This is a genomic window from Mycoplana dimorpha, from assembly GCF_003046475.1.
In the GTDB taxonomy this organism is placed as follows: domain Bacteria; phylum Pseudomonadota; class Alphaproteobacteria; order Rhizobiales; family Rhizobiaceae; genus Mycoplana; species Mycoplana dimorpha.
In genome coordinates, this window is the sequence record NZ_PZZZ01000002.1 from 226,913 (window position 1) to 338,922 (window position 112,010).

The 112,010-nt window shown below is 64.8% G+C and carries 105 protein-coding genes, 3 tRNA genes, 1 other RNA gene and 1 pseudogene (2 of these 110 running past the window's edge); 60 read left to right on the plus strand and 50 right to left on the minus strand.

Annotated features, from left to right (window positions below):
• The 5 genes from arcD to C7449_RS04675 form a co-directional block, all read left to right on the plus strand.
• Window positions 1-979: the 3' portion of an arginine-ornithine antiporter gene (gene arcD, locus C7449_RS04655; protein WP_108001629.1), read on the plus strand. 497 nt of this gene lie to the left of the window's left edge; 979 of the gene's 1,476 nt are visible here — the last part of the coding sequence; the start codon falls outside the window, past its left edge; it ends in the stop codon at window positions 977-979.
• A 45-nt stretch (window positions 980-1,024) separates the two neighbouring features.
• Window positions 1,025-2,251 carry an arginine deiminase gene (gene arcA, locus C7449_RS04660; protein WP_108001630.1) on the plus strand — a complete coding sequence of 409 codons (1,227 nt, stop codon included), beginning with the start codon at window positions 1,025-1,027 and terminating at the stop codon, window positions 2,249-2,251.
• A 39-nt stretch (window positions 2,252-2,290) separates the two neighbouring features.
• Window positions 2,291-3,295 carry an ornithine carbamoyltransferase gene (locus tag C7449_RS04665; protein ID WP_108001631.1) on the plus strand — a complete coding sequence of 335 codons (1,005 nt, stop codon included), beginning with the start codon at window positions 2,291-2,293 and terminating at the stop codon, window positions 3,293-3,295.
• A 2-nt stretch (window positions 3,296-3,297) separates the two neighbouring features.
• Entirely contained in the window at window positions 3,298-4,233 is a 936-nt protein-coding gene (arcC, locus tag C7449_RS04670; RefSeq protein ID WP_108001632.1) for a carbamate kinase, read from the plus strand.
• 143 nt (window positions 4,234-4,376) lie between these two features.
• On the plus strand, window positions 4,377-5,882 hold the full coding sequence (locus C7449_RS04675; protein ID WP_108001633.1) for a Na+/H+ antiporter NhaC family protein: 1,506 nt from the start codon (window positions 4,377-4,379) through the stop codon (window positions 5,880-5,882).
• Between the two features lie 121 nt (window positions 5,883-6,003).
• Here C7449_RS04675 and C7449_RS04680 read toward each other — a convergent pair whose 3' ends face one another.
• Window positions 6,004-6,348, minus strand: coding sequence for a hypothetical protein (locus tag C7449_RS04680; protein ID WP_108001634.1), 345 nt, complete (start codon window positions 6,346-6,348; stop codon window positions 6,004-6,006).
• A 34-nt stretch (window positions 6,349-6,382) separates the two neighbouring features.
• On the minus strand, window positions 6,383-6,679 hold the full coding sequence (locus C7449_RS04685; protein WP_108001635.1) for a hypothetical protein: 297 nt from the start codon (window positions 6,677-6,679) through the stop codon (window positions 6,383-6,385).
• Between the two features lie 129 nt (window positions 6,680-6,808).
• On the opposite strand from C7449_RS04685, the gene C7449_RS04690 reads away from it, so the two are divergent.
• From C7449_RS04690 to ppk2, 5 genes are all read left to right on the plus strand, one after another.
• Complete coding sequence (locus C7449_RS04690) at window positions 6,809-8,557, plus strand: hypothetical protein (protein ID WP_108001636.1); 1,749 nt, start codon at window positions 6,809-6,811, stop codon at window positions 8,555-8,557.
• Between the two features lie 147 nt (window positions 8,558-8,704).
• A complete protein-coding gene (locus tag C7449_RS04695) occupies window positions 8,705-9,052 on the plus strand; it encodes a DUF3302 domain-containing protein (protein WP_108001637.1) in 348 nt (115 codons plus the stop codon).
• Window positions 9,052-10,209 (plus strand): HlyD family secretion protein, encoded by a 1,158-nt coding sequence (locus C7449_RS04700; protein WP_108001638.1) that lies wholly within the window; start codon window positions 9,052-9,054, stop codon window positions 10,207-10,209. Before C7449_RS04695 ends, C7449_RS04700 begins: the two co-directional genes overlap by 1 nt.
• A gap of 117 nt (window positions 10,210-10,326) precedes the next feature.
• Window positions 10,327-12,039, plus strand: coding sequence for a SulP family inorganic anion transporter (locus C7449_RS04705; protein ID WP_108001639.1), 1,713 nt, complete (start codon window positions 10,327-10,329; stop codon window positions 12,037-12,039).
• A 31-nt stretch (window positions 12,040-12,070) separates the two neighbouring features.
• Window positions 12,071-12,901 carry a polyphosphate kinase 2 gene (gene ppk2 / locus C7449_RS04710; protein ID WP_108001640.1) on the plus strand — a complete coding sequence of 277 codons (831 nt, stop codon included), beginning with the start codon at window positions 12,071-12,073 and terminating at the stop codon, window positions 12,899-12,901.
• Window positions 12,902-12,931: 30 nt separating this feature from the next.
• Here the strand turns inward: ppk2 and C7449_RS04715 are convergent, their stop codons facing one another.
• The 3 genes from C7449_RS04715 to C7449_RS04725 all read right to left on the minus strand — a co-directional run bounded on the left by C7449_RS04715 (window position 12,932) and on the right by C7449_RS04725 (window position 15,470).
• The gene (locus tag C7449_RS04715) at window positions 12,932-14,044 is read right to left on the minus strand and encodes an AI-2E family transporter (RefSeq protein ID WP_108001641.1); all 1,113 of its coding nucleotides are present in this window, start codon (window positions 14,042-14,044) and stop codon (window positions 12,932-12,934) included.
• Window positions 14,045-14,210: 166 nt separating this feature from the next.
• Window positions 14,211-14,681 carry a hypothetical protein gene (locus tag C7449_RS04720; RefSeq protein ID WP_108001642.1) on the minus strand — a complete coding sequence of 157 codons (471 nt, stop codon included), beginning with the start codon at window positions 14,679-14,681 and terminating at the stop codon, window positions 14,211-14,213.
• A 135-nt stretch (window positions 14,682-14,816) separates the two neighbouring features.
• Window positions 14,817-15,470, minus strand: coding sequence for a thermonuclease family protein (locus C7449_RS04725; RefSeq protein ID WP_146165045.1), 654 nt, complete (start codon window positions 15,468-15,470; stop codon window positions 14,817-14,819).
• Between the two features lie 216 nt (window positions 15,471-15,686).
• Here C7449_RS04725 and C7449_RS22330 point away from each other — a divergent pair, with 216 nt between their 5' ends.
• Window positions 15,687-15,812: a hypothetical protein gene (locus C7449_RS22330; RefSeq protein WP_280952456.1), complete on the plus strand. Its 126-nt coding sequence runs from the start codon at window positions 15,687-15,689 to the stop codon at window positions 15,810-15,812.
• Between the two features lie 238 nt (window positions 15,813-16,050).
• Window positions 16,051-16,371 carry a hypothetical protein gene (locus C7449_RS04730; RefSeq protein WP_108001644.1) on the plus strand — a complete coding sequence of 107 codons (321 nt, stop codon included), beginning with the start codon at window positions 16,051-16,053 and terminating at the stop codon, window positions 16,369-16,371.
• Between the two features lie 39 nt (window positions 16,372-16,410).
• On the opposite strand, the gene C7449_RS04735 is transcribed toward C7449_RS04730, so the two are convergent.
• Both C7449_RS04735 and C7449_RS04740 read right to left on the minus strand, forming a co-directional pair.
• Window positions 16,411-16,767 carry a hypothetical protein gene (locus C7449_RS04735; RefSeq protein WP_108001645.1) on the minus strand — a complete coding sequence of 119 codons (357 nt, stop codon included), beginning with the start codon at window positions 16,765-16,767 and terminating at the stop codon, window positions 16,411-16,413.
• A gap of 465 nt (window positions 16,768-17,232) precedes the next feature.
• Complete coding sequence (locus tag C7449_RS04740) at window positions 17,233-18,003, minus strand: c-type cytochrome (protein WP_108001646.1); 771 nt, start codon at window positions 18,001-18,003, stop codon at window positions 17,233-17,235.
• Between the two features lie 148 nt (window positions 18,004-18,151).
• Here C7449_RS04740 and C7449_RS04745 point away from each other — a divergent pair, with 148 nt between their 5' ends.
• Together C7449_RS04745 and C7449_RS04750 are read left to right on the plus strand one after the other, a co-directional pair.
• A complete protein-coding gene (locus C7449_RS04745) occupies window positions 18,152-18,907 on the plus strand; it encodes a 3-deoxy-manno-octulosonate cytidylyltransferase (RefSeq protein ID WP_108001647.1) in 756 nt (251 codons plus the stop codon).
• Window positions 18,908-18,918: 11 nt separating this feature from the next.
• The gene (locus C7449_RS04750; protein WP_108002052.1) at window positions 18,919-19,773 is read left to right on the plus strand and encodes a prephenate dehydratase; all 855 of its coding nucleotides are present in this window, start codon (window positions 18,919-18,921) and stop codon (window positions 19,771-19,773) included.
• Window positions 19,774-19,824: 51 nt separating this feature from the next.
• On the opposite strand, the gene nudC is transcribed toward C7449_RS04750, so the two are convergent.
• Both nudC and C7449_RS04760 read right to left on the minus strand, forming a co-directional pair.
• Window positions 19,825-20,799: an NAD(+) diphosphatase gene (nudC, locus tag C7449_RS04755; protein WP_108001648.1), complete on the minus strand. Its 975-nt coding sequence runs from the start codon at window positions 20,797-20,799 to the stop codon at window positions 19,825-19,827.
• A complete protein-coding gene (locus C7449_RS04760; protein ID WP_108001649.1) occupies window positions 20,796-21,206 on the minus strand; it encodes an HIT domain-containing protein in 411 nt (136 codons plus the stop codon). The genes nudC and C7449_RS04760 overlap by 4 nt, the downstream gene beginning before the upstream one ends.
• Before the next feature lie 122 nt (window positions 21,207-21,328).
• On the opposite strand from C7449_RS04760, the gene ffs reads away from it, so the two are divergent.
• From ffs to C7449_RS04775, 3 genes are all read left to right on the plus strand, one after another.
• Window positions 21,329-21,425, plus strand: an RNA gene (gene ffs / locus C7449_RS04765) — signal recognition particle sRNA small type.
• Between the two features lie 46 nt (window positions 21,426-21,471).
• A complete protein-coding gene (locus C7449_RS04770) occupies window positions 21,472-23,355 on the plus strand; it encodes a DNA polymerase III subunit gamma/tau (protein ID WP_108001650.1) in 1,884 nt (627 codons plus the stop codon).
• Between the two features lie 33 nt (window positions 23,356-23,388).
• Window positions 23,389-23,712: a YbaB/EbfC family nucleoid-associated protein gene (locus tag C7449_RS04775; RefSeq protein WP_108001651.1), complete on the plus strand. Its 324-nt coding sequence runs from the start codon at window positions 23,389-23,391 to the stop codon at window positions 23,710-23,712.
• 79 nt (window positions 23,713-23,791) lie between these two features.
• Here the strand turns inward: C7449_RS04775 and C7449_RS04780 are convergent, their stop codons facing one another.
• A complete protein-coding gene (locus C7449_RS04780) occupies window positions 23,792-25,519 on the minus strand; it encodes a patatin-like phospholipase domain-containing protein (RefSeq protein ID WP_170115797.1) in 1,728 nt (575 codons plus the stop codon).
• A 209-nt stretch (window positions 25,520-25,728) separates the two neighbouring features.
• Here C7449_RS04780 and recR point away from each other — a divergent pair, with 209 nt between their 5' ends.
• A complete protein-coding gene (gene recR, locus C7449_RS04785; RefSeq protein WP_108002053.1) occupies window positions 25,729-26,334 on the plus strand; it encodes a recombination mediator RecR in 606 nt (201 codons plus the stop codon).
• A gap of 10 nt (window positions 26,335-26,344) precedes the next feature.
• Window positions 26,345-27,646, plus strand: a complete 1,302-nt coding sequence (locus tag C7449_RS04790) for a lytic murein transglycosylase (RefSeq protein WP_108001653.1) — start codon at window positions 26,345-26,347, stop codon at window positions 27,644-27,646.
• 60 nt (window positions 27,647-27,706) lie between these two features.
• Here the strand turns inward: C7449_RS04790 and C7449_RS04795 are convergent, their stop codons facing one another.
• The 3 genes from C7449_RS04795 to C7449_RS04805 all read right to left on the minus strand — a co-directional run bounded on the left by C7449_RS04795 (window position 27,707) and on the right by C7449_RS04805 (window position 30,393).
• Window positions 27,707-29,335 carry an MFS transporter gene (locus tag C7449_RS04795; RefSeq protein WP_108001654.1) on the minus strand — a complete coding sequence of 543 codons (1,629 nt, stop codon included), beginning with the start codon at window positions 29,333-29,335 and terminating at the stop codon, window positions 27,707-27,709.
• Window positions 29,336-29,615: 280 nt separating this feature from the next.
• On the minus strand, window positions 29,616-30,065 hold the full coding sequence (locus C7449_RS04800) for an SRPBCC family protein (RefSeq protein WP_108001655.1): 450 nt from the start codon (window positions 30,063-30,065) through the stop codon (window positions 29,616-29,618).
• Window positions 30,040-30,393 carry an ArsR/SmtB family transcription factor gene (locus tag C7449_RS04805; protein ID WP_108001656.1) on the minus strand — a complete coding sequence of 118 codons (354 nt, stop codon included), beginning with the start codon at window positions 30,391-30,393 and terminating at the stop codon, window positions 30,040-30,042. The genes C7449_RS04800 and C7449_RS04805 overlap by 26 nt, the downstream gene beginning before the upstream one ends.
• 231 nt (window positions 30,394-30,624) lie before the next feature.
• Here C7449_RS04805 and rimP point away from each other — a divergent pair, with 231 nt between their 5' ends.
• The 6 genes from rimP to truB all read left to right on the plus strand — a co-directional run bounded on the left by rimP (window position 30,625) and on the right by truB (window position 37,805).
• On the plus strand, window positions 30,625-31,212 hold the full coding sequence (gene rimP / locus C7449_RS04810) for a ribosome maturation factor RimP (protein ID WP_108001657.1): 588 nt from the start codon (window positions 30,625-30,627) through the stop codon (window positions 31,210-31,212).
• A gap of 126 nt (window positions 31,213-31,338) precedes the next feature.
• Window positions 31,339-32,946 carry a transcription termination factor NusA gene (gene nusA / locus C7449_RS04815; protein ID WP_108001658.1) on the plus strand — a complete coding sequence of 536 codons (1,608 nt, stop codon included), beginning with the start codon at window positions 31,339-31,341 and terminating at the stop codon, window positions 32,944-32,946.
• 35 nt (window positions 32,947-32,981) lie between these two features.
• Window positions 32,982-33,650: an RNA-binding protein gene (locus C7449_RS04820; RefSeq protein ID WP_108001659.1), complete on the plus strand. Its 669-nt coding sequence runs from the start codon at window positions 32,982-32,984 to the stop codon at window positions 33,648-33,650.
• Between the two features lie 103 nt (window positions 33,651-33,753).
• A complete protein-coding gene (gene infB / locus C7449_RS04825; RefSeq protein ID WP_108001660.1) occupies window positions 33,754-36,387 on the plus strand; it encodes a translation initiation factor IF-2 in 2,634 nt (877 codons plus the stop codon).
• Window positions 36,388-36,459: 72 nt separating this feature from the next.
• Window positions 36,460-36,861, plus strand: a complete 402-nt coding sequence (gene rbfA, locus C7449_RS04830; protein ID WP_108001661.1) for a 30S ribosome-binding factor RbfA — start codon at window positions 36,460-36,462, stop codon at window positions 36,859-36,861.
• 11 nt (window positions 36,862-36,872) lie between these two features.
• Entirely contained in the window at window positions 36,873-37,805 is a 933-nt protein-coding gene (truB, locus tag C7449_RS04835) for a tRNA pseudouridine(55) synthase TruB (protein WP_108001662.1), read from the plus strand.
• A 41-nt stretch (window positions 37,806-37,846) separates the two neighbouring features.
• Here truB and gstA read toward each other — a convergent pair whose 3' ends face one another.
• Window positions 37,847-38,680, minus strand: coding sequence for a glutathione transferase GstA (gene gstA / locus C7449_RS04840; protein ID WP_342588235.1), 834 nt, complete (start codon window positions 38,678-38,680; stop codon window positions 37,847-37,849).
• Between the two features lie 66 nt (window positions 38,681-38,746).
• Between gstA and C7449_RS04845 the strand changes: the two genes are divergently transcribed.
• The 5 genes from C7449_RS04845 to C7449_RS04865 all read left to right on the plus strand — a co-directional run bounded on the left by C7449_RS04845 (window position 38,747) and on the right by C7449_RS04865 (window position 45,385).
• A complete protein-coding gene (locus C7449_RS04845) occupies window positions 38,747-40,393 on the plus strand; it encodes a sensor histidine kinase (protein ID WP_245414288.1) in 1,647 nt (548 codons plus the stop codon).
• Between the two features lie 201 nt (window positions 40,394-40,594).
• The gene (gene rpsO / locus C7449_RS04850; RefSeq protein ID WP_108002054.1) at window positions 40,595-40,864 is read left to right on the plus strand and encodes a 30S ribosomal protein S15; all 270 of its coding nucleotides are present in this window, start codon (window positions 40,595-40,597) and stop codon (window positions 40,862-40,864) included.
• Between the two features lie 332 nt (window positions 40,865-41,196).
• Window positions 41,197-43,344, plus strand: a complete 2,148-nt coding sequence (pnp, locus tag C7449_RS04855; protein WP_108001665.1) for a polyribonucleotide nucleotidyltransferase — start codon at window positions 41,197-41,199, stop codon at window positions 43,342-43,344.
• A gap of 98 nt (window positions 43,345-43,442) precedes the next feature.
• Complete coding sequence (locus C7449_RS04860) at window positions 43,443-44,459, plus strand: class I SAM-dependent methyltransferase (RefSeq protein ID WP_108001666.1); 1,017 nt, start codon at window positions 43,443-43,445, stop codon at window positions 44,457-44,459.
• A 128-nt stretch (window positions 44,460-44,587) separates the two neighbouring features.
• Entirely contained in the window at window positions 44,588-45,385 is a 798-nt protein-coding gene (locus C7449_RS04865; protein WP_108001667.1) for a YdcF family protein, read from the plus strand.
• Here C7449_RS04865 and C7449_RS04870 read toward each other — a convergent pair whose 3' ends face one another.
• Complete coding sequence (locus C7449_RS04870; RefSeq protein ID WP_108001668.1) at window positions 45,386-45,862, minus strand: hypothetical protein; 477 nt, start codon at window positions 45,860-45,862, stop codon at window positions 45,386-45,388. It lies immediately after the preceding gene.
• Between the two features lie 123 nt (window positions 45,863-45,985).
• On the opposite strand from C7449_RS04870, the gene C7449_RS04875 reads away from it, so the two are divergent.
• A complete protein-coding gene (locus tag C7449_RS04875) occupies window positions 45,986-46,621 on the plus strand; it encodes a trimeric intracellular cation channel family protein (RefSeq protein WP_108001669.1) in 636 nt (211 codons plus the stop codon).
• Between the two features lie 59 nt (window positions 46,622-46,680).
• Here C7449_RS04875 and irrA read toward each other — a convergent pair whose 3' ends face one another.
• Window positions 46,681-47,100, minus strand: a complete 420-nt coding sequence (irrA, locus tag C7449_RS04880) for an iron response transcriptional regulator IrrA (protein WP_108001670.1) — start codon at window positions 47,098-47,100, stop codon at window positions 46,681-46,683.
• Window positions 47,101-47,412: 312 nt separating this feature from the next.
• Here irrA and fabA point away from each other — a divergent pair, with 312 nt between their 5' ends.
• From fabA to fabI, 3 genes are read left to right on the plus strand one after another with little or no spacing between them, the layout of a single operon-like run.
• Window positions 47,413-47,925, plus strand: a complete 513-nt coding sequence (gene fabA, locus C7449_RS04885; protein ID WP_108001671.1) for a 3-hydroxyacyl-[acyl-carrier-protein] dehydratase FabA — start codon at window positions 47,413-47,415, stop codon at window positions 47,923-47,925.
• 44 nt (window positions 47,926-47,969) lie between these two features.
• On the plus strand, window positions 47,970-49,193 hold the full coding sequence (gene fabB, locus C7449_RS04890) for a beta-ketoacyl-ACP synthase I (protein WP_108001672.1): 1,224 nt from the start codon (window positions 47,970-47,972) through the stop codon (window positions 49,191-49,193).
• A gap of 5 nt (window positions 49,194-49,198) precedes the next feature.
• Window positions 49,199-50,005, plus strand: a complete 807-nt coding sequence (gene fabI, locus C7449_RS04895) for an enoyl-ACP reductase FabI (RefSeq protein ID WP_108001673.1) — start codon at window positions 49,199-49,201, stop codon at window positions 50,003-50,005.
• A gap of 112 nt (window positions 50,006-50,117) precedes the next feature.
• Here the strand turns inward: fabI and C7449_RS04900 are convergent, their stop codons facing one another.
• Window positions 50,118-50,345 carry a hypothetical protein gene (locus C7449_RS04900; protein WP_108001674.1) on the minus strand — a complete coding sequence of 76 codons (228 nt, stop codon included), beginning with the start codon at window positions 50,343-50,345 and terminating at the stop codon, window positions 50,118-50,120.
• Window positions 50,346-50,602: 257 nt separating this feature from the next.
• On the opposite strand from C7449_RS04900, the gene lepA reads away from it, so the two are divergent.
• Window positions 50,603-52,435: a translation elongation factor 4 gene (gene lepA, locus C7449_RS04905; RefSeq protein ID WP_108001675.1), complete on the plus strand. Its 1,833-nt coding sequence runs from the start codon at window positions 50,603-50,605 to the stop codon at window positions 52,433-52,435.
• A 67-nt stretch (window positions 52,436-52,502) separates the two neighbouring features.
• On the opposite strand, the gene C7449_RS04910 is transcribed toward lepA, so the two are convergent.
• Entirely contained in the window at window positions 52,503-53,150 is a 648-nt protein-coding gene (locus tag C7449_RS04910; protein ID WP_108001676.1) for a glutathione S-transferase family protein, read from the minus strand.
• 194 nt (window positions 53,151-53,344) lie between these two features.
• On the opposite strand from C7449_RS04910, the gene C7449_RS04915 reads away from it, so the two are divergent.
• Window positions 53,345-54,910: a D-aminopeptidase gene (locus tag C7449_RS04915; RefSeq protein ID WP_108001677.1), complete on the plus strand. Its 1,566-nt coding sequence runs from the start codon at window positions 53,345-53,347 to the stop codon at window positions 54,908-54,910.
• Window positions 54,911-55,184: 274 nt separating this feature from the next.
• On the opposite strand, the gene scpA is transcribed toward C7449_RS04915, so the two are convergent.
• The 5 genes and pseudogenes from scpA to C7449_RS04935 form a co-directional block, all read right to left on the minus strand.
• Complete coding sequence (scpA, locus tag C7449_RS04920; protein ID WP_108001678.1) at window positions 55,185-57,323, minus strand: methylmalonyl-CoA mutase; 2,139 nt, start codon at window positions 57,321-57,323, stop codon at window positions 55,185-55,187.
• A gap of 139 nt (window positions 57,324-57,462) precedes the next feature.
• Entirely contained in the window at window positions 57,463-57,702 is a 240-nt protein-coding gene (locus tag C7449_RS22445; RefSeq protein WP_374828166.1) for a biotin/lipoyl-containing protein, read from the minus strand.
• A gap of 48 nt (window positions 57,703-57,750) precedes the next feature.
• A pseudogene (locus C7449_RS04925) lies at window positions 57,751-59,468 on the minus strand (acetyl-CoA carboxylase biotin carboxylase subunit); the annotation flags it as partial.
• A 2-nt stretch (window positions 59,469-59,470) separates the two neighbouring features.
• Entirely contained in the window at window positions 59,471-59,848 is a 378-nt protein-coding gene (locus tag C7449_RS04930; protein ID WP_108001679.1) for a hypothetical protein, read from the minus strand.
• A gap of 16 nt (window positions 59,849-59,864) precedes the next feature.
• Window positions 59,865-61,397 carry an acyl-CoA carboxylase subunit beta gene (locus tag C7449_RS04935; protein WP_108001680.1) on the minus strand — a complete coding sequence of 511 codons (1,533 nt, stop codon included), beginning with the start codon at window positions 61,395-61,397 and terminating at the stop codon, window positions 59,865-59,867.
• Between the two features lie 129 nt (window positions 61,398-61,526).
• Between C7449_RS04935 and C7449_RS04940 the strand changes: the two genes are divergently transcribed.
• On the plus strand, window positions 61,527-62,942 hold the full coding sequence (locus C7449_RS04940) for a helix-turn-helix domain-containing protein (RefSeq protein ID WP_108001681.1): 1,416 nt from the start codon (window positions 61,527-61,529) through the stop codon (window positions 62,940-62,942).
• A gap of 127 nt (window positions 62,943-63,069) precedes the next feature.
• On the opposite strand, the gene C7449_RS04945 is transcribed toward C7449_RS04940, so the two are convergent.
• Window positions 63,070-63,156 (minus strand) — tRNA-Leu (locus tag C7449_RS04945).
• A 79-nt stretch (window positions 63,157-63,235) separates the two neighbouring features.
• Window positions 63,236-64,663, minus strand: a complete 1,428-nt coding sequence (locus C7449_RS04950) for a phosphomannomutase (RefSeq protein WP_108002055.1) — start codon at window positions 64,661-64,663, stop codon at window positions 63,236-63,238.
• A gap of 163 nt (window positions 64,664-64,826) precedes the next feature.
• On the opposite strand from C7449_RS04950, the gene C7449_RS04955 reads away from it, so the two are divergent.
• Window positions 64,827-65,240, plus strand: coding sequence for a hypothetical protein (locus tag C7449_RS04955; protein ID WP_108001682.1), 414 nt, complete (start codon window positions 64,827-64,829; stop codon window positions 65,238-65,240).
• Window positions 65,241-65,316: 76 nt separating this feature from the next.
• Here C7449_RS04955 and C7449_RS04960 read toward each other — a convergent pair whose 3' ends face one another.
• The gene (locus tag C7449_RS04960; protein ID WP_108001683.1) at window positions 65,317-65,601 is read right to left on the minus strand and encodes a SelT/SelW/SelH family protein; all 285 of its coding nucleotides are present in this window, start codon (window positions 65,599-65,601) and stop codon (window positions 65,317-65,319) included.
• 146 nt (window positions 65,602-65,747) lie between these two features.
• Between C7449_RS04960 and C7449_RS04965 the strand changes: the two genes are divergently transcribed.
• Entirely contained in the window at window positions 65,748-66,197 is a 450-nt protein-coding gene (locus C7449_RS04965; protein WP_108002056.1) for a DoxX family protein, read from the plus strand.
• Here the strand turns inward: C7449_RS04965 and C7449_RS04970 are convergent.
• The gene (locus C7449_RS04970) at window positions 66,188-66,649 is read right to left on the minus strand and encodes a response regulator (RefSeq protein ID WP_146165046.1); all 462 of its coding nucleotides are present in this window, start codon (window positions 66,647-66,649) and stop codon (window positions 66,188-66,190) included. The genes C7449_RS04965 and C7449_RS04970 overlap by 10 nt on opposite strands.
• A gap of 119 nt (window positions 66,650-66,768) precedes the next feature.
• Here C7449_RS04970 and C7449_RS04975 point away from each other — a divergent pair, with 119 nt between their 5' ends.
• The gene (locus C7449_RS04975) at window positions 66,769-67,530 is read left to right on the plus strand and encodes a Crp/Fnr family transcriptional regulator (RefSeq protein WP_108001685.1); all 762 of its coding nucleotides are present in this window, start codon (window positions 66,769-66,771) and stop codon (window positions 67,528-67,530) included.
• Between the two features lie 6 nt (window positions 67,531-67,536).
• Here the strand turns inward: C7449_RS04975 and pyrC are convergent, their stop codons facing one another.
• From pyrC to C7449_RS05005, 6 genes are all read right to left on the minus strand, one after another.
• Window positions 67,537-68,577 carry a dihydroorotase gene (gene pyrC / locus C7449_RS04980; protein ID WP_108001686.1) on the minus strand — a complete coding sequence of 347 codons (1,041 nt, stop codon included), beginning with the start codon at window positions 68,575-68,577 and terminating at the stop codon, window positions 67,537-67,539.
• A gap of 89 nt (window positions 68,578-68,666) precedes the next feature.
• The gene (locus C7449_RS04985) at window positions 68,667-69,017 is read right to left on the minus strand and encodes a DUF805 domain-containing protein (RefSeq protein ID WP_108001687.1); all 351 of its coding nucleotides are present in this window, start codon (window positions 69,015-69,017) and stop codon (window positions 68,667-68,669) included.
• 112 nt (window positions 69,018-69,129) lie between these two features.
• Window positions 69,130-69,756 (minus strand): nucleoside triphosphate hydrolase, encoded by a 627-nt coding sequence (locus C7449_RS04990; protein ID WP_108001688.1) that lies wholly within the window; start codon window positions 69,754-69,756, stop codon window positions 69,130-69,132.
• Window positions 69,753-70,553, minus strand: a complete 801-nt coding sequence (locus C7449_RS04995; RefSeq protein ID WP_210204698.1) for an ATP-binding cassette domain-containing protein — start codon at window positions 70,551-70,553, stop codon at window positions 69,753-69,755. Before C7449_RS04995 ends, C7449_RS04990 begins: the two co-directional genes overlap by 4 nt.
• Window positions 70,529-71,614, minus strand: a complete 1,086-nt coding sequence (locus C7449_RS05000; RefSeq protein ID WP_108001690.1) for an ABC transporter permease — start codon at window positions 71,612-71,614, stop codon at window positions 70,529-70,531. Before C7449_RS05000 ends, C7449_RS04995 begins: the two co-directional genes overlap by 25 nt.
• A 190-nt stretch (window positions 71,615-71,804) precedes the next feature.
• A complete protein-coding gene (locus C7449_RS05005; protein ID WP_108001691.1) occupies window positions 71,805-72,830 on the minus strand; it encodes a sugar ABC transporter substrate-binding protein in 1,026 nt (341 codons plus the stop codon).
• A 269-nt stretch (window positions 72,831-73,099) separates the two neighbouring features.
• Here C7449_RS05005 and C7449_RS05010 point away from each other — a divergent pair, with 269 nt between their 5' ends.
• Window positions 73,100-74,326, plus strand: coding sequence for an ROK family transcriptional regulator (locus C7449_RS05010; RefSeq protein WP_108001692.1), 1,227 nt, complete (start codon window positions 73,100-73,102; stop codon window positions 74,324-74,326).
• 185 nt (window positions 74,327-74,511) lie between these two features.
• A complete protein-coding gene (locus C7449_RS05015) occupies window positions 74,512-75,261 on the plus strand; it encodes a F0F1 ATP synthase subunit A (RefSeq protein ID WP_108002057.1) in 750 nt (249 codons plus the stop codon).
• 38 nt (window positions 75,262-75,299) lie between these two features.
• Here the strand turns inward: C7449_RS05015 and C7449_RS05020 are convergent, their stop codons facing one another.
• Together C7449_RS05020 and C7449_RS05025 are read right to left on the minus strand one after the other, a co-directional pair.
• On the minus strand, window positions 75,300-76,331 hold the full coding sequence (locus C7449_RS05020; RefSeq protein ID WP_108001693.1) for a hydroxyacid dehydrogenase: 1,032 nt from the start codon (window positions 76,329-76,331) through the stop codon (window positions 75,300-75,302).
• A gap of 80 nt (window positions 76,332-76,411) precedes the next feature.
• Entirely contained in the window at window positions 76,412-76,738 is a 327-nt protein-coding gene (locus C7449_RS05025; RefSeq protein WP_108001694.1) for a hypothetical protein, read from the minus strand.
• Between the two features lie 109 nt (window positions 76,739-76,847).
• Here C7449_RS05025 and C7449_RS05030 point away from each other — a divergent pair, with 109 nt between their 5' ends.
• A complete protein-coding gene (locus C7449_RS05030) occupies window positions 76,848-77,474 on the plus strand; it encodes a ribonuclease D (RefSeq protein WP_108002058.1) in 627 nt (208 codons plus the stop codon).
• Window positions 77,475-77,502: 28 nt separating this feature from the next.
• On the opposite strand, the gene C7449_RS05035 is transcribed toward C7449_RS05030, so the two are convergent.
• Window positions 77,503-77,829 carry a DUF6665 family protein gene (locus C7449_RS05035; protein WP_108001695.1) on the minus strand — a complete coding sequence of 109 codons (327 nt, stop codon included), beginning with the start codon at window positions 77,827-77,829 and terminating at the stop codon, window positions 77,503-77,505.
• Window positions 77,830-78,205: 376 nt separating this feature from the next.
• Here C7449_RS05035 and C7449_RS05040 point away from each other — a divergent pair, with 376 nt between their 5' ends.
• A complete protein-coding gene (locus C7449_RS05040; RefSeq protein ID WP_108001696.1) occupies window positions 78,206-79,750 on the plus strand; it encodes a hypothetical protein in 1,545 nt (514 codons plus the stop codon).
• 95 nt (window positions 79,751-79,845) lie between these two features.
• On the opposite strand, the gene rpsA is transcribed toward C7449_RS05040, so the two are convergent.
• The 3 genes from rpsA to aroA form a co-directional block, all read right to left on the minus strand.
• On the minus strand, window positions 79,846-81,552 hold the full coding sequence (gene rpsA, locus C7449_RS05045) for a 30S ribosomal protein S1 (protein WP_108001697.1): 1,707 nt from the start codon (window positions 81,550-81,552) through the stop codon (window positions 79,846-79,848).
• Window positions 81,553-81,664: 112 nt separating this feature from the next.
• A complete protein-coding gene (gene cmk / locus C7449_RS05050; protein WP_108001698.1) occupies window positions 81,665-82,294 on the minus strand; it encodes a (d)CMP kinase in 630 nt (209 codons plus the stop codon).
• A 114-nt stretch (window positions 82,295-82,408) separates the two neighbouring features.
• Window positions 82,409-83,758, minus strand: coding sequence for a 3-phosphoshikimate 1-carboxyvinyltransferase (aroA, locus tag C7449_RS05055; RefSeq protein WP_108001699.1), 1,350 nt, complete (start codon window positions 83,756-83,758; stop codon window positions 82,409-82,411).
• A gap of 313 nt (window positions 83,759-84,071) precedes the next feature.
• Here aroA and C7449_RS05060 point away from each other — a divergent pair, with 313 nt between their 5' ends.
• Together C7449_RS05060 and C7449_RS05065 are read left to right on the plus strand one after the other, a co-directional pair.
• Window positions 84,072-84,461 (plus strand): TIGR02300 family protein, encoded by a 390-nt coding sequence (locus C7449_RS05060; RefSeq protein WP_108001700.1) that lies wholly within the window; start codon window positions 84,072-84,074, stop codon window positions 84,459-84,461.
• Window positions 84,462-84,605: 144 nt separating this feature from the next.
• Window positions 84,606-84,681 (plus strand) — tRNA-Ala (locus C7449_RS05065).
• Window positions 84,682-84,946: 265 nt separating this feature from the next.
• Here the strand turns inward: C7449_RS05065 and C7449_RS05070 are convergent.
• Together C7449_RS05070 and C7449_RS05075 are read right to left on the minus strand one after the other, a co-directional pair.
• Window positions 84,947-87,760: a glycosyltransferase family A protein gene (locus C7449_RS05070; RefSeq protein WP_170115798.1), complete on the minus strand. Its 2,814-nt coding sequence runs from the start codon at window positions 87,758-87,760 to the stop codon at window positions 84,947-84,949.
• A gap of 325 nt (window positions 87,761-88,085) precedes the next feature.
• Complete coding sequence (locus C7449_RS05075) at window positions 88,086-88,508, minus strand: helix-turn-helix domain-containing protein (protein ID WP_108001702.1); 423 nt, start codon at window positions 88,506-88,508, stop codon at window positions 88,086-88,088.
• 69 nt (window positions 88,509-88,577) lie between these two features.
• On the opposite strand from C7449_RS05075, the gene C7449_RS05080 reads away from it, so the two are divergent.
• A complete protein-coding gene (locus tag C7449_RS05080) occupies window positions 88,578-89,822 on the plus strand; it encodes an MFS transporter (protein WP_170115799.1) in 1,245 nt (414 codons plus the stop codon).
• A 59-nt stretch (window positions 89,823-89,881) separates the two neighbouring features.
• On the opposite strand, the gene chrA is transcribed toward C7449_RS05080, so the two are convergent.
• Entirely contained in the window at window positions 89,882-91,102 is a 1,221-nt protein-coding gene (chrA, locus tag C7449_RS05085; protein ID WP_108002059.1) for a chromate efflux transporter, read from the minus strand.
• A 460-nt stretch (window positions 91,103-91,562) separates the two neighbouring features.
• On the opposite strand from chrA, the gene C7449_RS05090 reads away from it, so the two are divergent.
• The gene (locus tag C7449_RS05090; RefSeq protein ID WP_108002060.1) at window positions 91,563-92,759 is read left to right on the plus strand and encodes a M14 family metallopeptidase; all 1,197 of its coding nucleotides are present in this window, start codon (window positions 91,563-91,565) and stop codon (window positions 92,757-92,759) included.
• A 194-nt stretch (window positions 92,760-92,953) separates the two neighbouring features.
• On the opposite strand, the gene C7449_RS05095 is transcribed toward C7449_RS05090, so the two are convergent.
• The 3 genes from C7449_RS05095 to C7449_RS05105 all read right to left on the minus strand — a co-directional run bounded on the left by C7449_RS05095 (window position 92,954) and on the right by C7449_RS05105 (window position 96,973).
• A tRNA-Arg gene (locus C7449_RS05095) sits at window positions 92,954-93,030 on the minus strand.
• 124 nt (window positions 93,031-93,154) lie between these two features.
• Entirely contained in the window at window positions 93,155-94,621 is a 1,467-nt protein-coding gene (locus tag C7449_RS05100) for an ATP-binding protein (protein ID WP_108001704.1), read from the minus strand.
• Between the two features lie 348 nt (window positions 94,622-94,969).
• Window positions 94,970-96,973 carry a methyl-accepting chemotaxis protein gene (locus C7449_RS05105; protein ID WP_108001705.1) on the minus strand — a complete coding sequence of 668 codons (2,004 nt, stop codon included), beginning with the start codon at window positions 96,971-96,973 and terminating at the stop codon, window positions 94,970-94,972.
• 396 nt (window positions 96,974-97,369) lie between these two features.
• On the opposite strand from C7449_RS05105, the gene rpmH reads away from it, so the two are divergent.
• The 6 genes from rpmH (at window position 97,370) to C7449_RS05135 (ending at window position 102,246) form a co-directional block, all read left to right on the plus strand.
• Window positions 97,370-97,507: a 50S ribosomal protein L34 gene (rpmH, locus tag C7449_RS05110; RefSeq protein WP_108001706.1), complete on the plus strand. Its 138-nt coding sequence runs from the start codon at window positions 97,370-97,372 to the stop codon at window positions 97,505-97,507.
• A gap of 32 nt (window positions 97,508-97,539) precedes the next feature.
• Window positions 97,540-97,929 carry a ribonuclease P protein component gene (gene rnpA, locus C7449_RS05115; RefSeq protein ID WP_108001707.1) on the plus strand — a complete coding sequence of 130 codons (390 nt, stop codon included), beginning with the start codon at window positions 97,540-97,542 and terminating at the stop codon, window positions 97,927-97,929.
• Complete coding sequence (gene yidC / locus C7449_RS05120) at window positions 97,929-99,722, plus strand: membrane protein insertase YidC (protein WP_170115800.1); 1,794 nt, start codon at window positions 97,929-97,931, stop codon at window positions 99,720-99,722. Before rnpA ends, yidC begins: the two co-directional genes overlap by 1 nt.
• Before the next feature lie 161 nt (window positions 99,723-99,883).
• Entirely contained in the window at window positions 99,884-100,798 is a 915-nt protein-coding gene (locus C7449_RS05125; protein ID WP_108001709.1) for a DMT family transporter, read from the plus strand.
• A 138-nt stretch (window positions 100,799-100,936) separates the two neighbouring features.
• A complete protein-coding gene (gene yihA / locus C7449_RS05130; RefSeq protein ID WP_108001710.1) occupies window positions 100,937-101,590 on the plus strand; it encodes a ribosome biogenesis GTP-binding protein YihA/YsxC in 654 nt (217 codons plus the stop codon).
• A 125-nt stretch (window positions 101,591-101,715) separates the two neighbouring features.
• Window positions 101,716-102,246, plus strand: a complete 531-nt coding sequence (locus C7449_RS05135) for a DUF1269 domain-containing protein (RefSeq protein ID WP_108001711.1) — start codon at window positions 101,716-101,718, stop codon at window positions 102,244-102,246.
• Between the two features lie 104 nt (window positions 102,247-102,350).
• On the opposite strand, the gene C7449_RS05140 is transcribed toward C7449_RS05135, so the two are convergent.
• Window positions 102,351-103,070, minus strand: coding sequence for an anti-sigma factor (locus C7449_RS05140; protein WP_108002061.1), 720 nt, complete (start codon window positions 103,068-103,070; stop codon window positions 102,351-102,353).
• A gap of 292 nt (window positions 103,071-103,362) precedes the next feature.
• Here C7449_RS05140 and argB point away from each other — a divergent pair, with 292 nt between their 5' ends.
• The gene (gene argB / locus C7449_RS05145; RefSeq protein WP_108001712.1) at window positions 103,363-104,250 is read left to right on the plus strand and encodes an acetylglutamate kinase; all 888 of its coding nucleotides are present in this window, start codon (window positions 103,363-103,365) and stop codon (window positions 104,248-104,250) included.
• A gap of 9 nt (window positions 104,251-104,259) precedes the next feature.
• Here the strand turns inward: argB and C7449_RS05150 are convergent, their stop codons facing one another.
• Both C7449_RS05150 and C7449_RS05155 read right to left on the minus strand, forming a co-directional pair.
• Complete coding sequence (locus tag C7449_RS05150) at window positions 104,260-105,030, minus strand: isocitrate lyase/PEP mutase family protein (RefSeq protein WP_108001713.1); 771 nt, start codon at window positions 105,028-105,030, stop codon at window positions 104,260-104,262.
• Between the two features lie 203 nt (window positions 105,031-105,233).
• Window positions 105,234-106,139 carry an EamA family transporter gene (locus C7449_RS05155; protein ID WP_108001714.1) on the minus strand — a complete coding sequence of 302 codons (906 nt, stop codon included), beginning with the start codon at window positions 106,137-106,139 and terminating at the stop codon, window positions 105,234-105,236.
• A gap of 98 nt (window positions 106,140-106,237) precedes the next feature.
• Between C7449_RS05155 and C7449_RS05160 the strand changes: the two genes are divergently transcribed.
• Window positions 106,238-106,948, plus strand: coding sequence for a pyrimidine 5'-nucleotidase (locus C7449_RS05160; protein ID WP_108001715.1), 711 nt, complete (start codon window positions 106,238-106,240; stop codon window positions 106,946-106,948).
• Between the two features lie 45 nt (window positions 106,949-106,993).
• Here the strand turns inward: C7449_RS05160 and C7449_RS05165 are convergent, their stop codons facing one another.
• A complete protein-coding gene (locus tag C7449_RS05165; protein WP_108001716.1) occupies window positions 106,994-107,887 on the minus strand; it encodes an LOG family protein in 894 nt (297 codons plus the stop codon).
• 237 nt (window positions 107,888-108,124) lie between these two features.
• Here C7449_RS05165 and dapD point away from each other — a divergent pair, with 237 nt between their 5' ends.
• The 4 genes from dapD (at window position 108,125) to C7449_RS05185 (ending at window position 111,275) form a co-directional block, all read left to right on the plus strand.
• Window positions 108,125-108,982 carry a 2,3,4,5-tetrahydropyridine-2,6-dicarboxylate N-succinyltransferase gene (gene dapD / locus C7449_RS05170; protein ID WP_108001717.1) on the plus strand — a complete coding sequence of 286 codons (858 nt, stop codon included), beginning with the start codon at window positions 108,125-108,127 and terminating at the stop codon, window positions 108,980-108,982.
• Window positions 108,983-108,986: 4 nt separating this feature from the next.
• Window positions 108,987-109,370 carry a DUF805 domain-containing protein gene (locus C7449_RS05175; RefSeq protein ID WP_108001718.1) on the plus strand — a complete coding sequence of 128 codons (384 nt, stop codon included), beginning with the start codon at window positions 108,987-108,989 and terminating at the stop codon, window positions 109,368-109,370.
• A gap of 128 nt (window positions 109,371-109,498) precedes the next feature.
• Window positions 109,499-110,692, plus strand: a complete 1,194-nt coding sequence (dapE, locus tag C7449_RS05180; protein WP_108001719.1) for a succinyl-diaminopimelate desuccinylase — start codon at window positions 109,499-109,501, stop codon at window positions 110,690-110,692.
• Complete coding sequence (locus C7449_RS05185) at window positions 110,679-111,275, plus strand: hypothetical protein (RefSeq protein WP_108001720.1); 597 nt, start codon at window positions 110,679-110,681, stop codon at window positions 111,273-111,275. The genes dapE and C7449_RS05185 overlap by 14 nt, the downstream gene beginning before the upstream one ends.
• Window positions 111,276-111,282: 7 nt before the next feature.
• Here the strand turns inward: C7449_RS05185 and truA are convergent, their stop codons facing one another.
• Window positions 111,283-112,010 carry the 3' portion of a tRNA pseudouridine(38-40) synthase TruA gene (gene truA, locus C7449_RS05190; RefSeq protein WP_108001721.1) on the minus strand. 16 nt of this gene lie beyond the right edge of the window, so 728 of the gene's 744 nt are visible here — the last part of the coding sequence; its start codon lies off the right edge, out of view; its stop codon occupies window positions 111,283-111,285.

Sequence of the window (112,010 nt, forward strand, 5' to 3'; positions counted from 1 at the left end):
CACCACCATCGCCAAGCTGGTTCCGCTGTTCCTGTTCATCGTGATTGCGATCATCGCCTTCAATTGGAACAGGTTCACCTTCGATTGGGGACGTAGTGCGACGGGTGAAGGAGGCCCCGGGCTCGGCAGCATCCTCGATCAAGTCAAGAGCACCATGCTGGTCACGCTGTGGGTGTTCATCGGCATCGAGGGGGCGAGCGTCTACTCGGCCCGTGCGGCGCGGCGGTCGGATGTGGGCCGCGCCACCGTCATCGGCTTCCTCGGCGCGCTCGGCATCTATGTCCTGGTGTCGCTCCTGTCGACCGGCATCCTCAGCCAGCCGGAACTCGCCGGGCTGAAGGTGCCTTCGATGGCGGGCGTGCTGGAACCCCTGGTCGGACGGTGGGGCGCCTCGCTGGTTAACCTGGGACTGATGATCTCGGTCGGCGGCGCGTTCTTGTCCTGGACCCTGCTTTGCGCGGAGATCCCGTTCACTTGCGGGCGGGACGGGACCTTTCCCAAGTGGTTCGCGGCGGAGAACCCGAATGGCTCGCCGGTCAACGCGCTCTGGGCGACGAACATCCTCATTCAGGTGTTCCTGGTGCTCAGCTTCTTCTCAAAGAGCGCCTACCAGTTCTTCTATTTCATCGCGTCGGTCGCGATCCTGCCGCCTTACGTGTTCTCCGGGGCCTACGCGTTCAAGCTGGCGCTTTCCGGCGAAACCTACGGCGGCGCAGACGACCGGGTGCGTCGGCGTGATCTCTGGATCGGCCTGATCGCCACCCTCTACGGCCTCTGGCTGGTCTATGCCGCGGGGCTCAGCTACCTGCTGATGTGCTCGGTGCTCTTTGCCCCCGGCATCCTGGTCTACGCGTGGGCTCGGAGGGAACACGGCGAGCCGGCCTTCGTCGGCAAGGAACTTTTCATTGCGGCGGGTATCGGCCTGCTGGCCGTGCTCGCCGTCTATCTCATGTGGACGGGGACGATCACTCCGCTTTAGGCGCCACCGCCCGATTTGCATGTTTGCTGCCGTGGAGGTTCGACAATGCGCAGTTTCGGGGTCCATTCGGAAGTCGGCAAACTGAGAACGGTGATGGTCTGCAGGCCGTCCCTGGCCCATCAGAGGTTGACGCCGGGCAATTGCCACGACCTTCTGTTCGACGACGTGATCTGGGTTCACGAGGCTCAGAAGGATCACTACGATTTCGTGCTGAAGATGCAGGAGCGCGGCGTCGAGGTGCTCGAGCTCCATGATCTGCTTGCCGAGACGCTGGCCGACGCCGAGGCGCGCCGCTTTGTCCTCGACCGCCGTATCGTGCCCAATGTCCTCGGCATCCAGATCGCCGAGGCAATGCGGCCATGGCTGGACGAAATGCCGGCCCAGAACCTCGCCGCCTTCCTGATCGGCGGGATTGCGGTTTCCGATCTGCCGGAAATGCGTGGCAAGGGATTGATGCTGGAGGCGCTCGGCGCGCCCGAGTTCGTCATTCCGCCGATTCCCAACACGCTGTTCCAGCGTGACCCTTCCTGCTGGATCTACGGCGGCGTGACCTGCAATCCGATGTTCTGGCCGGCGCGCCGCGCCGAAACCCTCGTCCAGCGGGCGGTCTACAAGTTCCACCCGGACTTCAAGGGTGGCGATTTCCGCATATGGTGGGGCGATTCCGACGAACAGTTCGCCAATGCGACGATGGAAGGCGGTGACGTCATGCCGATCGGCAACGGCGTCGTGCTGGTCGGGATGGGCGAACGCACCACCTATCAGGCGGTCGGCCAGGTGGCGCAGGCGCTTTTCAAGGCCAAGGCGGCCACGCGCGTGATTGCCTGCCTGATGCCGAAGAGCCGCGCAGCAATGCATCTCGATACGGTGTTCAGTTTCTGCGACCGCGATGTTGTCACCCTGTTCGCCGACGTCGTCGACCAGATCCGCTGCTACAGCGTCCATCCGGTGTCGGATGACGGCGCGTTCGAGGTCCGCCCCGAATCAAAGCACATGCTGGAGGTCGTTGCCGAAGCGCTCGGCGTTCAGAAGCTGCGGACCGTCGCCACCGGCGGCAACGCCTACGAGGCGGAGCGCGAGCAATGGGACGACGGCAACAATGTCGTGGCGATCGAGCCTGGCGTGGTCGTCGCCTACGACCGCAACACCTACACCAACACGCTTCTTCGCAAGGCGGGCGTCGAGGTGATCACCATCCGCGGCTCCGAACTCGGCCGCGGCCGCGGCGGCGGGCACTGCATGACCTGCCCGATCTGGCGCGAACCCGCCTGAAGACGGCGACCCCAACGTTCAAAGGTTTGGAGCAGCATCATGAGCCTCAATCTTCGCAACCGCTCGCTTCTCACGGTGCAGGACTACACGCCGCGCGAGTTCCGCTTCCTTCTCGATCTCGCCCGCGACCTGAAGCGGGCCAAGTATGCGCGCACGGAACAGAAGCATCTGGAGGGCAAGGAGATCTGCCTGATCTTCGAAAAGACCTCGACCCGCACGCGCTGCGCCTTCGAGGTCGCCTGCTCCGACCAGGGCGCCAACGTGACCTACCTGGATCCGGCGGGCTCGCAGATCGGCCACAAGGAATCCTTCAAGGACACCGCCCGGGTGCTTGGTCGCATGTATGACGCCATCGAGTATCGCGGTTCGGCACAGGCAGGCGTCGAGACGCTCGCCAAGTACGCCGGCGTTCCCGTCTACAACGGCCTGACCGACGAATACCATCCCACGCAGATGCTGGCCGACGTGATGACGATGCGCGAGTTCAGCGACAAGCCGATCGCCGACATCAAGTACGCCTATGTCGGCGACACCCGTTCCAACATGGGGCACTCGCTGCTGATCGTCGGCTGCCTGATGGGCATGGATGTCCGGATCTGCGGGCCGAAGTCGCTCTGGCCGGCCGACGAATATCGCAAGATTGCCGAGGGCCTGGCTGAAAAGTCCGGCGCCCGCGTGATGGTCACCGAGGACCCGGCCGAGGCCGTCAAGGGCGTCGATTTCATCCACACCGATGTCTGGGTTTCGATGGGCGAGCCTAAGGAGGTCTGGAAGGAGCGCATCAATCTGTTGACGCCCTACCAGGTCAACGCGGCGCTGATGAAGGCGAGCGGCAACGCCCAAGTGAAATTCATGCATTGCCTGCCCGCATTCCACGACACCGAAACCGTGGTCGGCAAGCAGATCGCTGCGGACTACGGCATGTCGGACGGGCTGGAGGTCACGAACGAGGTGTTCGAGTCGGAGGCCAATATTGCCTTCGAGCAGGCCGAAAACCGCCTGCACACGATCAAGGCGCTGCTCGTCGCGACACTGGGAGACTGACCATGCGCATTGTGATTGCTTTGGGCGGGAATGCGCTCCTGAAGCGCGGCGAACCGATGACCGCAGAGACGCAGCGCCGCAATATCCGCGATGCCGCCATGGCGATCGCTCCCATCACCAAGGAACATCAGGTGGTGATCACCCATGGCAACGGGCCCCAGGTCGGCCTGCTGGCGCTGCAGGGCGCCGCCTACAAGCCGGACGAAGCCTACCCGCTCGACGTGCTCGGCGCCGAGACGGAGGGAATGATCGGCTACATGCTCGAGCAGGAACTCGGCAACCTCCTGCCCTTCGAAGTACCCTTCGCCACGCTGCTGACCATGGTCGAAGTCGACGGCGACGATCCCGGCTTCGCCAATCCGACCAAGTTCGTCGGCCCCGTCTACGCCAAACCCGACGCCGACCGGCTGGCGGCCGAGAAGCAGTGGATTTTCAAGCAGGACGGAGACAAGTGGCGCCGCGTCGTGCCATCGCCGATGCCGAAGCGGATCTTCGAGATCCGGCCGGTGAAGTGGCTGCTCGAGAAGGGGACGATCGTGATCTGTGCCGGCGGCGGGGGTATCCCGACCCTGTACGAGAAAGGCAAGGAGCGCTTGCTCGTGGGCGTCGAGGCGGTGATCGACAAGGACTTCTGCTCGGAACTGCTGGCGCGGGAGCTCGATGCGGACCTGTTCATCATGGCGACCGACGCCCAGGCCGTCTTCACCGACTGGGGCAAGCCGGAGCAGAAGGCCATCCATCGCGCCAACCCGGCATCGATCGGCGGTCACAGCTTTCCGGCCGGATCCATGGGGCCGAAGGTCGAGGCGGCGTGCCGCTTCGCCAGCAAGACCGGCAAGTCGGCGGCGATCGGCGCCCTGGCCGATATAGCCGCAATTGTCCAGGGGGACCGCGGAACGATCGTCAATGCGGCCTTCGAAGAGATGACGTGGCACTGAAATATGGGTCCGGGTCTGCCGAAACGTTCGGCAGATCCGGAATAGGACATGCGCACATCTAAGGGCCTGACTCGGGATCGCGTGAAGCACGTGACCCGCTTCGATGCCTGAGCGTGTGGCAGTTGCGGTTGTGGGGAGCCGTCATGGTCGATAGCGGTGAACTCAGGGCGTCCGGCAGCGTCAAGACGCCGTCGGTGCTGGATGCGGCCGTTCCCTGTTTCGCGCTGATCGTTCTTCTGGCGCTTTCGTACCTGCTGTTCGGCGACACGGCGGCGCAGGGGCCGAACCAGGTGGCGCTTGCCTTCTCGGCGCTGATCGCCGCAGGCATCGCCTACAAGAACGGCATGCCGTGGTCCGGCATCCGTGATGCGGTCGTGCAAGGGATCGCAACCGGCCTGCCGGCGATCATGATCCTGCTAGCGGTCGGGGCGCTGATCGGCACCTGGGCCTTGAGCGGGACGATCATGGCGATGGTCTACTACGGCCTGAAGCTGCTGAGCCCGACCTACTTTTACGCCACTACGGCCCTCGTCTGCGCGGTGGTCGCCTTCGGCATCGGCAGTTCGTGGACGGTTGCCGGAACGATCGGCATCGGCCTGATGGGGGTAGCCGCGCAGATGGGTCTGTCGCCCGCGATCGCAGCCGGCGCGGTCATCTCGGGAGCGTATTTCGGCGACAAGGCATCGCCGCTGTCCGATACCGTCAATCTCGCCGCCGCCACGGCCGGATCGGACGTCTACGCGCATATCCGGGAGTCCCTGTGGACCTCGGTTCCGGCGCTTGCCCTTGCGGTGGCGCTCTTCGCCTTGCTCGGCAGGCCCGGCAATTTTGATGCCACCTCCATTCTCTGGGCGATCGAGGCCAAGGTCAGGATTTCGCTTTGGGCCTTCCTGCCGCTGATCCTCGTCTTCCTGTTGTCGGTGCTGCGCGTCGCGCCGTTCGTCGCGATCTTTTCCGGAGCCCTGGCCGGAGCCGTTCTGGCGGTCATCCTGGATCCGGCGCGGGTGGTTGCCTTCGCCAATGCGCCGCAGCTTCCCACGGCGCTGGCGCTGCTGAAGGGCTGCTGGGCCGCTCTTGCCACGGGCCATACCGGGGCGACCGGTGAAAAGGCCATCGACGCGATCCTCAGCCGCGGCGGAATGGCGAGCATGATGAACACTGTCTGGCTCATCATAACCGCGCTGGCGTTTGGGGCAGTCGTCGAGCATGCGGGGTTGCTTGACCGGCTGATCGGCCCGCTCGTGGCACGGACACGTTCAAACACCGGCCTCGTAGCAGCGGTGGCGGGCACGGCCGTGCTTTCGAACGTGGTCACATCGGATCAGTACATCTCGATCGCGCTCCCAGGGCGCCTGTTCCAGAGCGCCTTCGCAGAGCGCGGACTGGCCCCCGCGATGCTGTCGCGGGTCATCGGCGACACGGCGACGGTGACGTCGCCGCTGGTGCCCTGGAACAGTTGCGGGGCCTACATGTCCTCCGCCCTGGGCGTCGGCACGCTGGCCTATGCCGGCTTCTGCTTCTTCAATCTGCTCAATCCACTGGTGACGATCGCCTTCACCCTGCTGGGCTGGCGGGTGATTACCCTGCCGCGGGCCGAGAGCGTCGATACGAACGAACCGCCAAAGCCCCGCCTGCGGGTGGTACGATGATCCGGCGCCGGCCGGCCGGCGGGTTATAAGGTTGCGCTTGGGTGCGGTCGATCTCGCCTGAATTCTCCGCCGCGAGGTCGACAGAAAGACCGCCCGGAACGTGGCTTGGCCGGCTCAGTCGTCAGCTTGCCCGAAACATCGCCTCGGATGCGTCCAGTGGATCGCGGGCGGAAAACCAGCGAGCAGCCGTCGTGGCGAGCTTCGACCCACCACTTTCGCCCCGGATCCGGTCGGCATAGACCACGCAGGCCCTTTGCCCCGAACCGTCGAAGGCGACCTCGAACCAGCCGTTCGGCTCGATCGGCGGATCATCGACGACCGTTGCGAACGCCTGATAGCCGGGCCCCTCGCAGTTCGAGAGCTCGCCTTGCAGGGCCTCGCTCAGTTCCGAGAAGGCAACCGGCACCGCCGGCGACCAGAAGCTCTGGCCGTGGGTCTGTGCCGCTCGTCCACGCTTGTTCGACATGGAATACTGCCTGTCGTCTGGGACTGGTCCAGGTTTAATGCCGCCTCCAAAGCGACACGACTTTGATCTGGCTCAAGGCGTGCTCGAGTTCGCCTGCCAGACTGTCCACGAGGTTCTCGAACTCGATGCGGCGGGACTCGCGAACCGCATCGGGCAACTGATCGACGGAAAGAAGGGCCTGCTCGGCGGCCGCAAGATCGTCGCACAGGCCGCGGAACGTCTCGTTTCGGCCGATCAGGTTTTGGATCTCAGCCGATTGCGTCGGAAAGCGCCGGAGCGCCGACGCCAACCCTGCAGACCCACCCGGGTCGAAACCAGAGCTCTTCTTCATGGTTCACCTCCGGGATCGTACCGAAAATACCTCGGTCTCATAGTATTGTGCAGCACGGGCGCGCTGACGTAAGATACCGAAACATACGGGCGTGTGAGACGATCGGTCCTGCCCGGAGGAGAGTGGACATTGACTCTTCCGGACTCTGCTCCGGCGGATGTCTCGGCACCGCCGACAAACAACGAAATCAGAGAGCAACTTGCCAGAATCCGGTCGAGCCCGTCGTTCGACGCACCGGACCGGGCGCAGCGATTCCTCACCTATGTGATCGAGGAGGCGTTGCAGGGGCGGGCGGATCGCATCAAGGCCTATTCGATCGCGATCGAGGTTTTTGGCCGCGACGCGACGTTCGACGCGCAAAACGATCCCGTCGTGCGGATCGAAGCGGGTCGCGTCCGTCGGGCCCTCGAGCGCTACTATCTTCTTGCCGGACAGAAAGACCCGATTCTTATCACCATGCCCAAGGGCGGCTATGTGCCGGTCTTCACGCGCTTCAACGAGGTCGTGGCCGGCACGGGACGACCGCCGACGGCGCCGCTTCGTTTGCGAGAGCGTGGGGCCCAGTGGCTGGCCGGAGGAGTGCTGGTTCTGGCGATCGGCGTTGTCGTGCTTGCCACTCTGCCGGGGCGCGGGCGGGAGGTCGGAAGTGGCGGGCATATTTCCGCATTGAGCCCGGACATGCCATCGGTCGTCGTGATGCCTTTCGAGGACATCACCGGCAGCCACAATACAGCCCTGTTCGCCAGGGGACTGACCGATGAGGTCATCGGTCAAATGGCACGCTTCAAGGAAATAGCGGTCATTGCCGGGCGGTCCACCGATGGTGCCGGAGCGGTGCAGACGGACCCGCCCAAGGCCGGCTTGCCGGTCTATGCCCTGGAGGGCCGGGTGCGGTCGGAGGACGACAAGCTGCGGCTTACCGCCCGCCTGGTCAGCCTGTCGGATGGAACGGTGATCTGGGCGAACAGCTACGATGCCCAACTCAACGTCCGCGAATTGCTGGATATCGAGGCCGATCTGGCCCGCGCGGTGGCGACGACGCTGGCGCAGCCCTACGGGGTGATCTTCCAGGCGGACGCGGCGCAGATGCTCCAGTCCCCGCCGGAGGATTGGAAGGCCTACGCCTGCACCCTGTCGTACTACGGCTATCGCGCCGCCCTGAGCCCGTCGACGCATGCATCCGTGCAGACCTGCCTGAAGGATGTGGTCGAGCGCTTCCCGAATTATGCGACAGCCTGGGCGTTGCTGTCGCTCACCTATATCGACGAGTTGCGGTTCCGCTATCGTCTGGAGGCGCCGTTCTCGCCGCCGATCGATCTCGCTGTTGAAGCAGCAGATCGCGCAGTCGAACTCGATCCCCAGAACGTCCGCGCGCTCCAGGCGCAGATGCTGGCCTATTTCTTCCGCGGCGATGTGCCCTCGGCGCTCGCTATCGGCGAGCGTGCCGTGGGGATCAATCCGAACGACACCGAACTCAGTGGCGAATATGGTTTTCGCCTGGCCCTGTCCGGGCAATGGCAGAAGGGATGCGACATGGTGGCCGATGCGGTCCGCAGCAATCCCGGGCCCATGGGGTACTATCAGGCGGCGCTGGCGATCTGCGCCTACATTGACGGTGATTACGAGCGAGCCGAAAGCTGGGCCCGCTCGACCGATTTTCACGACAATCCCCTCTACCATCTGGTTCTGATCGCAATCCTCGGACAGCGCGGCAATCTTGTTGACGCGGCGGCGGAACGGTCCTGGGTTGAGGAACATGCACCGGAGTTCCTGCACGATATCCGCAAGGAGATCAGCCTGCGGATTCACCGGAAGGAAGATCAGGACCGGTTCTTCGACGGGCTGCGCAAGGCCGGTCTGCAGCTTCCTCCGGCCTGACCCTCTGCGCCGGTACGTTCGTCGGCCCGAATCCGATGGAATTTACATGATGTTACGAGCCCGCGGGCCTCATGCGGGCTAGGATTGGGGTTAGCGGCCGCCGATCCGTCCCCGAACGGCGGGTCGCGTTGTGGCGGAGGTCTGGCAGTGTTCCTGGATTACTTTGCGCTTGGCGTCCTGCTTTTCATGGTGCTCACTATCTTCTACGGGATCATCGCGATCCATGACATTCCTCACCTGATTGCAAAGGCGCGCAACCATCCCCATCAGGACGCGATCCATATCGCCGGATGGGTGAGCCTCTTCACCCTCCATGCGATCTGGCCGTTCCTGTTCATCTGGGCGACGCTCTATCGGGAAGACCGCGGCTGGGGCATCCGGCCCGACGGCAAGCTGCAGGCCGAAAAAGAAGCAAATGCGGAAGTGGCGATTCTTCAGGCTCGCGTTCAGGAACTTGAGGAGCAATTGAAGCTGAAGACGAGGGAGCCTGCCTGATGGACCTGCTGCTCATCCTCACCTATGCAGCGATCTGCATCGCCGTTTTTAAGATCTTCCGCATTCCGATTACCCAGTGGACCGTGTCCACCGCCGTGCTCGGCGGGATTTTCCTGATATCCGCCTTGATTTTGTTGATGAGCTACAATCATCCCTATTCGAGTGACGGGCGGATCTACTTCACCTCGGCGCCGGTCATTCCGGCGGTTGGCGGTCTCGTCGTCGACGTGCCGGTCGCAACGAACACGCCGCTGAAGAAGGGCGACGTGCTCTTCCGCATCGACCCGCGGCCTTACCAGTTTGCTGTCGATCAGAAGAAGGCGGCGCTCGCGGAAGCCCAGCAGGCGGTCCTGCAATTGAAGGCCGCCCTGGATGCCGCCACTTCCGCCGTGGAGGGCGCGAAGGCGAATAGCGATCGGGCGCAGAAGAGCTACGAAAGCTATCTGCAGATTTTTGAGAATTCCAGGGCACGCACCGGCGAGACGGCGGTGTCCGAATTGGAGGTCGAAAACCGCCGCGGCCTCTACCTGGCGGCAATTGCAGCGGAGGGCACGGCCGAGGCGCAAGCCATGCAGGCGCGCCTTGCCTACGAATCCGATATCAATGGCACCAATCCGGCCGTCGCCCGTCTGACGGCGGATTTGCGCAACGCGGAATTCGAGCTCGACCAGACGACCGTGCGGGCTCCCAGTGACGGCTACGTCACCCAGGTTTTTCTCCGCCCGGGCATGATGGCCAATCCATTGCCGCTGCGGCCGGTCATGGTCTTCATCGACAGCGAGGACAGGATGCTCGCGGCCGCCTTCATCCAGAACTCCCTGCAGCGGGTCAGCGTCGGCGACGAGGCTGAGGTCTCCTTCAAGGCGGTGCCCGGCAAGATCTTCAAGGCCAAGGTGAGCGGCATTATCGATGTAATGGCGCAGGGCCAATTGCAGCCGACGGGCGCCCTGATCGACCCGCAGGCGCCCGAACGTGTCCAGCCCGGCCAGATGCTGGCAAAGATCGACATTCTCGAAGATACCAGCGCGTACCAGTTGCCAGGCGGCGTCGTCGCCGATGTGGCGGTCTACACGGAGCACTGGCATCACGTTTCGATCCTGCGCAAGGTTCTGCTGCGCATGAGCGCTTGGATGAACTACGTCTTCCTGGAGCATTGAGATGCCTCGAGACGGACGCCAGGATGAGCCTGGACGCAGGTGCCGGGTGAACGGAGGAAGGCGGGTTCCGGCGCATGCGCCGGTTGCTCACGTGCTTCCCCGCCGACGGGTGGCGACATGAGTTCCGGCTTCGAGCTGCCGATCTTCGCCGGTTTATCCGGTTATCGCTGGACCTGGCTGCGCAACGACGTCTCGGCGGGCCTTTCGATCGCCGCCGTCGGCCTGCCGAGCGCCATCGCCTACCCGGCGATCGCCGGGCTTCCGCCGCAGACCGGCATCTATGCCAGCATCGTCGCTCCGATCGCCTATGCCGTGTTTGGCAGATCACGGCGGTTGATCGTCGGGCCGGATGCGGGCACGATGACTGTCTTGGCCGCAGCCATGGCCGCGGTCATCACCGCCATGCCTTCGGGGGCGAAGCCGGATCCGGTCACAGTTGCCGCGATGCTTGCGATCGCCGTCGGCATCGCCTGCCTTCTTGCCCGTCTGTTACGGCTGGGCGTGCTGGCGAACTTCCTGTCCAGGCCGATTCTCGTCGGCTTCTTCGCCGGCATTTCGGTGTCGATACTGGTCGGCCAGCTTGGCCGCTTGACGGGCGTGAAGATAGAATCGGACGGTCTTGTCCCGCCACTCGTCGAACTGGCGGGTAAGGCGGCGATGATCAGTTGGCTCACCGTCGCCTTGGCGGTTTCGATGTTTCTGCTGCTGCAAGTAGCGACGCTGCTCAGGTCCCCGGTTCCGGGGCCGGTCCTGGTGGTCGTTGTCGCCGGCACGCTCTCGGCGCTGTTCGACTTCTCTTCCCACGGCATTGCCGTTGTCGGCGACGTGCCTCGCAGCCTTCCGTCCTTCTCGCTGCCCACCGTCACCGGGCTGCCGCTCGACAAGATTATCCTGGGTGCCGCGGCAATCTTCCTGGTCAGCTTCGGCTCCGGGATCGTCACGGCGCGCAGCTTCGGTGCGCGTACGGGCGAGCCTGTGGATGCCAATAAGGAGCTTGTCGGTCTCGGCAGTGCCCAGGTGGCGGCGGGGCTGTTCGGATCGTTCCCGATCAGCTTTTCCGACTCGCGCACGGCGATCAACCTGTCGGTCGGCGGGTTTTCGCAGCTTGCCGGGCTGGTGTCCGCGGCGGCGCTGATCGGAACCCTGGTGTTCTTCAACGACGCGCTGCGCATCATGCCAGTTGCCGCGCTGGCCGCGATCCTCGTCTCGGCCGCGCTCAGCCTGATCGACCTAGGCGAGTTGCGCCAGATCTGGCGCATCAGCCGCATGGAGTTCGCCTTCGCGATGATCGCGATGGGAGGAGCGATAAGCTTCGGGGTTCTGACCGGTGTGATCATCGCCATCGCCGCCACGCTCGTCTACCTGCTGCGCAACATGATGTTCCCTCGGGACGCCTTCCTCGGCCGCATTCCCGGCCGGGACGGCTTCTACAAGCTCCATCGTATAGCGGACGCCGCCGCGGTGCCCGGCTTCGTGGTCTGGATCTTGCAGGGCAACCTGCTGTTCTTCAACACGGATTACGTGCGGGCCCGGCTGCGCGAGGTCGTCGACCGCCTGCCAGAGGAGACGCGCTGGTTCGTGCTCGACGCCGGCGCGATCGCGCAGATGGACAGCACCGCCGCGGCGATGCTGGAAGAGGTGCGCGCCGATCTGCGGAAACGCGGCGTTTCGCTGTGCCTGGCCGAACTCCACGCCGAGGCCAAGGCCCTGCTGGGAAGGGCCGGCCTGGTCGATCGCATCGGCGCCGACCTTCTGTTCGAGGATCTCGATGACGCGCTCCATGCATATCAGGCCGCTGAGACGGAGAGCCGGGCCTCTCGCGCGCAATGACGAGCAGTTCACGTTTGCGGAGGAACGAGAGATGAACAAGAAGAATGACAACGACGCCGCACCTTCGTCCGTGCCGGACGAGAAGGAGAGCGGCAAGGTCAGGAACTACGAGAAGCAGATGGCGAAGCTCCAGGTTGAACTCGCCTACCTGCAGGCCTGGATCAAGAAATCGGGAGCGCGGGTCGTGATCATCTTCGAGGGGCGCGATGCGGCGGGAAAGGGCGGGATCATCAAGCGCATGACCGAACGCGTCAGCCCGCGCGTGTTCCGGGTCGCCGCGCTTCCGGCCCCCAGCGACCGCGAAAAGACCCAGATGTACATGCAGCGCTACATCGCCCATCTGCCTGCCGGCGGGGAAATCGTCATCTTCGACCGGAGCTGGTACAATCGCGCCGGCGTGGACCGCGTCATGGGCTTCTGCAGCGACAAGCAGGCGCGGCGCTTTCTCGAACTCGCGCCCCGCTTCGAGGCGGCGATCGTCGAAAGCGGAACCATCCTGCTGAAATACTTCCTCACGGTCAGTGAAAAAGAGCAGGAGCGCCGTTTCCGCAAGCGGATCGATGATCCCGTCAGGCAGTGGAAGCTCAGTCCCATGGACCTGGAATCCTATCGGAAATGGTGGGATTACAGCCGCGCTTACGATGAGATGCTGCGGGCGACCGATACCGACATCGTGCCTTGGTGGATCGTACCGTCCGGCGACAAGGAGCGGGCGCGCATTAATTGCATCTCGCACATCCTCAAGTCGATCCCCTATGAAAGGGTCAAGTTCGACGGGCCGGAACTCGGCAAGCGGCAGAAGCGGCCCGACGACTATGAGGAGGACAGGACCCCGCACAGGACGGTGCCGGACGTGGCCTGAGCCGAGCGACTTTCCGTCCCGCCTGGTCGGTCAGCGCGGGCGATCGGCCATGTCCCTGGTCTTGGCGCCGGGTATGTGCGCCCAGGCGACGAGCAGGTCGTAGAAGACGCTGAGTACGATCGGCCCGAGAAATAGGCCGATCAGCCCGTAGGATAGCGTGCCGCCGATGACGCCCATGAAGATTACCAGCATCGGCGTCTTCAGCCCCCGTGCCACCAGGATCGGCTTCATCACGTTGTCGATGATCGCGATCGGAATGAGCAGCAATGTCATGGAGATCGCATAGCCATAGTCCTTGGTCAGCCATGCCCAGATCAGGATCGGCAACAGCACGAGCGACGGTCCGAGCTGGATGATGCACAGGATCAGGATGACAAAGGTCCAGCCGCCGGCTGCCGGCACGTCGAAGATATACAGGACCAGGCCGATGAGCAGGGTTTGAACGACCGCGACGCCGATCACGCCCGTGGCGACGTTGCGGATCGTCGCCTGGGCCAAGCGCACGAACCCGACGCCTCTCAAGCCGGCCACCCGCTCGGCCAAGCGGTCGACGCCGGCGGCCAGTTGCGGTGCGGGTCCGAAGAGGAAACCGGCGATGATCACCGATGCCATGAAGCCGAGGAGGTCCAGACCGATTTTCGCGGCCTTGCCGAGAATGACGCCACCGGCTTGCAGCAGCGCCGGCTGCAGGCGCTCCATCGTCGGCGCAAGATTGCTGGAGAGTTCGGTCAGCGCGACATAGGCCCGCTCGCCGATCAGCGGCCATTTCCGCACGCTTTGCGGCGATATCGGCAGGGAAAGGGTTCCGGCCTCGATGTTCGTCAGCAGCCGGTGCACCGCCTCGATGAAGTTGAGCGCAATGGCAGCCAGGGGGCCGATGATGATGCAGAGCATCAGCAGCGTGATTACCACTGCCGCAAGGCGCTTGCTGCCGCCGAACGCCACGCGCAGGGCACGATAAAACGGATAAAGAGCCACGGCGAGAATGGCTGCCCAGATCACGATTACCGCAAACGGGGCGACCAGGGTGAGGGACCAATAGGCGAACAGGGCGACAATACCGATCTTCGCGAGATCGGTAATGCGGGTCTCGACCGAGGAGCGATCCTCGGGTTCGATTGACGGAGGCGACCTGTCGTTCATCGTGGTCCCACGAAGGCGAAGAAAAGCCGTGCTCGCCCGCCTGCCGCCGGTATGCGCATGCGAGCCTTCGCGCCGAACGCACCCAAAACTGTCCTGAGTGGGCGTTGCACTCCCACGCCACGCCCGATCGGCAAACCGGAAAACTGTGAGCCGGGCTGACCGGTTTCTAGCTTACGGGCGGCTCCCAGTTCAGATAGAAGCCGATGTCCCCCGGAACCCCACCCGGAAAGCTCACGACCATCGCCTTCAGCCGGTAGCCCTGGGGCTGGGCCAGCTCCTTGAAGCGGTCGTAGAGTTCCTTCGCCTTTCCCTGCAGCGTCTGCGGCCAGTCGGGATCGGCATTGTTGATCGCCCGCCCGCTGTCGGTGCAGAAGTCCGACGGGAACGTGTAGACGAGCGCCTCCATCTTGCCTTCCTTGACGGCTCTGGCGACGATGTTGCGGATCATCGACTGCTCCTGCGCGCCGACGTGCTTGTGGAAGAAGTCGTCGGTGAACTTGGACAGTTCCTGCAGTTTCCGCTCGCGGAGCTTGTCTTCCCGATCCATTTCGGCGAGCTGGGCCTCCAGCATTTGCCTGCGCAACTGGTCGGCGCTGAGGACAGGCTCATTGGGGTCAGGCTTTTGAGTCTCGCTCATATCAGAACTCCCGACATATCTATGGTCATGATATGCCCGGTGGGCGATGCCACAAGGTAAAATACAAGAGCGCGTTCGTAAGATACTCCCGGTCAGCCGGCGAGCTTTGCGCGGGGTGCTTGCGCCCTTTCGGCGTCACGGACACCAGGACTGGCGCTCGCCCGTCCATGGGCGTGCCAGCCCCTTGGCGACCAGGGCATCACCGATCGACCGACCGTTGCGGCGCACGATCCGCAGCTTGCGGCCATGCTGGTCTTCGTCGATCGGCTTCCACGCCGCGAGTTCGAATTCGCCCGCGTTCAGCAGGATGCGCAAAGCTTCCTTGGCGTCGCCACCGAGGTTGCGCTCACGGTCGCATTTCGCCTCCTTCGTGGCCGGCACATAGATGTCGGCCACCCGTATTTGCTCGCCGCGGTAGATGAAATTGCCACCGTCGATGATGCAATTGTCCTGCCGGATCCCGCAGTAGAAGAAGGTGGCGCCGCCGGCGCCAGGGTTTGCCGAGGCGGGGGGCCCGGGCTTGGCGGCGGCCGTCTCCGACGGCCTGCTATCCGGCGTGGGGGCAGCGATCCGTTGCGGTGTGGTCACGGGCGTGCGCACGGGAGTCTTCGTCTCGGTCCCGCGGCGCCAGAGCGCCTGCCAATCATGCATGGCGGGCAGGTGTTCGCGGCCCAGCATTGCTGCGATCAGCGCAGAGCCGAGCAGGTACCAGGGCAACATGCGGCCACGTCGGGAGGCGGGCTTGCGTGTTCTGCTCGACGGTCGTCTCTTGGTCTTGCGGGGGGCCATTTCGAATCCTTGGCTCTCCTGGCCGTAGTAGCCCCGGTTCGGTCGAGCTGTCAAAGCGCCGCGTAGCGCCGTCACCCGCCGGCCGGAACGGCGTCAGTGACAGGCGTAAAGATTTCTTTACTTCCAACGGTCACGGTTTTTTGTTCATCTGCCGTTCAGAAATCCCGCTTTCGTGCTGCGCCGTGGTGTAGCCTGACGCGGCAAAGGAGAGACGAGATGATTCGCACCACCCTGTCCGTGACGGTGTTTGTCACGTTCGTCGCCATCATGTTCGGCCTTGCGTTGCTGCCGGACCTGGTCGACGCGATGAACGATCCCGAACAGGTCGCCGTAGTCCAATAGGCGGCTGCGCCCGGCGGGTCGTCGGGCAGGACCTCGCGGTGCAAAGCATGATGGTGACGCGGGCGAAGTGTCCAGCGGCCAGCATCTACTTGAGCACTCGGCGGCCGTTCTAACCGTGCCGTGGCAGGAACCTCATTGGCGCTTCCTCGTTTCAGAGGACGAAGCTTGGGCCACTGATTGGCGATGCGGCGCCTGGAGCTTTCACGGCTTTTATAACCTGCTGAAAATGGAGGTTGTCATGGCAGAGTCCGATCCTCAGAAACAGGTCACGGCGCTTCGCGAAGAAATCGACAAGCTCCGCGCCGAACTTGCAGCGCGGACCGCGGAGACCTACGAGGGTATGCGCGAGCGCGCCGGAAAGACGGGGCAGTCCGTCCGGGCAGCGGCGAGGGAGGGTGCCGACTACGTCCGCTCCGAAGGGGCCGCTGTGGCAGATACCGCGCGAGCGCATCCGGCTGCCACGTCCGCCTTGGTTCTGACGGTCGGGTTCGCCGGACTGATCCTCGGCTATCTCCTCGCCAGTGCGACGGAGCCTGCGCCTCGCCGCTACTGGCGCTGAGTTGGCCTGCGGCCTGCGAGAGCGGGCCGCGTCAGGGTGTCAGCGGCCGCGCAGCCCGCACACGTAACCAACAAGTGCTGCACCGATCAGGGCGGTGAACGGATTGGCAACCACGGTGGCCCGTACGTCCTCACGCAGTGAATTCACCTGCGAGACGGCATACTGGCTGCTGCTCTCGGCGAGCAGCCCGAGCGTGGCGCGAAGCTGCGCCACCTCATCCTTCAGCGCAGCAACCTGTTCGGCGATCGCTTCCTTGGCGGCCTCTGCGTCCGGTGCCTCCATTTCCGCTCCGGTTGCAGCGGTCTCGCTGATCATGTCCTTGCCGGATTTCGCAGGCTTCCCATCGCCAACGACGCCGAGCGGCGTACGCAGGCTGCTTTCTTTCTCGTCTGCCATTGTGATTTCTCCCTGGAATGATGCCTCTGCGCCGTAGGAACTGGAAAGGCAGCCGTCCGGTTCCCGATAGAAACAGGCCGGTCGGAGGGAGCGCAAATCGGTGCGGCGGCATGTTTTCTTTTTGTTAACCATTCGCGCCGATGCTTGCGGCAACCGAACCTTCCTGGATCATGTCACACGGCTGTTACCCGGGCAATCTAGGAAGAGGGTGCAAGGCAGTTCGCTGCACTTGGCGAGTTCAGGATTGTCCTGCTGATGCTGACCACGGATGTACTGGCAGCGCAGGGGGCATCGCCCCGGTTTGCACCGGGCATGGGAAGCGGGGTCAAAGCCCCGCTTTTTCCATTTCCCCCAGTTCCCGTTCCGGACATTCGCCGGTCGCGGTCATTTCGCACAAACATCGGGTATGAAACAAAAAACCCGGCCGCGAGGCCGGGTTTGCGCTAGGCTGTGTGGTGAAAAGGCTTACTGCGCTGCCGGTGCCGCCGGAGCGGTCTCCGTAGCTGCGGGTGCCTGGCCTGCAGTACCTTCCGCCGGGGCCGGAGCAGCACCTTCGGCCGGCGCCGGAGCGGCACCTTCTGCCGGGGCCGGGGCAGCGCCCTCTGCCGGGGCCTGCGCAGCATTATCCGCGGCCGAGGGTGCGGGAGCTTCGCCGCCGGTGGCTGCTGCGCCGTCTGCCGAGGCTTCCGGCAGCGGAGCCGGGTTGTCGGAAAGCGTGCGCAGATAGGCGAGCAGGTTGGCGCGCTCGTCGTCCTTCTTCAGGCCGGCAAAGCCCATTGCGGTGCCCGCGATGTACTTCTTCGGTGCAGTGAGGAAATGGTTCAGGTGGTCAAAGTCCCAGACCTGCTTGCCGCCTTCGGAAAACGCCGTCATGGCAGCCGAGTAGCTGAAGCCCTGATGCGAAGCGATCGGGCGATTGACGATGTCCCACAGATCCGGGCCTACCTTGTTCGGGCCGCCCTTTTCTCCGCTGTGACATGCGGCGCACTTCTTGAAGACCGCCTCGCCGGCGGTTGCATCGGCACTGGCGAGCAGCGTCGCCACGGGCACGGCCGCCGTTTCGGCGCCGCCGCCCTGGCCGCCGGCTTCGGCGCCACCTTCTTCGGCCACGATCGCAAAGCCTTCCTTCTCCGGAGCCCCGGAGTGGAAGATGCCTTCCGATGCGATCGACACCGACATCAGCACGAACACGGTACCGAGAAGGGCGCCCATGCCCATGTTCACATAAGAGTTCATCCGCAGCTCCCCTGGAGCCGGCACATCTCAGCCGGCCAGTCTTGAAATCGCGCGGAACCTATGTCTTTTGCTGCTTCGTTGCAACAGTGATTGTGCACGTTGTGCTGAGACGTTTTGACACTTTTCGCGCGGTCCCGAAGGGTTGGCCATGAAACTTCCGAAGTTCGAAGAAACGCTGGTGCTGATCCCCGCCCGCATGGCCTCCACGCGCCTGCCGGGCAAGCCACTGGCCGACATTGCCGGAGTGCCGATGATCGTGCAGGTGGCACGGCGCGCAGCTGAATCCGGCGCCGGGCGCGTCGTCGTCGCCGTCGACCATCCGCAGACCTTCGATGCCGTCGCGGCCGCCGGTTTCGAGGTCGTCAAGACCCGCGAGGATCATCAATCCGGTTCCGACCGGATCTACGAGGCGCTGCTGAAATGCGATCCTGATCGCCGCGTCCAAGTGGTGATAAACGTGCAGGGCGACCTGCCTACCATCGATCCCGCAACGATCCGCGCCGCGCTCAACCCGCTCACCGATCCCGCGACCGACATTGCCACCCTGACGACGGAAATCACCGACCCGGATGAAAAGACCAATCCGAACGTCGTCAAGGTGGTCGGTGCACCGATTGGTGAGAACCGGCTCCGCGCTCTCTACTTCACGCGTGCGACCGCTCCGTACGGCGAGGGGCCGCTCTACCATCACATTGGGCTCTACGCCTATCGCCGCCAGGCGCTCGAAACCTTCGTCTCGCTGCCGCCATCGACCCTGGAGCGGCGCGAGTCGCTTGAGCAGTTGCGCGCGCTCGAGGCCGGTCTTCGCATCGACGTGGAGATCGTTGACACCGTTCCGCTGGGTGTCGATACTCCGGCCGACCTTGAGAAGGCTCGCCGGCTGCTTTCGGCCGTGCCCCGTTGATGGATCGGCCCATGATGCAGAAAAACAACAAGATCGCCTTTCAGGGCGACTTCGGCGCCAATTCGGACATGGCCTGCCGCGACATGTTCCCGCAGATGGAGCCGCTGCCGTGCCAGACGTTCGAGGAAGCCTTCCTCGCCGTGGAAAACGGCGAGGCCGATCTGGCGATGATCCCGATCGAGAACACGCTCGCCGGCCGTGTCGCCGACATCCATCATCTGCTGCCGGAGTCGCGCCTGCACATCGTCGGCGAATATTTCATGCCGATCCGGTTCCAGTTGATGGTCCTGCCGGGCGTGACGAAGGACGAGATCCGCACCGTCCACAGCCATGTCCATGCGCTCGGCCAATGCCGCCGGATCGTGCGGATGAACGGATGGAAGCCGGTCATCGCCGGCGATACCGCCGGCGCTGCCAAGCTCGTCGCCGAAACCAGGGACCGCAGCATGGCGGCGCTCGCGCCGCGCCTGGCCTCCGAACTGTACGGGCTGGAGATCATCGCGGAGAACGTCGAGGATTCGGAGAGCAACGTCACCCGGTTCGTGGTGCTTGCGCGCGAGCCGGTCCTCCCCGCACGCACCCGGCCGGACGAGGTCATCGTCACCACCTTCGTCTTCAATGTCCGCAACATCCCGGCGGCGCTCTACAAGGCGCTTGGCGGCTTCGCCACCAACAGCATCAACATGACGAAGCTGGAAAGCTACCAGATCGGCGGCCGGTTCTACGCAACCCAGTTCTATGCCGACATCGAGGGGCATCCGGACGATGCCAACGTGCGCCGCGCCCTCGAGGAACTCCGGTTCTTCTCGGAGAAGGTTCGCGTCCTCGGCTCCTATAGGGCCCACCCTATGCGGCTGAGCCTCTGACCTGCCGCCGGGCCGCAGAGCCGCAACTGAGCGGTTGCCTTTCGGACAGGATCAGGCGGGCCAGTCGAGCCAGTCGCGCATCAGGCGATGGGCGATTGCCCCCTTCGGCGGCGTCGTGGTCGCGCCGGTGGCGGGATCGACGATCGCGGTGCGGGCGAGCATCTCCAGCGTCTCCGCCCGCGTGAACCAGCGACAATCCTCGAGTTCCTGCTCGTCGCGGTGGATCTCGAAGGATTTAGCCTCCGCGTAGCAGCCGATCATCAGCGAATGCGGCATCGGCCAGGGCTGGGACGCGTGATAGCGCACCCGCCCGATGCGGATGCCGGACTCTTCCAGCGTCTCCCGCCGCACCGCGTGCTCGATCGTCTCGCCGGGTTCGACGAAACCGGCCAGGCACGAATACATGCCCTCGGGAAAGTGATGGGAGCGGCCGAGCAGGCAGCGATCACGCTGGAGATCGAGCGTCAGCATGATGGCGACCGGATCGGTGCGGGGAAACGTCTGATGGCCGCAGGCCGTGCACAGCCGCCGATAGCCGCCGAGCTCCATGCGGGTGGGCGCGCCGCAGCGCCCACAGAAGCGGTTGTTGGCGTTCCAGGTCAGCAGGCTGGAGGCCTGCGCGAACTGGCCAAGCAGGTCGTCGTCGAGCATCTGCTGGCGATAGAGCGTGCGGCCGTCGGCGGCCCTCAGTGGCTCGTGCAGTGCGTCCGGGTCGGCCCGGACCGGGATCGCCAGGCGTGGCTCGCCGTTCTTCAGATAGCCGAGCAGGACCGCCTCGTCGGCGATCGGGTCCAGCCCGGCAAGTTCGTACGGAGCAAAGAGCGGATCGATGATCTTCTCGTCGTGCTTGACCACCAGCTTGCCGCCGGCAAAGGCAAGAGCATGCACGCCATCCGTATCGAAAGCGCGGTCAACGCAGTCCTCGGCCCGATATTCCGAGCGCCGGTCCAGGCTGTTCTCGGCAAAGGCGACCATGGTGCTGGGTTCGGCGTGCGGCAGGTGCAGGTCGAAGATCGATGAGGTCATGAGCTCAGCTTTTCCAGGAGCTTGGCGGTGAAGGCCGCCTTGCTGTCCTCGTCCCAGGCTTCGGCTGCTCCGAAGCCCCAGACGGGACCCGGCCAGTTGGGATCGCCTTCGCTGCGAGCGATGACATGAATATGGAGTTGGCGCACGATATTGCCGAGTGCGCCGACATTGATCTTGGTGGCGTCGGTGGTGCGTTTCAGCGCTTCGGCGACCAGATTGATCTCGAAGGTCAGCATCGTCTGGTCGAGTGGGGTCAGGTCGAAGATCTCGCAGGCGTCGGCCCGCTGCGGCACCAGCACCAGCCAGGGCCAGCGCGCGTCGTTCATCAGCCGCAATTCGCAAAGTCCGATCTTCGTGAGCAATTCGCTGTCGCGTGCCAGCCGCTCGTCCGCCTCAAATCCACTCAAGTCCTGCCGCTCCTTCGTCGCGCCGCCCCATTGTGAGTCATGCCACGGCTACGCCGCCCGCTCCAACAGTTTTTTGGCGCTCCGGCTTGCATTCTGGCGCAATATTGCCGATATGGAAGCCGGGAGGTTGGTGGTGGACGAGCCACTCGCCAACCGGGTCAGGTCCGGAAGGAAGCAGCCCTAACGAGCCCGGCACGGGTCATCGTGCCAGCCTCCCACCCAACGTCCTGTCGGGACGCGATTTTCAGGCGATACGGCAGGGGCGATGAGCGACGACACTCCACTTCCGTCAGGCGAAAAGCCCGCCGCATACCGGGTCCTGGCGCGAAAATACCGCCCCAAGGATTTCACGGACCTCATGGTCGGCCAGGAGCCGATGGTCCGCACGCTGACCAACGCGTTCGAGACGGGCCGCATAGCGCAGGCCTACATGCTGACCGGCGTGCGCGGCGTCGGCAAGACGACGACCGCACGCATTCTCGCCCGCGCCCTCAATTGCAAGACCGCCGACGTCGACCGTCCGACGATCGATCTCAAGATCCCCGGCGAGCATTGCCAGGCGATCATGGAAGGCCGCCATGTCGACGTGATCGAGATGGACGCCGCCTCCCACACCGGCATCGACGACATCCGCGAGATCATCGAGCAGGTGCGCTACCGCCCGGTTTCGGCCCGCTACAAGGTCTACATCATCGACGAGGTGCACATGCTCTCGACGCAGGCCTTCAACGGCCTGCTGAAGACGCTCGAGGAGCCGCCCGAGCATGTGAAGTTCATCTTCGCCACCACCGAAATCCGTAAAGTGCCGATCACCGTGCTGTCGCGCTGCCAGCGCTTCGACCTGCGCCGGATTGCCGCCACGGATCTCGTCGGGCTGTTCACGACGATCCTTCAGAAGGAAGGCGTGCAGGCGGAGCCCGATGCGCTCGCGATGATCGCCCGCGCCGCCGAGGGTTCGGCCCGCGACGGGCTGTCGCTGCTCGACCAGGCGATCGCCCATGGCGGCGGCGTGGTCGAGGCCGCCGCGGTCCGCTCCATGCTCGGCCTTGCCGACCGCGCCCGGATCGTCGATCTCTTCAGCCATATCGTCCGCGGCGACGTCGCCGCAGCGCTTGCCGAGTTCGCGGCGCAGTACGAGGCCGGCGCGAGCCCCCCCGTGGTGCTCACCGACCTTGCCGATTTCACCCATCTGGTCACGCGCATGAAATATGTGCCGGATGCCGCCAACGACCAGTCGCTGAGCGAGATCGAGCGCATCCGCGGCGCCGAGCTGGCGCAGAGCGTCGCGGTTACGGCGCTGTCGCGCATCTGGCAGATGCTCCTGAAGGGCATTCCGGAGACGGAAGCCTCGAGCCGCCCGGCGGGTGCTGCCGAAATGGTTCTGATCCGCCTCGCCCATGCCGCCCATCTGCCTTCGCCGGAGGATGCGGCGCGCCGGCTGGCCGAGCTTGCCAACGGCGGTGGTGGCGGCGGCAACGGCCAGCGTCCGCCCCAGGGCAGCGACTATGCCGGCGGCGGCCAGGCCTCTGCGCCGGGTCCGGTTTCCGCGGTCGGGCGGGCTCCCGACCAGCCGACGATGCGTACCGCCGGCAATGCCGCCACCATGCTGCGCCCGTTGCCGGCGAGTGACGCACAGACGCAGCCCGCGCCCGTGGCCCAAGGGCGGGCGGAGCCGGCCGAGGCCGCGCCGCAGCCAAGGGTGCCGGTGAATTCCCTGGAAGATATCGCCGACCTCTGCACGAAGAACCGCGACATCCGCCTGCGGGCGCTGCTCCGCAACTTCGTCCGCCCGGTGAAGTTCGAGGCGGGACGCGCGGAAATCGGCCTTGCGGACGATGCGCCGAAGGCGCTCGTCGGCGATCTCCAGCGTCGCCTCGAGGAATGGACCGGCATCCGCTGGATGGTCATCGTCTCGCGTGAGGCTGGTGGCCTGACGCTTGCCGAAGCCGAGACGAAGGCGCAGGAAGAACGTGTCGCCGACGCCCGCCAGGATCCCGACGTCGCCGCGATCCTGCAGCGGTTCCCAGGCGCCAGGATCACGGACGTGCGCATCAAGGCGCCGGAGGTCGAGAGCGAGACGGTCGAGGTTGCGGCGGTCGCCGAGTCCGCCGAGGGCGACATCCTGCCCGGCGACGACATCGAGTTTTGACAGTTTCACAGCGAAGTAAAGAAGGAGCGGCCGATGCGCGACATCATGGGCATGATGGGCAAGGTCAAGGAAATGCAGGCCAAGATGGAGAAGATGCAGGAGGAGATCGCCGCGCTCTCCGTCGACGGCACCTCCGGCGGCGGTCTCGTCACGGTCACGCTCGACGGCAAGGGTCACATGAAGGGCCTGAAGATCGATCCCTCCCTGTTCAAGGAGGACGACGTCGAAATCCTCGAGGACCTGATCGTCGCCGCCCACAAGGACGCCAAGGACAAGGCCGAGGCGCTCGCCGCCGAAAAGACCAAGGCGCTGACGGCCGGCCTGCCGATCCCCCCCGGCTTCAAGATGCCGTTCTGAGGCATCCCGCGACGGCGTCGGGGCTGTCGCTTTGGGGTTGGTTCCGGCGCTGAGGTGGCATCACCGTAGCGCTCTGTGCCTACGGATCATCGATCGTGTCGATGCTGGCCACGACCCGGACGATCGCCCTTTGGTTGGACGCCCGGGGAAGCGGCTTGTTCGCCAGTTCCAGGCCAATTACGGCAAGCTGGTCGGCGAACTCGACCAGCCGTCGCCGTTCGCCGGGCGACACTTTGAGGCTGGTCGGTGCGTAGTTGAGCAGCAGGTCCCGGTAGCCATCGCCCCATACCTGCCCGAGCCGCTCGAGCGCCGCGCCGAGCGTCGGCAGGGCGGTAACGGCCCGGCGCCAGCGGTGTTCCGGAAACTGGAACTCCACCAGGACCTTGTTGCCGGCCTCATCGCCGAGGTCGGCGAGCTGTTGGATGACCGCCTCGTCCATGTCGAGGTTGAGGCCGCCTTCCTTCTCGTCATCGAGCCTGATTTCGACGATGCGCTCGCGATAGCCGTGCAGCCTGCTCTGCAGATTGTCCTGCCAGTTGCGTGCGGTCGTCAGGATGGCGCTGCCGAAATTCGCCAGCCCGTGGATCGCATGCGCGGCTGTTGCCGATCCGTCGCGCGCGAGCCTCGGCAACACCACCCGAGTTGCCGATGGATTCCGCCGGTCGACGCTGCCGAGCGAGATGCCGAAGGTCGGCCGCCCCGGTAGGATGCTATCGAAAAAATGGATCGGAAAGTTGCTCGTGATCCCGCCGTCGGAAAAGAGGCATCGGACGAGTACGCCCGGCCGCACGGTGTAGTCGAAGCGGTATAGGGGAACGGCGCTGATCAGAACCGGAAAGCTGAGGCTGAGGCGGGCCACCAGCAGAACGGGGAAATCCCTCCCCACCGGAAGCCGGTAGTAGTCCGAATTCTTTTGCGCGTCGACATATAGTTTTCCCTTGACTTCGAGCCGGCCGCCGGCCCTGACCAGATGGTCGACGACCTGCGGCGGAAACAGCTTCTCGAACTCGGATCGCCGGAACGAAAAGATCCCGGTGCCGAGCGGCAGCTGGTAGGGCCGGCCGGAAGACAGGTCGGTGGTGACGCTCGCGACCTTGATGCCCTTGCTCTCGAGATCGCCCGTGGTAAGGGGCGTGTACCCGGGATCGGCCGGGTTTCGCCCGCTGACCTCGTCGAGCTTGTCGGCGATCCAGTTGGTGAAGGCGGGTACGTCATCCTTGTGCGGGTTGAAGCCGCTGCAGAGGCCATAATCCTGCGCTGGCAACACCTTGGTCACGCCGTTCCAGAGACGAACGCCCAGCGCTGCCGCCGGAATGAGGAGCAGCAGCAGGAGGCCGAAAAGCCCTGCCCAGGAATTCACTTGGCCGATTGCCCGGGCGATCAGCGCCAGTCCTGGAAGGCTGGCGATCAGGGCCGAAAGCCAGTACGCACGGATCACGCCAGCGAAGAAAGGGCCGAGACGGCCCCCGGAAGCGATGACCGACATGGCGATGATGAACAGCGAGCGCGTCGCAGGCCAGGGCTGAAAGAGGCTCCTGAGGTTTCTGGCAAGGTCGCCCGCCATGCCGTCGATCGCGGCAAAGCCCTTGTCGGCCCCGCCGGACGCCCTCCGATATTCCGCGGCCGCAGCCATGATCGCTGCGATCGAACCGGCGGAGGTGCCGCCGACATTGACGAACCTGTAGCGGGTGGCGAGTCTCGTGATCGCCTTGGGGAAGACCACGCCCGAGGTGATGCCACCCCTCATGATCAGGTCACACTCCTGTGACGGATGCTGATGGTCCGCATTCTCACCCTGCGCTGCCATTGCTCTTCTCCTGCCCTGAAGAAAACACATGGTTGCGGAGCGACAGCTTGCTCTTGCATTCCGTAAATCGCAATAGGCGCTATCAGCAATCAAAAGTAGCAAGAGCGCCAGCTAGTCTCCAGAAACGCCGGAGGCGATTGTGCGAAGTTTCCCACCAGGCGCGATGCTTCCGCGTTCCGTTTCGACGGCATATGAGCTACAAGCCGCCCATGGCAAAGCGAGTCACCGGTCCCGAAATCGAAAAGCTGATCCAGTTGCTGGCCAAGGTGCCGGGGCTCGGGCCGCGCTCGGCCCGCCGCGCCGCGCTGCACCTGGTGAAGAAGAAAGAGCAGTTGCTCGGGCCGCTTGCCGAGGCGATGGGCGAGGCCCATCGCAAGGTGCGCATCTGCTCCTGCTGCGGCAACGTCGACACCATCGATCCCTGTACCGTCTGCACCGACGATCGGCGCGACCGCTCGGTGATCATCGTCGTCGAGGACGTCTCCGACCTTTGGGCGCTGGAGCGCGCCGGCGCCATGAACGCCGCCTACCACGTGCTCGGGGGCACCCTTTCGCCGCTCGACGGTGTCGGCCCGGACGACCTCAACATTCGCGGGCTGATCGACCGGGTGGCGAAGGGCGGTGTGCGCGAGCTCATCATCGCCGTCAACGCCACCGTCGAGGGCCAAACGACCGCTCATTACATCACCGATCAGCTGCAGGGCCTGGAGGTGAAGATCACCCGGCTTGCGCATGGCGTGCCGGTCGGCGGCGAGCTCGACTATCTGGATGAAGGCACGCTGACGGCGGCACTGCGGGCGCGCACGACGATCTGAGGGGAATTGCATGAAGCAATGGCTTTGGGGCACGTCCCCGCGCAATCGCGCTCGACGCAACGGCAACGCGCGAGCCGGCTTCCGGGCCGTGCTTGCAGCACTGAGCCTGCTGGCCCCGGCGCTGCCTGCCCACGCAGCCTCGAAGGCCGATGTCGAGAGCCAATTCCAATCCTGGCTGCAGAACGACCTCTGGCCCGAGGCCGCGAAATCGGGTGTTTCGCAGAAGGCTTTCAAGGCCGCCTTCGCGGATATCCGCCTGAATTGGGACCTTCCCGATCTCGTTCCGCCCGGCGCGGCGCCGAAGAAGGAACAGAAGCAGAGCCAGGCCGAGTTCTCCTCGCCCGGCGCCTATTTCTCCGAGAAGCGCCTGCAGGGATTGGCTGCGAGCGGTCGGACCCTGTCAAAGGTGCATGCGGCGACGTTGCGCAAGGTCGAGCAGGCCTATGGGGTGCCGGGCGAGATCATTCTTGCCGTCTGGGGCCGCGAGTCCGGCTTCGGCCGCGCCGACATCCCTCATCCGGCGATCGAGGTGCTGGCGACCAAGGCCTTCATGTCGACGCGCAAGGACATGTTCCGGCGCGAGCTGATCGCAGCCCTGCACATCATCGACGGCGGCGACCGCACGCCGCAACAGCTGAAGGGTTCGTGGGCCGGCGCCATGGGCCAGCCGCAGTTCATGCCGACCAGTTACCTGAAATACGCCGTCGACTTCGACGGCGACGGCGTGCGCGACATCTGGGACTCCGTCCCCGACAGCCTCGCCTCGATTGCCAACTACCTGCGCGGCAATGGCTGGGAGACCGGCCGCGGCTGGGGCTACGAGGTCAGCATTCCGGCCAACGTTTCCTGCGCGCAGGAGGGGCCCGACCTGGCAAAGCCGATCGGCGACTGGTCGGCAAGCGGCATAGCGCGCATCTCCGGCAAGCCATTCGCCAAGGCCGAGAGCCGCGCCGCGGGCATGATGCTATTGCCGGCTGGCACCCATGGTCCGCAGTTCATCGTCACGCCGAATTTTTACGTCCTCAAGGAGTACAACAACTCCGACCTGTACGCGCTGTTCATCGGCAACCTCGCCGACCGCATCGCCTTCGGCAGCGGCCCGTTCCAGGGGGAATGGGGTGATGTCGGCAAGATGCTCCGGTCCGACGTGCTCGCCATGCAGAAGACCCTTGTGAACAAGGGCTACGACGTCGGCAAGGTCGACGGCCTGCCGGGCTACAAGACCCGCCGCTCGCTCGGCGACTGGCAGGCCAAGGCCGGGCTGGCGCCCACCTGCTTTCCGGACGCCTCGCTGAAAACGAGGCTGCGGTAGCGACAGGCCACGGGGACGCTTCTAAACTGGCCCCGGACGGCGAGGGCCGGCGACCAGCGGTCAGTGGATGTCTGTCTGCCGCTTGTAGCGTTCGTATTCGGTCGGCAGGATCGTCTGCCGCTCGATCATGCGATGCACCCGCGGCGCCTCCTTGCTGCGATGGAGCGCCCGCAGCCGGTCGCCGTTTTCGGCATCCGCCTGGGTGCGGCGCTGGTTGTGGCGGACATACTCCACCCAAGTCGGCACGTGGTAGGTCTCGGTCCAGACCGTGGGGTTCTCGAGGTCCCGCATCAGCGTCCACTGCCCGGCCCCGTCGCGGATGCGGATGCGCCGGCGTTCCGTCATCAGCGTCAGGAAAGCGGGAATGTCCTCCTCGGCGATCTCGTAGTCGATAAGGATGACGATCGGGCCGCTACGCGGCTTGATGTCCAGCGGCAGCTGCGGTTCGCTGAAGCGGTTCAGCGGATCGAGGTTGAGCGATTCGAACTGGGGCAGGGGATAGCGCAGGCCGAGGGCGGCGCCGGCGATCATCGTCGCTGCGGCCCACACCAGCGCATTCGTGGCGCCCTTGTCCTCGGCAACGGTGCCCCAGAGCCAGCTCCCCCCGGCGATGCCGCCGAAAACCATCGTCTGATACAGCGACAGGGCCCGCGCCACGACCCAGCGCGGCGTCGAAAGCTGTACTGTCGTGTTGAAGAGCGATAGCGCCAGCACCCAGCACGCTCCGGCCAGGAAGAGGGCGGGTCCGGTGATCACCGCAAGCGGGCTGAAGGCGGTCACGATCGCGCTCGCGGCAAATCCTGAGAAGGACAGGCGGACGATCGCCTCGCTCGAGAGCGCATCGCGCATGCGCGCGCTGGCCAGGGCCCCGCCGATCGCGCCGATCCCGAAGCAGCCGAGCAGCACGCCGTAGGTGAACGGCCCGCCCTTGACGAGGTCGCGCGCGACCAGCGGCAGCAACGCCAGGATGGCGCTGCTCGACAGGCCGAAGGCGAAGCCGCGCAACAGCACCTTGCCGATGTTGGGCGACATCAGCACGTAGCGGAAGCCGGCGGAAATGGCCCGGCCGAACGGCTCGCGCGGCAATCGGCTTTTCGGAACCACCGGCCGCCAGCGCAACAGCGCGAAGATCAGCGCGAAATAGCTGAGCGCGTTGGCGGCGAATGCGCCCGCAGCGCCGGCGGCGGCGACAATGGCGCCGCCGACCGCCGGGCCGACGCTGCGGGTGATATTGAAGCCCATCGAGTTCAGCGCCACCGCCGCCGGCAAGTCGTCGCGCGGCACCATGTCGCCGACCGAGGCCTGCCAGGCGGGATTGTTCAGCGCCGTTCCGCAGCCGATGAGGAAGGTGAAGGCAAGAAGCAGCCAGGGCGTGATCAGCCCGTACCATGCAGCCACCGTCAGCGTGACAGAGACCGCGAGCATGAAGAACTGGGCCGTCAGCATGATCTTCTTGCGATCGAAGCTGTCGGCGAGCGCCCCCGATGCCAGCGAGAACAGCATGATCGGCAAGGAGGTCGAGGCCTGCACCAGCGCCACCATGTGGGCCGAACTGGATATCGATGCCATCATCCAGGCGGCGCCTACCGACTGGATCAGCCCGCCAAAATTGGAGATGAGGCTGGCAGCCCAGATGAGGCGAAAGGTTTCGTGCCTGAAGGGTGCAAGGGGGGAATTGCGATCGGGCACCGTTCAGTCTCACCTCTTCTGATTTGGGGTCGCCACCAAGATAGCGAGGAACGACGGGGCGGCAAGGGCAACCCGCAGTCGCGATCGGCGAGAGGCGTCTTTCATCGATGCGCCCGGATGGGGCATCAGTTCTCTCGCGCCATCAGGCCAGCGGTGAGGTGGGTGATCGTGGGTGGGGCTATTCCCCGTCGTGCCTCGGATCTCGCAGCGGCGTGCGGCTGCGGTCTTCGGTCGTCGACAGGCCAGGATGAGGCCGGTTGGCCCGGCCCCATCCGCTGAATCATGCAAGGATTGCCGAGAGCTTGCCGAGAATCTGGGTCCAGCCGGCGATGTGGCCGTCGCGGGCCTGCTCGCTCGCGAACTTGACCTGCCGCAGCGCGATCTCCGTGGTGCGGCTGTCGACTGCGGTGAAATCGATCGTCACGACGCTGTCGTCGAGCGAATGCGGCGATCCCCAGGTGAAGGCGAGACGGGAATGGGGATCGATCTCGAGATAGGTACCGGCATGGGGGACCTCCTTCCCGCTATCCAGCTTCATGACGATGGAAAAGCGGCCGCCCACGACGGGGTCGTTCTCGACCCGCGCCTCCATGCCCTCCCCATCACAAGGGCGCATGAACTGTGCGAGCATTTGCGGTGACAGCCAGGCGCCGAACACCCTTTCGCGCGATGCGGCGATCCTGTGGTTGACGGTGAGCTCGAGTTCATTGGTGCTTTCGACTGCGGTCATGGTCGTTTTCCTCTGAAGCAAGCAGTTGATCGAGCGCCGCGAGGCGCAGTTCCCATATCGACTTCAGCTGCCCGAACCATCGTTCCGTATGCTTGAGCGGTTCGAGCTCCGCCGCGATGAAATGTTCGCGGCCCAAAGTCCGGCGCGTGACGAGCCCAGCCTCCTCCAGCACCTTGATGTGCTTGGACACGGAGTTCAGGGACATGTCGAAATGGGCGGCAAGCCCGGTCACTCTCAGCGGCCCCTCCTGGACGAGGAGCGTGAGGATCTGTCGCCGGGTGGTGTCGCCGGCGGCCTTCAGGATGCGTGACAGGACATCGTCTTCCATTTGTTCACCCCTATGGGTGAATATTCCATTTCGACTCATTAGTCAACCATATGGGTGAATATCGCAGGCGGCAATTTGGGGGAAGCTTGCAATTCGCCCTGGGCCGGGCTATATAGCTGTCAAATTCTTGATCGGTTGATGAAGAGTGGGCCCGCGAGGACCCGCTCTTTTTTATTGGCCGGGACGAGCGCATCATGGTGGCCGGCAGGCCCCGGCGGCAAGGAATGCGAAATGACGGAAGAACAGAACGAACCGCGGCTGATCGTCGAGACCGGTCTTGACCGCCGCGTCGCCGACATCATCGAGCCGACGCTCGAGCAACTCGGCTATCGGCTGGTGCGCGTGCGGCTGTCGTCGCAGAACGGACTGACGCTGCAGATCATGTGCGAGCGCCACGACGGCACGATGACGGTGGAGGACTGCGAGGCGGTCTCCATGGCCGTGTCGCCGGTTCTCGATGTTGAGGATCCGATCGACAAGGCTTATCATCTGGAGGTGTCGTCGCCGGGCATCGATCGACCCATGGTCCGAAAATCGGATTTCGCGCGCTGGACGGGCCATCTCGTCAAGTGCGAGACGTCGATCCTGGTCGACGGGCGCAAGCGGTTCCGCGGCAAGATCGTTACGACCGATGCCGATGGTTTCACGATCGAGCGGGATCAGCCCGCTGATGGCGAGGAGGCCCTGGTGAAGATCCCGTTCACGGCTTTGGCCGAGGCGAAGCTGATCCTGACCGACGATCTGATCCGTGATGCCCTGCGTGCTGACAAGCTGGCGAAGGCCCAGGCAGCGAACGAGAACGACGCGGACGAAGAGTAGAATTCGGGTGTCGCATCGTGCGGGCGCCAGCCCGCTCGGCGTGGCGCAGAAATACGAACCGGGGGCTGCCACATCGCCCCCTCCAGCCGGCCAAGCAATCCGGCAAGACAATGGAGACTTGAGACAATGGCAGTCAGTGCTAACCGGCTCGAACTTCTGCAGATCGCGGATGCGGTGGCCCGCGAAAAGGTCATCGATCGCGAAATCGTTCTGGCCGCGATGGCCGACGCGATCCAGAAGGCGGCGCGCTCCCGTTACGGTTCGGAATCGAACATTCGCGCCGACATCAACTCCAAGACCGGCGAGATCCGCCTCCAACGCCTGCTGGAGGTCGTCGAGCACGCCGAGGACTATTCCACGCAGATCCCGCTGGAACTGGCCCGCGACCGCAACCCGGACGCCAAGATCGGCGACTTCATGGCCGATCCGCTGCCGCCGATGGACTTCGGCCGCATCGCCGCCCAGTCGGCCAAGCAGGTCATCGTGCAGAAGGTGCGCGAGGCCGAGCGCGACCGCCAGTACGACGAGTACAAGGATCGCGTCGGCGAGATCGTCAACGGCACGGTCAAGCGCGTCGAATACGGCAACGTCATCGTCGACCTCGGCCGGGGTGAAGGTATCATCCGCCGCGACGAGATGATCCCGCGCGAGAACATGCGCTACGGCGACCGCGTCCGCGCCTACGTCTACGACGTCCGCCGCGAGCAGCGCGGCCCGCAGATCTTCCTGTCGCGTACCCATCCGCAGTTCATGGTCAAGCTCTTCACCATGGAAGTGCCGGAAATCTACGACGGCATCATCCAGATCAAGTCGGTCGCCCGCGATCCGGGCTCCCGCGCCAAGATCGCCGTGATCTCGAACGACAGCTCGATCGATCCGGTTGGCGCCTGCGTCGGTATGCGCGGTTCGCGCGTCCAGGCGGTCGTCGGCGAACTGCAGGGCGAGAAGATCGACATCATTCCGTGGTCGCAGGATCCCGCCTCCTTCATCGTCAACGCGCTGCAGCCGGCCGAAGTCGCCAAGGTGGTGCTCGACGAGGATGCCGAGCGCATCGAGGTGGTCGTCCCCGACGAGCAGCTGTCGCTGGCGATCGGCCGCCGCGGCCAGAACGTCCGCCTCGCCTCGCAGCTGACCGGCTGGGACATCGACATCCTGACCGAACAGGAAGAGAGCGAGCGCCGCCAGAAGGAATTCAACGAGCGCACCAACCTGTTCATGGATGCGCTCGACGTCGACGAGATGGTCGGCCAGGTGCTTGCCTCCGAGGGCTTCGCTGCCGTCGAGGAGCTGGCTTATGTCGATCTCGACGAGATCGCCTCGATCGATGGCTTCGACGAAGACACGGCGACGGAAATCCAGACGCGGGCCCGCGAGTATCTCGACCGCCTCGAGGCGGAGGCCGATGCGAAGCGCAAGGAATTGGGCGTTGCCGACGAACTGCGCCAGATCGACGGCATGACCTCGCAGATGATGGTGGCGCTCGGCGAGGACGGCATCAAGACCGTCGAGGACTTTGCCGGCTGCGCCGCCGACGACCTCGTCGGCTGGACCGAGCGCAAGAACGGCGAGACCAAGAAGTTCGAAGGCCTGTTCTCGAAGTTCGAAATCTCGCGCGCCGAGGCCGAGGCGATGATCGTCCAGGCCCGGCTTGCCGCCGGCTGGATCACCGAAGAGGAACTCGCTGCCGAAGAGGCGCCGGTCGAGCCCGTGGAAGGTGCGGAGCAGGACGCCTGAGCAGGTGTCCCGCCTGACAGAAGCAGCAGCCGGAGATGCCGTTGCCCGAGGATAGGAAGAAGGACGACGGCGAAAACGGCCGCATGTGCATCGTGACCCGCGAGAGCGGCGATCCCGACGGCCTGATCCGTTTCGTCGCCGGTCCCGACGGCACCGTCGTTCCCGATCTGAAGCGGCAGCTTCCGGGCCGGGGATGCTGGGTCAAGGCCGAGCGGGCGCTGGTCGACAAGGCGGTGGCGAAGAAGGCCTTCGCCCGGGCCCTGAAAGCGGAGGTCAAGGCCTCAGCCGATCTCGGCGCCGAGGTCGACCGGCTGCTCGTCGGCCAGCTTGCGGGCATGATGAACTTGGCCCGCAAGGCCGGGCAGTTCGTCACCGGCGGCATGAATGTCGACAAGGCGGTCCGGACCGGCGCCGCCATCGCCGTCTTCCATGCCGCCGACGCCGCCGCCGACGGCGTGCGCAAGATCGATCAGGCGCGGCGGGCACGCATGTTCGCCGCCGACGAGGAAACCGAAATTCCGTCCTTCCGCTTCGTGAGCGCGGCGGAAATGGAGGGGCTTTTGGGCCAGAATGCGTTTATCCATGCTTGCGTGCTTGCAGGGCAGGCGGGTGAGGGTGTAGTGAAGCGCGCAATAATGCTCGAAAAGTACCGTGGCACGGACTCGGTTCGAGCGCATGGCGACGCTCGCCGACCGAAGCAATGACGCGGGTGACCGGCCGAAACCGGCATCAAGCGCGTCGCGCGAGAGAATTGAACGACAGGGTCCGATGAACGCATCCGGCCCTGATCAAAGGAACGGATACGGAATGACGGACAACAAAGACGACAAGACGATCAGCGTGGCGGGGAAGAAGACGCTGACCCTGAAGCCCCATGGGGTTCAGCAGGGTACGGTGCGTCAGGACATGGGCCGCGGCCGCACCAAGGCCGTCGTGGTCGAGACCCGCAAGCGCCGTCCGTCGCGGCCGGAGGACGAGCGTGCGCCCGCCCACACGCCGGCGCCGGCGCCTCGCGTCGCCGATCAGACCGCTCGCCAGCCGGTACCGCAGCCGCCGCGCCAGGAGCAGCAGCGGCCGCGTGTGGGCGTGGTCCTGAACCAGCTGTCGCCCGAGGAGGTCGAGGCCCGCCGCAAGGCGCTCGCCGATGCCCAGGTGCGCGAGGCCGAGGACGCGCGTCGCCGCGCCGAGGAAGAAGCCCGCCGCAAGGTCGAGGAAGAGGCCCGTCGCAAGGCTGAGGAAGAAGCCCGCATCCAGCGCGAGAAGGAAGAGGCCGAGCTCCGTGCCGCCGCCGAGGCGCGCGGTGAGACGCTGGTTGAGGCACCGGCTGTCGCCGAGGCCCCGGCCGCGGTGGCACCGCGTCCGCAGGCAGCACGACCGGGAGCAACCCCGGCTCCGGCGACGGCCGCGCCCGGTCTTCGCGGCCGGCGCGCAGGCGAGGACGAGGAGGAGGGCCGTGGCCCGCGCAGCGCCGGCGTGCCGGTGCGCGGCAAGGTCACGCGGCCCGAGCCCGCCAAGGTTCCCGCGCGCCCGAAGGGCGACGAGGGGCGCCGCCAGGGCAAGCTGACGCTCACGACCGCAGCGACTGACGAAGACGGCGCAACGCGCGCCCGCTCGCTCGCCTCGATGCGTCGCCGTCAGGAGAAGTTCAAGCGGTCGATGATGCAGGAGACGCGCGAGAAGATCTCGCGCGAAGTCGTCCTGCCGGAAACGATCACGATTCAGGAACTGTCACAGCGCATGTCCGAGCGCGCCGTCGACGTCATCAAGTTCCTGATGAAGGAAGGCCAGATGATGAAGCCGGGCGACCTGATCGATGCCGATCTGGCCGAACTGATCGCCGGCGAATTCGGCCATACGGTCAAGCGCGTTGCTGAGTCCGACGTCGAGGAAGGCATCTTCAACGTCGCCGACGACGATGCGAACCTGGAGCCGCGTCCGCCGATCGTCACCATCATGGGCCACGTCGACCACGGCAAGACCTCGCTGCTCGACGCCATTCGCCACGCCAACGTGGTGGCCGGCGAAGCCGGTGGCATCACCCAGCACATCGGCGCCTACCAGGTCGAGCAGGACGGCAACAAGATCACGTTCATCGACACGCCCGGCCACGCCGCGTTCACGGCCATGCGCGCTCGCGGTGCCCAGGCGACCGACATCGCGATCCTGGTCGTCGCGGCGGACGACAGCGTCATGCCGCAGACGGTCGAGTCCATCAACCACGCCAAGGCGGCCGGTGTGCCGATCATCGTGGCGATCAACAAGATCGACAAGCCGACGGCCGATCCGCAGAAGGTCCGCACCCAGCTCCTGCAGCACGAGGTCTTCGTGGAGACCATGGGTGGTGAAGTGCTCGACGTCGAGGTCTCGGCGAAGAACGGCACCAACCTGGACAAGCTCCTCGAAGCGGTCCTCCTGCAGGCCGAAATCCTTGATCTCAAGGCAAACCCGAACCGCACCGCCGAAGGTGTCGTCGTCGAAGCCGAACTTGACCGCGGCCGCGGCGCCGTCGCCACGGTGCTCGTCCAGAAGGGCACGCTGACGCCGGGCCAGATCATCGTCGCCGGTGACCAGTGGGGCCGCGTTCGCGCGCTCGTCAACGACAAGGGCGAGCATGTGAAGGCCGCCGGTCCCTCCATGCCGGTGGAGATTCTCGGATTGTCGGGCACACCGGCCGCAGGCGACAAGTTCGCCGTGGTCGAGAGCGAAAGCCGTGCCCGCGAGATCTCCGAATACCGCCAGCGCATTGCCCGCGAGAAGCAGGTGGCGCGCCAGTCCGGTTCGCGTGGCTCGCTCGAGCAGATGATGAGCCAGCTGCACTCGTCCGGCCTGAAGGAATTTCCGCTCGTTATCAAGGGCGACGTGCAGGGCTCGATCGAAGCCATCGCAAGCTCGCTCGAGAAGCTCGGCACCGACGAGGTACGCGCTCGTATCGTCCATTCGGGCGCGGGCGGCATCACCGAGTCGGACATCCTGCTCGCCGAGGCGTCCAACGCCGCGGTGATCGGCTTCAACGTCCGCGCCAACGCTCAGGCCCGCAGCCTGGCGGAGCGTCAGGGCATCGAGATCCGCTACTACAACATCATCTACGACCTGATGGATGACGTGAAGGCGGCGATGTCGGGCCTGCTGTCGCCGGAGCGTCGCGAGACCTTCCTCGGCAATGCCGAGATCCTGGAGGTGTTCAACATTACCAAGGTCGGCAAGGTCGCCGGTTGCCGCGTCACCGAAGGCAAGGTCGAGCGGGGCGTCGGCGTACGCCTGGTGCGCGACAACGTCGTCATTCACGAGGGCAAGCTCAAGACGCTGAAGCGCTTCAAGGACGAGGTCTCGGAAGTCCAGGCCGGCCAGGAATGCGGCATGGCCTTCGAGAACTACGAGGACATCCGCGCCGGCGATACGATCGAGTGCTTCCGCGTGGAGCACATCACCCGGACGCTGTAACGGCTCGTCCAGTCAGCTATTATGCGAGCGTCGGAGAGGTTCGGCGCTCGCATTTTTTTGAAGGTAACGACGATGACCAGAGCAACCTCCTCCGCCCCATCGCAGCGCATGCTGCGTGTCGGCGAACAGGTGCGCGCCGCAATCACCCAGGTGCTGCAGCGCGGCGAAGTCCGCGATCCGCTGATCGAAAAGACTGTAATCTCCATTTCCGAAGTGCGCATGTCGCCGGACCTGAAGCATGCCACGGCGTACGTCACGCCGCTCGGTGTCGCGGACCATGCCGGCGTCATCGAGGCGCTGAACCGTAACGCGAAATTCATCCGCGGCCGGCTCGGGCCGCAACTTAGGCAGATGAAGTATATGCCGGACGTGCGCTTCCGCGACGACACCAGCTTCGACAACTACAGGAAGATCGACGAACTCCTGCGCTCGCCCGAGGTCGCCCGCGACCTCGACGACAACGACGAACAATAACAGAAGAACCGATGTCCAAGCCACGCAAGCCCAAGGGCCGCCCGATCTCGGGCTGGCTCATCCTCGACAAGCCCTTTGACTTCGGCTCAACCGAAGCCGTCTCCAAGATCAAGTGGCTGTTCAAGGCCCAGAAGGCCGGTCATGCCGGCACGCTCGACCCGCTCGCCTCCGGCATGCTGCCGATCGCGCTGGGCGACGCCACCAAGACGGTTCCCTACGTCATGGACGGGCACAAGATCTATGAGTTCACGGTCACCTGGGGCGAGGAGCGTGCGACGGACGATCTGGAAGGCGACGTGACCCGGTCGTCGGACCTGCGTCCTGACGCCGAGGCCATCACGGCGCTGCTGCCGCGCTACACCGGCGCCATACAGCAGGTGCCACCGCAGTTCTCGGCGATCAAGATCGACGGCGAGCGCGCCTACGACATCGCCCGCGACGGCGAAACAGTCGAGATTCCCGCCCGCGAGGTCGAGATCCATCGCCTGACGCTTCTCGGGTGTCCGGACGACAACACCGCGACATTCGAAGTGGAATGCGGCAAGGGCACCTATGTGCGTGCGCTTGCCCGCGACTTCGGCCGCGATCTCGGCTGCTTTGGCCATGTTTCCGAACTGCGCCGCACCTATGTGGCGCCGTTCGGCGAGGAAAGCATGGTGCCGCTCGCCGAACTGACGGCGCTGGAGTCGATCGAGGACGAGGCCGAGCGGCTGGCGGCACTCGACGAATATCTGATCGATACCAGCGAGGCGCTTTCGATCCTGCCGCAGATCGTCATCACCGATGACCAGGCGCATCGGCTGCGCATGGGCAATCCGATCATTCTGCGCGGCCGCGACGCGCCGGTCTCCGCCGACGAGGCCTATGCCACGGCGCGCGGCAGGCTGGTGGCGATCGGCGAGATCGGCGGCGGCGAGTTCCGTCCGAAGCGGGTGTTCAACTGACGCATGGCGCGCGGCTCCTGGCCGCGCGCTTGCATCGTCGTTCAGGCCAGGCCTTCGGCTTTCAGCGTCGCCTGTACCGAAGGGCGGGCGGCGATCCGTTCTACATAGGCCTTCAGGTTGGGCCACGCGGCAAGCGAGATGCCGGTGAAGTTCGCCCAACTTGCGACGACGAAGGCATAGGCATCGGCGACCGTGAAGGCGGAGCCGGTCAGATAGGCCCGGCCGTCGGAAAGGCACGTTTCCAGCCACCCAAACTTCTTGCCGACCGCTTCGCGGGCTGCCTCTTTTTCCGCGTCCGACTTGCCGGGCTGGAAGAGCGGGCTGAATGCCTTGTGCAGCTCCGATCCGACAAAGCTCAGCATTTCATGAACCCGGGCGCGGGCGAGCGTGCCGGCCGGCGGCGCCAGCTCCGTCGCGCCGTTCGAGTCGGCAATGTACTGGAGGATGGCCGGTCCTTCGGTCAGGATTTCACCGTCACCGAGCTCGAGTGCGGGAACGGCTCCCTTGGGATTGATCGCCCAATAGTCCCGGCCGCTGTCCATCACCTTGGTCTTGGTGTTGACTTTCTCGATCTCGAAGGGCTTGCCGATCTCATGGAGGATCACATGGGAGGCCATCGAGCAGGCGCCGGGGGAATAGTACAGCTTCACGTCGTTTCCTTCCTGGAAGATTAACTGCAACGACCGAGGCAATACGCGCCCGGAGCCTTTTTGCAAACATTTCAAATGAGAGATGCTGCGTTTACAGATCGGCGGGATGGCCAGATATCCCGACTTGATTTCCCTTGGGGTGCAAGGCTGAATGGAAAGCTGGTAAGTAGGTGCGCGATGATCGCCTGAAGGGGAGCGGGCCACCAGTTGACGACGAGCACCCATCGCAGCCCGATTGCGCCAGCGCACGCCAGCGGATGTATCGGCTGGCGCGAGCGAATGTGCCGCCCTGTGGCCTTTTACCTTGTCTGCATCATCCTCGTGGTGCTTTTGCCTTCCTTCGTGTTTGCCACGATCGTCCTCAACCGGACGAATGAGGCGCAGAAGCGCGCGGTGGAAGCGCTTCTGCAGGCCTCCACCGGCTCGGTGAACAAGGTGATCGACCGCGAGGTGTCCTCGATGCTGTCGATGCTGGCGTTCTTTTCCACCTCGTTGCACCTGCAGAATGGTGATTACAGGAGCCTTCAGGAACAGGCCGACAAGGCGCTGGCGGGCACGGATGCGCATCTGGTTGTGATCGGTCCGGACTACCAGCTGAGACTGAATACGCGGGTGCCCTATGGCACCGAGCTTGGCGAGACAGCGGATCGGGTCACGGCCGAAAAGGCGTTTGCGACCGACAGGCCCGCGGTATCCAACCTGTTTTTCGGGCGAGCCGCCCAGAAATGGGTTTTCAATGTACATCAGCCGGTCCGGCTCGGTTCCGGCGAGCGGCTTCTCCTGACGCTTACCCAGGACGCCGACCATCTGCTGAAGGTCGTCAACCGGGATATCCTCTCGCCGGAATGGAATGCAGCGGTGCTGGATGACTCCGGCAATGTCATCGTTTCAACCGACCCAGGGACTACGACCGGCAAGCCCTTCTTTCTCCAGGTGGTTCCTGCGTTGCGGATCGGTATCGGCACGGCGCGCTACAAGGATGTCGACTATCAGGTCGTGACGGATTTCACGCCTCTGACCGGCTGGAAGGTCGTTGCCTGGGCGAAGACGTCGGATGTGCAGGCAACTGCGACGTCGTCGCTGATGTGGCTGGCTGCCGGAGGGGCGGTCATCGCGACTTTGGCGACGGCGGGCGCCGTTTTCATCGCACGGTTTCTTTCCCGGGACGTGCGTATGCTTGCGCGCGACGCCATGCGGCTTGGTCTTGGCGAGCGCGTGCCGCCCCGGCGCCACGTGATCGCAGAGTTGGACACCGTGTCCAAGGCGCTGTCTGAGGCGGCCGAAGCCCGCCTGCAGGCCGAGAACGAAATACGCTTCCTCATGCGCGAAGTGGCGCACCGGGCGAAGAACCAACTGACCGTCATCCAGGCGATGCTGAACCAGTCGGTCGGTGGCGCCTGCTCCGCAACCGATTTCGCCGAGGCCTTCCGCAAGCGTCTGGCCGGACTCGCCCGCTCGACCGACCTCATGATTGCAAACGCGGCGCAAGGGGTTGAACTCGGAGAGCTCACTCGCAACCAGTTGGCGCCATTCATGCCGGAGGACGGCAAGCGCGCGCGGGTCTCCGGCCCCTCGATCCGCCTCGACAGCCAGGCTTCGCAGACGCTCGGCATGGCCTTGCATGAGTTGGCCACCAATGCCGTCAAATACGGCGCCTTTGCCAACGAACGAGGCGTCGTCGAATTCTCCTGGTCCGTCGAGGGCGAAAGGCTGGCCCTGGTCTGGCGCGAGCGCAACGCGGATATCGCCCCGGACCACGCGGAGCATGCGCCGAAGGGATTCGGCAGCCTCGTCCTCGAGCGCATGCTCGGAATAGCGCTGCAAGCGCAGCTGGAGCGGCTGGTGCATGCCGATGGCATCGAGTGGCGGATGTCGATCCCGCTTTCCAGGTTGCGAAATGAGGAGGCCGCGTCGGCGGACGGTCACGGCGATGCCTGATGACCGGCTTGCCGCGCGGGCAAGGACGCGAGTGGAACCGAGCCGGAGGCGCCATCGTCTCTGGCCCTTCCATTTCCCCACCGGATGGTTTATAGGCAGCGCCAGCATGCGGGCCAGGTCCGTCATGCCTTCAAGGCCGTCGCTGGACGACATCCCGGCGATTGGCGACCGAAAGTCCTCCATTTCAAGAAAGGATCACTGATGTCGATTACTGCCGAGCGCAAGGCTGCGCTGATCAAGGAATACGCAACCGCCGAAGGCGACACCGGTTCCCCGGAAGTCCAGGTGGCAATCCTGACCGAGCGCATCAACAACCTGACGGAACACTTCAAGGGCCACAAGAAGGACAACCATTCCCGCCGTGGCCTGCTGACGATGGTTTCGAGCCGTCGCTCGCTTCTTGACTATCTCAAGAAGAAGGACGAAGCCCGTTACAGCAAGCTGATTGCTGCCCTGGGCATCCGCCGCTAAGGTTTTCTGGCGGGCGTTCCTCCGGAACGCCCGCCAGTCGCATTCGCGGACAAGTTCCGCTTAGTTCCGCTGACCGGAACGCGACACACTTCCAGCAGGCCGGATGGGCCGGTCCTGCGGAACCAACCGATGACTTGTCATGGGGCAGGATTGCAGGATGCTTCGGGCGCTTGCCCGAGATGGTGGCGCAAAGCGCCCCGTGCTGGACGGCTTGTCGCCGCCGCAACGCGAAGCCTCCCGGTGTCTTGCCCATGATGCGTCACGAAAAACGGATAGAGCCACCTGCGCCGGATAGGCGGCGGTGCGTATCTCCGCACAAGTAAGGACAAGACATGTTCGATACCCATACTGTCGAAATTGAATGGGCGGGCCGTCCGCTCAAGCTCGAAACCGGCAAGATCGCCCGCCAGGCCGACGGTGCAGTTCTCGCCACTTACGGTGAGACCGTCGTTCTCGCCACCGTCGTCTCGGCCAAGGCGCCGAAGCCCGGCCAGGACTTCTTCCCGCTGACCGTCAACTACCAGGAGAAGACCTACGCCGCCGGCAAGATCCCGGGCGGCTACTTCAAGCGCGAAGGCCGTCCGAGCGAGAACGAGACGCTCGTCTCCCGCCTGATCGACCGCCCGATCCGCCCGCTTTTCCCGGAAGGCTACAAGAACGATACCCAGGTCATCGTCACGGTCATGCAGCATGACCTTGAGAACAATCCTGACGTCGTCTCGATGGTTGCCGCTTCCGCCGCGCTGACGCTTTCCGGCATCCCCTTCATGGGCCCGATCGGCGGCGCCCGCGTCGGCTACATCAACGGCGAGTACGTCCTCAACCCGCATCTCGACGAGATGGACGAGTCGACGCTCGACCTCGTCGTCGCTGGCACGCAGGACGCCGTGCTGATGGTCGAATCCGAAGCCAAGGAGCTTCCGGAAGACATCATGCTCGGCGCCGTCGTCTTCGGCCAGAAGGGCTTCCAGCCGGTTATCGACGCCATTATCAAGCTCGCCGAAGTCGCTGCCAAGGAACCGCGTGAGTTCGAGCCTGAGGATCATTCCTCGCTCGAGACGGCCATGCTGGCGCTTGCCGAAGCCGAACTGCGTGACGCTTACAAGATCACCGAGAAGGCTGCCCGCTACGCCGCCGTCGACGCGGTCAAGGGAAAGGTGAAGGCGCACTTCCTCCCCGAGGGCGTCGAGAACCCGGAATACACCGCCGAAGAGATCGGCGCGGTGTTCAAGCACCTGCAGGCCAAGATCGTTCGCTGGAACATCCTCGACACCAAGAGCCGCATCGATGGCCGTGACCTCGTCACCGTCCGTCCGATCGTCGCCGAGGTCGGCCTGCTGCCGCGCACGCACGGCTCCGCCCTCTTCACCCGTGGTGAAACCCAGGCCATCGTCGTTGCCACGCTCGGCACCGGCGAAGACGAGCAGTACGTCGATTCCTTGACCGGCATGTACAAGGAAAACTTCATGCTGCACTACAACTTCCCGCCCTTCTCGGTCGGTGAAACGGGCCGCATGGGGTCCCCGGGCCGCCGCGAGATCGGCCACGGCAAGCTCGCCTGGCGCGCCATCCACCCGATGCTGCCGACCGCCGAGCAGTTCCCCTACACGCTGCGCGTCGTCTCCGAGATCACCGAGTCGAACGGCTCGTCCTCGATGGCAACCGTCTGCGGCACCTCGCTGGCGCTGATGGATGCCGGCGTGCCGCTGGCCAAGCCGGTCGCGGGCATCGCCATGGGTCTGATCAAGGAGGACGAACGCTTCGCCGTGCTGTCCGACATCCTGGGCGACGAAGACCACCTCGGCGACATGGACTTCAAGGTTGCCGGCACCGACACCGGCATCACCTCGCTGCAGATGGACATCAAGATCGCCGGCATCACCGAAGAGATCATGGATGTCGCCCTGAACCAGGCCAAGGAAGGTCGCCTGCACATCCTTGGCGAAATGGCCAAGGCGATCACCGAGAGCCGCTCGGAGCTCGGCGAGTTCGCCCCGCGCATCGAAGTGATGAACATCCCGGTCGACAAGATCCGCGAAGTCATCGGCTCGGGCGGCAAGGTCATCCGCGAGATCGTCGAGAAGACGGGCGCCAAGGTCAACATCGAGGACGACGGCACCGTCAAGATCGCCTCCGCCTCGGCCAAGGAGATCGAGGCAGCCCGCAAGTGGATCCACTCGATCGTCGCCGAACCGGAAGTCGGCCAGGTCTACGAAGGCACGGTCGTCAAGACCGCCGACTTCGGCGCCTTCGTCAATTTCTTCGGCCCGCGTGACGGCCTCGTCCACATCTCGCAGCTCTCCGGAGAGCGCGTTGCCAAGACCACCGATGTGGTCAAGGAAGGCGACAAGGTCTTCGTCAAGCTGATGGGCTTCGACGAGCGCGGCAAGGTGCGCCTGTCGATGAAGGTGGTCGACCAGGCCTCCGGCAAGGAGATCGCCGCCGAGAAGAAGAAGGAAGACGGCGAAGCGGCTGAATAAGCCTTTCCGTTTGAATGTGGGGGCGCGGAGCGGCAGGTTCCGCGCCCCTTTTGTATGAAGCATGCGGACGCCCCGCGCACGCCTGAAAGTATGATCCGATGAGCCGCGACGCGCTTAAGACCCTGTTCCATCCCTTCGCCGCCGGGCTTGTCGATATGCCGGCGCAAGGCCAGCGCTATCTGTTCCTCGGCGCCGAGGCGGGGCAGCGCCCGCCCGAGGGATTTGCGGCGGATATTCATGCGGTGCAGCCGCTGCGGCCGCTGTATCGCGCCCTCGAGGCGTCACGCACCTCTGTGACGCCGATCATCGAGGGCGAGGATTATGATGGCGCGCTGGTGCTGTGTGGCAAGCACAAGGGCGAGAACGAGAACCGCATCGCCGAAGCCTTGCGGCGTGTGCGCGAGGGCGGTCTGGTCGTGGTCGCCGGCGGCAAGGAAGACGGCATCCAGTCCCTTCGCAAGCGCATCGATCGCTACGGTTTCGGCGGCGACCACGCGCCGAAGTACCATGGCGTGGCCTTCTGGTTCATCCGACCGGAGGACGTCAATCCGGCCGTCGAGGCGCTGGCGGCCCGTCCGGTGCGCGTTGAGGGCCGCTTTACTGCCGCTCCTGGCATGTTCTCGCACGACCGTGTCGACGAGGGCTCCGAACTTCTGGCCGGTCGCATCCCGGCCGATTTTCGCGGCCATGCCGCCGATTTCGGCGCTGGCTGGGGCTACCTCTCTGTCCTGCTCGCAGAACAGGCGCCCGGCCTGAAAGGCATCGACCTGTTCGAGGCCGACTACGACGCGCTTGAGGCGGCGAAGGCGAACATGGCGGAGAACTGTCCGGAGGTGCCGGCCCGCTTCTTCTGGCAGGATCTGACTGCGGAAACTCCGCGCGACCACTACGACCTCATCGTCATGAACCCGCCCTTTCATGCGGGCCACGCCGCCGATCATGGCTTGGGTGCGGAAATGATCCGCATGGCGGCCAGATCGCTGAAGGTGGGCGGTCGCCTGATGCTCGTCGCCAATCGCGGCCTGCCTTACGAGCCGGTGCTGAAGGAGGCCTTCAAGGACAGCGGCGAAGTCTGCCGCAACGCCCGCTTCAAGGTGCTCTGGGGCCGGCGATAGCGCCGAACGCGAGTTACGGTCGCAGCCGCTCGCAAAAGCTTGAAGGGCGCGTCCTTCCCTTCCGGCGATACCCGTGATTCCTTCTGCCGCGATCGAATCAGTCGATCGGAACGGCAGGGACGGGACAATTGACCTACATCGCATCGAAATTCTTCTGGCTTGCGGCGCAGCCGCTGTCGCTGGCCTTCTTCGCCGTCGCCGCCGGGCTCGTCCTCGGCTGGCTTGGCTGGCGGCGCCTGCAGGCCACAGCCCTGCTCCTCACCGCTGCGATCCTGTTCGTCACCCTTTATACGAGCGCGGGCACGGTCATGCTCCAGGTTCTTGAGAACCGGATTGCGAGGGCCGCCCTGCCAGCAGGCGGGCCGCGCTGCATCGTGGTCCTCGGTGGCAGCTTCGAGGCGGAGGTGATCGCCGCACGGGGCGGGACGGAGATGAACCAGGCGGGCGACCGTTTCGTGGAGGCGCTGCGCCTGGCGCTGTCCTATCCGGAAAGCCGCGTTCTGATCTCGGGCGGAGACGGGTCGTTCAGCGGACGCTATGCCGGCGATGCTGCGGTCTCCGCCGAGTTCTTCCGGACGTTCGGGGTTCCCGCCGATCGCCTGATCCAGGAGACCCACTCGCGCACCACGTTCGAGAACGTGCAGAACACCAAGGCTGTTCTTGCCGAGAACGGCCTTGCCGACTGCCTGCTGATCACATCGGCGTTTCACATGCCGCGCGCTGTCGGCCTGTTCCGAAAGGCGGGATTGTCGGTCGTGCCATGGCCGACCGACTACCGCACGAGCGGCGTTGCGCACCTGAAACTGGACTTCACCCAGCCTTCCTCCAATGCGCAATTGACGACAACCGCGCTGCGGGAGTGGGTCGGCCTGCTGGCCTACCAGCTGGCGGGGCGAACCGATGCGCTGCTTCCGCAGTGGCCGTGATCATTTCTTGGAGATCGTGTCGAAGCGCAGGCCACGGACGCGGCTGGTTATGATGCAGTACTCGTCGTCGTCGCGACCGCAGGAGGCCGCATTCGCCTTCATCTCGAACACCAGGTTGCCGTACCGCTTCTTCAGTTCGTAACCATAGAGGTCGGCATTGGCGATGAAGACGTAGCCGCCTTCGGCGACGCCGACGTAGAAATTGTGCGGGCAGCCGACATTGCCGCAGAGCTTGCCGTCGACGCCGTCGCAATTGACTGCGCCGAGATTGGTGATCACGTCGTCGAGCCCGTCATTGTTGAAGTCGACGACGGTGGCGAAGTGCTCGCCATAGACAGCGGCTTTGCACTGATCGGCGACTGCCGCCTTCTCGTGGGCGATCGCGTCGTCCAGGATCTCTGCCGCCCGGCCGGACGTGGCATGGACCAGGAGCGCTGTCATCAGGACGAGGCGAGTTAGAGCACGGGAAATCATCATTCAGCCTCTTTCCATGCTGGCGGCTTCGGTCAAGATGGGCGCTGGCGCTGGACAAGGACGATAACGCGATAAACTGTCGCGAGGCTGGTCGGTTCGGCAGACACGGACCGGGAGAGGGAAAACGTGACGATACTGGGACTGCTCGATTACGCCGGCGTGGCGGTGTTTGCCGCGACCGGTGCGCTTTCAGCCTCCCGCAAGCAGCTTGACGTCATCAGCTTCCTCTTTCTTGCGGCCGTAACGGGGATCGGCGGGGGCACGTTCCGAGACGTCATACTCAATTCCGGTCCGGTCTTCTGGGTTGTGAAGCCCACCTGTCTCGTCGTCTGCATCTGCGTCGGGCTGCTCTTCTTCTTCACCGCGCACCTGTTCGAATCACGCTATCGGCTGCTGCTGTGGTTTGATGCCATGGGGATGTCGGCCTACAGCGTGATGGGGGCTGCCAAGGGACTGGCAGCGACCGGGTCGCCCACCGTCGCTGTCACCACCGGCGTCATGACCGCAACCGTCGGCGGCATCCTGCGCGACCTTCTGGCGGGCGAGCCATCGGTTCTGCTGCGCCCGGAAATCTACGTCACGGCGGCGCTGGCCGGGGCCGGTGCATTCACGACCGCGACAATCGTCGGGGTCCCGCTTCAGTTTGCCTCCGCCGTCGGGGTACTGCCGGCACTTGTCGTGCGCGGCGGAGCACTGCGCTATGGCTGGCGCATACCGGCCTACAAGGGGCGCCCGGGCAGGCACCCCGACGACGTCACGTAGGTCGCGAAAGCAAAGATCCCGATTTAGGTGGCGAGATGTCCGGGGCGGAGCCCGCCTCTTCAGCGGCGCTTTTTTCGGAGCCGGATGATGACGTCCACATGGGCTATTTCCATGCCGTCGGGCGGATCCGGCAGGTTGTCGATCGAGATGCTGCTCACTGGAATGTCCAGCACCTCGTTCTCGCCTTCGATGAAGAAGTGATGATGATCGGAGGTGTTGGTGTCGAAATAGGTGCGCGATCCCTCCACCGCCAGCACGCGCACGAGCCCGGCCTCGGTGAATTGGTGGAGCGTGTTGTAGATTGTTGCAAGCGACACGGGAACGCCCGCCTCGACGGCTTCCTCGTGCAGTTCCTCGACCGTCAGGTGACGGTCGCCCTTGGCGAAGAGAAGGTCGGCCAGCGCTATGCGCTGCCGCGTGGGACGCAACCCGCTGTCGCGCAACCGCGCCTCGATGGTGACTTCCCTTGCATGCGCCATGGCTGACGAACCCATTCGCCGATCTTGCAAAACAATCCTGACATTTCGATATAACTTTCAAAGCCGCCGGATTCAATAGTTTTAGACGGCACCGAACATGGGCAGTAGACGGAAAACCAATGCATTGACGAGCCCGCGGGTACTTTGGACTAGCTGTCGACGCGGTCATCATGTATGCGGAACGCGAATTTCGCGCAGGCGTTAGAGGGATGCCGCTGTCGAAGGCAGTGCAGGATCCGGCCGGCGCTTCAATTTGGCCTCATCCTGCTCTAAGGCTAGATGACAAGAAACCAGGACCGGAAGATACAGTTCATGACCAGGCAGTCCAGCTTCACCTATGAAGAAATCCTCTCCTGCGGCCGCGGTGAGCTTTTCGGCCAGGGCAATGCCCAACTGCCGCTTCCGCCGATGCTGATGGTTCATCGCATCACCGACATTTCCGAAACGGGCGGCGCCTTCGACAAGGGCTACATCCGTGCGGAGTATGACGTACGTCCCGACGACTGGTATTTCCCCTGCCATTTTCAGGGGAACCCGATCATGCCGGGCTGCCTCGGCCTCGACGGCATGTGGCAATTGACGGGCTTCTTCCTCGGCTGGCTCGGCGAGCCGGGCCGCGGCATGGCGCTCTCCACCGGCGAGGTGAAGTTCAAGGGCATGGTGCGGCCGCACACCAAGCTTCTCGAATATGGAATCGACTTCAAGCGCGTCATGCGCGGGCGCCTGGTGCTCGGCACCGCCGATGGTTGGCTGAAGGCCGACGGCGAAGTCATCTATCAGGCCACCGACCTGCGCGTCGGCCTGTCGAAGGACAAGGCCGAGTAAGGCCGAAGCGCATATCCAGCGACAAAATGAAAAGGTCAGAATCGATGAGACGGGTTGTTGTCACGGGTCTGGGGGTCGTGTCCTCGATCGGGAACAATGCGGACGAGGTGACGGCCTCGCTGCGCGAGGCCAGGTCCGGCATCAGCTTCTCCAAGGACTTCGCCGACCACGGCTTCAAGTGCCAGGTCTGGGGGGCTCCCAATCTCGACGCCACCGACCTCGTCGACCGCCGCGCTATGCGCTTCCTGTCCCAGGGCGGCGCCTGGAACCACGTGGCGATGAAGCAGGCGATCGCCGACTCCGGCCTCGAGGAAAAGGACTACGCCGAAAACGAGCGGACCGGTATCATCATGGGCTCGGGCGGCCCGTCTACGCGCACCATCGTCGAGGCTTCCGACATCACCCTGAAGAACGGCAGTCCCAAGCGCATCGGGCCGTTCGCCGTGCCGAAGGCGATGTCGTCGACGGCGTCGGCCACGCTCGCCACCTGGTTCAAGATCCACGGCGTCAACTACTCGATCTCCTCGGCTTGCTCGACGTCCGCGCACTGCATCGGCAATGCGACGGAGATGATCCAGTGGGGCAAGCAGGACATGATGTTCGCCGGCGGCCATGAGGATCTCGATTGGTCCATGTCGAACCTTTTCGACGCCATGGGCGCGATGTCGTCGAAGTACAACGACACGCCGGCTACCGCCTCGCGGGCCTATGACGTCAGCCGCGACGGCTTCGTGATCGCCGGCGGCGCCGGCGTGCTGGTGCTGGAGGAACTGGAGCACGCCAAGGCGCGCGGCGCGAAGATCTATGCCGAGATCGTCGGCTACGGCGCCACGTCCGACGGCTACGACATGGTTGCGCCCTCGGGCGAGGGCGCCGTTCGCTGCATGCGGCAGGCGCTTGCCACCGTGAACGGGGACGTCGACTACATCAACACGCACGGCACTTCGACGCCGGTGGGCGACTCCAAGGAAATCGCTGCCATCCGCGAGGTCTTCGGCGAGAAGATTCCGCACATCCAGTCGACCAAGTCTCTCACGGGGCACTCGCTGGGCGCGGCAGGCGTGCAGGAATCCATCTACAGCCTGCTGATGATGCAGGCCGGCTTCATCGGCGAGAGCGCGCACATCAGCGAACTCGATCCGGAGTTCGACGGTGTGCCGATCGTGCGCAAGCGGATCGACAACGCCAAAATCGAGATCGCGTTGTCCAACTCGTTCGGCTTCGGCGGCACGAATGCGACGCTCGTCTTCCAGCGCTACAACGGATGAAAGCAATGACGGGGATCATGAAGGGGAAGCGCGGCCTGATCATGGGGGTCGCGAACAATCATTCCATCGCCTGGGGCATTGCCAAGGCCCTCGCCGGTCAGGGTGCCGAACTCGCCTTCACCTACCAGGGTGAGGCGCTGGGCAAGCGCGTGAAGCCGCTCGCTGCGGAACTCGGCTCGGAATTCCTGCTGCCCTGCGACGTCGAGGACATAGCCTCGGTCGACGCCGTCATTGCTGCCATCAGGGAGCGCTGGGGCAAGCTCGACTTCGTCGTCCATGCCATCGGCTTTTCCGACAAGAACGAGCTGAAGGGCCTCTACGCCGACACCTCGCGGGAAAATTTCTCCCGTACCATGTTGATCTCCTGCTTCTCCTTCACCGAGATCGCCCGCCGTGCCGCTGACCTGATGAGCGAAGGCGGCACGATGCTGACGCTGACCTATGGCGGCTCGGTCCGGGTGATGCCGAACTACAACGTGATGGGTGTCGCCAAGGCCGCGCTCGAGGCTTCCGTACGCTATCTTGCCGGCGACTACGGTCCGCGCGGAATCCGGGTCAACGCCATCTCGGCCGGCCCGATCCGTACGCTAGCCGGCGCTGGCATTGCCGACGCCCGCGCCATGCTCTCCTGGCAGCAGAAGAACTCGCCGCTGCGCCGCACCGTCACCATTGACGACGTCGGCAATTCGGCGCTCTACCTGCTGTCCGATCTCTCCGCCGGCGTCACCGGCGAAATCCATTACGTGGATTCCGGCTACAACATCACCTCGATGCCGACGCTGGAAAACCTGATGCGGGCAGACAGCGACTGACGCAGTTATCCCGAAAGCGCACAGGCAGCTCCGGGATAAGACATTCATCAGGCCAAGCAAGCAAAGTTACGCCCCTGCTGCCGAGCGGGGGCGTTGTCTATTGGTCGATCGCTCATCGCATCAGCAGGATCGCAATCAGCACGACCATCGCGGCGAGCAGGCCGGTCAGCACCCAGCGCACGCGATCGTTCATCTCGACCGTCGTTGCCGGATCGGGATGCCTGATGAAATCGATCGGCGTTTCGGACGGCGGGCTGTGGCCTTCGCGCTCCCTGATGTCTCTGGCGATGACTTTCGCCACGTCTTCCGTGATGGGCGGCCTCGAAGGTCCGAACACCATGGCTGGTTCTCCCCAAAAAGACGGTTCCGAATGGTGGACCCGAAACCGCGAAATGGCAACGGTAAATTGCAATCGGTCCCGGTACGCCTTTGCGCCTTGGCTCGATCCGGCAGCTGCCGGGCCGAACCTCTATCGCTTGTAACGCGGGATCGCGCCGCCGCCGTTGCTGGGCGCCGCCGCCGTCCCGGAGCATGGGCGCCGGACATGGTAAAGCGGCGGTTCATTTACCGCTTTGCGGGCGTTGAAGCCGCTGCTATATGGCGGCCATGAGCACCAATTCCTCGACGCCCCTGGACCATATCCGCAACTTCTCGATCGTGGCCCACATCGACCACGGCAAGTCGACGCTGGCCGACCGGCTGATCCAGTCGACCGGCGGCCTGGCCGACCGTGAGATGTCCGAGCAGGTGCTCGACAACATGGATATCGAGAAAGAGCGCGGTATCACCATCAAGGCCCAGACGGTGCGGCTGCACTACAAGGCCAAAAACGGCGAGACCTACATCCTTAACCTGATCGACACGCCCGGCCACGTTGACTTCGCCTATGAAGTGTCGCGCTCGCTGTCCGCCTGCGAGGGGTCGCTGCTGGTCGTCGACGCATCGCAGGGCGTCGAGGCCCAGACGCTCGCCAACGTCTATCAGGCGATCGACAACAACCACGAACTCGTCACCGTCCTGAACAAGATCGACCTGCCAGCGGCCGAACCGGACCGCGTCAAGGAGCAGATCGAGGAAGTGATCGGCATCGATGCCTCCGAGGCCGTGATGATTTCGGCCAAGACCGGCCTCGGCATCGGCGACGTGCTCGAGGCGATCGTCCACAAGCTGCCGGCGCCGAAGAGCCCGGGCGGCGAGAGCGCCCCGCTGAAGGCGCTGCTCGTCGATTCATGGTACGACACCTATCTCGGTGTCATGGTGCTGGTGCGCATCATCGAGGGGCGCCTCACCAAGGGTCAGACCATCCGCATGATGGGCACCGGCGCGAAATATTCGGTCGAGCGTGTCGGCGTGCTGACGCCGAAGATGGTGGCGATGGACAGCCTCGGACCCGGCGAGATCGGCTTCATCACCGCCTCCATCAAGGAAGTGGCCGACACCCGCGTCGGCGACACCATCACCGACGAGAAACGCCCGACTGCCGAAGCGCTGCCGGGCTTCAAGCCGGCGCAGCCGGTGGTGTTCTGCGGCCTGTTCCCGGTCGATGCCGCCGACTTCGACGAACTGCGCGCGGCGATGGGCAAGCTGCGCCTCAACGACGCGTCGTTCTCCTTCGAGATGGAGAGCTCGGCGGCGCTCGGCTTCGGCTTCCGCTGCGGCTTCCTCGGCCTCCTGCATCTTGAAATCATCCAGGAACGTCTGTCGCGCGAGTTCGACCTCGACCTGATCGCAACCGCGCCTTCGGTCGTTTACCAGCTGACGATGACCGACGGCACCGAGAAGGAACTGCACAACCCCGCCGACATGCCGGACGTTGTGAAGATCTCGGAGTTCCGCGAGCCTTGGATCAAGGCAACGATCCTGACGCCGGACGAGTATCTCGGCGGCATCCTGAAGCTCTGTCAGGACCGCCGCGGCATCCAGACCGAGCTGACCTATGTCGGCAGCCGCGCCATGCTCAGCTACGACCTGCCGCTCAACGAAGTCGTGTTCGATTTCTACGACCGGCTGAAGTCGATCTCGAAGGGCTACGCGTCCTTCGACTACAACCTGTCGGACTATCGCGAGAGCGATCTCGTCAAGATGTCGATCCTCGTCAACGCCGAGCCGGTCGATGCGCTCTCGATGCTTGTCCATCGCTCGGCGGCGGAAAAGCGCGGCCGCGTCATGTGCGAGAAGCTGAAGGACCTGATCCCGCAGCACATGTTCCAGATCCCGATCCAGGCGGCGATCGGCGGCCGCATCATCGCCCGCGAGACCGTGCGGGCGCTGCGCAAGGACGTCACCGCCAAGTGCTACGGCGGCGACGCCACCCGCAAGCGCAAGCTTCTGGAAAAGCAGAAGGAAGGCAAGAAGCGCATGCGCCAGTTCGGCAAGGTGGAGATCCCGCAGGAAGCGTTTATCGCAGCGCTGAAGATGGGCGACGAGTGAGGGGCCGCTGAGGTCCTTCGCTTCCAAGCCGAAGGCGGCTGACCGCTCCTCCACTGCCCTGACTTGCTCATCCGGCCGAAGCGGCCTTGAAGACCGCCAACTGGGCGTCGAAGGCACGCTTGTACGCGGGGCGGGCTTCGCCGCAGGCTACATAGGCGGAGAGGTTCGGATATCCGTCCAGTAGGCCTGATCCTTTCAGCCTGAGCAGCACCGACACCATCTCGAGGTCACCGGCGCTGAATGCGCCGTCCAGCCAATCGGCATCGCCCAGTCGATTGGAAAGTTCGCGCAGCCGCTTGCGGATGCGTTCCTCGACGACAAGCAGGCGCTGGGTGAACCAGGGCTTGTCGCCCTCCAGGTACCGGGCGGCTTCGCGTTCGACGATCGGCTCTTCCATCGTGGTGAGCGCGGCAAACATCCAGCTGATCGCCCGCGCACGGGCATTCGCGTCGGTTGGCAGCAGGCCCGCATGGCGCTCGGCGATATGGAGCACGATTGCGCCCGACTCGAACAGGGTGAGATCGCCTTCTTGATAGGTCGGAATCTGCCCGAAGGGATTTAGCGCCAGGTGCGCGGGTTCCTTCATCGCCTTGAACGAAAGAAGCCGAACCTCGTAAGGCTGGCCCACCTCCTCGAGCGCCCAGCGAACCCGCATGTCACGCGCCAGCCCCTTGCCGCCATCGGGCGACCGTTCAAAGGCGGTAATCGTAATCATCCTCTCTCTCCCATGTCGCCTGACTGCCTTGAAGACGATCGGCCCAAGGCGGTTCCGACACCTCTCCGGGCGCGGCGTCAAAGGGCCGGGTGCCCTCCAGTTGTCAGTGCCGGTAGGCCGCGCTAGGAATATGCGCGCCACCGCCGATCGGCGATGGGTCCCGTCCTTACCGCATCCAGCCCGAAGTGATCTCCATGCCCAACATCGATCTCGCCGCCCTTGAGGCCACGGTCCAGGCTCTGCCCGAGCGCGTCAAAGGTCCAGGCGGCGTCGCCGGCGTGGTCAAGGATGGCGAAGTGATCGTCCGCCACGCATGGGGCTTTGCCGATCTCGACCGTCGCGTGCCGATGACCACGCAAACCCTAATTCCGATCTGCTCGATCACAAAGCAGTTCACGTGCGCCGCCCTGCTCGACGTTGTCGGCGATCCGGCCAAGCTCGACGCGGCACTGGCCCGCCACCTGCCGAACCTGAAGGATCGGCGGCCGAGCGTCGCCGACCTGTGCAACAACCAGTCGGGCCTGCGCGACTACTGGGCGCTGACGGTGCTGCACGGCGCGATGGCAGATGGTGTCTTTGCCCGGGAGGATACGGCACGGCTGTTCGCCCGCATGCGCAAGACCCATTTCGTGCCGGGCGCCCACTATTCCTATTCCAACGGCAGCTTCCGCATCCTTTCCGACCTGATCGAAGAGGCGGCCGGCAAGCCGCTTGCCGAGGTCTATCGCGAGCGCCTGTTCGGCCCCGCCGGCATGGACACTGCCATTCTCGCCTCCGATACCGCCGCCCCGCTCAACGGCGTCGTCGGCTACGAGGGCAACGAAACGGTCGGCTATTTCCCCGCCAGCAACCGCATCTTCTGGTCGGGCGATGCGGGGATCGCCGCCTCGCTGGACGACATGCTCGCCTGGGAGCAGTTCATCGACCGCACCCGCGACGATCCGGACGGGCTTTACAACCGCATCTCCGCACCCCAGCCCTTCGCCGACGGCACCCCATCCCGCTACGGCTTCGGCCTTGCGCGCGAAACGGTGGACGGGATCGCTCTGACCGGCCACGGCGGGGCGCTGCGCGGCTTCCGTGCCCGGCGGCTACACGCAGCGTCCGAGCGTCTTTCGGTGGTCGTCATGCTCAATCACGAGGGGGAGGCGCATGGGACGGCGACAGCGATCCTTCGTGCCGCCCTCGGATGTCCGGAAAGGAAGGCCGAACCTGCCCGTCCCGAGCCCGAGTGGAACGGAAACTACCTCGAGCCCTCGACCGGCTTGCTGCTCAGGATTGCCGCCGGTTCCGACGGTCTGCGGGCATGGTTCGCGACCTCGCCGGAGAATCTGACGGTGGATGCGGACGGCGTTGCCTATTGCCCCGCCATGACGCTGACGCGCGACGGCGATGTTATCCGCATGGAGCGGCCGGGCGAGAACCTGCGCGCCACCGCCCACCGCATCCCGGATGACTTGCGCGATGACATTGCCGGTCGTTTCGTGTCGGAAGAACTGGATGTATCCTTCGAGATCGTCTCGGCCGGCGGCGCCTGGTATGGCGCGTTCGCGGGCTTTCTCGGTGAGGGCGCGATGCACCCGATCCATCCGGTCGGCAAGGATGTCTGGCGGCTGTCCTGCCGCCGCTCGATGGACGCGCCGGCCCCCGGCGACTGGACGATCCTGGTACGCCGGGACGCAGCCGGCGAGGTTTGCGGCCTGACGGTCGGCTGCTGGCTCGCCCGCAAGGTCGAATACGTCAAGCAGCTTGGCTCCTGAGACGCTGGCTGCGCTTTCGGCGTAGCCAGTTTGGCGTGGCAAGGATCGGCTTCGCCCGTTGATTCCACGGGCGGCTCTCAACTGTTCCGCCGTGCCGGACTTGATCCGGCATCCAGCTCAAGCCATTGAGCGCGATACGTCCTTTCGTGCCGCAGACGCGGCGCGGCTGGACCCCCGGCTCAAGTCCGGGGTGCCGGAAGGGAATGCACTCCGCCCATCAGGCCATCGATTCTGTCGGGCGGCGCTTGATCGACTGGCCGCTGCTTCAGTCAGTTCAAATGTTCCGGCGGCGGCCTTCCAGCAAGTCGAGAACGGAGTTTGCCGCCTCGATGACGTTGGTGCCGGGCCCGAAGACGGCGGCAACGCCGTGATCTTCCAGGAACCGATAATCCTGCCGTGGAATGACGCCGCCGCAGACGACGATCACGTCGCCGCCGCCCTTCTTTTTCAGGTCTTCGACCAGTTGCGGCAGCAGCGTCTTGTGGCCGGCGGCCAGTGAAGACACGCCGATGACGTTGACCTTCTCGGACAGCGCGAGGTCGACGGCCTCCTCCGGCGTCTGGAACAGCGGGCCGGCCAGCACGTCGAAGCCGATGTCGCCGAAGGCCGAGGCGATCACCTTGGCGCCGCGGTCGTGGCCGTCCTGGCCGAGCTTGGTGACCATGATCTTCGGCCGGCGCCCGAGTTTTTCCGATACACCAGACATGCGGGATTTCAGCACCGCAAGTTCCGGCTCGTCGCGATAGGCCTCGCCATAGACGTCCCGGATCACCTCCGGCGTCGCCGCGTGGTCGCCGAAGGCCTCCCGCATCGCATCGGAAATCTCGCCGACGGTGGCACGCGCCCGTGCCGCTTCGACAGCGGCCGCCAGCAGGTTGCCCTTGCCGCTGCGGGCGACCTCGGCCAGGGCTGCTAGGGTGTCGCGCACCTTGGTGCCGTCGCGCCGGCGCTTCGTCTCCTCGATCCGCCTGATCTGGGCGGCCCGGACGGCGGAATTGTTGATCTCCAGGATGTCGATCGGCTGCTCTTCCTCGAGTCGGTACTTGTTGACCCCGACGATCACCTCGTCGCCCTTGTCGATCGCCGCCTGGCGCCGCGCGGCCGCCTCCTCGATCATCCGTTTCGGCAGGCCCTCGTTGACCGCCTTGGTCATGCCGCCGAGTTGCTCGACCTGCTCGATCAGCGCCCAGGCCTGCTTGGCAAGCTCGTCGGTCAGGCTCTCGACATAGTAGGAGCCGGCCAGCGGATCGACCACCCTTGTGATGCCCGTCTCGTGCTGCAGAATCAGCTGGGTATTGCGGGCGATGCGGGCCGAAAACTCCGTCGGCAGCGCGATCGCCTCGTCGAAGGAATTGGTATGCAGCGACTGGGTACCGCCAAGGGCTGCCGACATCGCCTCGAAGGCGGTGCGGATAATGTTGTTGTACGGGTCCTGCTCCTGCAGTGACACGCCCGAGGTCTGGCAGTGGGTGCGCAGCATCAGCGACGACGCCTTCTTCGGCTCGAACTCCTGCATGATGCGGGTCCACAACAGGCGCGCCGCGCGCAGCTTCGCCGCCTCCAAGAAGAAGTTCATGCCGATCGCGAAGAAGAAGGAGAGGCGGCCGGCGAAGTCGTCGACGTTGAGCCCCTTGGCGAGCGCGGCGCGCACATATTCGCGCCCGTCAGCGAGCGTGAAGGCCAGCTCCTGCACCAGCGTGGCGCCGGCCTCCTGCATGTGATAGCCGGAGATCGAGATCGAGTTGAACTTCGGCATCTCCTTCGTCGTGTACTCGATGATGTCGGCGACGATCCACATCGAAGGCTCTGGCGGGTAGATGTAGGTGTTGCGGACCATGAACTCCTTGAGAATGTCGTTCTGGATGGTCCCGGAGAGCTCGGCGCGCGACACGCCCTGTTCCTCGCCGGCGACGATGAAGCTGGCAAGGATCGGGATCACCGCGCCGTTCATGGTCATGGAGACCGACATCTCGTTCAGCGGGATTCCGTCGAACAGGATCGCCATGTCCTCGACGGAATCGATCGCGACGCCCGCCTTGCCGACATCGCCCACCACCCGCGGGTGGTCGCTGTCATAGCCGCGATGGGTGGCGAGGTCGAAGGCGACCGACAGGCCCTTCTGCCCGGCGGCGAGGTTCTTGCGGTAGAAGGCGTTCGATTCCTCGGCGGTCGAGAAGCCGGCATATTGGCGGATCGTCCAGGGCCGGCCGGCATACATGGTGGCGCGCGGTCCGCGCACGAACGGCGCCATGCCGGGCAGTGATTCGAGATAGCCGATGCCTTGCAGGTCCGCCGCCGTGTAGAGCGGCTTGACGTCGATGCCTTCCGGCGTGTGCCAGGTCAGCGTGTCCGGCGAGGCCTTCAACTCCTTCTCGGCCAACGCTTCCCAGTCCTTGATGGTCTTCTCGGTCATCGTTCCGCTCCGATATCAGTGTCCGCCGGCCGGCATTTTGGGTGTCGTTTATGTCGTCGGCCCCCCGATCGTCCGCCGGACCTACGCCTGGTAAGCGGGGAGGGCGGAGAGCAAGCTGCCGATATGCAGTCTACACCCGCTACTCGAACTCCATGATGATCTCGTCGACGGCCAGGCTGGCGCCGACCGAGACCGGTACCCGCTTGACCACCGCCTTCTTCTCCGCCCGCAAAATGTTTTCCATCTTCATCGCCTCGACAGTGGCGAGCGCCTGGCCGGCTTCGACCGTGTCGCCTTCGGAAACCGCAAGCGCCGTGATCAGGCCCGGCATCGGGCAGAGCAGCATCTTCGAAGTGTCCTGCGGCAGCTTTACCGGCATCAATTTGGCGAGCTCGGCGACGCGCGGTTCGCGCACCCGTGCGATCACGTCGAGGCCCTGCCAGCGCAGCCGCAGGGCAGGGCCGGTCTTGTTGACCTTCACGCCCATCGGCACCTCGTCGATGAAGAAGGTCGCATGCGTCTGGCCCGGCAGCCAGTCGCTCTTGATCGCCACGGTTTCTCCGTCCTCGAAGGTGATCCGCGAGGCGTCGCCTTCCTGTGCCAGCGTCACGTCGACGGTGTCACCTCCAAAGGCGACGACCCACTCCGCGCCGATGCGGCGGCGATGGTTACCGATCGTTCCGGAAATCTTCGTCGCGCGTCGCTGCAGGCGATCGTTGATCAGTGCCGCCACGGCCGCGATCTTCCGCGCCGCCGCCGCGGCCGGCTCCACACCGTGGAAGCCATCCGGAAATTCCTCGGCGATGAAGGCGGTCGTCAGGTTTCCTGCCCGGAAGCGCTCGTTCTGCATTACAGACGACAGGAAGGGCAGGTTGTGGCCGATACCCTCGACCTCGAAGTCGTCCAGCGCCCGGCCCATCGCGTCGATCGCGGCGGTCCGGTCCGGCCCCCAGGTGCAGAGCTTTGCAACCATCGGGTCGTAATACATCGAGATCTCGCCGCCCTCACAGACGCCGGTGTCGTTGCGGACGATCGTGCCATCCGCATGCTCGCCTTCCGCCGGCGGGCGGTAGCGTGTCAGCCGGCCGATCGAGGGCAGGAAGTTGCGATAGGGATCCTCGGCGTAAAGCCGGCTTTCGATTGCCCAGCCGTTGAGCGTAACGTCCCTCTGGCCGAAGGCAAGCTTCTCGCCGGCAGCGACCCGGATCATCTGCTCGACGAGGTCGATGCCGGTGATCAGTTCGGTGACCGGATGCTCGACCTGCAGCCGGGTGTTCATCTCGAGGAAATAGAAGTTGCGGTCGCCGTCGACGATGAATTCGACGGTGCCCGCCGAGTAATAGCCGACAGCCCTCGCAAGGGCGACGGCCTGTTCGCCCATGGCATGGCGCGTCGCTTCGTCGAGGAAGGGCGAGGGGGCCTCCTCGACCACCTTCTGGTTCCGCCGCTGGATCGAGCACTCACGCTCGCCGAGATAGAGCGTGCTGCCGTGCTTGTCGCCGAGCACCTGGATCTCGATGTGGCGCGGCTGGGTGACGAACTTTTCGATGAAGATGCGGTCGTCGCCGAACGAGCTCTTCGCCTCGTTCTTCGAGGACTGGAAGCCTTCGCGCGCCTCCTGGTCGTTCCAGGCGATCCGCATGCCCTTGCCGCCGCCGCCGGCGGACGCCTTGATCATTACGGGATAGCCGATGGAGGAGGCGATCTTCACCGCCTCCTCGGCGTCCTCAATCAGGCCCATGTGGCCGGGCACGGTGTTGACGCCGGCTTCGGCGGCGATCTTCTTGGAGGTGATCTTGTCGCCCATCGCCCGGATCGCGCCGACCGGCGGGCCGATGAAGGTGATCCCCTCCTTCTCCAGCGCTTCGGCGAAGGCGGCGTTCTCCGACAGGAAGCCTAGCCGGGATGCACGGCATCGGCCCCCGTCTGGCGGATCGCGTCCATGATCTTGTCGATGACGATGTAGGATTGGGCAGACGGCGCCGGTCCGATATGCACCGCCTCGTCCGCCATCTGCACATGCAGCGCGTCCCGGTCGGCATCCGAATAGACGGCGACGGTCGGGATGCCGAGCTTCCTTGCCGTCTTGATGACGCGGCAGGCGATTTCGCCTCGGTTGGCAATGAGGATTTTCTTGATCGCCAAGGCTAGATCTCCATCACGTCTTCAAACGATTCCGGGAACGAGGCCCGCGCCACCTTCTCGTCGATCACCAGCATTGCCTCGTAGGAGGTCGGGTCGAAATCCTTTTCCGCCGCCACGACCTCGCGTCCGAAGAGCAGGTTGAGCCGGGCCGCATCGAGATTGCCGCGCTCGAATGGTTCAGGCCCGAAATGGTGCCAGAGCGCGTGCAGGAAGGCGGCATCGATCCGGTGCTCGGCCGAGCCCGGTCTCGCGCGACGGGGCAGCGCCTTGATCGGTGTTACGCCTTTCGGGTTGGCCCGGCGGATGGTGAACTGCACACCCGTGCCGGGCATGCCGGATGGGAAACCGCGATGCTTTGTCATGTCGGGAAGATTGGCCATGGGTTCTGATCTCCCCTTACAATGGTATCGTGTCGTGCTTGCGCCAGCGGGTATCGACCTGCTTGTTGCGCAGCGCCGCAAAGGCCCGGGTGATGCGCTTGCGCGAGGAATGCGGCATGATCACCTCGTCGATGAAGCCACGCTCGGCGGCGACAAAGGGATTGGCGAAGCGCTCCTCGTATTCTGCGGTGCGGGCGGCGATCTTCTCCGGATCACCGAGTTCCGATCGGTAGAGGATTTCGGTGGCGCCCTTCGCGCCCATCACGGCGATCTCGGCCGTCGGCCAGGCATAGTTGACGTCGGCGCCGATATGCTTCGACGCCATAACGTCATAGGCGCCGCCATAGGCCTTGCGGGTGATCAAGGTCACCATCGGCACGGTCGCCTGGCTGTAGGCGAACAGCAGCTTGGCGCCGTGCTTGATGACGCCGCCATATTCCTGCGCGGTGCCCGGCAGGAAGCCCGGCACGTCGACCAGCGTCAAAAGCGGAATGTTGAAGGCGTCGCAGAAACGCACGAACCTGGCCGCCTTGCGGGAGCTGTCGATGTCCAGGCAGCCGGCCAGCACCATCGGCTGGTTGGCGACGACGCCGACCGTCTGCCCCTCCAGCCGGATGAAGCCCGTGATGATGTTTTTGGCGAAATTCTCCTGCAGCTCGAAGAAATCGCCCTCGTCGGCGATCGCCAGGATCAGTTCCTTCATGTCGTAGGGTTTGCTTGAACTGTCCGGAATCAGCGTATCGAGCCGCGCTTCCAGGCGCGCCGGATCGTCGTGGAAGGGCCGGACCGGCGGCTTCTCGCGGTTGTTGAGCGGCAGGAAGTCGAACAAGAGCCGCACATGCTCCAGCGTCTCGATGTCGTTGTCGTAAGCCGCATCGGCAACGGAGGATTTTTTCGTATGGGTGCCGGCGCCGCCGAGCTCCTCGGCCGTGACGATTTCGTTCGTCACCGTCTTCACCACGTCCGGGCCGGTGACGAACATGTAGGACGAATCCCGCACCATGAAGATGAAGTCGGTCATCGCCGGCGAATAGACCGCACCGCCGGCGCAGGGGCCCATGATGACGGAGATCTGCGGGATCACGCCCGAGGCCTCGGCATTGCGCCGGAACACCTCCGCATAGCCGGCTAGCGAGGCGACGCCCTCCTGGATGCGGGCGCCACCCGAATCGTTCAGGCCGATCACCGGGGCGCCGTTGCGCACCGCCATATCCATGATCTTGCAGATTTTTTGCGCATGCGTTTCCGACAGCGAGCCGCCGAGAACGGTAAAATCCTGGGAGAACACATAGACCTGCCGGCCGTTGATCGTGCCCCAGCCGGTGACGACGCCGTCGCCGGCAATCTTCTGTTCGGCCATGCCGAAATCGACCGCGCGGTGAGTGACATACATGTCGTATTCTTCGAACGAGCCGGGATCGAGCAGCACCTCCAGCCGCTCGCGCGCCGTCAGCTTGCCCTTGCCGTGCTGGGCGTCGATCCGCTTCTGGCCGCCGCCGAGATAGGCTTCGTCGCGGCGGGCCTGCAACTGTTCGAGTATGCGACGCATGCTTCCTCCCTGATCCGTAGTCGCCGGCATTATGCCGATCTTTCATGCTTGAAAACAGTTGAAGGTGTGCAAAGGCAGAAATATAAAACAGCAAAACTGAAATTGCGAACTTGCAAATCCGAGGGCGGCATGGCGATCGGCAAACTTTTCATCGGGCGCAAGGTGCGCGACCTGCGGCTGGCCGGCAGCATGACGCAGAGTCAGTTCGCCGAGCGCATCGGCATCTCCACCAGCTATCTCAACCAGATCGAGAACAACCAGCGCCCGGTTTCCGCCGCCGTTCTCCTCGCCCTGGCCGACAAGTTCCGCCTCGACATTGCCGAACTCTCCGTCGGCGAGAACGACCGGCTGTTGTCGGCACTCTCCGAAGCGCTGACAGACCCCTTGTTCGAGACGTATTCTCCGAGCCTGCAGGAACTGAAGCTCGTCACGCAGAACGCGCCCGGCCTGGCGCATGCGCTGATCGCCTGCCATCAGGCCTATCGCCGCAACAGCGAACGGCTGGCGAGCATCGACGCCACGCTCGGGCGCGCCGGCGGCCCGGCCGAGACGACGCCCTATGAGGAGGTGCGCGACTTCTTCCATTTCGTCGACAACTACATCCACGAGCTCGACGTTGCTGCCGAAAGGCTGGCAGGCGAGCTTGGCGTCGGAAAGGGCGACAACCAGTCGGCGTTGACCGAGCATCTGGAGCGGCACTTTGGCGTTCGGGTGGCTCGGGGTGCCGCCGGGGACGAGGCGATCCGTCGCTATGATCCGGAGACGCGCGTGCTGACGATCAATCCGTATGCCGCGGCGCCCACCCGCGATTTTCAGCTGGCGCTGCAGATCTCGCAGTTGCAGGTTGCCGACGAGATCGATGCGGTGGCCCAGGGAGCCGGCTTCCGGTCCGAGGAGGCGCTGGAGATCTGTCGCATGGGCCTGCAGAATTATTTCGCCGGCGCTCTACTGCTGCCATACGGCCCCTTCCTGGCGGCGGCGCAGGAACTGCGGCACGATCTCGAGCTTCTTGCCGCCCGCTTCGGCGCCTCGATCGAGCAGGTCTGTCATCGCCTCAGCACGCTGCAGCGCCCGGGGCACAAGGGCGTGCCGATCTTCTTTGCGCGCATCGACCGGGCCGGCAACATCACCAAGCGCCACAGCGCCGCCAAATTCCAGTTTGCCCGCTTCGGTGCTGCCTGCCCGCTGTGGAACGCGCACGAGGCCTTCGAGCGCCCCGGCCGCATCCTGCGCCAGCTGGCGGAGACGCCGGATGGCGTGCGCTATCTCTGCCTTGCCACCCATGCCTCGAAGGGCAGCGGCGGCTTCCGGGCGAGCCGGCCGGAATACGCCCTGGCGCTCGGCTGCGAGATCTCCTACGCGCGGGCCTTCGTCTATGCCGACAACCTGGATCTGGAAAACGCCGAGGCCTTCGACCCGATCGGCATCTCCTGCCGCATCTGCGAGCGCGCCAACTGCGCCAGCCGCGCCGTGCCCCCCTTCAAGCGCCGCCTGCACGTCGACCATCACCTGCGCCGGATCGTTCCCTACGGGCTGGAGAGCTGAGCGTCGGCGCGGTGCGAATAAGACCTGGCGGGGGAACTGTGAACAACCGACAGAAACGAAAAAACCCCGGAAAGCCGGGGTTTTTTCGTGCGATCCGAAGATGCCAAACAACATCCTGGATTGGAAATGGTGCCCAGAAGAGGACTCGAACCTCCACACCCTTGCGAGTACCAGCACCTGAAGCTGGCGCGTCTACCAATTCCGCCATCTGGGCGACGGAGGCCGATGTAAGGGGCGCCGCCGTTGCTGTCAACAGGCTATCGGAAGTTTTTGCGACAACCCCCAAAATTGCGTCATTTCGCCCGGCCGGCCCAGGCGCGGACGAGGTTAAGTCCCTGCGCGAGAAGCTGTTGTGCCGCTGCCTCGCTCTCCGCTTCGACATAGCAGCGCATCTCCGGCGCGTTGCCGGAGGGGCGGAAGTGAATGACGCGGCGATCCTCCAGCGTCACGCGCAGCCCGTCGATGTCGCTGATGCCGACCGGGACGCCGACGGGCGTCAGGAAGGCGGAGAGGGCATCCGGGCCGGAGCGCAGCATCGCCATCAGCGCGGCGCTGGTTTCGACCGGGAAGTGCTCGAGCCGATCGGCGGCGGCAACCGGCAGGCGGTGGGCGGCGGCGGCGACCGACAGCGGCTGGCGACGTCCGGCCGCAAGCGCGAGGGCGGCCAGCGCCGGCAGGAAACTGTCGCGGGTCGGAAGCGGCGCAAGGACCTTGCCGTTCACGCTAAACGAACTGGCCGTCAACGTGCCGCCGTTCGCCTCGAACCCGACCACGGCGCTCGCGCCCTCCGTCACCGCCTCGTCCATGGCGGCAATGACGAAGGGCGAGCCGACGCGGGTGCGCAGAACCCGGAACCGGCCGGCTGCCTCGATGCCCGAATTGGAGGTCACCGGCGTCGCCACGACATCGGCACTTAGGAAATTTGCGGCGATCAGGCCAAGTAGGTCGCCGCGTAGCGGCGTTCCCGTCTCGTCGGCGACCAGCGGCCGGTCGCCATCGCCGTCCGCCGACACGATCGCAGCGAGCCGGTGCTCGCCGGCCCATCGCCGCAGTTGATCGATCGTCTCGGTTGGGACCGCCTCGGTGTCGACGGGGATGAACACCTCGGAGCGTCCGAAAGCGATGCATTCGGCACCGAAACCGGACAGGACGCTTGCAAGAAGGTCGCGGGCGACGGTGCTGTGCTCGTAGATGCCGATGCGCATGCCATCCAGCGTTCCGGGTGCAAGGATACCGGCATACCGATCGATGAACAGTGCTGCAACCTGCGTCGAGGCGTCCGGTGCGGTGGCGGGGGTGGCGTCGATCGCTTCGCCTTCCAGCGTCGCTGCGATGGCGGTGATCGCCGCCTCGTCGGCCTTGTCGATCTCGCCGTCGGGCCGGTAGAACTTGATGCCGTTCCGGTCGGCGGGAATGTGCGAACCGGTGATCATCAGGCTTGCCGCATGGCGCGAAAGGCCGAACAGCGCCAGCGCCGGCGTCGGAACGGTACCGCAATCGAGCGGCGCCAGTCCGGCGCGCTGCAGGGCGCCGATGACAATGGCGGCGATCGCCGGGCTCGAGGGGCGGAAGTCGCGGCCGATAAGGACCATATCTCCGGGCTTCGCCTGACCGCTGCCGAGCAGATGGCGCGCAAAGGCTGTGGCATAGAGCGCGGCCGGACGGCCTTCCAGGTCGCGAGACAGGCCGCGCAGGCCGCTGGTGCCGAATTTCAGACTCATGCCTTGCTCCGAGTTGTAGTATTCTGTCATTCGCTTCCATGCCCGATTTTTACCGCCGTGTCCTCCTCGTTGAGGCAACGGGGCCGCCGCCGGAAACCGGCCGCCGAATCTGTCTTTGAGATCGGGGAACGAGGAAGCCCTGCCAGACGCGCGGAGGATTGAAATGTCCAGGTGTCGCAGTCTCGTTTATGCGGGTTCAATTGGCCTTGCTGCGGTTCTGGCGGCGGTTTGCAGCGCCAGCGCCGCACCGCCCATCATTCCGGCGGTCGTTGTCGGCTCGCAGGTCCAGCCCGCCGGGTATGCCTGCAACGCCTATAGCTGCTGGCACTATGGGCTTTATTACAATCCGGTCTATCGCCCCTATCTCAACTACTACCCGCCATACGGCGCGCCGGTATACGGGCCCTATGCCTATCGGCCCTATTACATGTACCCCTCCTATGGCTACCGGCCCTATGCCCTCTACTACCCGCCCTATGCGCCCTATTACCGTCCGGCTGCCCCGTTCTATCCCTATCGCCAATATTACCGTGTCTATCAGACGCCCTATTACGCGCCTTATGGCAACAGTTGGTGATTGAAACGGTCGGCGCCATGTGCCGTCGCCGGGCCCGGAGCCCGATTGATCGCAGCGGCGGTTGCTGCCGGCAAGCTCAATTGCGATCGACATGGCCGAGGTCACGCCCCGGCTCGATGATGTCGCGCAACCTTTGCTTCAGTTCCTTCGGGCCGGGAAAACCGCCGTCGCGCTTGCGCTCCCAGACAAGCTGATCATTGACCCGGATCTCGAAGTTGCCGCCGGTGCCGGGCATCAATGCCACCTCTGCCAGGCTTTCGCCGAAGGTCTGCAGCAGCTCCTGGGCCATCCAGCCGGCGCGCAGCAGCCAATTGCATTGGGTGCAGTAGAGGATGGTGACGCGGGGTTTTTGGTCGCTCATCGGCCGTTATCCTTGATCCAGGTGCACGGGCCGTTTTTCGACGGCGGTCACGGAGATGTCAACCAATGTGACCGAAGGTCCGCTTGCGCCGGCAAGATCGAGACGAGAAACGGTGTGCCGCGCAACATTTTCGATTGGACTGCACCATGAGCGACATCACCTCCCGACCGCCCCGACTGATCCTGCCGGCTCTCGGCCGCGTCTATGCCTCCCTCGGGGAAAGCGCCGAAACGCTGTTGCGCGTCGTCGCCGGCCTGCTGTTCGTGGTTCATGGCCATGGCAAGATCCTCAATCCCTTCGGCGCCACCGGCATGGTCGAAAGCCTGGGCTTCTATCCGGGCGTGATCTGGTCGCCGCTGCTGGCCGCGACCGAGTTCTTCGGCGGCATCCTGGTTGCAATCGGCCTTCTGACCCGCCCGGCGGCGTTTGCGTCGATGATCGTCCTGGCGGTGACGGTCTATTTCCACTGGATCGTCAAGGCGGAAGGACTGGTGGGGGCGGAGAAATCGCTTCTGTGGACGACCATCATGCTTTACTTCGCCGTCCGCGGCGCCAATAGCCAATCGGTCGACGCCCGCATCGGTCGTCAGTTCTGACGGTGCGGGAAAGCGGGCAGCACGCGCTGGACTGCCCCGAGCAGCTTGTCGCCGTCATACGGCTTCATCACGACAGGCACGCCGTCGAACGTTTCGATTCCGCGACGGTGGAATTCGGAAACCGTCGTGAAGAGTATGGGGCGCCCCAGCCGCCTCAGGCGCTGCCCCGATGCGATCGCCTGCGTCGGGTCGAAGGGCACATCGAGAAGACAGATGTCCAGCGTCGACAGGTCGGTGTCCGTCCAGCGATCGAACTGGTCGGGTCGAATGAGCGAGACGCGGCAATCCAGGGCTTGACGGATCAGAAATTCGGCATCGACGGCGATCAGGTATTCTTGTTCGACGATGCCGACATGCGGGAGGACTTTGTTCATACCGAGGGGTTCACAATGGATCGGAGTTGGCGTGGAAGCCACGATCCGGTCGGGGCATTGCCAAACCCCAATATCCACTGCGGTTTCCGATCCGTCATTTAAAAAAGACATAGCGTAAGCCCGGAACCCACCCGCGCCATTCGCGTTCACTTTCGTGCCTGTCGACAGAACTGGGCATGTGGACGGAAGGAGGGTTTATGGGACTGCCGATAAACGCGGCGCCAGAAAAATGGCAGACGCCTTGCACGAGGTGTCCCTTGCGCGGGCTCGCGCATTTCCGGCCGTTCACGCCAAGCGAACTGGAATTCGTCTCAACCTTCAAGATCGGCGAGCTGGCGGTCGAGCGCGGCGCGACGATCCTCGTGGAGGGGGCGCATTGCGCCCACATCTATACCGTCCTCACAGGTCTCGGCTTTCGCTACAAGCTGCTTGACGACGGTCGGCGCCAGATTATGAATTATATCTTCCCCGGCGATCTCATCGGCTTGCAGGGGATACTGATGGGCGAGATGGAGCATTCGGTCGAGGCCCTCGGCCCGGTAACGCTCTGCGTGTTCGAGCGGAGCAAGCTCGCAAGGCTGTTCGAGAATCATGTTTCGCTTGCCTACGACCTGACCTGGATCGCCGCGCGCGAAGAACGCGTCCTTGACGAACACCTGTTGAGCATCGGCCGGCGCTCGGCCCTGGAGCGGACGGCCTATCTCTTGTCCTATATCCATCAGCGGGCCACGACCGTCGGCGCGATCACCGATGCAAGGCGCGTCATCCCGATCACCCAGCTGCACCTTGCCGACACGCTGGGCCTGTCGCTGGTCCACACGAACAAGACGCTGCGAAAGCTCGCCGAGCGCAACCTGATCCGCTGGCGGGATGGGGGATATGAGGTCCTGGATGCGCCGGGGCTGCTGAGCCTGTCGAATTGGGAAGGGCTGAAAGAGACCGCCCGCCCGTTCATCTGACCCCCGTCAGGCGGCGACCTCCCAGAAAAGCGGGAACATCGGATCGAAGACGGTGACGGGACCCGCGCCGGTCTCGACCTTGGCCGGGAATGCCACGGGCGTTTCCCGCCGCACGAGCCGAATGGTCTCCTCGTTGGCCGGAAGGCCATACCAGGCCTGACCGTTGAGCGAGGTGAACGCCTCCAGCCTGTCCAAGGCATCCTCCTGCTCGAAGACGTGCGCCAGGCAGCTCATCGTGTTGATCGAGCTGTAGATGCCGGCGCAGCCGCAGGCGCATTCCTTCAGCGGATCGATATGCGGGGCCGAATCGGTGCCGAGGAAGAAGCGCGTGTCGCCGGAGGTCGCGGCGGCACGCAGCGCCAGCCGGTGATGCTCGCGCTTGGCTACCGGCAGGCAGTAGTAGTGCGGCCGGATGCCGCCGACCAGGATGGCGTTGCGGTTGATGATCAGGTGGTGGGTGGTGATGGAGCCGGCCAGATTGGCCTTCGATTCGCTGATGTAGTCGATGCCGTCCTTCGTCGTCACGTGCTCCATGGTTACCCTCAGCTCCGGCAGGCGCCGGCGCAGCGGATCGAGCACGGACTCGATGAACACCGCCTCGCGATCGAAGATGTCTACCTCGGATGTCGTCACTTCGCCGTGGACGCACAGTGGCAGCCCGATCTCCGCCATCCGCTCCAGGACCGGCATCGCCTTGTCCATGTCGCGGACGCCGCTGTGGGAGTTGGTGGTGGCGCCGGCCGGATAGAGCTTGACGGCGGTGATGAGGCCGCTCTCCTTGCCCGCCTGCACGTCGTCGGGGTCGGTGTGCTCCGTCAGGTAGAGCGTCATCAGCGGCTTGAAGCGATCGCCGACCGGCAGCGCCGCCAAGATCCGCTCGCGGTAGGCGCTGGCGTCGGCCGTCGTCACCACCGGCGGAACGAGGTTCGGCATGATGATGGCGCGGGCGAAATGCCGGCTGGTGTCGCCGATCACGCCTTTGAGCATCTCGCCGTCGCGCAGGTGCAGATGCCAGTCGTCAGGACGGCGAATGGTGATCGTTTGCATGCGCTGTAACTCCGCGGGGCTCGAATGGGGACCTTTGAAGCGCGCATTATCACCCCGATGCCGGCGGTGGCAAACGATTTGCCGGCGGCTCAGGCCGGCGGTGCGCCATACTGGTTCGTTCCCGGCGTGCCCTCGCTGGCATACCAGTAGATCAGCAGGATCCAGCCGATGACCGGAACCAGAGCGACGAGCAACCACCAGCCGGAGCGGTCGGTGTCGTGCAGGCGCCGGGCGGCGACGGCGATGCCCGGCAGGATTACGGCCAGCGCGTAGACGATGCCGAGCACGTCGCCGCCGAAGATCGCCTGGTCGATGACGCCGAGGATCATGGAGGCGATGATGTTGAACAGCGCGAACCACCAGAATTCGGGCCGGCCCGCGCGTCCGGTAAAGACGGCATATTTCGAAAAGACGGTCTGGACTGCTTCGGTAAAGCTCATGCGACTTCCCCTCGGGCGAACGCTTCATAGTTGCAATGGCGCGAACCTGCAACGATTCTCTCGGGGGATGCAATGCCGGCTTTCCGCGCAGGCGGCCACGGGGAGCGGACGGTCAGGCGTTGTCGAGCGTCAGGTCGGCGGGACGGCGGTTTTCGAGGATGAGGCGGCCGTTCGGCAGGTCGTTGGCGTAGACCTTGGCGCGGGCGGTATCGTCGGGAAGGCCGTGGTCGCGCCAACGGGCCCACAGCCGCTCTTCCAAGGTCTCGAAGCGCGGTGCCAGCATGATCGAAAAGTCGAACAAGCCGTCGAGTTCAGCCCATCGTCCCTGGTTCAGCAGCAGATAATTGCCCTCGACGATGATGAAGCGGTGCTTTGGCGACACCACGCGCGCCGCGGCGATGGCGATCTCGCGGGAACGGTCGAAGACCGGCACCAGAACGTCCTCGTCGGCGGCGCGGACGGCTCGAATGACGTCGAGGAAGCCGCGTACGTCAAAACTTTCCGGCACGCCCTTGCGCGCCAGCAGGCCGCGCTCGATCAGGATGGCGTTGTCCATGTGGAAGCCGTCCATGGGCAGCACTTCCGCCTGTTCGCCGCGCGCCCTCAGCGCCACCGCCAGTTGCTCGGCCATGGTGGACTTGCCGGCGCCGGGCGGGCCGGCCACGGCGACCAGGAAGCGCTTCGCCGCACCGGCCCGGGCGATGAGTTCGCCGGCGATGTCGGCGATCTTGTCGCTCATGCCGCCAGCGCTTCGGAAGGCGGCGCCTTCGCGCCGGTCATGAAGGCGACCGCATCCGACATCGTGTATTCCTTCGGATCGATGACGCAAAGCCGCCGGCCGAGGCGATGGACGTGTACGCGGTCCGCCACTTCGAAGACGTGGGGCATATTGTGCGAGATCAGTACGATCGGCATGCCGCGGGAGCGCACGTCGAGGATGAGTTCCAGCACCTTGCGGCTCTCCTTCACGCCGAGTGCTGCGGTCGGTTCGTCGAGGATGATCACCTTCGAGCCGAAGGCCGCGGCGCGCGCCACCGCGACACCCTGACGCTGGCCTCCGGACAGCGTCTCGACGGCCTGGTTGATGTTCTGGATCGTCATCAGGCCGAGTTCGGAGAGCTTGTTGCGGGCGAACTTCTCCATCGCCGAATGGTCGAGCTTGCGCAGCAGGCTGCCGAGCAGGCCGGGCTTGCGGATCTCGCGTCCGAGAAACATGTTGTCGGCGATCGACAGCGCCGGCGACAGCGCCAGGTTCTGGTAGACGGTCTCGATGCCGGCGCGCCGCGCCTCGATCGGCGAGCGGAAGTGGACCGGCTCGCCATCCAGCCGGATTTCACCCTCGTCGGGGGTCGTTGCGCCGGAGATCGCCTTGATCAGCGTCGACTTGCCGGCGCCGTTGTCGCCGATCACGGCGAGGATCTCGCCGGGATAAAGGTCGAAGTCGGCATGGTCGAGGGCGGTGACGCGCCCGTAGCGCTTGACGAGGCCGCGTGCGGTGAGGATGGGTTCCATCAGCCTGCTACCTTTCTGATCCATTGGTCGACCGCAACCGCGGTGATGATGAGCACACCGGTCAGGAAGACCTTCCATTGGGGGTCGGCGCCGAGCATGTTCAGGCCCATGGAAACCACGCCGACGATCATGGCGCCGATCAGCGTCCCGAGGATCGAGCCGCGCCCGCCGAACAGCGAGATGCCGCCGATCACCGCGGCCGTGATGGCCTGGAGGTTGTAGTCGGTCACGGCGGCCGAGGGCGAGATCGAGCCGTTGCGGCCGATCGATACCCAGGCGGCCAGCGAGGCGATCAGCCCGGCCAGCGTGTAGGCGCCGAGAAGCACCCGATCAACGCGGATACCGGAAAGCTTGGCGGCCTCGGGATCGTCGCCGACCGCATAGAGATGCCGCCCCCATGCCGTATGGTTCAGCGCATACCAGAGGCCGAACACCAGCGCCACCATCGCGACGACACCGAGCGTGAAGACCGCCGAGCCGACCTTGAAGCTGACGCCGAAGATGTGCAGCCACTGCGTGACGGCTGTCACATCGGCCTCGCGGATCGTCGCGTTGGCCGAGTAGATGAAGTTGGTCGCCATGATGACGTACCAGGTGCCGAGCGTGACGATGAACGGCGGCAGCCGCAGCCTGGAAACGAGGTAACCGTTGAGGAAGCCGCAGAGGCCGCCGACCGCGAAGCCGCTGAGGATGGCGATCGGCGCAGGCAGGCCGTAGGTGACGGCGAAATTGCCCATGATGACCGCCGAGAACACCATGATGACGCCGATCGACAGATCGATGCCCGCCGTCAGGATGACGAGCGTCTGTGCGGCGCCCAGCATGCCGACGATGGCGATCTGCTGCAGGATCAGCGTCAGCGTGTAGGACGAGAAGAACTTGCCGCCGATGGCGATCCCGAAGATGACGATGGCTGCGACGAGAACGATGAACGGGACGGCCGCGGGCGTCGAGTGCAGGAAATGCTGTATCTTGCGCACTGCCGTCTTGTCGTGGGTGTCGAACGAGGCGACATCGGTGGCGCTCTGTGCCAGGACTTTCTCGAATTCCTGGGATGGCTGTGCGGCTGCGTTTGGCTCGCCCATGGACCTTCCTCCCGTGAACCCCGCTCCCGATGGGGTTTGCAATGCGCTCCTCGCGCGACCCGCCCGGCCCGAGATTTTGGGCAAGTGCTTAAGGAAGGCTGCGCGGTTTTTGCCGTCTTGTCAAAGTCCGCGGCGCGTGGAGGGCGGCCGCAGCCGCCCTCGCGTCACTCCGCCTGACAGGCCTGCGGTTTCAGCCCCAGCACTTGTCCATGCCGGTCTTGACGTCGATCGAATCGACGCCGGCCACCGGCTTGTCGGTGACGAGCGCGACGCCGGTGTCGAAGAAGTCCTTGCCTTCGGTCGGCTTCGGCTTCTCGCCCGTTTCGGCATACTTCTTGATCGCCTCGACGCCGAGCGCGGCCATCATCAGCGGATACTGCTGCGAGGTGGCACCGATCACCCCTTCGGAGACCGCCTTGACGCCCGGGCAACCGCCGTCGACCGAGACGATCAGGACATCGTTCTCCTTGCCGACCGCCTTCAGCGCCTGATAGGCGCCGACGGCCGCCGGTTCGTTGATGGTGTGGATGACGTTGATGTCGGGATCCTTCTGGAGAAGGTTCTCCATCGCCTTGCGGCCGCCTTCCTCGTTGCCGTTGGTCACGTCATGGCCGACGATGCGCGGATCATCTTCATCGCCGATCTTGTTCGGGTCCTTCGGATCGATGCCGAACCCGATCATGAAGCCCTGGTCGCGCAACACGTCGACGGTCGGCTGCGAAGGGGTCAGGTCGAGGAAGCCGACCTTGGCGTCCTTGGCCTTGTCGCCCATGGTGGCTGCGGCCCATTGGCCGATCAGCTTGCCGGCCATCAGGTTGTCGGTTGCGAAGGTGGCGTCGGCGGCGGTTGCCGGGTCGAGCGGCGTGTCGAGCGCGATCACCAGCACGCCCGCATCCTGCGCCTTCTTGACCTGGTCGACGATGGCCTTGGTGTCGGAGGCGGCGATCAGGATGCCCTTGGCGCCGTCGGCGATGCAGGACTCGACGGCGGCTACCTGGCTGTCGTGGTCGCCGTCGATCTTGCCGGCATAGGCCTTCAGCGTCATGCCGAGTTCCTTGGCCTTGGCCGTCGCGCCTTCCTTCATCTTGACGAAGAAGGGGTTGGTGTCGGTCTTGGTGATCAGGCAGGCGGTAATGTCTTCAGCCGCTGCGGGTGATGCGAATGCCACGCCGAGCGCAAGTGCGCCGAGTGTGGCGGCGACAACAGTTTTCTTCATGTAATCCTCCCAAGGACGAAATGGCGATGCCATCAGGCGGACGCCGATGCCGCGCCTGCTCCTCCGCAGGTCCGCGATCGCGCTTCCACGCTCAAGGGAAACATCGAAGGGCGTTCCTGTCAATAAATAAATCGAATTGAATTATTAATTCGATATGGCATGCTTGTCGGAAACAGGGCATAGCCGAAAACGCTGCGACCGTCGGTGGAAGGCGTGGCGTCGAAGGCTCGAATGTAAAAACCCGCGCCCGGTTTCGGGAGGAGAATGACATGTCCGGAAGGACCGCACCGGTGCCGCCGCTGGCGGGTGATCTCGGCCCGTCCGGCGGGTCGAACCAGGTTCGGGTGCGCGCCTATAATGAGCGTCTGGTCATGTCGCACGTCCGCCGCCAGGGCGAGCTTTCGAAGGCGGAGATCGCCCGACGCAGCGGCCTTTCCGCCCAGACCGTCACCGTCATCATGCGTGCGCTCGAGGCCGACGGCCTGTTGATCCGCGGCGCGCCGACCCGCGGCAAGGTCGGCCAGCCCTCGACGCCGATGCGCCTCAATCCCGATGCCGCCTATTCCTTCGGGGTCAAGATCGGCCGCCGCAGCGCCGAACTTGCGGTCATGGACTTTGTCGGACAGGTGCGGCTGCAGGTCCGCCGCATTTATCCCTATCCGATGCCCGACGACATCGTTTCCTTCATCGTCGACGGCATCGCCGAACTGGAGGCGCGCCTGACGCCGGAGCAGCGCGAGCGCATCGCCGGCATCGGCATCGCAACCCCGTTCGAACTGTGGAACTGGGCGGAGGAAGTCGGTGCGCCGCAGGCGGACATGGACCGGTGGCGTGGCGTCGACCTCCAGCGCGAGGTGACCCAACGGGTTGCCCATCCGGTGTTCCTGCAGAACGACGCCACCAGCGCCTGCGCGGCCGAACTCGTCTTCGGTCTCGGCCAGCGCTATCCCGACTTCCTCTATCTGTTCATCGGCTCCTTCATCGGCGGCGGCGTCGTGCTCAATTCAGCGCTCTTTTCCGGACGCACCGGAACGGCCGGGGCGATCGGCCCGCTGCCGGTGCAGCGTCGCGACGGCAAGACGGTGCAACTGCTGAAAATCGCCTCGATCTTCGTCCTGGAGAACCATCTGCGCGCCCGCGGCATCGATCCCAAGCCGCTGTGGTACTCGCCCGACGAGTGGATCGACTTCGGCGAGCCGCTGGAGATCTGGATCCAGGATACGGCCGCGGCCCTTGCCCAGGCGGTGGTCGCGGCCGCCTCCATCATCGACTTCTCCGCCGCCGTCATCGACGGCGGCTTCCCGGCCTGGGTGCGCCGGCGGGTCGTCGCGGCGACCCGCGCCGCCCTCGACGGTCACGACCTGCAGGGCGTGATCATGCCGGAGATCCTCGAAGGCGAGGCCGGCAGCCACGCGCGCACCATCGGCGCCGCCAGCCTGCCGCTTTTTGCTCGCTACCTGCTCGACCAGAACGTGCTATTCAAGGAGCCGACGTAGGTCCTGGGCTTCAAATTGCGAAATCAGCGCCGGTCCCTCAGGGGATGCCGAAACCCGCTGCAGCCTTGGGACTTAATGCCGCACGGTGTTGCCGCCAGCTGGTGTCCATAGTACCCGGGCGCTGCATAGGACGACCTATGCCGCTGCGCTTCATCGGGGACGGCCCCACCAACACGGGGTGGATGATGGCAGGTCCTATCGCACAATTCGAAATCAAATCGCTTGTTGACGTTGCCGAGTTCGGTGCGATCGAAATCGCATTCACCAATTCCGCGGCCTACATGGTGCTGACGGTGGCCACCGCCGGTCTGTTCCTCATCCTCTCGACACATGGCCGTCTGCTGGTGCCTGACCGCTGGCAGGCCGCAAGCGAACTTCTCTACGAATTCGTCGCAAAGACGCTGCGCGACAACGCCGGCGAGAAGGGGGCGAAGTTCTTTCCGCTGGTCTTCTCGCTGTTCATGTTCATCCTGACCGCCAACCTCATCGGCATGTTCCCCTTCGCCTTCACGGTGACCAGTCACATCGTCGTCACCTTCGCGCTGGCGATGCTCGTCTTCCTGACGGTCACGCTCTATGGCGTATACAGGCACGGCTTCCGCTTCTTCCGGCTGTTCCTGCCTGCCGGCGTGCCACTCGTCCTCGCACCGCTGATCGTTCCGATCGAGGTGATCTCCTATCTGTCGCGCCCGGTCAGCCACTCCGTGCGTCTCTTCGCAGTCATGCTGTCCGGGCACATCACGTTGAAGGTGTTTGCCGGGTTCGTCGTCAGCCTCGGCAGCCTCGGCACGCTCGGCCTGTTGGCTGCGGTCGCCCCGCTGATGATGACCGTGGCTCTGACCGCCCTGGAAGTGCTGATGGCGGTGATCCAGGCCTATATCTTCACCATGCTGACCTGCATGTACCTGAACGATGCTCTCCACCCGGGGCATTGAGCAGCCGATGGAGGCGCCCGCAGGCCGGCGATGCGGGGTCAGTTCACGCTGACCGGCTTCGAGCGCATCCGCGAGACCGTCTCGCGTTCGGCGCGCTTGCAGCGCATCGGCGGCAGGTCGCGGTCCATCAGGTCCATGTCCTCCAGCACCATCTCGCCCATCTTCTTGAAGGCGCTGTCGAGCGCGCCGGCCCGGTGGGCCGAGCGGATGAAACCCTTCAGTCGGCGGACCGGGTGGTCGGCCGGCAACGGTTCCTGCGGGTAGACGTCACTTGCCGCAACGATGTGGTCGCCTTCGACTGCGGCCATGAGCGCGTCGAAATCGACGACGTCGGCCCGGCTGAGCAGGATGAACGCGGCGCCCTTGCGCATCCGGGCAAAGGCTTCCGCGCCGAGAAAGCCCCTGTTCTCGCTGGTAACGGCGGCGACGATGAAGACGAAATCGCTCTGCGACAAAACGGTGTCCAGCGGGGCCGGCTCGACGCCCGCCTCCTTCAGGATCGAGGCGGGCAGCCACGGGTCGAACACGCGAACGCGGGGGCGGAAGCCGGACAGCACCCGGTTCAGCGCCTTGCCGAGGTCGCCGAAGCCGACGATGCCCACCTCCGATCCGGATAAGAGGCGGGCCGACGCATTGCCTTCGCCGCCCCAGCGCTCCCGCCCCTCGCGAAAGTCGAGATCGGCATCGATGATCCCGCGCGCCAGGTTAAGCGCCATGGCGAGGCCAAGCTCGGCGACGGGCTCGGCGAACACCTGACCGGTGGTGACGACATGGATGCCCCGTGCAAACAGGATGTCATAGGGCATGTTGTTGATGAGATTGCTCTCGACATTGAGGATGCAGCGCAGTTTCGGCATGCGCGCAAGCGTCTCGGCCGAAAGTGGCGGCTGGCCGATGATGTAGCGCGCCTCCGACAGCACAGCATCACCGAGGCCCGCGATGTCCTCCGGGTCCGCCTCGACGACGCGATAGCGTGTCCGCAGTCGATCCAGCGCCTCCGGCGTGAAGATCAGGTCGAGCGTTCGTGGCTCCGGGGCGCTGATCGCCAGTGGCTTGGTCGTGTCCGTCATCTCTCTCCTCCCGCATGACAATGCTCGGTGCTTCCGACCGCTTGATAGCATGAAATGATAGAGTGAGCCTGCCCGCCGACCTACCAGCCGATGCCGCGGAGATCCCGCTCGCGCGAAGGCGGCGGATTGCGGCTGCTGTAGGTGAAGCCCCCTTGCGTGCAGGTATAGACCGGCTGGCGGAATTCTCCCCATCGCCTCGGCTCGGCGTCGTCATAGCGCTGCGAGCAGACGACCTCGTTCTTCTCGGCTCGTTCTTCCGGCTCCGTGACGCCGGGCAGGTCGGTGAACGGATAATTTCGCTGGCCGGAGAAGGCGCCAGCCCCTTGGGCCAGCGCCGGCGAGACCGCTATCGGCAGGCAAAGGGTGGCGGCCAGTGTGGTAGCTCGGAGTGTGTTGCGCAGTTTCATGTCGGTCCATTCGTCGCGCCAGGCGTAAAATCATGGATGCGCAGTACCCCGGCGGGCGAACTTGCGATATAGCGCATTCACGTTTGTGCGGTTTCATGTGGGGTTTTCGATGGCGAATGCAATCCGATATCACGAGGGCGACATTCCGGCCGCCGACGCGGCGCGCTATACCGGCGCGATCGCAATCGACACCGAGACACTCGGCCTGATCCCGCGCCGCGACCGGCTGTGCGTCGTCCAGCTGTCGCCCGGCGACGGCACGGCCGACGTCATCAAGATCGCCGCGGGGCAGACGCGCGCGCCCAATCTCGTCGCCATGCTGAGCGATCCGTCGCGCCAGAAGATCTTTCATTACGGCCGCTTCGACATCGCCGTGCTATTCCACACCTTCGGCGTCACTTGCGCGCCGGTGTTCTGCACCAAGATCGCCTCGCGCCTGACCCGGACCTACACCGACCGGCACGGCCTGAAGGACAATCTGAAAGAGATGCTGGACATCGATATCTCCAAGCAGCAGCAGTCCTCGGACTGGGCCGCCGAGACCCTTTCGCAGGCGCAGCTCGAATACGCAGCCTCCGACGTGCTGCACCTGCATGCGCTGCGCGACAAGCTGATGGCGCGGCTGGTGCGCGACGGTCGGCTCCAGCACGCCGAGGCTTGCTTCGCCTTCCTGCCGACCCGGGCCAAGCTCGACCTGCTCGGCTGGGAAGAGACCGACATCTTCGCCCACAGCTGAGAAGTCGCCCCTCCGGAAGGGGCAGTCGCTATGGCGCCTTCCGGACGATCCCGACCCGCGCCAGCACCTCCTTGGGAATGTCGTAACGGCGGACGACATCGCGCTGATCGCGCAGGCCGCAGATCTCGCGCTGGATGAAAAAGGCCCAGACGGCGTCCGCCGCCGCGTCGAGCATGTCGTTCCGCCGCTGCGGGTCGTTGCCGACATCGTCCGCCCGCAGGCGCTCGAGCGCCTTTTCGACTTTCAGTCCGTGGCGGCCGAGCGCATCGGCCCGCTCGGCCATCAACTCGTATTCGAGCACGTTGACGCCGGAGAAGGCCGGGCGGCCTAGCGACTGCGGTGGACGGACGGACATCGGGCTCTGCACTCCTTTGCGCGGGCGAAACGCCGGCAAGCCGGGGCAGTGGCGAATTGTCGATGATCCGCCCCCAAACGGCAAGGCCTTGCCGCCGGTTTCCGCCGCTGCCTGTTGGCGGCGACGGTTAATTTGAAATTAACCATGCGGTGCCATCTCTGGGCCGAAGCGCTCAACACGATGCAGACCGATATCACGGGTGCCGGGTCACCACCGCTCGTCCAATGGGCGGGCATGATGCCTTCCCAGCCTGATCATGGATCATTGGAGAGGTCGGACGGAGATGGCGATGCTGCCGCGCATTGCGATGCCAGTCACAGCCCCGGTCCCGCCACCGCAGGAGCCGGTGAGCAGCCCCCCGTCGGGCCAAGGTCGCATGACTCCCGAAGCGCTGGCCAATCTCCGCGCCGCGGTGCTGCTGCGGCTTCTCGAGGCGATGATGCGCCAGATCGAACGCAGTGGCGATGCCAACGATGCGGCGCTGCAACTGCTCGGCGTTCTTTTTGAGGCCTTGAAGGAGCTGCCGGGACGCAACGGCGGCGATGACGAAGCCTCCAGGCGCCTGACGAACCTGCTGGGGCGGCTTCCGCCCGAACTGCGGCCGCGAATGGAACGATTGCTGGCGGCGGCCTTCTCCGGCGTGCCGACGCGCGTGCTGATGGAGAGCATCCGCAATCCGGGCGGTCCGGACGCAGGCCGATTGGCTCAGACGCTGCTGAAGGCCGCGGACGGGATGGCAAGCGTTGAACGGTCGCCTGCGTCGCGCGGCAGTGACCTGTCCGCGGCCAGATTCACGCTGCCGGTCACCTGGGGGAAGGAGGGCACTTACCTGCCGCCGGAGGCGGCGAACGGCGCCTCGGGCGATGGCCGCGCCCTGCAAGCCGCCCTTCGCCGGCTGTTCGGGGGCGGAGCCGAGCCGCATTCGGGCCGAGTGAGGCAGGCTGGCGGTTCCGGCGCTGCCGCGCCGCCGACCGCCTTGCGCAATCCTCACGAATCCCCAGAGCGACCGCCGGTGGGCGCGCGGGTCAATGATCGGCAAGGGGAGGGGGCGAGGCCGGCCAACGCCAATCGGTCCGGCGGTGACGGCACTGTGCCTGCCGGCCGGAGCCTGGAGCCGGGCAGGCTGCCGCGCATGGGACTTGGCAGCGGCCGCGATGCCGGCAAGACTGCCGGTGCGCCCCAATACTTGCCCCCAGACGTCACGCCAGGTGCTGCAGCGCAAGTTCATGGCCGCGCAGGCCATGACGGGATGCTGCGCCTGATGGCTCAGATCGTGGCGAAACTCAGCGAAGACGACGCGCTGATCCTGCGCCTGATTTTGCAGGCACCCCTGCCGGAATTCGCCGCCTCGGCCGAACTGCCGTTGCCGGGCGCGAACGAGGAGTCCGAAGCCCGCCGCGCCGGCGCCGGAGCGCAGGCCGGTGGCGCAAAAGGATCCGACTTGCCGGCCGATCCCGCCTCGAAGGCGGCGCAGGGCAATGTGGACGCCGCCTCGGCGGCGGCGGTTTCGCGGCAGAAGGACAACGCCGAGCCACTGCCGAAGTCCGCGGCCGGGGCTGCGGCTGGGGAACAACCCGCACGAGCGGCTGCAGGCGCCCCGATCGGACCGGACCGTCCGGCAGAGCGTCTGCCGATGGCTTTCGTTGGCCGTGAAGCGATGCCGGTTCCCTTCGTGCCGTATCCACCCTCGCAGGACGACGTGATTACCCGCAAGGATGCGGGGCGCGACGAAGACGACGGGGCGATGCAGGATGACAGCGGCGACGAAGAGAATGAAAAGCAGGACGCGCGGCACGGCGAAGGGGATGAGCCGTCGCAGCAAGAGAGCCATGCCGGCGAGCCCATCGGCCTGGCCGACGAGCATGACGCGCCCGATCCGGGCTTCGCCTTCTACGGGAACCTCGGCGACGACTGGACCTGAGCACTCTCGTGCTGCGCTGACGGATCACCTCCCGAGAACGAAAAAGCCCGCGGGGATCGCTCCCCGCGGGCTTCTAAATTTGCGTGACGCAGCGATTACTCGGCGTTGCCGCGGTTCTTCAGGGCAGCACCCAGGATGTCGCCGAGCGAAGCGCCCGAGTCGGAAGAGCCGAACTGTGCGACGGCTTCCTTCTCTTCGGCGATTTCCAGCGCCTTGATCGACAGCTGGATCTTGCGGTCCTTCTTGGAGAAGTTGGTGACGCGAGCGTCGACCACCTGACCGACCGAGAAGCGCTCCGGACGCTGTTCATCACGATCGCGCGACAGGTCGGCGCGGCGGATGAACGCGGTGATGTCCTCGTGGTCGACCAGCTTCACTTCGATGCCGCCGTCGTTGACCGCGGTGATTTCGCACGAGACGACTGCGTTCTTGCGCAGGTCGCCGGAAGCGGCAGCGTCGCCGACCGAATCACGGCCGAGCTGCTTGATGCCGAGCGAGATGCGCTCCTTGTCGATGTCGACGTCGAGAACGACAGCCTTGACGACGTCGCCCTTGTTGTACTCCTCGATGACCTGCTCGCCCGGACGGTTCCAGTCGAGGTCGGAGAGGTGGACCATGCCGTCGACGTCGCCATCGAGGCCAATGAACAGGCCGAATTCGGTCTTGTTCTTGACTTCGCCTTCGACTTCGGTGCCAGCCGGATGGCTGTGCGCGAAGGCTTCCCACGGGTTCTCGAGCGTCTGCTTGAGGCCGAGCGAGATGCGGCGCTTGGTCGGGTCGACTTCGAGAACGACCACGTCGACTTCCTGGCTCGTGGACAGGATCTTGCCGGGATGTACGTTCTTCTTGGTCCAGGACATCTCGGAGATGTGGATCAGGCCTTCGATGCCCGGCTCCAGCTCGACGAACGCACCGTAGTCGGTGATGTTCGTAACCGTGCCGGAGATCTTCTTGCCGGTCGGGTACTTCGTGCCGATGCCATCCCACGGATCGCTCTCGAGCTGCTTCATGCCGAGCGAGATGCGGTGGGTTTCCTGGTTGATGCGGATGATCTGAACCTTGACCTGCTGGCCGATGGACAGGATCTCCGACGGATGGTTGACGCGGCGCCAGGCCATGTCGGTGACGTGCAGCAGGCCGTCGATGCCGCCGAGGTCGACGAACGCACCGTAGTCGGTGATGTTCTTGACGACGCCGTCAACAACCTGGCCCTCTTCGAGGTTCTGAACGATTTCAGAACGCTGCTCGGCGCGGGACTCTTCGAGAACCGTGCGGCGCGAAACGACGATGTTGCCGCGGCGCTTGTCCATCTTGAGGATTTCGAAGGGCTGTGGGTTGTGCATGAGCGGGGTGACGTCGCGGATCGGACGAATGTCGACCTGCGAACGCGGCAGGAAGGCAACGGCGCCGTCGAGATCGACGGTGAAGCCACCCTTGACCTGGTTGAAGATGACGCCTTCGACGCGCTCGCCAGCTTCGAACTTGACTTCGAGCTTGGCCCAGCTCTCTTCGCGGCGAGCCTTCTCGCGCGACAGGACGGCTTCGCCGAGTGCGTTTTCGATGCGCTCGACATAGACCTCGACCTCGTCGCCGACCTTCAGCGTGCCGTCCTTCGACTTGGCGCCGAATTCCTTGAGCGCGATGCGGCCTTCGACCTTGAGGCCGACGTCGACGATGGCGACGTCCTTCTCGATGGCCGTGACGATCCCCTTGGCGACATAGCCTTCGGCGAGATCGTGGGTTGCGAAGGACTCCTGCAGCAGGGCTGCGAAATCTTCGCGCGTGGGATTGGCTTGGGACATGAAATCTCCTGATGTGCCGAAAGGCACGGGCGCCGGGGGTTAGCGTTAACAACGAACGAGGCACGTCCGCTTCCTGTATGGAAGCAAAACCGGCGCGGGGACGGCAGTCGCTCTAGTGCTTAAGGGCGGCGTCGATGATCGCTTTCGCCGCCGAAAACGCCGCCTCTATACTCATTTTCGAAGTATCGAGCAAGTGCGCGTTGTCGGCCGGCCGCAATGGGCTGTCGGCGCGCCCCATGTCGCGTTCGTCGCGGCGGCGCACGTCCTCGTAGATGGCGTCGTACTCTGCCCTGCCGCCAGCGGCGATGATCTCGTCGTAGCGCCGGCGGGCGCGGACGTCGGCCGACGCGGTGACGTAGAGCTTGACGGTGGCATCCGGGCAGACAACCGTTCCGATGTCGCGGCCGTCGAGAACGGTTCCGGGCTGGCGCGCGGCGAACGCCCGCTGCGCCTCGACCAGGGCGCGGCGGACGGACGGCATGACGGCGATCCTTGAGGCGGCCTCGCCGATTTCGTGTGCGGAAAGGACGCCTCGATCGAGGCCGGAAAGATCAAGATTGCGCGCGACGTCGGCGGCGACCGCTTCGTCGTCGAGCGGCAGGCCCCGGTCGAGCAGGGCCTTGGCGGTCGCCCGGTAGGTCAGCCCGGTGTCCAGGTGATGGAAGCCATACGCCTCGGCAATCTGCCGGGACAACGTGCCCTTGCCCGCCGCCGCCGGACCATCGATGGCAATCGTCGTCATTGCATATCCCCGCGCCACATCGTCATCACGGAACCAGCTGAGTGGAGGCCGGGCACGATGCCATGCCGCGACCATCCCCGGCTTCAGAGTGGAGCATGCTGTCCGCTCCGCAATTCAACTGTCGATCCTGGCCCCGAGCCCGGCCATCAGGCCCATGAATTCTGGGAAGCTGGTGGCGATCATCGTCGCGTCGTCCACCGTCACCGGATGCTCCGACACGAGCCCCATCACCAGGAAGCTCATGGCGATGCGGTGGTCGAGGTGGGTCGCGACGGCTGCGCCCGATGCGTTGCCGAGCCCCTTGCCGTCCGGACGACCGCGCACGACGAGCGAACTCTCGCCTTCGTCGCAGTCGACGCCGTTGAGCTTGAGCCCGTCGGCAACGGCCGAAAGGCGGTCGCTCTCCTTCACCCGCAACTCCTCCAGCCCGTTCATCACCGTCGTGCCTTCGGCGAATGCGGCGGCGATCGCGAGGATCGGGTATTCGTCGATCATCGACGGCGCCCGGTCTTCCGGCACGGTAACGCCCTTCAGTGTGGAGTGGCGCACGCGCAGGTCGGCCACGTCCTCGCCGCCGGCCAGCCGTTCGTTCAGCACCTCGATGTTCGCGCCCATCTCCTGCAGCGTCAGGATCAGCCCGGTGCGGGTCGGGTTCATCAGCACGTTGAGGATGGTGACGTCCGAACCGGGGACGAGCAGGGCTGCGACCAGCGGGAAGGCAGTGGAGGAGGGGTCGCCCGGAACGTCGATCACCTGGCCGGTGAGCTTGCCCTGGCCTTCGAGCCGGATCGTGCGCACGCCGTCCGCATCGCTCTCCACCGTCAGGTTGGCGCCAAAACCCTGCAGCATCTTCTCGGTGTGGTCACGGGTCATCACCGGCTCGATCACCGTGGTGATGCCGGGCGTGTTGAGACCGGCAAGCAGCACGGCGGACTTCACCTGGGCCGAGGCCATCGGCACGCGATAGGTGATCGGCGCCGGCGTGCGCGGCCCGCGCAGCGTCACCGGCAGCCGGTCGCCGTCGGCGGCCTTCACCTGCACGCCCATTTCGCGCAACGGATCGAGCACGCGCCCCATCGGCCGCTTGGTCAGCGAGGCGTCGCCGATGAAGGTGGTGTCGAAATCGTAGACGCCGACGAGGCCCATCATCAGGCGGCAGCCGGTGCCGGCATTGCCGAAGTCGAGCGGTGCCTCGGGGGCCAGCAGCGCGCCGTTGCCGACGCCGTTGATGATCCAGGTGTCGCCGTCCTTGCGGATCTTCGCGCCCATCGCCTGCATCGCCTTGCCGGTGTTGATGACGTCCTCGCCCTCGAGCAGGCCGGTGATGCGCGTCTCGCCGCTGGCCAGTCCGCCGAACATGAAGCAGCGATGGGAAATCGACTTGTCGCCCGGAATGCGGACGGTGCCGGAAAGGGCGTTCGACTTGCGGGCGGTTGCGGGCTTTGCCGCGGCACCATGCGACATGGGCGGATTCCTCTTCAGAACGTGCGGTCGGCGGCCGGGCGCGGCCCCGTCCGCAAACGCGTCTGTGCCAGGTACTGTCCGGTTACCGGAATTTTCGGCTTGCTATCATAAAGCATAAGGAGCGTCATCCTCTCGCGGGCGAAATACCCACCCTGCGTGCAGTGCGTGCCGCAAGCCCCGCAAAAGTCGCTGCAGTTAGGCTTTGACAGCGGCAGGCAAGACGATTATGGGGACCGGCTAATTCATTTCGCCGATCATCTCGCCGGCTACCCGGCTTCGCCGAAAATATTCGGCCATTCAAGAGGCTTTGACTGTGGCAAAACCGGAACTTGGAACAAAGCGCATCGACCCGGAGACGGGCCGGAAGTTCTATGACCTCAATCGCGACCCGATCGTGTCGCCCTATACCGGCAAGTCCTATCCGCTCTCCTACTTCGAGGAGACCTCCGCCGCCGCCGTGCTCGAGAAGGACGAGGACGAAGAGGTCAGCGAAGTCGATACCGAGAACCCCGAAGTCGAACTGGTCTCGCTCGAGGATGCCGACGACGAGGCTGCGGGCGGCGACGACCTGCCGGACCTGGGCGACGACGACGTCGAGATGGGCGATGACGACGACGACACCTTCCTCGAGCAGGACGAGGACGACGACAACGACGACATGACCGGCATCATCGGCGTCACCGGTGACGACGAGGAAGCATAACCTTTTGATACTCCGGCCGAATCTAAAAATATTCGGCCGGAGCGGATTTTTCGGCTTGCCATCTTCGGAAACCAGAAGTATGAAGCCGCCACCGCCCGGGAACACCGGTCGGTATCCCGGAACCGGCCACGCCGGACCCTTGATGGGGCTATAGCTCAGCTGGGAGAGCGCTTGCATGGCATGCAAGAGGTCAGCGGTTCGATCCCGCTTAGCTCCACCAAAACAAGTTTCCCTCTCTCCGCAAGAACAAACCTGGTCCGAGACGATCTGGTGTCGCCTGACGGCAGTCGACGTCGTGTCTCAACGTATCGTGGCATAAGCCGCCGGCCTGCCATTCCTGCTGATCACCGGCCCGCGATTGCTGCGACACATCCTCGGGAGCGTCGGCAATAAGCCGCGTGTGCAGCCTCAGGAACTCGCTCCCACAAAGGGGCCGCCGTCGCTGGTCGGCTTGGGGGGCGGTCCAGGCGCGGCCCGCCGGCCGATCAGGTGGTCAACGCGTCGAGCCTCCCCAGGAAATCGCCCTGGCTGCAATGCCGGCGCACGAAATCCCGTCCCCTTGCGGCCTGCGCCAGATAGGCATCCTCGTCCATCCAGTAGCGGTGAACGGTCTCCAGGACTTCATCGGGTTCGCAATACACCGCCGCATCGCCGAACGTTTCCCAGAACTGATGCGGCAGGATGGCGATCCTGCCCATCGCCATCGCCTCCATCACTGTTCGGCCGAACTCCTCGATGTAGAGCTCGTGCGGGAAGTGCACCAGGAAATCCAGCCCTTCGAGAAAGGCCTCGACGGCGGTGGCACCAAAATTCCGCACGGCCCAGTTTTCCGGCGTGTATCCGAGCTGACGTATCGCGTGCCTGGCGCCGCCGAGGAAGCGCACCTCGACGTCGGCATCGACGCAGTAGGCCTTCTTGATGGCATCGACGTTGCCCGGCCACTTCGTGTACGCGTCCCGCCCGTGACGGCCGAGCACGGGCCGGTGGCTGCCGCTCGGCCGCCAGCGAATCGGGCCTGCACACCAGGTTTCGGTGTCGATCATCGGATGCCAGGGCTGCGGATGCGGTGGCGGATAGGTCTCGTCCTCGAGCATCAGGCGCCTCACCCAGTGCGAGATCGGAACCCAGGTGCCGGCCGAGCCGAACGCCTCGGTCAGATGCCGCCTCGCCACCTCCGGCTCGTATTGCCGGTCACTGCCGTCAACCAGCCGCGTCGCGAACTGGTTGATCACGACGATGACGTTTTCGCAGTCGACCTGCGGCAGCCGGTCCGGCAGGTGCTGCAGGATCGCCGGATACCCGACGATCACGTGTCGGCTGGAGACGACGTCCCCGTCCGTAAGCAGTTCGACGCCGTGCTGCAGACAGGCTTCGTAGAACAGCGGGTTCAGGGGCGAGTCCGTGTCGAGTTCGTACTTGCGCCAGTGCAAGGCGGCTATCTTGAGGCCGGCGCGGACGGCGGCGTTCATGTAGTTCAGCGTCGACACGAAGGCGCCGCCCTTCAGCGCGAAATCGGAGACGAAGACGATATCGAATGTGCCGACGCCCGTTCCGGCCCGCCGGTTGCCCAACGGCACCGGATAACGCCCGTTGCCGCGCGGCAAATGGGGATCACCGCCGTGGCGCAGGCTGTTGTGCCAGTTGCGGTAGGAGTCGCGGTAGAGCGCCCGGACGCCGAAGCGCAGCGAGCGTACGTGAGTGGCCGCCGAGCGCGTCAGCGAATCGTCGCGCACCAGCGAAAACGACAGCACGTTGTCGTGCCTCACCTTGCAGATCGCCTTTGGCCCGTAGACGGCCTCGATGCGGGCGCGAAGCTCCGCGTCGCCGGTCACCCTGACCTCGTCCCAGCCCCGCAACCGGTCGAAAACCTCGCGGCGCACGAGCAGCGACGACAGGTTCAGGTCGAGCACGCTTAGCTTCGGGATCCAGGGGCCGGCCAAGCCGAGGTCGTCGTGCACCCGCAGCCACTGCGACACCACGGCAACGTAGTCCGGTCGGTCGGCGAGCGCCTGCATCTGGCGCTCGATCTTCTCGGGATGGGACCAGTCATCGCTGTCGCAGACCGTGACAAGGTCGCCGGTCGCCGCCTCGAGGCCGTCGTTGCGGGCCGGATAGGCGCCACCATTCACCGTGCGCCGCACCAGTCGGATGCGGGAATCCTTGGCGGCGTAGCGTGCGACGAGGTCGCAGGTGGCGTCGGTGCTGACATCGTCGACGACGATGATCTCGAGATTGCGCCAAGTCTGCGCGGCAAGGCTGTCGAGCACCATCGCCAGCGTCTTTTCAGCGTTATAGGCGGGAATGATGACCGACACCTTGGCGTCCTGCACGCCCGTCCGGGTCGTCGGACGCGAAGCGATGTTCCAGATGCTCAGGGGCTGGTCCGGGTCGGCCAGTTCGATGGGGGACATGCCCGACGGCGCCATCGCTTCGTTAAGCGCCGCGAGGTAGAGGCGGTCGCATTGCCCGGCGGGCACGCCGTCCGCCAATGCCCGGCGCCGCAGGATCTCGGCGCCGACGAGCGCGAAATCGATGCGACGTTCGGCGGCGACGGGCGTTTCCTTCAGCCGGGCTTCGGCCTCGTGCGGCCGCCCGGCCCGCAACAGGCACAGGAGCTGGCAGAGCCGCTTTTCCTGAAGGTTGTCGCGGGACAGCGAAATGCTGCGTGCCATGAGCTCCGCCGCCTGCTCAAACGCGCCCTCGGCATAATGCCAACGGGCCAGCGCGTGCGCGGCTGCCGACCGCAGCCGCTCGCTTGCCGCCGCATCGTCGAGGCGGGCCTGCAGTTCGGGGAGGGCATAGCGGGCATAGCCGCCCCAAAGCCTGGTCTCGAGGCTGGCTATAACGCCAAGCCCGCGGTTTCCTCTGCTTGCCGAGCCGCTCCTGTCGCGTTTGAAACCGCGGTAGGCCCGATGCAGCGCAAAGGGGAGGCGCAGCGCGGAAAGCGGCGAACGCACGGCCACCAGTTCGGCACCGAGACGATAGGCCAGCTGCCCATGGAAAGGCTCTGCGACAACGATGCCGTTCGTACAGGGCGGTCGCGAGGTTTGCCTTGAGAGCTCGTGCGCTTGCATCGCCTGGCCATGCTGCCTGAAGGCACGGCGCAGCGCGAACGGCAAGCCGAGCAGGGCAGGCACGGAGCGGGTCGCCGCGATCAGTTCCGAGCCGAGCCGGTGGGCGAGTTGCTCCCTCAGCCCGTCCGCGATCGGATCGACGTCCCGTCCGATGAGGCCGTCGCCGTTCGGCAGCCGTCCTGCTGCGGTGGTCTCTTCCGCATTTCTCCGGTGCTGCGGCGGCATCCCGCCGGCACCTTGTTGGGGCGGAGGCGAGCCCGCTGGACTCGAACTCTCGGCCGGTCGCGGCGCAAGTTGCGCGTCGTCCGTGGGGGCGAACGCATCGCCGGCTTCAGTCGAAGGCTGCTCTGTCATGGACACCTCATCCGGACGGCGGCTTCGGGTGCGTTGACCTCACGTCTTCTTCTTGGGCTGCTGGGAGCCTTGCTGGAATGTGTTCGATCGTCGATGGCAGGCGGCTGTCGCGACTGCGACGGCAACAGTGTATCTTGCGGTGCGGGGGAGATCAAACCGCGGCATGGGACCGCTGCACACGCCAATCGGCTGCTTGCTACGCCATCCGTCGGCGCTTCCGTGTCTCGCCGACCTTTGCAGCAAGGTTCAGAAGCCGCCTGAACTTGGGGCATTCAAGGTGCGATGGCGCAGGGCAGTCCGCGACATGGCGCATCATGCTGCTCAAGGCCATGAGCTCTCGAATTTTCACGTCGATCGCATCGGCCTTCTGGTGCAGCACCGCGCGAGGCAGATCCGGCGCGCCATCCGGCCCGAACATCCCGGAAATCTCGTCGAGCGAGAAGCCGCCGAGTTTAGCCAGCTGAATAAGCTTGAGCTGCGGCAGGACGTCTGGCGCGAACTGCCGCCGCAGACCATGCCGTGACACCGAGGCAATCAGCCCGATCTCCTCGTAATAGCGGAGCGTAGAGGGCCGGATTCCGGTCTGCGACGAGACCTCGCCAATGTCCAGAAATTTCATACTTGACCTCAAGTCGACTTGAAGTGGCAGGGTATACCCGCAAGGCACACCGGACAAGAGGACAAGGACATGGAACGGAATCAGGCGCCTGGTAAGGATCAGGCAATCAGGAGACTTATGGTGCCGCTGGCGCTTTCGGTGCTGCTGGCCTCACTCGGCACCAGTATCGCCAACATCGCACTGCCGACATTCACCGCCGCGTTTTCCGCGCCGTTCTTTCAGGTGCAAGGGATTGTCGTCGGCTACCTGGCTGCGCTGACCGTTTCCACCATCGCTGTCGGCAGGCTGGGCGATATCTACGGGCTCAGGCGCACCTACCTTTTCGGACTCGCATTGTTTTCGGTGGCTTCCCTGCTTTGCGGTCTCGCGCCCAATTTGTGGCTGCTCATCGTGGCCAGGACGCTTCAGGGAGTCGGCGCCGCCTTTCTGATGACCCTGGCCATGGCGCTCATGCGCGAGATCGCGAGCAAGGACCGCATGGGCCGCGCCATGGGCTTGCTCGGCACGGTATCGGCGCTCGGCACGGCCCTTGGTCCGTCGCTGGGCGGCGGGTTGCTGCCGGTGGCCGGATGGCGCGCCATCTTCCTTGTCCAGGTTCCGCTCGCGTTGCTGACATTGGTCCTCGCGTTCACGTCCATGCCACGAGGCGTCGGTGGAAGAAATGAAACGTCCGAACCCCTTCGGGCAGTCCTGGACGGGGGCATCTTTCCCAATCTGGTGCTCAATGTTCTCGTCGCCGCCGTGATGATGACGACCCTTGTGGTCGGCCCGTTCTATCTGAATATCGGAGCCGGGCTCAGCGAGGCGCTGGTCGGCCTTCTCATGTCCGTGGGGCCGGCCGTCGCGATCTTCAGCGGCGTGCCTGCAGGGCGTGCCGTCGATCTATGGGGAGCGCGGCGGGTTCTTGGTGCCGGCCTCGCCCTGCTCGCCGCCGGTGCGTTGCTGCTCGCATTCCTGCCCAACCTAGTGGGAGTGGGTGGATACGTGCTCGCCATCGTTGTCCTGACGCCGGGCTACCAGCTCTTTCAGGCTGCCAACAATACGGCTGCCCTGGCGGATGTGCCCGTGCACCGGCGCGGCCTTGCTTCAGGGCTCTTGAACCTGTCGCGGAACATCGGCCTGATCACGGGCGCCTCCGTCATGGGAGCGGTCTTCGCCTTTGGTGTCGGCACCGGCGACCTGGCCCAGGCCTCGGCCTTGGCGATCGCCGACGGCATGAGTCTGACCTTCATCTTCGCCGCCGGCATGATGGCACTCGCAATCGTCGTCGCGTTCTGGAAAACCCTCGGGAGCGCCCTCCAAGCTGTGGACTGACGGGAGCGGCCGCGAAATCGGCAGGGTTCCCGATGCGGGGCCATCCCGCAGCTCCGCTCTCACGCGAGGCCGATCAGAATCCCGCCCGCAGCTGCGACGATCACCACCAGCCAGGGCGGGGCTTTCCACGCCATCAGCAGCACGAAGCATGACAGCGCCAAGGCGAACTGAAGCGGGCCGACGATGGCGCTGGTGAAGACGGGATCGTAGAGCGCTGCGCCGAGAATGCCGACGACGGCGGCATTGGCGCCGCGCATCAGGGCTTGCGCGCTCTCGCGCTTGCGAAAACTGTCCCAGAAAGGAATGACGCCGAGCAGGATCAGGAACCCGGGCAGGAAGACGGCTCCCAGGGCGATACAGGCGCCGGTCAGGCCGTTGGGCTCCGGTCCGAGCACGGCTCCCAGATAGGCCGCGAAGGTGAAAAGCGGCCCCGGGACCGCCTGCGCCGCGCCATAGCCCGCCAGAAACCGGTCGTGGCTCACCCAGCCGCTGCGCACCACTTCAGATTCCAGAAGCGGCAGCACGACGTGCCCGCCGCCGAAGACAAGCGAGCCGGCCCGGTAGAACGCATCGAAGACGGCGAGTCCTTGCGACGACGTCGCGGCAGCCACGACCGGCAGGCCAAAGAGAAGTGCACAGAAAAGGATTAGCGAAACCGCCCCGAATGTTCGCGAGACGGGAAAGTCGATGTGCCTTGAAATTTCTTCGTGATGATTGCGACAGAACAGCAGGCCGGCGGCCGAGCCAGCAAGTATTGCCGTCACCTGTCCGAGCGAACCCGCGACCAGGACGACGATCAGCACCGCGCCAAGGGTGATCGTAGCCCGCTCGCGGTCCGGACACAGGTTCTTCGCCATGCCCCACACCGCCTGCGCAACGATGGCAACGGCAACGATCTTCAGGCCGGCGATGACCCCGGTCCCGATCGGCCCGCCAAATGCCGCCGCGCCGAAAGCGAAGGCAACGAGCAGGATTGCAGAAGGCAGCGTGAAGGCTGCCCATGCGGCGAGGGCGCCGAGCGGTCCGCCGCGCAGGAGCCCGAGGGCAAAGCCAACCTGGCTCGATGCTGGACCGGGCAGGAACTGGCTCAACGCCACGAGGTCGGCATAGCCCTTCTCATCGATCCACTTGCGCCGCTGCACCAACTCGTCGCGGAAATATCCGAGATGTGCGATCGGCCCGCCGAACGATGTCAGGCCCAGCTTCAGAAAGGCGGTGAACACTTCACCGGCCGATCCTTTCGCGCCTTGCGTTTCATTGCCCGTCGCGGAGCCTGTCATCTTCTCATTGCCTCTGGTAATTTCGCGGATGCGCTCCTTGGCCAGGGCAGGGCCGGAACGTTTTTGGCGCGGCTGGTGGAGAACATGCAAGAGGACGAGAGCTGCGCGCTGGACCAAATGCTCGATTATCTGCGGGCGCCCTGTTCCGCGCGTTTCCCGGTTGCTCGTCATGCCTCCGTCGTCGGCCACTGGCCCGAGCGTTGGCCATATCCCGTGCGGTAGCGAATTTCGACAACAACCTGATGACATTTCCACGCTTGATTGCCGTCGCCGATGATCTCCGAGGGAAAGGTCCAGCCGAAGGATGCCTTATGCCTGGGTAGGGCCGACCTCGCGACGCAGAAGCCTTGCAACTTTCCGAGCTTGGGAACACGGTTTGGTTTGGGGCGCGCCGTTTTGGGTAATCGATGTGCATGCCGATGTTCTGACGCAACGTGTCCAGTTAGCAAAGGACCCCATCATGCCGGATAACCCCAAGGACGGTTTTGGTCGCCGCAAGTTCCTGATCGCGTCTGTTGCCACGTTGGGCGCTTCGGCTGCGCTCGCGGCCAACGGCGATGCTGCGAATGCGCAGAACAGTGCCGGATCCGGCGCCGACCCGACGTCACAAGGGACAGTCTATGTCGGCGATGTCATTGGCGGGAAGAAGGTCGTCAGCGCGCTAGACGTTGGCGACCTGGAGCCCGGCAAGATGCACTTTCTGTATTTCCAGGGCGTCGAGATGCCCACCGGGCAGCACTGGTATGTGTCTGTGACGGTCGCGAGCGGAGCAAGGCCGGGGAAGCGCGCCGTCCTGGTCAGCGGTGTGCACGGCGACGAAATGAGTTCTGTGCACGCGGTCCAGACCGTGATGAGCCAGCTCGATCCTGCAGAGATGTCGGGGACGGTGATGGCGGTCACGGACGTGTCCCGCCCGGCCATGGAAGGCATGCAACGCAGATGGCCCAATTCGGGCAGGGGCAATGATCTGATCGATATGAACCGGGAGTGGCCCGGCAACGAGAACAGCGCCACGGCGGCCAGCCGACACGCCGGGCTCCTGTTCAACCGGCTCCTCCGGCCGAACGCCGATTTCGCGATCGACTTCCATACCGGGACCACCGGGTTCGACGTCACTGCATTCAATATTGCGGCTATGGATGTGCCCGAGATCAAGGCTATGGTGGAACTGTTCCCAGTCGGCCAGATATTCGACAATCATGTGTACCCCGGTGTCTTGCACAACGCGTTTATTGACGCGGGAATCCCGTCCTTTACGCCGGAGATCGGCGCCGCGCGGGTCCTGGACCTCGACATGATCTCCCTGTTTGTGGAAGGCACGATGAACGTCCTGAAGCATCACGGCATCGTTGCCGGGCCGATGGGGCGCACAGGCAAGGACGTGAATGTCTTTGTCGGGAACAGTTCCTTCCCGATCCTGGCGACTGCGGGTGGGCTGGTCGAACATCTGATCAAGCTGAACGACAAGGTCGAGGCCGGACAGAAAGTGGCGATCCAACGCAACAGCTTCGGTCAGGTGGTAGCGGAATATGCAAGCGGCGTGGCCGGCGAGATAACCGGCCAGCGCAGCGATGCAATGGCCGAGCCGGGCAACCCCTTGGTGTTTGTTCTTTTCAACAGGACAACCCCGGAGGGCGCAGAGGTCTATCCCGAGTAATCAACGCGTGCGGATGGTGGCTTGTCCCGCGCAGCCTGGAGTCCGCAAGAGTTTCGCGGAAACGCCGACGGGTTGGAGCATCGAGCGACCCCATCGGGAAGAGAGGCGTGGATCTTCTTGTAGGTGCAAAGCGTAGGCGGCAGCAAGCTACCTTGGCTTGTTGACCAGCTGTGGCCTAGGATGGTGGAAGTAGATGGCGCACCCGAAGAGATTCGAACTCCTGACCCCCAGATTCGTAGTCTGGTGCTCTATCCAGCTGAGCTACGGGTGCGTTTTCAGCGTGGGCGTTGTGCCCGGCTGCGAGCGATCTCCTAAAGGGTCCGCCGCGCTAATGCAAGCGCCTTTCAAAAAAAATATGAAACTTTCCCGACAGCGAACCGGTGCCGGAAACCAGGTCAGGAGGCCCTGTTGCGGAAGGCGGCGAGCGGCACGGGGCGGTCGGGCAGTTCGATCCGGAACTGCGTGCCTTCGGTCGCCTTCTCGACGAGGGCGATCGTTCCGCCATGCGCCAGCACCAGTTCGCGCACGATCGCCAGCCCGAGCCCGGTGCCGCCGGAACGGGCCGAGCCGTGGAAGGCGGTGAACAGGTTCTCGCGCGCCTTCGCCGGCATGCCGGGGCCGGTATCGTCGATCGTGATCGAGACGACGCTGCCGGTGCGGCCCGCCGCGACCGTCAGCCGGCCGCGCTCGCGCCGCGGATGCTGCGTCAAGGCTTCGATGGCATTGCGGCAGAGGTTGTGGATGACGCGGAAGAGCTGCTCTCCGTCGGCGTCGACCTCGAGGGCCGGGTCGATCTGAATGACGAAGTCGATATTTGATTGCGGTTCGATCGCCAGCATCTCCGCCACGTCCGCCACCAGCGGCTTCAGGGCGAGGAACCGCCGGCGCGGCGCCGGCTCGCGCATCCGCCCGTAGGCGAGCACGTCTGTCGTGTAGCTCACCGCGCGGTCGATCGTCCGCAGAAGCTTGGGTGCGAAGCGCTTGACGACCGGATCGTCGACGTCGGCCAGCCGGTCGGACATCAGTTGCGCCGACGACAGGATGTTGCGCATGTCGTGGTTGATCTTCGATACGGCCAGGCCGAGGTCGGCGAGGTTCTTCTGCTCCTTCAGCGTATCCTGCAGCGCCCGCTGCATCTGGGCGAGATGGGCGTCGGCGACCGCCAGTTCGTCATGCCCCGCAGAGGGTTGCAGAATACGGGCCGGATCGGTCGGGTCGGCGGCAAAGTCGCGCATGCTGCGCGTCATCCGGCGGATCGGGCCAATCAGCATCCGGTTGAGTGCAAGAAAGATCACTCCGCCGGTGACCGCCGACAGCACCACCGTCAGGAACAGAACGTTCCGCGCATAGACCGGCATGGCCTTGCGTAGCGCCTGGTCAGCCAGCACGACCTCGATCGTCGCGCCGCTGTCGCCGAGCGGCCCATAGGCCCTGATGATCCGCTTGCCGCCGAAGATCAGCGTGTCGAAGGCATCGCGGATCGCGATGATCGGCGGTGTGTCCGCCAGGTCATACTGAGCGTCTACCTTCGGCGGCATGTCGGCGATGGCGATCAGGCGTGAGGCGTCATGGCGACGCAGCACGATCGCCTTGGTACCGGTTGCCATCAGCGTCTCGTCCTGCAGCGCGCGCGACAAGTCCTGTTGCGGAAAGCCATCGGCGACGATGGCGGCGGCCGCAGCCACGTTGAGCCGGTCGCTGAGCCAGCGGATGCGCATATTGGCAATCGAGGGGACGAAGATCAGCACCTCGGCGATCACGATGAAGACCACCGTCAGGAGCAGCAATCGGCCGGACAGTCCCGACAGCGCGCCCGGCATGGGCACATCGCCGAGCATGGGTGAGCGTTCGGTTTCCTTCATTACCCACTCCTTGCCAATCCGTGGACGTCTTGGCGCGGCATTCAAGAGACCAAACCCTTTCTTGTCCTCAAGATCGGTCATGGCCAGCCGCCCGATCCGACGCACTGTCACCGATGCTTCAGCGGCGAGATGGGGGAGGGCCTCAGCTTCGAACCGCCATGATAACGGATGAGGTCGGGCTTTCCAATCGCCGGCTCCCGCTGTCTGTCACGCACGACCGTCCAAGCGGGATATAACTGCTCTTACGCAGGCAGCAGGAAACGGATCATGTCATTTGCCGTGAGCCGCGAAAGAAAAGGGGCGGCGGAAGATCCGCCGCCCCTTTTGTCTTCGTCGTGAGGAACGGTTTCAGAATTCCTCCCAGCCCTCCTGGGAGACCGCCTGGGCGGCGCTGCCACGGCTTGTGAAGGCGCGCGCCACGTTACCCATCATGCGCCGGGCGGGCGATTCGACCGGGCGATGAATGGGTTGCGCCGCCACGACCTGACGGGCAGCCTCTCCCGTCTTGAACTGCGCGACGAGAGCCGCGAGGCTGTCGGCCTCAGCCTTCAGCTTATGGGTGGCCGCAGAGCTTTCCTCCACCATCGCAGCGTTGTGCTGCGTGACCTGGTCCATCTGGTTGACGGCGGTGGAAACCTCGTGGAGTCCGGTCGCCTGTTCGCGTGCAGCCGTGGCGATCGAGTGGATGTGGTCGTCGATCCTCAGGACCCGGGCCTCGATGTCGGCGAGCGACTCGCCGGTCGCCTGGACGTATTTGACGCCGACGGCTACCTCGTCGCTCGACTTGGTGATCAGCCCCTTGATGTCCTTGGCGGCGCTGGCCGCGCGTTGTGCGAGTTCCCGCACCTCCTGGGCGACGACCGCAAAACCCTTGCCGGCCTCGCCGGCGCGCGCGGCTTCCACACCCGCATTGAGCGCCAGCAGGTTCGTCTGGAAGGCGATCTCGTCGATGACGTTGATGATCTGGGTGATCTCGTTCGAGGCCTGCTGGATGCGGCCCATCGCATCGACCGCGTTGCGCACGACCTCGCCGGACTGCTTGGTGCTACGCGTCGCCTCGCCGACCATGACGGTGGCCTCCTGGGCCCGCTCGGTGGAGTTCCTGACGGCAGCGGTGATCTCTTCGAGCGCGGCAGAGGTCTCCTCCAGCGCCGCTGCCTGCTGCTCGGTGCGCTTGGAGAGGTCGTCCGAGGCGGTGCTCAGTTCGCCGGAATTGGCGTTGATCGCATCGGTCGAGGCGCGCACCTCCCTCATGGCGTTCTGCAGCGTGGACAGCGTGTGGTTGAAGTTGGCTTGCAGTTCGGCAAAGGCGCCCTGGAAGGAGCCGTTCATCGTGCCGGTCAGATCGCCCTCTGCGAGTGTCGCGATGACGCGACGGACCTCGCTGACCCCGGCGTCGACGCTGCCGAGCAGTTCGTTGATGCTGGCGGCGAACCGGTTCAGGTCGTCGTTGCCGTAATCCTTGGATATCCGCTGCCGGAAGTCGCCGGCGGCGGCCGCACGCACGATGGTCGCGATCGAGGATTGCAGGTCGGCGCTCTTTTCATGCAGGACCTGTTCCTGGGCGTTCAGGTCGCGCACTTCGATGGCGTTGCTGCGGAACACGGCGACGGCTGCGGCCATGTCGCCGATCTCATCGCTACGACCCGCATAGGGGACTTCCGTGGAAAGGTCCCCGGCGGCGAGCTGCTTCATGGTTTCCGTCACGGTCTGGATGGGCCGACTGATCTGCCTGGTGGCGACGTAGAAGGCGGCCCCGCCGCCCGCCGCAAGGCCGAGCACGATCGTGGAAAGCACCAGCGCCAGCGTCAGCTCTTCGAAGGCGTCGATGTCTACCTTGATCGCCTGCAGGTTTTCCCGGTCGGTGTTGACGACGGTGTCGATCTCTTCCTGGAAGGCCTTACGGTTGGCGCGGTTGGCCTCGTTGTTGCCTTGCTCGCTTGCGGCCTGCGGCGACACCTCTGTGCCGAGGCGCGCCGTCTCCGACCGGAAGGTGCGGAACTCGGCGGCCCGGGCGACAACCGCGTCGAACGCCGAAAGCTCGGCCTCGGGCACCATCGGGCGCCAGGCGGCGAGGGTCGCGTCGATGCCGTCGAGCTCCTTCAGGATGCCATCGGCGAACTTTTTCGCGGCTTCGCTGGAGGTCGCGCCGTAGACGCCACGCGCTTCCATGACGACGGCCGTAACCTGCCGGTTGAGGTGCTCGCCGAGTTGGGCCCTGTCGGCGGCGTTTTGGTATTGTTGGAACTTCTGGTCGTACTGGTAGACGACGCCGAGCGCCATGCCCCCGATAAGAATCGAGACCAGGCCCATGACCCCGACGATTAGGTATATCTTTGTTCTGATCTTCATGTGCGAACTTCCCCGATAGTCATGCACGTTGGAAAATGCGCCGAAGCCGCATTTCCTCTATCCCTGATGTACCCGCTAAAGATTAATGAGAATTGTAGCGAATGCGAATTGGCGAAGATGCGAATGAGTTGATTTTTATCAAGAAAACAGCAGAGGTCGACTGACCCAACGTAAGGCGAGTGTCGGCATTGCTCGCCCGTGCGCAATCTGTGGTTGTTGAACTTTGACGGTTGGTCCGGGCCCGGGCGGACCCAGGCGTGGAATTGACTCTTCCCGGGCTTTGCCCTTATAAGCCGCGCACGTCCGGAATGGCCGCCGATCGCGGCGTCCGAGCACGTAACGCTCCTTGCTTAAACGCAAACCCAAGAAGGGCCGCACACCGCGGTATTAAAATAAATGTCGAAGCGTACCTATCAGCCTTCCAAGCTTGTTCGCAAGCGCCGCCACGGCTTCCGAGCCCGTATGGCCACCAAGGGCGGTCGCGCGGTCCTGTCCGCCCGCCGTGCACGCGGCCGCAAGCGTCTTTCGGCCTAAGGCCCCGCTTGCCCGAAGCGAGATGCCGGGCAATGATCAAAGATGATGAAAAGATGACTGTCGGACGGCTGAAAAGCCGCCCGCAGTTTCTTTTTGTCCGGGAGGGTGAAAAGCGCAAGGGGCCGCTGTTCCTCCTGGAGATGCGCGACCGGCACCAGCCGGATGCGCCGCCGCGCGTCGGCTTCACGGTAACCAAGAAGCACGGCAATGCCGTCGAGCGCAACCGCATGCGCCGGCGCCTGAAGGAGGCGGTCCGGCTTTCCGCCGGGTTTGCAATGCAGCCCGGACACGACTATGTGGTTGTCGCCAGGCGCGACGTCCTTCATGCGTCCTTTGCAGAACTCGAGGATCGCCTTCGCGAGCGCATCAGCAACAGACAGAAAAGCAAGAGGCCGGCGACCGCGGGCCCCGGGAAAGAATGATGGAAAATAACCGCAATTATTTCGTGGCGATTGCGCTGTCCGTGCTGATCCTGATCGGCTGGCAGTTCCTCTACGTCAATCCGAAGATCGAGCGCGAGCGCGCCGTGGCGGAGATGCAGGCGGAACTGGACAAGTCCAAGCCGGCGACGGCGCCCGAGACGGCACCATCCGGCGCCGCGACCGCACCATCCGGCTCAGCGATCCCGGGCACCACCCCCGAAAGCCGCGAGGCGGCCGTTTCGCAGTCGGCCCGCGTGCCGATCGAGACCGATGCGCTGCTGGGCTCGATCAACCTGACGGGGGCACGCTTCGACGACCTGAAGCTGCGGGAATATCATGAGACCGTCGATCGCTCGAGCCCGATCATCACGCTCCTGAGCCCGGCCGAGGCCGAACACGGCTATTTCGCCGAACTCGGCTATGTCGGCAACGAAAGCACCGGCCAGGTGCCCGGCCCGCAGACGGTCTGGACCCAGGAAGGCACCGGCAAGCTCACCATGAGCACGCCGGTGACCCTGAGCTTCACCAATGACAAGGGCATCAAGTTCGTTCGCACCATCTCGGTCGACGAGCATTACATGTTCCAGGTGACGGACTCGATCGAGAACCCCACCGCCGCGCCGGTGTCGCTCTCCAGCTACGGCCGCATCACCCGCTTTTCCAAGCCGACGACTCCCAGCATCTATGTGCTCCATGAGGGCTTCATCGGCTATCTCGGCGAACTCGGCCTGCACGAGGTGACCTACTCGACTACCGAGAAGGAGACGACGGTGGCGCCAGGCAGCGCTACGAGTGGCTGGCTCGGCATTACCGACAAGTACTGGGCGACGGCGCTGGTCCCGCCGCAGACGGTTCCCTACCAGACGCGTTTCTCGCACTTCACCGACGGCCGGCCGCGCTTCCAGGCAGACTTCCGCCAGGATGCGATCACGATCGCCCCCGGTCAGAAGGGCGAAGTCAAGAACATGATGTTCGGCGGCGCCAAGGAAGTACCGGTCATCGACGGCTACAAGACCAGCCTCTCCATTCCCCGCTTCGACCTGATGATCGACTGGGGCTGGTTCTGGTTCTTCACCAAGCCGATGTTCCAGCTGCTGGACTTCTTCTTCCGCTATTTCGGCAATTTCGGCGTCGCTATCCTGATCACCACGATCGTGGTCAAGGGCGTCTTCTTCCCGCTCGCCAGCAAGCAATATGCCTCAATGGCGAACATGAAGCGGCTGCAGCCGAAGATGGAAGAGCTGAAGGCCAAGTTCGGCGACGACAAGATGGGCCTGCAGCAGGCGATGATGCAGCTCTACAAGGAAGAGAAGATCAACCCGCTGGCGGGCTGCTGGCCGATCCTGCTGCAGATCCCGGTGTTCTTCGCCCTCTACAAGGTCATCTACATCACCATCGAAATGCGGCATGCGCCGTTCTTCGGCTGGATCCAGGACCTGTCCGCGCCCGATCCGACCTCGCTGTTCAACCTGTTCGGGCTGCTGCCCTTCGCCGTGCCGCATGCGCTGATGATCGGCGTCTGGCCGCTGATCATGGGCATCACCATGTTCCTGCAGATGCGCATGAACCCGACGCCGCCGGATCCGACCCAGGCGATGATCTTCACCTGGATGCCGGTGGTCTTCACCTTCATGCTGGCGAGCTTCCCGGCCGGCCTCGTCATCTACTGGGCCTGGAACAACACGCTGTCGATCATCCAGCAGTCGATCATCATGAAGCGCCACGGCGTCAAGGTGGAGTTGTTCTCAAACCTGAAGGGCATGTTCGGAAAGAAAGCGGATCCGGCGAAATAGCCGGATCCCCGACCGCCAACCTTGAAAGCCCCGGTCTGCCGGGGCTTTTTCCATCCTGATTTCTCGCACCTTGCGACGCCCTGCCGTCGCTGCTAGGCCGGTTGCGGACCATTCGGTCTGCCACTTTCTCGCGTCACACGCACAATCGCACGAGCGCAATCATGTCAGCACCGGTGGCATCATCCGACAAGCCCGTCCCCGGCACGCGCAGAAACGGTTATGGCGCGGCCCTCGTGCTCGGCGCGGCCATCGCCTGGAGCTTCGGCGGTACGCTGGCGCGGATGCTCGAGGTCGAACCCGGCTGGACGGTGGTGTTCTGGCGGTCGCTTTTTGCGGCGATCTTCCTGCTCGGCTTCATGCTCCTGCGCGACGGATCGCGCGGAACGGCAAAGCTGTTTGCGCAGATGGGCCTGCCCGGCCTTGCGGTCGGCGTATGCTTCGCCACCGCCTCGACTTCGTTCGTTCTGGCGCTCGCGCACACCACCGTGGCGAATATTCTGCTGATCCAGGCGGCAGTACCACTGATCGCGGCGCTGCTGGGATGGCTGGTCTTTCGTGAGCGCGTCGCGCGACACACATGGCTCGCGATCGCGGTGGTGGTCGCAGGGATCGCCATCATGGTCTCCGGTTCCCTTACCGGAACCGTTTCGCCGGTCGGTGACGCACTGGCCCTGCTGATCGCCCTCGTATTCTCGTGCGCAACGATCATCACCCGACGCTTTTCCCACGTGCGCATGACACCTGCGGTCTTCACGGGCGCCGTTCTGGCGTGCAGCGTTGCTGCGACCCAGGCCGAGGGCTTGGCCGTCACCCTGGCGGATCTCGGCATTCTCTTCGTGTTCGGAGCGTTCAATTTCGGTCTCGGCCTCGCCCTGTTCGTAACCGGCGCGCGGCTGGTGCCTTCGGCACTGGCTGCGCTGCTCAGCACTGCCGAGACCGTGCTCGGACCGCTGTGGGTGGCGATCTTCCAGGCGGAGGTGCCTGGCGCGCGGACGATCGTCGGCGGCAGCATCGTGCTTGCGGCCCTGCTCGGCTACCTCGGCTTCGAAGCATGGCGGCAGCGCCAGCGGCGCTGAGCGCCTGTCAGCGTAACGGCAGGCTGGTTCTGCGTGCCGCCCGGGACCTTTCACAAACTGACGGCAGCGCCGCTGCGTGTGCTTGACAATGGCGGCCAAAACCGTGAAGCCGGACGAGACAGACCGAAAGGGCAGACGATGACTGCGACCGTACACGGCGATAACAAGCCGCTCTTCGGCCGGCCGTGGATTTTCATCCGCGGCGTTCCGGCGATGAAGTTCCTGCCGCCGGAGGGGCCGCCGGAGATCGCCTTCGCCGGCCGCTCCAACGTCGGAAAGTCGTCGCTGATCAACGCGCTGGTCGGCCACAAGGGGCTGGCGCGTACCTCCAACACGCCCGGCCGCACCCAGGAACTGAACTACTTCGTGCCCGACGGCTATTCCGGGGAGGCAGACGACCTGCCGCCGATGGCGCTCGTCGACATGCCGGGCTACGGCTTCGCGCAGGCTCCGAAGGAACAGGTCGACGCCTGGACGAAGCTGGTGTTCGACTACCTGCGCGGCCGCTCGACGCTGAAGCGCGTCTATGTGCTGATCGACAGCCGCCACGGCATCAAGAAGAACGACGCCGACGTCCTCGACCTCCTCGACAAGGCGGCCGTCTCCTACCAACTGGTGCTGACCAAGACCGACAAGATCAAGGAGGCGGGCGTCCCACGGCTGGTGGCCGAGACTGCAGAGGCGATCCGCAAGCGCCCGGCCGCCTATCCCGAGGTGCTGGCGACGTCCTCGGAGAAGGGCAGGGGCCTCGACATGCTGCGCGACGCGATCGAGGATACAATCGCGCGCTGACTGGTGCAGGTTCATCAAATTGATCGGTGTCACTACACCGTCGCGAAAGATGCCCTATGTCTTGAGGCGCTGGGCCGGCGCGCCTATCCGGCGCCCGCCTCACACTCTCACAGAGGAGCACGCTCATGTCCGATCTGATCGTCGTCGGTTTCGATACGCCCGACGAGGCTGACAAGGTCCTCGTCAAGTTGAACGGCCTGAAAAAGGAATACCTGGTCGACCTCGAGGATGCCGTCGTGGTCGTTCGCGACGAAGCCGGAAAGGTTCATCTCAAGCAGAGCCTGAACCTGACGGCCATCGGCGCCTCGTCCGGCCTGCTCTCCGGAGCGCTGTGGGGCGGACTGGTGGGGCTTCTGTTCCTGAACCCGCTGGCAGGATTTGCCATCGGCGGCGCTGTGGGCGCAGGGGCAGGGGCGCTCTCGGGCTCGCTCACCGACTACGGTATCGATGACAACTTCATCAAGTCGCTTGGCGAGACCATCCCGAACAACTCCTCCGCGCTGTTCGTCCTCGTCCGCAAGGTGCAGCCGGAAAAGGTGCTGTCCGAATTCGCCGGGCTACGCGGCCGCGTCCTGAAGACGTCGCTGTCGCCGGAACAGGAGAAGCGCCTGCAGGAAGCGCTGTCCGGATCGGTCATCCCGCCGGTTGCTTCCTGAGCAAACGGCACGGAGAGATACCGGAACGAGTTTCGCGCTTCCGGCGATGCTTCCCGGATCGCTCCGTGTGCCGAAGGGAGCCATCATTGGATTGCCCGGGTCGACTAGAATGCCCGGGCTTTGCCCGATGCGATGATCGGCCCGGTCGCGATCCCGGTCGGAGAGCCGCCGGGCGGTTCCACGCTGACGGCGAGGACGGCGCCCTTCAGTCTGGGGCGCATGGCTTCCGGAACGGTCAGCGTTCCATCGCCTGTCTGCGGCAAAACGCCGAGCGAGACCGGAGACTTGCCGTCCTCAAGGAGCCAGAGTTCGAGCGAGCGCGCCGCGTCCTGCCCTGCGGCGACCGGAGTCATCGTCAGTTCGCCGCTCTGCGCATCGTAGCGGGCCGCAAGGCTGATCGGATTGTCGGCGCCGGACAGTTGGGTAATAAGTTGCTTCGACGGCTGCCGAGACATCAGGCCGGGACCGGCGAGAGCGACCCCGGCGGCAAGCGAGAAAAGCGCCAGCGATCGCCACAGCGCCAGCGAGTTCCAAACCCCGTCGCGTCTCTGATCGGCCGGTGCTTTATCCTGCGCCGGCGCCTCGAACAGGCCTCGTTCGGCGGCGGAATAGACGTAGGCCGGCGGTGGCACCGTTTCGAGTTCCTGGTTGAAGGCTGAAAGGTTCTCCGCCCATCGGTTGACCATGGCGGCGAAGGCGCCGTCGCTTCGCAGGCGCGCCTCCACCTTGCGGCGTTCCTCGGGCGAAAGGGCGCCCAGCACGTATTCGCCGGCGATCACCTCGTCTCGGCGGGGATCCCTGCTGTTCTGGTCGGGCGATGTCATGATCCCGGGCATCCTTTCAGTAAAGAACGCTCCACCTTGGCCAGGTTGCATCGGTTCGAGCGGCACGCATAACCTGCGCGGGCGCCATGCATAACCTTTCGGGATTGCAATTCCCTGGGGACTGCGATCCGCTAGCGACATCATATGCTTCCTCGATGTCGCTTGCCACTGTTGTTCGCGGGCCTTCATCAAGGAAGATCGCCCGATCAGATCGGCTGTCTCTTCAAGCTTCCGCATTCCATCGCCGCACCACATGCGTTAAACAGCCCCCGACGAGATTTGCGAGGCCCCCATGTCCCAGACCGAAAGCGAAACCCAGGCCCGCCTGCTGGCGCAGGCTCTGCCTTACATGCAGCGTTATGAAAACAAGACCATCGTCGTGAAGTACGGCGGACATGCGATGGGCAATCCGGAACTGGGCAAGGCCTTTGCCAGCGACATAGCGCTTCTCAAGCAATCCGGGGTGAATCCGATCGTCGTGCATGGCGGCGGCCCGCAGATCGGCTCCATGCTGACGAAGATGGGCATCGAATCGCGCTTCGAGGGTGGCTTGCGCGTCACCGACCAGAAGACGGTCGAGATCGTCGAGATGGTGCTCGCCGGCTCGATCAATAAGGAGATCGTGGCGCTGATCAACCAGACCGGCGAATGGGCGATCGGCCTCTGCGGCAAGGACGGCAACATGGTCTTTGCCGAGAAGGCGAAGAAGACCGTCGTCGATCCCGACAGCAACATCGAGCGCATCCTCGACCTCGGCTTCGTCGGCGAGGTTGTCGAGGTCGACCGCACCCTCCTCGATCTCCTTGCGAAGTCCGAGATGATCCCGGTGATCGCACCGGTGGCCCCGGGGCGCGATGGCCACACCTACAACATCAATGCCGACACCTTCGCCGGCGCCATCGCCGGTGCGCTGAGCGCCACCCGTCTGCTGTTCCTCACCGACGTGCCCGGCGTGCTCAACAAGCAGGGCGAACTGATCAAGGAACTGTCCGTCGCCGAGGCCCGCGCCCTGATCAAGGACGGCACCATCTCCGGCGGCATGATCCCGAAGGTCGAGACCTGCATCGATGCCATCAATGCAGGCGTGCAGGGCGTCGTCATCCTCAACGGCAAGACCCCGCACGCGGTGCTGCTCGAGATCTTCACCGAGCGCGGCGCCGGAACGCTGATCGTTCCCTGATCGCCAGCTTCAGGTCGCGCCGTAGACCGTAGCGGCCTGCCGTCCCAGCCATTCGACCATGGCACGATAGGGGCCGGGCCCGTAGCTGACGCGGGCGACGCCGAGCCCGGCCAGAGTGGCGATATCCGGAACGCCCGGCCGCATCATGACGTTGACCGGCAGCGCGACCGCCGCGCAGATGCGCCCGATCAGGTCCGGATCGGCGAGCCCCGGCACGAAGAAGCCGCTGGCGCCGGCCTCTGCATAGGCCGTGCCACGCTCGATCGCGGCTTCGATCAGGCCCCCGTGCCGGTTCGCATCCGCCTCCTGCAGGAAGAGATCGGTCCGTGCATTGATGAAGAATGGCATGTCGCGTGCTGCCGTCACGCGCCGGATTGCGCGTATGCGTTCCGCCTGTAGCGCGATGGGGTGCACGCCCGTGGCCCCGACGATCTGGTCCTCGAAATTGATGCCCGCGGCGCCCGCATCGACGATCTGCGCCACGTTGTGGGCGACTTCATCCGGCTCGACCGCGTAGCCGCCCTCGAAGTCGATCGTGACCGGAAGATCGGTCGCCGCGACGATCACTCTGGCGATCTCGGTCAGCCGCGGGAGCGGGATCGCCTCGCCGTCGCGGTAACCGTTCGCGGCGGCAACCGACCAGCTGCCGGTGGCGATCGCCTTCGCGCCCGCCGCCGCGACGGCCCTGGCGCTTCCGGCGTCCCAGATGTTGTAGAGCACGAGCGGCTCGCGCTTGCGATGCAGTTCGGCGAAGATCCTCGCCTTTTGTGCCTGTTCCATGCCTGCTCCTCCCGCGAAAAGGCCCCACCGGCCGCATCTTCCCCTCGTGCCGCAGCAGTTACTGCTGGGACATCTGTCGCGCCGATGCAGTGTGGACAGGGACGACTTGGCGCCGCCTTTCCGATGAACCGGCGAGGGTCGACCGAACCTTAGCCCGCATGACGATGGCCATCAACGCCCGGGCCGTACAGGGAAGGTGCTCGTTACTTCCACATCAGCAGCAGCAGGATCCCGGTGACGATCAGCAGGCAGCCGGCCACCTCCATGCGGGTGATACGTTCGCGGAAGACGAAGACGGAAGCGGCGAAGGTGAAAAGCAGCTCGATCTGGCCGAGCGCGCGCACATAGGCCACCTGCTGCAGCGCCATCGCCGTGAACCAGCAGGCCGAGCCGGTCACGCCGGCAAGGCCGACCAGCGCGGAGGACCGCCAGGAGCGCACGACCTTGCCGATCTCCGAAGCATCCCTGAGCAGCATCCAGCCGAGCATGAACACCGTCTGGAAAGTGGTGACGCAGGCAAGCGTGACGGCGGCCTGCATGATCGCGTTCGGCCCCTCGAGGGACAAGGCCGCCGACCGGTAGGCAACTGCCGAGATGCCGAAGATTGCGCCGGAAGCGATGCCGATCAGCGCCGTGCGTCCGGTCATCGCGGCCAGAAGGTTGCGCCAGGACAGCGGCATGCGGGCAACCGAGATCATCATCACGCCGACCACGCCGACGACGATTGCCCCGACCGCACCGGGCGTCAGCCGCTCGCCGAGCAGGATCAGCCCGAAGATCGCCGCCTGCACCGGCTCGGTTTTCGAATACGCGGTGCCGACGGCGAAATTGCGCAGCGAAAACAGGTAGACCAGCAGGATAGTGGCGTAGATCTGCGCCAGGCCGCCGACGACCGCCCAGAAGGCGAAGGTCGCGTTCAGGGCTGGAAACGAATAGCCGGCGAAATGATGAAGCGCCGCCACATAGACGATGGCCACCGGAAAACCGTACCCGAACCGGACGAAGCTCGCTCCGGTTGTTCCAAGCGAACTGCGCAAGTGCTTCTGTAGCGCCGAACGAAGGTTCTGCATGAACGCGGCGCAGATGGTGATGATGACCCAGGCTTCCATGCCCGGCGGCTAGCACGCCCGCGCTCGCAAATCCATCGCGCGCCAACCGCCAACGATTCCTTTTTGCTTCTTGTTGCGTCCGTGTCATAACGGCGCCCATGACCGAGATGCTCAACCTTCCCCAGAGATCCGACTTCGCCCATGTCACCGACTGGGTGTTCGACCTCGACAACACGCTCTATCCCCATCACGTCGACCTGTTCGCCCAGGTCGACCGCAACATGACCGGCTACGTGTCGGCGCTGCTGGGGCTGTCACGCGAGGAGGCCCGGGCGATCCAGAAGCGCTACTATCAGGAGCACGGCACGACGCTGCAGGGCCTGATGCTGCACCATGGCGTCGACCCCGAGGACTTCCTCGAGAAGGCCCACGCCATCGACTACGAGGTGCTGTCGCCCGATCCGGAGCTCGGCGAGGCGATCAAGAAGCTGCCCGGGCGGAAGTTCATTTTCACGAACGGAAGCGTCAAGCACGCCGAGATGACCGCCCGCGCGCTCGGTATCCTCGATCATTTCGACGACATCTTCGACATCGTCGCGGCCGAATACGTGCCGAAGCCCGCCGGCAGCACCTATGACAAGTTCATGGCGCTGCATCGGGTCGACACCGCGCGCGCCGCCATGTTCGAGGATCTGCCGCGCAATCTGCTGGTGCCGAAGGCGCTGGGCATGAAGACCGTCCTCCTCATGCCGCGCGACGAGGGGCACGAGTTCACCGACGCCTGGGAGAAGAAGACCGAGGAGGACGTGCACATCGACTACGTCACCTCGGATCTCGCCGGCTTCCTCGTCCGCATCGTCGAGGGCTAGCAACACTGGATCGACGGCCGGCGCATACCGGCCGCCCGATCAGCGTCACTTCGCCGTGGCAATGACGGGTTCGCTGTCGAGATTCTCGTAGAACGTCTCGATGATGGTCCACGCCTCCTCGGCCGTGTCGACGAACTGCATCAGGTCCAGGTCGCCCGGCGAGATGGTGCCGAACTCGGCCAGCGCGTCGAGGTTGATGATCGAGCGCCAGAATTCCTTGCCGAACAGGATCAGCGGCACCAGTGCCATGCGCCCGGTCTGCATCAGCGTCACCGTCTCGAACAGTTCGTCCAGCGTGCCGAAGCCACCGGGGAACACCGTCACCGCCTTGGCGCGCAGCAGGAAATGCATCTTGCGCACGGCAAAATAGTGAAAGTTGAAGCTGAGATCGGGCGTCACATAGGCGTTCGGCGCCTGCTCGTGCGGCAATACGATGTTCAGTCCGATCGACGGCGCACCGGCCTCGGACGCCCCGCGATTGCCCGCCTCCATTACGCCCGGCCCGCCGCCGGTGACGACGACGAATTCCTTGAAGCCGGTCTCGGCGGAGCGAGCAGAGCACAGCGTGGCGAACTTCCGTGCCTCCTCGTAATAGACGGACGCGGCCTCGAGATTGCGGCGCTGCGTCTCGTTGCGGGCTGCCCAGGCCTCCATGCCGGGGGCGGGAATGCGGGCGCCACCGAACATCACCACCGTCGATTTGATGCCGCGCTCGGCCAGCATCATCTCCACTTTCAAAAGTTCGAGCTGCAGCCGCACCGGCCGCAGTTCCTCGCGGCAGAGAAACTCGTCGTCCACATAGGCGAGCCGATAGGCTGGCGACATCGACTGCGGCGTATGCGGAACTACCGACGCCCTGTGCTTGTCGAACGCGCTGTCGGCGAGGGGATCCCACACGCCGTCCTTGCGGCGGAGATTCTTTTTCTTCAGTCGTGCCATATCGCTTTCCATTTCGAAGACCTGCCGACAACCGAAAACAGTTGGGGCCGGCTGTTGTTCGCTGCCGTTCGGGCAATTTCCGGCTGTAGCATCTTGCCGGCGCCGTCGCGACATCATCGGCCGGAAAGGGGCTTCAACTTTCCGGGATCATGCACTAGGACTCGGCACCGGAAAAATTGTGTCCCCTCCGGCACCCTCCGCTACGGCAGGATAATGGCCGAAGTTTAAGGAATCCCGATGAACAGCTCAAATATCGCCTCCCTTGAAGCCACCATCGAGCGCGCCTTCGAGGAGCGCGATGCCGTCACCACCGCGACCCGGGGCGAGGTTCGCGACGCCGTCGAGGCCGCGCTGAACCTCCTCGACAGCGGCAAGGTTCGCGTCGCCGAGCGCGAAGCCGACGGCAACTGGAAAGTCAACCAGTGGCTCAAGAAGGCGGTGCTCCTGTCGTTTCGGCTGAACCCGATGGAAATCGTTCCTGGCGGCCCCGGCGCCTCGGTCTGGTGGGACAAGGTGCCCTCCAAGTTTGACGGCTGGAGCGTCAACGAGTTCGAGCGGGCCGGGTTCCGGGCGGTGCCGAACTGCGTCGTCCGTCGCTCCGCCTACATCGCCCCGAACGCCATCCTGATGCCCTCCTTCGTCAATCTCGGCGCCTATGTCGGCGAAGGCACCATGGTCGATACCTGGGCGACCGTTGGCTCCTGTGCGCAGATCGGCAAGAACGTGCACCTCTCCGGCGGCGTCGGGATCGGCGGCGTGCTGGAGCCGATGCAGGCCGGCCCGACCATCATCGAGGACAACTGCTTCATCGGCGCGCGCTCCGAGGTGGTCGAGGGCTGCATCGTGCGCGAGGGCTCGGTGCTCGGCATGGGGGTCTTCATCGGCAAGTCGACCAAGATCGTCGACCGCGCCACCGGCGAGGTCATGTACGGTGAGGTGCCGCCCTATTCGGTGGTCGTCGCCGGCTCGATGCCGTCCGGAAACACCATGGCCAATGGCCAGCCGGCGCCGAGCCTGTACTGCGCCGTGATCGTAAAGCGCGTCGACGAGAAGACTCGCTCCAAGACCGGCATCAACGAACTGCTCAGGGATTGACGCCATGGCGGATGCGGACCGGCCACCAAGCCTCACCTGGCTTTTCTTCGGCTGGTCCGGCCGCCTCTCGCGCTTGCCCTTTGCGCTTGCCTGGGGTTTCTGGATGGCGCTCTCAGCCGCCTTCCTGACGCGCATGGTGATGACTCCGCACGAGGAACCGGCCTTCGCCACCTGGACGCTGCTGTTCTTCGCTGTCGGGGTCGTCTCGACAGTCTCCTCGGTCATGCTGACGATCAAGCGGCTGCATGACATGGCGCTGCCGGCGCCGCTTGTGCTTTGCCTTTTCGTTCCCGCCATTTCGATCTTTGCGTTGATCGCCTTCCTCGTCTGGCCCGGCACGCCTGGAGCCAATGCGCATGGTGCCGTCACCGACCGACCGAAGGGCTAGGGCGGGGCGGCGCCTTGGCCTTTCGGCGGCGACGAAGGCATGATGACAGCGCCAGCCCAATCGGCTAGATCGGAAGGGAGCCCGGCGCCGCAATTCGCGCGATCAACCCGCCGGCAGGCAGTTGCATCATGACCGTGACCGATCCCGTCCAGAACCTCGCCACCCTGATCCGTTGCCCCTCCGTGACGCCGGCTGAAGGCGGCGCGCTTGCCGCCCTCGAGGCCATGCTTGCGCCGCTGGGCTTTGCCGTGACGCGGGTTGTGATGTCCGAGCCGGGAACGCCCGACGTCGAAAATCTCTATGCACGGATCGGCACCGAAGGGCCGCACCTGATGTTTGCCGGCCATACCGACGTGGTTCCCGCCGGCGATGAGGAGGCCTGGACGCACGGGCCGTTCTCCGCCGAGATCGCCGGAGGCGAGATGTACGGCCGCGGCGCCGTCGACATGAAGGGCGGCATCGCCTGCTTCGTCGCGGCCGTCGCCCGGCATATCGAGAGCCATGGCGCGCCGGGTGGCTCCATCTCCTTTCTCATTACCGGCGACGAGGAAGGGCCGTCGATCAACGGCACGGAGAAGCTTCTTCAGTGGGCGGCCGAGCGCGGCGAGCGCTGGGACGCGTGCCTCGTCGGCGAGCCAACCAACCCGGAGCGGCTCGGCGATATGATCAAGATCGGCCGGCGCGGTTCGGTTTCCGGCGCCATCACCGTGCACGGCGTGCAGGGCCACGCCGCCTATCCGCATCTCGCAGACAGCCCGGTGCGGGGCGTGATCGCACTGGCTGCGGCGCTGATGGACCCGCCCTTCGACGCGGGCACCGCTGACTTCCAGCCCTCCAACCTCGAAGTGACGACGATCGACGTCGGTAACCGCGCGGTCAATGTCATCCCGTCCAAGGCGACGGCCAGCTTCAACATCCGCTTCAACGACACCTGGACGGCGGAAACGGTGCAGGACGAGATCGTGCGCCGGCTGGACGAGGCGGCGGCCGACCAGCGGCTACGCCCAGGTCGGGCGCCGGTCCGCTATGAACTCAAATGGGCCGAACGCCCGAGCCACGTGTTCCTGACCCGAGACGACCGGCTGATTGCTTCCCTTTCGACGGCGATCGAGACGGCGATCGGCCGTGTGCCGAAGCTCTCGACCACCGGCGGCACCTCGGATGCCCGGTACATCAAGGACTACTGCCCTGTGGTGGAGTTCGGCCTTGTAGGCCAGACGATGCACATGGTTGACGAGCGGGTTGCCGTTGCCGATCTCGAGACGCTGACGAAAATCTATCAAACCTTCATTTCACGCTGGTTCGGCGATGCCGGGGCTTGACGAGGTCCTGCATTATCTTGGCGGCATCTGGCACCTGGTCCGGTACAGGCAGGACGGGTTCCGTTGGCTGGATCTCAGCTGGCACGGGCTGCTTCGGTCTTTCTGGGCGTTCGTCTGGTGCCTGCCGGCACTGGTGGTCATCTGGGCGTCCTGGCGGCTCTATTACCTCGGCCGCATGCCCGAAGGGACGACCGCGGGCGCCGACTTCATCCTGAAGATGTTCGTGATCGACGTGGCCGGCTGGCTGCTGCCGCTGGCGATCGTCACCCTGCTTGCCCGGCCGCTCGGCTATGCGCAGCATGTCGCGACGTTGATCATCGCCAGCAACTGGATCGCCGTTCCCTTTGCCTATGCGACGGCCGTGCCGTTTGCGCTTGCGCTCGTGGTGCCGGCATTCGCGGCGTTCTCCGGGCTGCTGCTCTATGCCGTCTTCGGGGCCAGCATCGTGCTCCAGTATCGCTTGCTGTGGATGTGCGTGGGCAAGCAGACGCTGCTGGCGGCGACGCTGACGGCGCTCTTCGTTCTGCCGCCCCTGCTGGCCGGGCAGGGGCTTCAGGTGCTGCTCGGTACGCTGCCCGGCTGACCGCGGATCAGTAGTCGACCTGCAGGAAGTAGAGGCCTTCCGGCGGCGCCACCGGACCGCAGGCCTTGCGGTCACGCGCTTCCAGTGCAGCGCGCACATCGTCCACGCTCCACTTGCCCTCGCCAGCCAGTTTCAGCGTCCCGGCAAAAGAGCGGATCTGGTTGTGCAGGAAGCTCTGCGCCGTGGCGCGGATCTCGATCAGGTCGCCGGTCCGGCTGACGTCGAGCCGGTCGATGGTGCGCACCGGGCTGTTCGCCTGGCATTGGGCGGCGCGGAAGGTGGTGAAGTCGTGCTTGCCGACCAGCACCTGCGCTGCCGCGTGCATCGCCTCGTGATCGAGCGGCTTCGCCACGAACCAGGCGCGGTGCGCCTCCAGCGCAAGCGGCGCCCGGCGACAGATGATCCGGTAGAGATAATGCCGCCGCAGCGCCGAGAAGCGGGCGTCGAAATCGTCCTCCACCTGGGCCGCGTCGAGAATCGAGATGCGTTCGTCGGCCTGTGCCAGATGCGCGTTCAGCGCATTGCGCAGCGTGTGGTCCTTCCAGGCGCGCGAGAGGTCGGCATGGGCAACCTGGCCCATCGCGTGCACGCCCGAATCGGTGCGCCCGGCGCCGCGGATCGAAACGGTTTCGCCGGTGAGCGACAGGATCGCCTTCTCCACCGCGCCCTGCACGGACGGGCCGTTCTCCTGCCGCTGCCAGCCGACATAAGGCGTTCCGTCATACTCGATCACAA

Bases quoted from the DNA above. Each gene is read 5' to 3' on its own strand.
- arcA (WP_108001630.1), top strand. From the start codon at position 1,025: ATGCGCAGTTTCGGGGTCCATTCGGAAGTCGGCAAACTGAGAACGGTG.
- C7449_RS04665 (WP_108001631.1), top strand. From the start codon at position 2,291: ATGAGCCTCAATCTTCGCAACCGCTCGCTTCTCACGGTGCAGGACTAC.
- arcC (WP_108001632.1), top strand. From the start codon at position 3,298: ATGCGCATTGTGATTGCTTTGGGCGGGAATGCGCTCCTGAAGCGCGGC.
- C7449_RS04675 (WP_108001633.1), top strand. From the start codon at position 4,377: ATGGTCGATAGCGGTGAACTCAGGGCGTCCGGCAGCGTCAAGACGCCG.
- C7449_RS04680 (WP_108001634.1), bottom strand. From the start codon at position 6,348: ATGTCGAACAAGCGTGGACGAGCGGCACAGACCCACGGCCAGAGCTTC.
- C7449_RS04685 (WP_108001635.1), bottom strand. From the start codon at position 6,679: ATGAAGAAGAGCTCTGGTTTCGACCCGGGTGGGTCTGCAGGGTTGGCG.
- C7449_RS04700 (WP_108001638.1), top strand. From the start codon at position 9,052: ATGGACCTGCTGCTCATCCTCACCTATGCAGCGATCTGCATCGCCGTT.
- C7449_RS04705 (WP_108001639.1), top strand. From the start codon at position 10,327: ATGAGTTCCGGCTTCGAGCTGCCGATCTTCGCCGGTTTATCCGGTTAT.
- ppk2 (WP_108001640.1), top strand. From the start codon at position 12,071: ATGAACAAGAAGAATGACAACGACGCCGCACCTTCGTCCGTGCCGGAC.
- C7449_RS04715 (WP_108001641.1), bottom strand. From the start codon at position 14,044: ATGAACGACAGGTCGCCTCCGTCAATCGAACCCGAGGATCGCTCCTCG.
- C7449_RS04720 (WP_108001642.1), bottom strand. From the start codon at position 14,681: ATGAGCGAGACTCAAAAGCCTGACCCCAATGAGCCTGTCCTCAGCGCC.
- C7449_RS04725 (WP_146165045.1), bottom strand. From the start codon at position 15,470: ATGGCCCCCCGCAAGACCAAGAGACGACCGTCGAGCAGAACACGCAAG.
- C7449_RS22330 (WP_280952456.1), top strand. From the start codon at position 15,687: ATGATTCGCACCACCCTGTCCGTGACGGTGTTTGTCACGTTCGTCGCC.
- C7449_RS04730 (WP_108001644.1), top strand. From the start codon at position 16,051: ATGGCAGAGTCCGATCCTCAGAAACAGGTCACGGCGCTTCGCGAAGAA.
- C7449_RS04735 (WP_108001645.1), bottom strand. From the start codon at position 16,767: ATGGCAGACGAGAAAGAAAGCAGCCTGCGTACGCCGCTCGGCGTCGTT.
- C7449_RS04740 (WP_108001646.1), bottom strand. From the start codon at position 18,003: ATGAACTCTTATGTGAACATGGGCATGGGCGCCCTTCTCGGTACCGTG.
- C7449_RS04745 (WP_108001647.1), top strand. From the start codon at position 18,152: ATGAAACTTCCGAAGTTCGAAGAAACGCTGGTGCTGATCCCCGCCCGC.
- C7449_RS04750 (WP_108002052.1), top strand. From the start codon at position 18,919: ATGATGCAGAAAAACAACAAGATCGCCTTTCAGGGCGACTTCGGCGCC.
- nudC (WP_108001648.1), bottom strand. From the start codon at position 20,799: ATGACCTCATCGATCTTCGACCTGCACCTGCCGCACGCCGAACCCAGC.
- C7449_RS04770 (WP_108001650.1), top strand. From the start codon at position 21,472: ATGAGCGACGACACTCCACTTCCGTCAGGCGAAAAGCCCGCCGCATAC.
- C7449_RS04775 (WP_108001651.1), top strand. From the start codon at position 23,389: ATGCGCGACATCATGGGCATGATGGGCAAGGTCAAGGAAATGCAGGCC.
- C7449_RS04780 (WP_170115797.1), bottom strand. From the start codon at position 25,519: ATGGCAGCGCAGGGTGAGAATGCGGACCATCAGCATCCGTCACAGGAG.
- recR (WP_108002053.1), top strand. From the start codon at position 25,729: ATGGCAAAGCGAGTCACCGGTCCCGAAATCGAAAAGCTGATCCAGTTG.
- C7449_RS04790 (WP_108001653.1), top strand. From the start codon at position 26,345: ATGAAGCAATGGCTTTGGGGCACGTCCCCGCGCAATCGCGCTCGACGC.
- C7449_RS04800 (WP_108001655.1), bottom strand. From the start codon at position 30,065: ATGACCGCAGTCGAAAGCACCAATGAACTCGAGCTCACCGTCAACCAC.
- C7449_RS04805 (WP_108001656.1), bottom strand. From the start codon at position 30,393: ATGGAAGACGATGTCCTGTCACGCATCCTGAAGGCCGCCGGCGACACC.
- rimP (WP_108001657.1), top strand. From the start codon at position 30,625: ATGACGGAAGAACAGAACGAACCGCGGCTGATCGTCGAGACCGGTCTT.
- nusA (WP_108001658.1), top strand. From the start codon at position 31,339: ATGGCAGTCAGTGCTAACCGGCTCGAACTTCTGCAGATCGCGGATGCG.
- C7449_RS04820 (WP_108001659.1), top strand. From the start codon at position 32,982: ATGCCGTTGCCCGAGGATAGGAAGAAGGACGACGGCGAAAACGGCCGC.
- infB (WP_108001660.1), top strand. From the start codon at position 33,754: ATGACGGACAACAAAGACGACAAGACGATCAGCGTGGCGGGGAAGAAG.
- rbfA (WP_108001661.1), top strand. From the start codon at position 36,460: ATGACCAGAGCAACCTCCTCCGCCCCATCGCAGCGCATGCTGCGTGTC.
- truB (WP_108001662.1), top strand. From the start codon at position 36,873: ATGTCCAAGCCACGCAAGCCCAAGGGCCGCCCGATCTCGGGCTGGCTC.
- gstA (WP_342588235.1), bottom strand. From the start codon at position 38,680: ATGGGTGCTCGTCGTCAACTGGTGGCCCGCTCCCCTTCAGGCGATCAT.
- rpsO (WP_108002054.1), top strand. From the start codon at position 40,595: ATGTCGATTACTGCCGAGCGCAAGGCTGCGCTGATCAAGGAATACGCA.
- pnp (WP_108001665.1), top strand. From the start codon at position 41,197: ATGTTCGATACCCATACTGTCGAAATTGAATGGGCGGGCCGTCCGCTC.
- C7449_RS04860 (WP_108001666.1), top strand. From the start codon at position 43,443: ATGAGCCGCGACGCGCTTAAGACCCTGTTCCATCCCTTCGCCGCCGGG.
- C7449_RS04870 (WP_108001668.1), bottom strand. From the start codon at position 45,862: ATGATGATTTCCCGTGCTCTAACTCGCCTCGTCCTGATGACAGCGCTC.
- irrA (WP_108001670.1), bottom strand. From the start codon at position 47,100: ATGGCGCATGCAAGGGAAGTCACCATCGAGGCGCGGTTGCGCGACAGC.
- fabA (WP_108001671.1), top strand. From the start codon at position 47,413: ATGACCAGGCAGTCCAGCTTCACCTATGAAGAAATCCTCTCCTGCGGC.
- fabB (WP_108001672.1), top strand. From the start codon at position 47,970: ATGAGACGGGTTGTTGTCACGGGTCTGGGGGTCGTGTCCTCGATCGGG.
- fabI (WP_108001673.1), top strand. From the start codon at position 49,199: ATGACGGGGATCATGAAGGGGAAGCGCGGCCTGATCATGGGGGTCGCG.
- C7449_RS04900 (WP_108001674.1), bottom strand. From the start codon at position 50,345: ATGGTGTTCGGACCTTCGAGGCCGCCCATCACGGAAGACGTGGCGAAA.
- lepA (WP_108001675.1), top strand. From the start codon at position 50,603: ATGGCGGCCATGAGCACCAATTCCTCGACGCCCCTGGACCATATCCGC.
- C7449_RS04910 (WP_108001676.1), bottom strand. From the start codon at position 53,150: ATGATTACGATTACCGCCTTTGAACGGTCGCCCGATGGCGGCAAGGGG.
- C7449_RS04915 (WP_108001677.1), top strand. From the start codon at position 53,345: ATGCCCAACATCGATCTCGCCGCCCTTGAGGCCACGGTCCAGGCTCTG.
- scpA (WP_108001678.1), bottom strand. From the start codon at position 57,323: ATGACCGAGAAGACCATCAAGGACTGGGAAGCGTTGGCCGAGAAGGAG.
- C7449_RS22445 (WP_374828166.1), bottom strand. From the start codon at position 57,702: ATGCCGGTAAAGCTGCCGCAGGACACTTCGAAGATGCTGCTCTGCCCG.
- C7449_RS04930 (WP_108001679.1), bottom strand. From the start codon at position 59,848: ATGGCCAATCTTCCCGACATGACAAAGCATCGCGGTTTCCCATCCGGC.
- C7449_RS04935 (WP_108001680.1), bottom strand. From the start codon at position 61,397: ATGCGTCGCATACTCGAACAGTTGCAGGCCCGCCGCGACGAAGCCTAT.
- C7449_RS04940 (WP_108001681.1), top strand. From the start codon at position 61,527: ATGGCGATCGGCAAACTTTTCATCGGGCGCAAGGTGCGCGACCTGCGG.
- C7449_RS04950 (WP_108002055.1), bottom strand. From the start codon at position 64,663: ATGAGTCTGAAATTCGGCACCAGCGGCCTGCGCGGCCTGTCTCGCGAC.
- C7449_RS04955 (WP_108001682.1), top strand. From the start codon at position 64,827: ATGTCCAGGTGTCGCAGTCTCGTTTATGCGGGTTCAATTGGCCTTGCT.
- C7449_RS04960 (WP_108001683.1), bottom strand. From the start codon at position 65,601: ATGAGCGACCAAAAACCCCGCGTCACCATCCTCTACTGCACCCAATGC.
- C7449_RS04965 (WP_108002056.1), top strand. From the start codon at position 65,748: ATGAGCGACATCACCTCCCGACCGCCCCGACTGATCCTGCCGGCTCTC.
- C7449_RS04975 (WP_108001685.1), top strand. From the start codon at position 66,769: ATGGGACTGCCGATAAACGCGGCGCCAGAAAAATGGCAGACGCCTTGC.
- pyrC (WP_108001686.1), bottom strand. From the start codon at position 68,577: ATGCAAACGATCACCATTCGCCGTCCTGACGACTGGCATCTGCACCTG.
- C7449_RS04985 (WP_108001687.1), bottom strand. From the start codon at position 69,017: ATGAGCTTTACCGAAGCAGTCCAGACCGTCTTTTCGAAATATGCCGTC.
- C7449_RS04990 (WP_108001688.1), bottom strand. From the start codon at position 69,756: ATGAGCGACAAGATCGCCGACATCGCCGGCGAACTCATCGCCCGGGCC.
- C7449_RS04995 (WP_210204698.1), bottom strand. From the start codon at position 70,553: ATGGATCAGAAAGGTAGCAGGCTGATGGAACCCATCCTCACCGCACGC.
- C7449_RS05000 (WP_108001690.1), bottom strand. From the start codon at position 71,614: ATGGGCGAGCCAAACGCAGCCGCACAGCCATCCCAGGAATTCGAGAAA.
- C7449_RS05005 (WP_108001691.1), bottom strand. From the start codon at position 72,830: ATGAAGAAAACTGTTGTCGCCGCCACACTCGGCGCACTTGCGCTCGGC.
- C7449_RS05010 (WP_108001692.1), top strand. From the start codon at position 73,100: ATGTCCGGAAGGACCGCACCGGTGCCGCCGCTGGCGGGTGATCTCGGC.
- C7449_RS05015 (WP_108002057.1), top strand. From the start codon at position 74,512: ATGGCAGGTCCTATCGCACAATTCGAAATCAAATCGCTTGTTGACGTT.
- C7449_RS05020 (WP_108001693.1), bottom strand. From the start codon at position 76,331: ATGACGGACACGACCAAGCCACTGGCGATCAGCGCCCCGGAGCCACGA.
- C7449_RS05025 (WP_108001694.1), bottom strand. From the start codon at position 76,738: ATGAAACTGCGCAACACACTCCGAGCTACCACACTGGCCGCCACCCTT.
- C7449_RS05030 (WP_108002058.1), top strand. From the start codon at position 76,848: ATGGCGAATGCAATCCGATATCACGAGGGCGACATTCCGGCCGCCGAC.
- C7449_RS05035 (WP_108001695.1), bottom strand. From the start codon at position 77,829: ATGTCCGTCCGTCCACCGCAGTCGCTAGGCCGCCCGGCCTTCTCCGGC.
- C7449_RS05040 (WP_108001696.1), top strand. From the start codon at position 78,206: ATGACTCCCGAAGCGCTGGCCAATCTCCGCGCCGCGGTGCTGCTGCGG.
- rpsA (WP_108001697.1), bottom strand. From the start codon at position 81,552: ATGTCCCAAGCCAATCCCACGCGCGAAGATTTCGCAGCCCTGCTGCAG.
- cmk (WP_108001698.1), bottom strand. From the start codon at position 82,294: ATGACGACGATTGCCATCGATGGTCCGGCGGCGGCGGGCAAGGGCACG.
- aroA (WP_108001699.1), bottom strand. From the start codon at position 83,758: ATGTCGCATGGTGCCGCGGCAAAGCCCGCAACCGCCCGCAAGTCGAAC.
- C7449_RS05070 (WP_170115798.1), bottom strand. From the start codon at position 87,760: ATGCCGCCGCAGCACCGGAGAAATGCGGAAGAGACCACCGCAGCAGGA.
- C7449_RS05075 (WP_108001702.1), bottom strand. From the start codon at position 88,508: ATGAAATTTCTGGACATTGGCGAGGTCTCGTCGCAGACCGGAATCCGG.
- C7449_RS05080 (WP_170115799.1), top strand. From the start codon at position 88,578: ATGGAACGGAATCAGGCGCCTGGTAAGGATCAGGCAATCAGGAGACTT.
- chrA (WP_108002059.1), bottom strand. From the start codon at position 91,102: ATGACAGGCTCCGCGACGGGCAATGAAACGCAAGGCGCGAAAGGATCG.
- C7449_RS05090 (WP_108002060.1), top strand. From the start codon at position 91,563: ATGCCGGATAACCCCAAGGACGGTTTTGGTCGCCGCAAGTTCCTGATC.
- C7449_RS05100 (WP_108001704.1), bottom strand. From the start codon at position 94,621: ATGAAGGAAACCGAACGCTCACCCATGCTCGGCGATGTGCCCATGCCG.
- C7449_RS05105 (WP_108001705.1), bottom strand. From the start codon at position 96,973: ATGAAGATCAGAACAAAGATATACCTAATCGTCGGGGTCATGGGCCTG.
- rpmH (WP_108001706.1), top strand. From the start codon at position 97,370: ATGTCGAAGCGTACCTATCAGCCTTCCAAGCTTGTTCGCAAGCGCCGC.
- rnpA (WP_108001707.1), top strand. From the start codon at position 97,540: ATGATCAAAGATGATGAAAAGATGACTGTCGGACGGCTGAAAAGCCGC.
- yidC (WP_170115800.1), top strand. From the start codon at position 97,929: ATGGAAAATAACCGCAATTATTTCGTGGCGATTGCGCTGTCCGTGCTG.
- C7449_RS05125 (WP_108001709.1), top strand. From the start codon at position 99,884: ATGTCAGCACCGGTGGCATCATCCGACAAGCCCGTCCCCGGCACGCGC.
- yihA (WP_108001710.1), top strand. From the start codon at position 100,937: ATGACTGCGACCGTACACGGCGATAACAAGCCGCTCTTCGGCCGGCCG.
- C7449_RS05135 (WP_108001711.1), top strand. From the start codon at position 101,716: ATGTCCGATCTGATCGTCGTCGGTTTCGATACGCCCGACGAGGCTGAC.
- C7449_RS05140 (WP_108002061.1), bottom strand. From the start codon at position 103,070: ATGACATCGCCCGACCAGAACAGCAGGGATCCCCGCCGAGACGAGGTG.
- argB (WP_108001712.1), top strand. From the start codon at position 103,363: ATGTCCCAGACCGAAAGCGAAACCCAGGCCCGCCTGCTGGCGCAGGCT.
- C7449_RS05150 (WP_108001713.1), bottom strand. From the start codon at position 105,030: ATGGAACAGGCACAAAAGGCGAGGATCTTCGCCGAACTGCATCGCAAG.
- C7449_RS05155 (WP_108001714.1), bottom strand. From the start codon at position 106,139: ATGGAAGCCTGGGTCATCATCACCATCTGCGCCGCGTTCATGCAGAAC.
- C7449_RS05160 (WP_108001715.1), top strand. From the start codon at position 106,238: ATGACCGAGATGCTCAACCTTCCCCAGAGATCCGACTTCGCCCATGTC.
- C7449_RS05165 (WP_108001716.1), bottom strand. From the start codon at position 107,887: ATGGCACGACTGAAGAAAAAGAATCTCCGCCGCAAGGACGGCGTGTGG.
- dapD (WP_108001717.1), top strand. From the start codon at position 108,125: ATGAACAGCTCAAATATCGCCTCCCTTGAAGCCACCATCGAGCGCGCC.
- C7449_RS05175 (WP_108001718.1), top strand. From the start codon at position 108,987: ATGGCGGATGCGGACCGGCCACCAAGCCTCACCTGGCTTTTCTTCGGC.
- dapE (WP_108001719.1), top strand. From the start codon at position 109,499: ATGACCGTGACCGATCCCGTCCAGAACCTCGCCACCCTGATCCGTTGC.
- C7449_RS05185 (WP_108001720.1), top strand. From the start codon at position 110,679: ATGCCGGGGCTTGACGAGGTCCTGCATTATCTTGGCGGCATCTGGCAC.